This window comes from Sinorhizobium sp. CB7 (genome assembly GCF_041357635.1).
Classification (GTDB): Bacteria; Pseudomonadota; Alphaproteobacteria; order Rhizobiales; family Rhizobiaceae; genus Rhizobium.
Genome location: NZ_JAULLL010000021.1, coordinates 1 through 112793, shown reverse-complemented (window position 1 = coordinate 112793; position 112793 = coordinate 1). Strand labels below are relative to the sequence as shown.

Below are 112793 nucleotides of genomic sequence, written 5' to 3'. Positions count from 1 at the left end.
TGCGATAGCTGATCCTCGACGGATCAAAGATGATCTCGATTGCCTCGGCATGGGTGCCGTGATTGCGGTAGGTCGCGTTCGGCACGTCGCCGCCCGTATAGCCGACCCGCGTCGAAATCACGCCGTCATAGCGACGGATCAGATCCTGCATGCCCCAGAAGCAACCGCCGGCGAGAACAGCACGTTCCTGTGTCATCGAATATCCTCCACTTGTGAGAGATAGGCCCCATAGCCTTCGGCTTCCATCTTGTCGCGAGGGACAAAACGCAATGAGGCGGAGTTGATGCAATAGCGCAATCCGCCGCGGTCGATCGGACCGTCGGGGAAGACGTGGCCCAGGTGGCTGTCGCCATGGAGCGAACGGACTTCCGTGCGGATCATGCCGTGAGAGACGTCACGGAGTTCGTTGATATTGGTCGGCTCGATCGGCTTGGTGAAGCTCGGCCAACCGCATCCCGAATCGTATTTGTCGGAAGAGGCAAACAGCGGCTCGCCCGATACGATATCGACGTAAATACCTGGTTCCTTGTTGTTCAGATATTCGCCCGAGCCGGGGCGCTCGGTGCCACTTTGCTGCGTGACACGAAACTGCTCCGGAGAGAGCTTGGCGATGGCATCTTGCGACTTGCCATAAGTCTGCATTGTCTTCTCCTTTCGGCGGCCAATGGACCGCGTGGCTCAGGATGAAAGGTTTGACCATCATATAGGTCGTCGATGGCGTTGTTGCACCGGCACGGACGCAAAAGATTGAATGCGTCCGTCGGATTGGGGCGTCCTGTCAGAAGAATTCTTCGAGGCGAAGCAAACGCCCTCCTTGCGTGAGAGTGCCACAGGCTTCGGCGCTCTTTCTTCATTCGCGAATACTTAATGGTAAACGGGACGTTGCCAATCATTATTTATGATTTCCTAATGAACACGGTAAACATTCGTAGTTAAGCGGGTTTTAACGTTTCCGATTCATTATCCGTTCGAGATTATTGACGTTGGCGGCTTTTCGTCCGGCCAATGAAGAAGGATTTGGAGTTGAGCCATGAAGAGACGCCTGCTTGGCATTACTGCTGCCGCCCTGCTCGTCGCCACGACGCAGGCATTTTCCGCCGATCTTGCACCCGCTGAGCCGATCCCGGCTGAGCCGCCGGAAGTGGCCGTCGCCTCGGCCACCGGCTGGTACCTGCGCGGCGACGTCGGCTATGCCTTCAACGATCTGCGCGGCGCGCGCTTCTTCCAGGGCTCCAACGACAATCTGGTAAGCTTCGACGAAGCCGATATCGATGATTCCTGGACGCTCGGCGTCGGTGTCGGTTACCAGGTCACCGACTATTTCCGCACGGACCTGACCTTCGACTACATGTTCGACTCCGACTTCCGTGGCTCGACCTCCGGCGGAGGTGCCGCTTTCGGCGCTTGCGTGGTCTCCTGCACCTCGCGTGACGTCAGCTCGATGAAGGCCTATAGCCTGCTCGCCAACGCCTATGTCGATCTCGGCACCTACGGCTACGTGACACCCTATGTCGGCGCCGGTATCGGTGGCACCTACGTAAAGTGGGATGATCTCAAGAACACCTCCTGCGCCGATGACGGCAGCGGCTGCGACGACACCGTCACCCATGGCGGCAAGGGAAGCTGGCGCTTCACCTACGCGCTCATGGCGGGTGCTGCGATCGACGTGACCTGCAACGTCAAGGCCGATATCGGCTACCGTTTCCGCCATGTGAACGGTGGCGACATGTTCGGTTTCGCAGAAAACGGCGGCCCCGGCGAAGACCGCGGCTTCAACATCCACGAAGCCCGCGTCGGCGCCCGCTACACCTTCGGCGGCTGCCAGCAGGCCGCCTACGAGCCCGCCGAAATCCCGCTTGCGCCGGCACCCGTTTACAAGTGAAAACGGTCGCCGCCGTGATGAAAGCCGCCCGAGACCTCCGGGCGGCTTTTGTCGTTTTGGGGACAGCTGCGTGAGCTGGGCGGGGCGCTGACGCTTCGAACGAAGCGCCCGGCACCGACGCCCTCTCTCTGCCGTAGTCATCCGGGGGTGCGCCTCTCTCCGCCCTCATCCCTGTGCTTGTCACAGGGATCCAGCAGCGCCGTGTCCACGGCGCGGGAGACTCGCTTTGCGATGAGGCAGATCCGAGGGAGAGCTCTTGCTCGATTCCACCGCAAGGACCTCTGAGAAGGTCTACGGGCTGACGGGAGGCCTTTCGCCGTGCGGACGCACGGCGGCTGGATCCCTGTGACAAGCACAGGGATGAGGAGTGTGGGGAGGCGCCTACGCCAAACAACTGCCATTGAGACTACACATTGGCGGGATTTGCGCAGTGTGCCATCCCTCACGGAAATCCTATCTCGCGCGTCCGCACGGACAACCTCCCAAAAGCTCACGTCTAGCGCCGCGTCATCCTGCCACAGCCGCGCCATATTATTCTTCACTTGCGACATGCCGGCTTGACTTCGAACAGCGTTGGCTATACCCACGGCGGCGGGACACCCTTCCCCAACGAAGGGCTTCTATCTGAAAGGATAGCATTATGACGAAGCTCGCCAAGCCGGACATCCGTCCGGAAAATACCCATTTTTCTTCTGGCCCCTGCTCGAAGCGCCCCGGTTGGACGCTCGAAGCCCTTTCCGACGCGGCCCTCGGCCGTTCGCACCGTGCGAAGATCGGCAAGACCAAGCTGAAGCAGGCCATCGACCTTACCCGTGAAATTCTGGAAGTGCCGGCGGATTACCGCATCGGCATTGTTCCCGCCTCCGACACCGGCGCCGTCGAAATGGCGCTCTGGTCGTTGCTCGGAGAGCGCGGCGTCGACATGCTCGCCTGGGAAAGCTTCGGCGCCGGCTGGGTCACCGACGTCGTCAAGCAGCTGAAGCTCAAGGACGTGCGCAAGCTCGAAGCCGGTTATGGCGAGCTGCCTGATCTTTCCGCCGTCGATTTCGACCGCGACGTCGTCTTCACCTGGAACGGCACCACCTCCGGCGTGCGTGTCGCCAACGCCGATTTCATCCCCGCCGACCGCAAGGGCCTGACGATCTGCGACGCAACGTCTGCCGCCTTCGCGCAGGAGCTCGATTTCTCCAAGCTCGACGTCGTCACCTTCTCCTGGCAGAAGGTCCTGGGCGGCGAGGGCGCGCATGGCGTCATCATCCTATCGCCGCGTGCGGCCGAACGGCTTACCACCTATGTACCGGCCTGGCCGCTGCCGAAGATCTTCCGCCTGACCAGCGGCGGCAAGCTGATCGAAGGCATCTTCCAGGGCGAGACGATCAATACGCCCTCGATGCTCTGCGTCGAGGACTATATCGACGCGCTCCTCTGGGCCAAGAAACTCGGCGGCCTGAAGGCGCTGATCGCGCGTGCCGACGCCAATGCCAAGGTCATCCACGATTTCGTCGATGCCAATGACTGGATCGCCAACCTCGCTTCCAAGGCGGAAACGCGCTCCAACACCTCGGTCTGCCTGAAGATCGTCGACAAGGACGTGACTGCGCTCGACGAGGACGGCCAGGCGAATTTCGCCAAGGGCGTCGTTGCCCTCCTCGAAAAGGAAGGCGTGGCCTTCGACGTCGGCCATTATCGCGACGCGCCCTCGGGCCTGCGCATCTGGGCCGGTGCGACGATCGAGACCGCCGACATGCAGAAGCTGATGCCCTGGCTGAACTGGGCCTTCGCAACGCAGAAGGCGACGCTGTCCCAGGCGGCAGCCTGAGCCATTGCTTCCCGGCTCCGCCGAAAGGGCGGAGCCAGCATCTCCGAATTCATTCATCGCTGAACACTTTTGAAGGAGGCCTCGTATGGCACCTCGCGTTCTCGTATCCGACGAACTGTCGGAAACCGCCGTCCAGATCTTCCGCGATCGCGGCGTCGAAGTCGATTTCCAGCCGCAGCTCGGCAAGGACAAGGACAAGCTGCTCGAAGTCATCGGCAATTATGATGGCCTTGCCATCCGTTCCGCCACCAAGGTGACGGAAAAGATCATCGAGGCGGCAAAGAACCTCAAGGTCGTCGGCCGCGCCGGCATCGGCGTCGACAATGTCGACATCCCGGCTGCCTCGCGCCGCGGTATCATCGTCATGAACACGCCCTTCGGCAACTCGATCACCACGGCCGAGCATGCCGTCGCGCTGATGTTCGCCGTTGCGCGCCAGCTTCCCGCCGCCGACACCTCCACGCAGGCCGGCAAGTGGGAGAAGTCGAAGTTCATGGGTGTCGAGATCACCGGCAAGACGCTCGGGGTCATCGGCGCCGGCAATATCGGCTCGATCGTCTGCGCTCGCGCCATCGGCCTCAAGATGCATGTCGTCGCCTATGATCCGTTCCTGTCCAAGGAGCGGGCTGAGGAGATGGGGGTCACCAAGGTCGAGCTTGACGAGCTCTTCGCCCGTGCGGACTTCATCACGCTGCACGTGCCGCTGACGGACAAGACCCGCAACATCATCGACGCGGCCGCGATCGCCAAGATGAAGCCGGGTGTCCGCATCATCAACTGCGCCCGCGGCAACCTCGTCGTCGAGGCCGATCTCGCCGCCGCCATCAAGTCGGGCCATGTCGCCGGTGCCGCCTTCGACGTCTTCGAGGTCGAGCCCGCCAAGGAAAGCCCGCTCTTCGGCCTGCCGAACGTCGTCTGCACGCCGCATCTCGGCGCCTCGACCACGGAAGCGCAGGAAAACGTTGCCCTGCAGGTCGCCGAACAGATGGCGGACTACCTGGTCAAGGGTGCCGTCTCCAACGCGATCAACATGCCCTCGATCACCGCCGAGGAAGCGCCGATCCTGAAGCCCTTCATCAAGCTTGCCGACGTGCTCGGCGCCTTTGTCGGGCAGGTGACGGAAGAGCCGATCAAGGAGATCGAGATCCTCTATGACGGCGCGACTGCGGCGATGAATACCAAGGCCCTGACGAGCGCGCTGCTCGCCGGCCTGATCCGCTCGCAGGTGGCCGATGTCAACATGGTCTCCGCGCCGATCATGATCAAGGAAAAGGGCATCATCCTCTCCGAGGTCAAGCGCGACAAGTCCGGCGTCTTCGACGGCTACATCAAGCTGACGGTCACGACCGAGAGCATGACGCGCTCGATCGCCGGCACAGTCTTCTCCGACGGCAAACCGCGCTTCATCCAGATCAAGGGCATCAACCTCGACGCCGATGTCGGCAGCCACATGGTCTACATCACCAACACCGACGTCCCCGGCATGATCGGCTTCATCGGCACGACGCTCGGCGCGGCGAACGTCAACATTGCCAACTTCCAGCTCGGCCGCGACAGGCAGGGCGGCGACGCGATCGCGCTCCTCTATGTCGACGGTCCGGTCGGCGATGATGTCCTTGCGCAGCTGACGGCCAACAGGGCCATCCGCCAGGCCAAGCAGCTGGTCTTCAACGTCGACTGATCTGAATTGCTCCTCCCAGGGCAAGGCCGGCGCGGGTAACCGTGCCGGCTTTTTCATTGGCCGGAGGTGATTTTTGGCTTCATTGCACCGGTTGGTGTCCGGAAACTTCCAGCTGCCGTTGAGGATCGACGCTTGCTCGATCGTTCCCTCGCCCCGCTTGCGGGGAGAGGGTCAGGGTGAGGAGCAAAACTCTCGCCGAATCCAATAGTTGCGAGCGAAAATCAGGTGCCGCGACGGCCCCTCATCCGCCCTTCGGGCACCTTCTCCCCGCAGGCGGGGCGAAGGGGGAGTCGCGCCCTCAGTCGTCCCTCACAACGGCAGTTGAATGACAGTCGCCGCTTGCTCGATCGTTCCCTCGCCCCGCTTGCGGGGAGAGGGTTAGGGTGAGGGGCGGAATTCTCCGCGAAATCCTACCTGATGCTGCCCCAGGTCAGTTGTGTCCGGATGCGAAAGGTGAGTTCGCCGTTGACGGCGTGTCCGAGAAGCATGTCGGAAAGTTCGGCGTCGGCCGCGCTTTTTCGATCGCCTAGCCTGGACGGGGGATCCGCAACTTTTGATATCGTCACGGTCCGCAAGTAGCGCGGTATTGTTGCGGCGCGATGACAGTTTTCCGTTTCGCCAGGGACGATGCTACCTCATGCGGAGAGCGCAAAGTTGCCGATCGGAGGTCATGACTTCGATTGGAGGAGCTCGTCGCGCATCTTCGTCAGACGCTCGAGCTCTTCCTCCTGGTCGGCGATGCGCTGCGATGTCAGCTCCTCGTCCGCCGCTCCGGAAAAGGCAGCCGCCTGCTCGATCAACTCGCGAAGGTTTTCCCTCACAGCCGCGATACGCTCGTCGACTTCCGCAAGCGTGAGCTGAATGTCCGGCATGACAATCTCCTTGGAACAGGCCAGTGGCGATTAGCGTCCATGAAGGCGCAGAGCTTGTCAATCGGCGCAGGAGGCGAGCGTCCAATTGCCGCCCTCCAATGCATGTCGCGCAAAAGTGTGCAGCGGTTTTTGCGGCAACGACATGCGTGAAAACAGCAGTCTAAAGTCTGTCGCGTGAATCTCTTTTCACGCGACAGACTTTAGCCCGCGGCAAAGCGCTTCGACCTCCGGCCCCTTGCGCCGGAGGCCAATCCTTTCTATATCGCTTGCCAACGAAATCCGGCGGCCGATCCCGCCGGTATGCAGGAAATCCGCCGCATTTGCCGGGCAAGAGGCGGAGAAGACAGCACAGAATTTGGCAGCCACCCGTGAACACACTGGATTTTGACAAGAAGCCGGAAGAGACGCGCGTCGTCGTTGCCATGTCAGGCGGCGTCGATAGCTCCGTCGTGGCCGGCATCCTGAAGCGGCAGGGCTATGACGTCCTCGGCATCACGCTGCAGCTTTATGATCACGGCGCCGCCGTCCATCGCGCCGGGTCCTGTTGCGCCGGCCAGGACATCGACGATGCGCGGCGCGTCTGCGAGACGCTCGGCATCCCGCATTACGTGCTCGATTACGAGAAGCGTTTCCGCGAGACGGTGATCAATCCCTTTGCCGAAAGCTATGTCGCCGGCGAGACGCCGATCCCCTGTGTCGCCTGCAACCAGACTGTCAAGTTCGCCGATCTCCTGGCAACCGCCAAGGAGCTCGGCGCCGATGCGCTCGCGACCGGCCACTATATCCGCTCGCGGCCCAATCCTTCGCCCGAGAACCCGGGCCGGCGTGCGCTCTTTCGCCCGGCCGATGCCGATCGCGACCAGAGCTATTTCCTCTTCGCGACCACTCAGGAGCAGATCGACTATCTGCGCTTTCCGCTCGGAGGACTGCCGAAGGCGGAGACGCGCCGGCTTGCCGAGGAAATGGGTCTTGTCGTCGCCAAGAAGGCCGACAGCCAGGACATCTGCTTCGTGCCGCAGGGCAAGTATTCCGACATCATCGCCAAGCTGAAGCCGAATTCCGCGCTTGCCGGCGAGATCGTCCATCTCGACGGCCGGGTGCTCGGCACCCATGAGGGTATCCTGCACTACACGATCGGCCAGCGCCGCGGCATCGGCATTGCGACCGGCGAGCCGCTCTACGTCGTCTACCTCGACGCCCGCTCGCGCCGCGTCATCGTCGGGCCGAAGGAGGCGCTGGAGACGCACCGCGTCTATCTGCGCGATGTCAACTGGCTGGGCGACGAACCGCTTGCCAAGGCCGCATCCGGCGAAGGCTTTGCCTGCTATGCCAAGGTCCGTTCGACCCGTGCGCCGGCTCCGGCCGTCCTTCACCAGGATGCAACCGGCACCTATGTCGATCTGACGGTCGGCGAGGCGGGTGTGGCTCCCGGCCAGGCCTGCGCTCTCTATTCCGCTCCCGGCGACGACGCCCGCGTCTATGGCGGCGGCTTCATCGATCGCTCCGAGCGCGAGCCCGCCGCCGAAGCCTCGCTGAAGGCGCTGCTGACGTCCCCGGCCGCGGCACCCGTGCCGGCCCTGTGAGCCGAGGCGTTTTTCTTGCTGTCATATGCTTGACACCGGGGTGAGCGTCACCTTATAAGCCGCTCATCCCACGGGCCGCCGCTTCGCGAGACGGCTTCGTTTGACCAAGTGGCGGAGTAGCTCAGTAGGTCAGAGCAGAGGAATCATAATCCTTGTGTCGGGGGTTCAAATCCCTCCTCCGCTACCACTTTTTTATTAGCAAACTCAATGCCTTATCGTTGTAATGCTGATAGATTCTTAGCCCGGCGCGTCGCGCCTTGTTGCAAGCCAATTCCCTTGATTTACAGGCGGTTCCAAAAGAGAACGTCGAATCCACGCGACATGCGCGCGACATGGGACCTTCGTCATAATGGCTTGGTTAGGAGGCGCTTTGCGACATGCATCAAGCTCGTCGCAGTCTTGTGGCTCATCTCAAATTCTGCAGCGATCCATGGCAGGAACATCCCGCGCGGTAGTCGCTCTTTCTGACATTTCAAAGCCAGGCTGCAGACTGTGTTCCTATCCATTCCAATTTGGGACTGATGGAACTGTCGCTGTCAATATGGGCAAATCCCATTATGAGGTTGTTCGCACAGTCCGGAGCGGCAAACAACGCGGGAACTTCCCATGAGTAAGTCGATATCATGACGGCTGTTGGTTGACTTGCTGCAGCCCGCGCCCATCTCCGCTCTATGGAAAACGAGCCATACCTACCACTGCACATCACGGCGGAGAAAATTGAGGAATACCCTGATTTCATCTCGCTCGTGATCGCACGGGCGGCCCCCCGTTGATGAAACGGACGGCTCTGCTTTTCACCACGACTGCCTGGGATTGGAACCTGAAGTCCACCTGCCAGTTCTTGTTTATCGAGAAGGAGAAACGAGATGGCCAAAGACGAATTGAATGCCGGATTTACAGGTAGCCCCACCGAACAGCCGGAGGGCGTCCGCAAGATAGCCAAGACTGCAACTGATGCAGTAAAGCGCGAAACGAGCGCTTTGGCTGTTGGGGCTGCGGAGCACCCGCACACCGCAAGCACTCTCATTCTCGGTATCGGAGCGCTAGCCTTCACCGTTGGCTATCTTGTAGGCCGGTCGTCCGCCACAACCAGCCACCGGTATTGGAGATAATAACTATGGCAAGCTGAGCGGGACGACGACGAAGAAGAGCCCTGAGCAAAGAGGAAGGAACGATAATGAAGATGGTGGCAACAATCACAGCCGTGTGCTGCATCCTTGTTTCACTCTCCGCCTGCGCCAATACTATCCGCGGGATGGGTCGGGACACTGCAAATACGGTCAACGCCGTGCAGGGTCGCTAACGCTGCAGCACGTTAGGTCAAGCAAGCAGTAGCAATCGATGATGGCGACCAAAATTGCAGTCCGTTCTGGTCGTCGCGTAGCTTCATGTGCAGAACCTGAGGATCCATCAATGAATCCCATCCTTTCCATTGCAGCCGTAATCTTCGTATTGTCTGTAGTCTCTAGCTTCGCCCAGGAGCCCACTCAGGCGCCGCCACCACCGCCAGACAGTACAACTACCGCGCCGGAACCCACCACGCCGGAGCGGCAAGCAGCCCCCTCCGATGAGGGCCGTCCGCGTTATGATTGGCGCAGGGAACGCATGCGTGGTCATCCGCCGCTGCCTCCCCCATCAAAGGCCGCACGTTTTCGCATCGAGGATGGCGATGTCAAAATCGACATCAAGTGCGCCGATGACGAGCCGACAAAAGTTTGCGCCGACCTTCTCTTACAAACGCTGGACAGACTGGAAGGGTCGTCACCATCCAGAAATGGTGATTACCAATAGGGTCCTTGCGATCGGCGCCTAATCTTCCGACGCTACCCGGAGAACTGGGCGGAGTTCTCATAGGCAGGATAAAAAAACCCGCTGTGAACAGCGGGTAGATGCACTGTGGAGAGGATCGCAAAGCGGGCGCGCCAGGGGACTCGGCGCATCGTCTCGCGACCTGAATAACGTTAAGCTTTTGAAGAGGGCGCCACAACCATACGTATTTAAGGTATTTTGGATATTGGCAGCAGAAAACGACAAAAGCGCCGGCGACAGCGGGGAGTTATTCGACGTTCAGCGGAGATGGACCGCGCGGAATCCCATTTTCAATGGATCTTGTTCCTGAGAAATTGGCCCGAAGAGCAAAACCAGGCACAAGGACAACGGCCGTCGAGACGGCAAAAAGCAATTGCCGCTAGAAGACGCGAGGCGGGCTTCGGCCTCGTCTATTCACTAAACTTTCTGTGCTGTGCAGAGAGTGGACCGTCGCGCGCCTGCCTCCCAAGCGTAGTGCACAGATACATCCGTGGTGTCGATCATGATCCGTGCGGCGGCGGTCCACTTAATAAACAAATCTGATGGGTTGTTGGTTCCACAATAAAGCCCCGCCGGATAGCGGGGCAGTTGCTCGGCATTCGGTGTTGGGCCGCGCAGAACCCAATTGGGAAACCGGGAGCCAACAAAGGCATTGCTTCCACGCGACCCGAAAGGTGAACCCTGGCGACGTTGTCTTGTTCCATAAAAAGGGCCGGAACCTATGCGTCGTGGTGTATCAATCGTCCGCAGAAGAACGCCTTGGGCACAGTTCGATCGTCATGACGATGGACACCTATTTCCCAGAGGGGACGACGCCGACGAACTGGCGGCGGTGGGCGGCCATGCTTGCGGCTGTCCGAGCCAACGACGTTCCCAAGACTTACAGTTGCTTCCATAAAGCGCTGCCGTCGTTGCGCTAATCATTCGTGCGGCGCGAATTCCATTCCCCGGGGTCTTCCCGATATAAGCGTCACACGCGCTGAAAAAGTTCGTTGCCTGCGTAAGTGACTTCTTGACTCCGCGCAGCCCATGGGGGCAGTAGACGCGGCCCCTCCGATCTTAATCCCATCACATCTTACGAGCCGATTCGTTGCGCATCATTACTCTGTCGACTATTCCTCCACGCTTTGCCACCCTTGCGCCAACACTGCAGAGCCTCCTCAAACAGCGTGCTTCAATCAACGAAATTCGGCTTTACATTCCGCGTCGGTACCGCCGATTTCCCGATTATGACGGCTCCGTGCCTGATGTGCCTGACGGAGTGACCATCGTCAGGCCCGAAGAGGATCTGGGGCCGGCTTCCAAGGTGCTGTTTGCGACGCGTGAGTTGCGAGGCCGACGGGCACAGATCCTTTTCTGCGATGATGACAAGATCTTTTCGCCGACATGGGCAGCCGATCTCCTGGCTGCACAGGCTACACGCCCGCATGAATGTGTGGCGTTGATAGGCAAGGCGGTGCCGCCAGATCGCGGCAAGCCTGGCCCGTTCCAGCCAAAGGCCGTGCATCCGTCCAGGAAGGACTTTGGGCTGCGGATGCGGCGGCTTCATTACAAGATCAGCTCGCGGCTGGGCGTCGATCGTCCGTTTCCCATGCCCCGCCCGACTATCAAGGCTGGCTATGTCGACATCCTTCAGGGTTTGGGTGGCGTGGTCGTACGACCTGATTTTTTTGACGACGTTGCTTTCAATATTCCAGATGTGGTCTGGGCCGTGGATGACGTGTGGCTATCGGGAATGCTTGCCCGAAGGAATATCCCGATCTGGCTTCCGGCCGGGCTCGATCTGCCGCAAACCAGCGAGGCTCACGAGATCGACGCGCTCTATCGTGCAACGATCGAGGGGGCCAATCGCAGGGAGGCAAACATGCGTTGCGTCGCCTATATGCAGGAGCATTTTGGGATCTGGCTGGAGGAGACGTGGGATCTCTCTGCGCCAGTGACAGCTGCCAGCAACGCGCGCGCCGCGGATCCTGCGATGATGCTCTCGTCGCCAGCCTAAGGGGCAGTAGCGCGCTACCCGCTGCTTCATTTATCGCAATTTTGCGCGCTGGGCGCTTCGCCTAAAGCCCTTCGCCTGTTGTTTTCATGCATGTCGTTGCCGTAAAACCGCTGCGCACTTGGGCGCGACATGCATCAAGCGCCGAGCATTGCGTCTATTTGGGCGATCAACGCCGTGTAGGTCTCGATGTTGCGGCGATACTCCTGCTTTATTCGCCCGGTGATATTTGCGAGAGGGCCGTTGCCTTCCTGCCGGAAGTGCTGGACGTCCTTCTCGTCCATCGTTTGCAGATGGCCTTCATATTCCTTGATCTTCTCTTCGTATTCGGATCGCAGCCCCTTCAGGTCCATTTTCATCCTCCTGAGATTTAGCCGTGCCGATCCCGATAACGTTCGGCATGAGGAATTTTTCGGCTGACATCTGAGAGAAGGATAGCACAAACGGGCTTCCGAACGACTCTATAGCTCAGCTCTTCTATCCTGATTGAAGTTGCCAGCGCCGGTTGCTCTTATCGGCGGGTGCTTCCTGCAGATAATGGGTGATAAGACATGCCGCTGCCTGCATTCAGGCACGCCGGTAAAGTCTAGACCGCAGAACAAATCCGCGGATCCCTCCTGCTGAAGTAATCCGATCGGCCGGCACCCTTGGATGAAAGGTCTAAGACTGTTTCTCTGTCTACATCTAAGGTGTAGCCTGTGCGTAAAGTCACACTACTGTCAGCAATACCGGGAAAGGTTCGGTAATGGAGAGCTTACATCCGTTCAGGCAGGATTTGGATTAGGATTAATCCTGATTATATCATGACATGAATCAATAAGAGGTATAAGATGTCTGGCCGCAATGGATTGCAAAAAGTCCTGGGGGGCCTCAAGTGTCCATAAGCTCAGAATCTAAGCGTCGTATCGGGCGCAATGCACCCACTGTTATCGTAATAGAGCATCATACACTTACACGCACAACTATTGTAAAGCTCCTCGAGCATGAACTCGGGGGATGGAATTTTATCGATATGGACTCGACGGAGAGTCTCGATAGAGCCCTTGGAATGGATGTGCGGCTGATTGCCCTGGATCTGGCGGGCAGAAGTATAAATTGTGCCAGCCTTCATGACGATCTCGCCGCGATCGAGGAGCGCTTTCCCGAAGCGCCGATCGCGCTGCTCTCCAATATGGATGATGTCCTGATGGCGTCCCAGGCGCTGCAGATGGGCATTCGCGGGTTTTTCACAACCTCGCTTCCCATCGAAATCGCCCTTGCCGGTCTGCGGCTGGTTCTCGCAGGCGGTGTATTTTGTCCACATCCGCTGGGTACATATACCAACGGCGCAGCCGCAGGCACCAGGCTCCATGACGGAGATCGGCAGGTCATGGAGGATCGGACATATTATCTATCCATTGCCGATTTCACGCCGCGCGAGGCCGATGTACTCGCCGAGTTGCAGCGGGGTTGCTCGAACAAGGTCATTGCCGGGAAGCTCAATCTGTCGGGCCACACCGTGAAAATGCATTTGCAGCACATCATGCGCAAGCTGCAGGTCCAGAACCGAACCGAAGTGGTTGCCCGGTTGGGGCACCAGGCTTCCAACGGGCATGATGCCAGAGAGAGTGGCGCATAGTATTTTGCGAAATCGATATCGATTATCCAGATCTTGCGCCTAAAGCCTGTCGCGTGAACGTAGGCTCACGGCGACAGGCTTTAGCTTGTTGTTTTCATGCATGTCGTCGCCGCAAAAACCGCTGCACACTTTTGCGCGACATGCATTAAGTTACGGACGGCCTCGGGATTCTTTTTCCAGCATTTCGCTCAGCGTTGCCGCGGCGAGCATGGCTTCGGCCAGCAGCTTCTTGAGCTTCTGGTTTTCTTCCTCCAACGCTCTTAGCCTCTTGGCGTCGAATCCGACATGCTTGAACTGCTGTGATTGCCACCGATAAAAGGTCGGCTCGCTGATGCCGTGCTTGTAGCAAACATCCGTCACGGTCATGCCACCCTGATGTTCCTTCAGGATGGCCATGATCTCGTCATCATCGAATTTTCTCTTACCCATTACCGCATCCCTTCGACCGATTCATGCCAGGAATTCAGGGCCGCCAGGGAGGAATTGGAGCGCCGATCCATATATTCGCATTGCGCATCGCGCCAAGCGTCTGCCGCTTTAACAATCGATGCTAGATCAGTATGATTTCAGGCCGAATCGGCCTGAAATGTGAATCCTGATCTACATCAATGGTTAGAGCGGGATGCCGAAAACCGCGCACATTTTTCGGCATCCCGCTTTAGCTTTTTGTTCTACGCAATTCCGAACGGAAAACCGCTTCGCGCTTTTCCTGGAATTGCTTTAGTCCTCGCGAAATGCTCTGTTGAAACTGTCGAGGAGCGGTCTGAGCGCATAAAACGCCACGGTGCTCTCGCCTGTTTCGATCATTGTCTGGGCAGGCATGCCCGGAACCAACTCGACATCGCTCATCTTCGCCAGCCGTTCATCCGTCACGCGGATCGTCGCCGCGTAATAGGACTGGCCGGTTTGCTGATCGACAAGACGATCCGCCGAGACATATTTCACCACACCTTTGAAAAGGGGAACCCTTCGTTGGTTGTAGGGAAGCAGATGGATCTGGGCTTCCAGCCCGGGATGCACCAGATTGATATCGTCCGGCCGGACATGCGCGGTTATGATGAGGGGGCTGTTGCGCGGCACGAGATAAACGAGCGGTTCGCCGGCGCCGACGACGCCGCCGGTCGTGTGGACGCGCAGATCCATGATCACGCCGTCTTCGGGCGCGCGGATTTCGGTCCGGGCAAGCTGATCGTCAATGGTCCTCAATTGCTCGGTGAGCGTGAGGATCTGGCCTTCGGTCTCGCGCAGGTCCTGGGCCACCTCGTTCAGTCGATCGCTCTGAAGCTTGACGATATAAGCCTGTGACTCGGCTATCACCTGGTAGGCACGGGAGACCTGGGCCTCTACCTGGCCGATCTGGCCCTCGATATCCGCCTTCTCCCGCTCCAGATTGAGAAGTCTGCTCTTCTTTTCCAGCCCCTTGGCATTGAGTGTCGTGACGCTGTCGAGCTCTTGCCGGGAGATTTCGGCCCTGTCGGTCAATGCCGCCTTCTGCGCACCGAGGCCCATGATCTCCTGTTCGACCTGTTTCATCTTCTCCTGTGTGATCGCAATGTCGGACTGCATGACCTGGCGGCGGGTTTCGAAGATCCTTTGCTGGCCGCTCATGATGGCTTCAACCGCGGGGTTGCTGTCTCTCAGGGCCTGGAGATCCTGCGGATAGGCAATTCGGTCGCTGCCCTCCTGTTCCGCATGGAGACGCGCCCGACGCCCCGCGACCTCCCAGAGCTGTCCCTGGACGCTGTCACGTTCCGAACGCGATTTCGTATCGTCGAGTTCTAACAGTACCTGTCCCGTGGTGACGGCGTCGCCATTCTTGACGAGGATGCGCCGCACGATTCCTCCTTCCAGATGCTGGATGGTCTTGCGGCTCGTCTCGGGCTCGACGATGCCCGAGGCGATCGCAGCACTTTGCAGCGGTGCGAATGCCGACCAGGTCCCAAGACCGATGACAAAGAAGCAGATCAGCAGGTTGCCGGTCAATGCGACCGAGCGAAGCCTCGACATGGGCGAAGGGGAGGCCAGTTCGATGCCGGCGGCTTCGCCGGCGGGCAGGAAGGTCAGGAACCTGCTGACCGCCGCCGATCCTTGCGCGGATACACTAACGATGTTCGAGGATCCTGCGAAACCGGGGCCTTCGAGTTTGGGTGGAGCTTCGCAATGAGCAAGGGCCATGGCGTCGTCTCCTCTAGGTCCCTGTCCGTTTCGGGGGCTGAAGGTAGGTCTCGAAGATCTCTTCGCTGTCCCCGAAGGCATCGATGGTGCCGTTTCTCAGGATGGCAATCTTGTTGGTGACGGGGAGAATGCCCATCCGATGGGTGATGATGACGACGATCATTCCCCTGGATTTCATCCGCTCGATCGCGTTGAACAATATGCGCTCGCCCTCATAGTCCAGGCTCGAATTCGGATCGTCGAGGACCACCAGGGAGGGGTTGCCGTAGGCCGCCCTTGCAAGGCCGAGCTGCTGGCGTTGCGCGCGCAGCAGCAGGTTTCCGCCTTCGCCGATGTCGGTCTCATAACCCTGCGGCAACCGTATGATTGCCTCGTGCAATCCGACGAGTTTTGCCGCCTCGACCGCCTTGCCGGGATCCGCCCTGTCGAGCCGTGCGATGACGTCCCTGATGGCGCCGCCGAAAAGTTCGATATCCTGCGGCAGATATCCGATCTGGCGCCCCCCTCCGCATAGCCTGAAAGCAGAGATGTCGACGCCGCCAAGAAGGGCACAGCCGCTCGTAGGCTGCAGCACTCCCGCTATGATCCGGCCGAGCGTCGACTTGCCGGATCCGGAAGGGCCGATGAGCGCGAGGCAGTCTCCCGGAACAAGCCGCAGCCTGACCGCTCGCAATATATGCCGGTCGCCGAAGGGCAGCGTATAGCCGACATTGTCCAGAACGAGGCCGCTCGGCTCTGGTGCCGGCACCATCCGGGCGTTGTTATGCGATGCGACTGCAATCAGCATCCTGTTGAGACGGTTGAAGGCGTTGCGTGCAAACGCAAAAGCACGCCAGCCGCCGATGGCGCCCTCGACCGGTGCCAGGCCGCGACCGAGCAGGAGGCTTGCGACGAAGATGATGCCGGGGCTGCTGCCGTCCTTCAGCACCAGCCAGGTGGCCGATCCCATCATCAGGATCTGCGTCAATGTCCGGATGGATTTCGAAAAGGCCAGAATGGTCTCGGTGCGATGCATCGCGCGGTCCTGCGCTCTTCTTGCCATCTCGGCATCGCGGTAGACGATCTGCGCCGCACCATCCTGCATGCCCATGGCGCGGATCACCTGGAGATATTTGAGCGCCGTTGCAAACCGCAAGGAGCTCCTTGCAAGTGCGAGGTTGGCCTGACCCAACGGCTCCCGCGTGGCCAGGTCCGTCAGGAGCGCCAGCAGCAGCAGGGCGATTGCACTCCCGAGGCCGATCGCGCCGAGCAAGGGGTGAACCAGGAAAAGCAGCAGCAGGAACACCGGCGCCCAGGGGATGTCGAAGAGGAGGGCGCTTGCCGGTGAATCAAGGAATTGACGCAATGCGGCGAGATCCCGGTAACACTCGGAGGCTGTGTTCGTATCGGTCTGGGCCGCATAGTCGAACGCCGCGGTGAGGACGACCGGCCGCAAGCGATGGTCCAGCCAGCTGCCGATGCGCGAAAGCGCCGCGCGGCGCACGATATCGAGGACGGATCCAACTACGACGGCGACGGCGATGATGAGCGTCAGCATCAGCAACGTGTCGACACTCCGGCTCGACAGCACGCGATCGTAGATCTGCAGGAGATAGATGGAGGGCGCCAGAAGAAAGAGATTGTAACCGCAGCTATAGAGGAAAACCAAGCCAAAGGCTCCGGCACAGGCCCGAAAGGCCACGACCAGATGCGTCGGTGCGCGCTGCGATTGTACGAAATTTGATGTCATTATCAGATCTCAATGCTCTCGATACTGACAAAGGAAATGCCTGGTCAAAACCATCAGGAACAGGAGGATCGCCGGTCGGAACCGGCGATCCTCGGGAGCTGGTTCATGAGCCCAAATGGCTCAGGTCGATATCGCCGAAGTGATTGTCGATATTGGACAATGTAGCCGACACTGATGTCGGGTCGTCGTGTACGAATGCCGCCGAAACATCACCGCCGACCGCGGTGTTGCCATTGCCGCCATTGCCGCCGACGCCAGCGAGAATGGTGGCATGCTGATCGGCCAGGAGTTCTGTGTTCTGCTGGGCTGTCGTGTTTGCGGTAGCGGTTGCCGTGTTACCGCCGCTTTCATTATACTGGTCGCCATTGGAGTTCGCATCTCCGCCATCGCCGCCCGAGCCGTTGTTCGTGGCTTCGGCCAGGAAAGCGGCCACTGCCTTGGCATGTCCGCCATCACCGCCGTCATCAGCTTCCCAATAGGCCTTTTGCCAAACGTGATCGCCAGCATCTACGTCTACATGTGCGCCTTTGACTATCTGTTCGTTGGCCACATAGGCACTCGGTTGAAAGTAGATATCCCCTTTGTTGAAGCCATCGCCGCCGTTGCCGGCATTTGCGTCGCCAGCGTAAACGTCGCTGAGCTTGATCGTGTCGGATATTTGTGGAATAGGCATGACGTTACTCCTCTGCCTCGTTTACCCCGTGTTTCTCGCACGGCCGGGTGCCCGGCATATCTTCGCCAGGCAAGTTAACCGCTTTGGGAGACTGCGCGCGATTCAACCTGCGAGCTAGCTAGATATTCGGGGATGCTCCTTTGGGTGGGGTATGGCGGGGAGGGGATGTATGGCGTGAATCGCCAAATGGTGACGTCCGGCTGCGCGCATGTTTTATCCGGCGATTGGAGCAGTAACTGCGCTCCAATCGGACGTGCGTTGCTCCTGAACGGCTGCTTTAATCGGAAATGGCCAAAGGGTAGGACCATCCAGCAATTCAACGTGTTACGGCGACCTTCGTGCGCTTGAAGATCCGCACGGCGCCAAATGAAAACCGCTTCGCAATTTCCCCGGAACGGCTTTAGCCGTGCAAGAAATTGAGAACGTCGTCCACAAGCGCGGTATGGGCATCCGAAACGTGGTTGCCTTCTCCGCCATGGCCGCCAAGGCCGCCCATCTGCAGCGTATGCTGGTCGTAGAGGATGTGGTCGATCTGGTCCGCATCAGCTGTACCGCCGGCGGGAACGGCGATATTGATAGGATGGAAATATCCGACACTGACATCGACCATGGCCCCGTTGGAATATCCCGATCCGCCACCGCCACCCACGTGGTCGCCGGTGAAGATCGTATCCGAGGACATGTTGAAGCCGCCGCCGTCGCCGCCGATGCCCGCGATCTGGATGCCGCCCTGATCGAAGATCACATTGTTCGTCTGATGTGCCGTAGCCGAACCGCCGGCGACGCCGATTGCGATGTTGATCGGGGAATATATTGCCAGGTTCACATCGATCATGGTGCCGACGAAGTAGCCATCGCCACCATGCCCGGCATAATTGTCGCCAGTAAAGGTGAGCGAAGTTCCGTGAGTCAGGCTGGATCCGCCGCCGGCAAAGTTGTGATCGCCGCCCGAGCCGCCGACGCCGCCGACCTGGGTTGCACCCTGGAGGAAGGCTGCGTTGTTGTCCTGCTCGGCATGGGCCGTGGAACCCGGACCTCCGGCCACGGCAACGTTGACTGGGGCGAATACTCCGACGTCGGTGCTGACGAGACCACCATAGAAGACCCCGTTGCCACCGCTTCCGGCGTGATTACCGGAATCGCCGCCGCCGGTGGCAACATTGCCGGTGCCGCCGTCTCCACCCATGCCGGCCATTTCGGTGACATGCTGATTGATGAGGGCATCATTGCCCTGGTGCGCCTCCGCGCCCGAATGCGGGCCGGCCATGGCGGCGTTGGACGGTACGAAGACGCCCGTCGCGTTGCTGCTGATCGTGCCGATGCTCATCCCGTCGCCGCCACTGCCGGCGGAATTGTAGCCCGGCGCGACATCAAGGGGCAGCCATGTCGGAACCAACGCGAGATGTCCCGCAGCAGAAGTCGCGGAATTGGAGATTGTGTTTTGATTGGCGCTCGGATTCGGGGAGTCTTGCGGTAGCAGGCGAGTTTCCGTCATCGCCGTCTCTCCATTCCACTTTAAAGCGTAAGTCCCGCAGAACTTGCAGAAAATACGACGGGATCGATCTCCTCCATTGTGTAACCAGACGAAGAAAAAGAAGAGCCTGCAATTCGTCTACAGCCATTTGGATGTCATGACAGCCATTCGGCCGTCATGATCTGCACGCTGAGCTTGCCGGAAAGCATAGTGATTTCTAAGCTTGCCCATTGCATGCTGCACTCATACTTGAGGCAAGCAACTGTATCCGGATCAATCCGGTTCCGGCCCCAGTATCTCTTCCAACATCGAACTGACGCGGTCGGCAGTCCGCTGCTCCTTAGGCTCCCCCTTCAAGGAACCATAAATGCTATCCTTCAAGATCCTGAAGTCGTGGACCGTTATCTCGCCAGCTAAGAGCATGTCTTGGCCCACCACCAACATCCATTGACACTGCGTTAGGAGCATGTCCTGATCCAGCGTGCCCTCCCGCAACTGCTTCTTGAACAGGCGTGGATTCTCCGTGGTCGACCATGCATCGAGCTGCTGGGCGATCATCTGCTTTCGCGCGGTATCGCCACTCTGCTCAATGGCATCGGCAATGAGCGATGAGGCAATGTGGATGGTGGTTATCGGTGCCGGTATGCCTTTGTCGAAATTGTCCCGAACAGCGGCCTGAACACCTCGATGATTCCTGATAAAACGACCGGTTAGCATCATGACCTGAAGGCGGATCATGATGTCATTGGCATATGCGCGTCGCCTGAACCAGCTGATCACCGACCAACATCCTTGTTGCTTTGAAATCGGCTTTCATCGAAGCCCATGCCTGCAAGCATTACGCGAGCAAATGGGCTTCTGTCCAGCGGCCTTTTAGGCGGATCCGGCTCTAGCTTGCGCTTTCCGCCGCAAGTTGCGTGACGGCTTCGGCCATCAATTCGCGCATCTTTGCCGTCACTTCCCCTTCACCGATGCTCTTACCCGCCGCCCGAAGATCCGAGAGTGCTTTGGAGATAATCTCTTCATCACCGGCGCCCCTGAGCCGGGCTTCCGTGATTTCATCGGCGTAGGCGGCGAAGTCGTCATGGCCAAGAAGGTTTGCGACCCACATCGCGAAAAGTCTGTCGCGACGCACGCAGAGCTTGAAGGATCGCTCGGCGTCCACGAAGTATTGCTCCTCCAGCGCCTTTTCCCGCTCGCTCAGAATATGCATTCCGCTTCCTCCTCTTCACGCACGCTTCTCCAGCGGTGCTCCAGGACATCATCTGCGGAGACGATCAGCCGCCTTTCGCAGACGAACTTATCCAAGGTTCACATTAGCATAAAAGGCGCGGTGGAGCGATCCGACAGGATGGATCGGTCGAAAACCGGATCAGCGACATATGGTGCAGTCGATCATCGAAACGAGAAGCGGCGCCATTTTTCGAGACGGAGACGCGCTGAGAATATCCTTGCCTCGCGCCCGATGAAGAGAGCGGCAAGGATCAACACGATCGTAACAATATCCCAGAACAAGTGGCCGTCTCCGTTTGCGGTCGGGTGGAATAGAAAGCATGAGGGCTGCGAACGGATGTAGCAGCCGATCGACCCAAGCCATATCCCGATAAATGGGGATTAAGCGGTTTGTGAGGCGGCGAGGTTTCCTTGGCGTGATGCGACAGGAATTTCTGCGTCCAAATGGTTCCATCCGCACGCAGAATGCCCCAGCCCTGGATGACGGGTGCCTGAGATCAGATTTCAGATGAAAGAGAGATTTGCCTCAATCATCGCGGCAAGGAAGGGCTTGCGTGAGCTATCGGCGGGGATGATTTCGGCAAGGCTCGCCTGGCATTGAAGCCTTGCGCGGTCGTGGAGGGTGCCGCCCTTGCATGGCCAGCTTCGATCCAGGAAATTCAACGCGTCGTCCGGCCCCTTGATGACAATACGGGGCTCTGTCCCGTCGCCGACTGCGACCGGAACTTTCCATGCTCTGACTGTCAAGATGTTCCTCCCCAAGGAATGATCAGATAATTAGTCTTACCTAATTGAGCAAAGTGACAGCAAGATGAATTTTGGGCATTCTTGATAATTCAATGCACCACCCGACTGGCCGATGGGCGTAGGCAGCATCGCGGTCAGGGCTGGCGGATGTGAATGGTGATCAGCCGTTTCAATTCCTCGACGTCACCGGCAGCGATCGCCTCGATCATCCTGTGATGTTCGTGGCCCGATTGCTCTATCCTGGCGCGTGTGCGCCATTGCGACACCGGCGCCGATGATGTCCGTTGTCTAATCTCGGCGACCAGTTCGACGAGCTCGCGGTTGCCGCCGAGCGAAAGCAGGGCGCGATGGAAGGCGAGATTGGCCTCGTAGAGCTCCAGAACGGTGCCCGTGAGGATCGTTTCGTCGAAACGCTTCGCAAGAATTTCAAGCTGGTCGATATCATCAGGGGTCGCCGTCTTAACGACCGTCGCGGCGACCGCGGTCTCCAGGATGACGCGGATCTCGGCAACTTCCGTTGCCCTCCGGCCGTCGGGCTCGAAGACGTGATAGCCGCGATTGGGCACATGCTGGACGAGCCGCTTTTGGGCGAGCCGGTCGAGCGCGCGGCGGACCTCGGGCCGGGTGCAATTATGTCGACGCTCGAGGTCGATCTGCTTCAGCCAGGTACCGGGCGGCAATGCGCCCGTCAGAATATCCTGGAGGATGCGATTGGTGACATCGTCCGCATCGCCCCGGTCCCCATTGCCGATGTCCGCCGGCCCGCTTTTCTGCTGCAAGATTTCGTCCATCTTCGTTTCCTGTCCCGAGCGATCCGCCCAATCCGATATCCGTCATCGTCCCGCAATCCGTATCCGAAAGGGCGGCGCCGTTTGCCATAAAATATTCATAATTCGGATTGCGTAAACTTTTTTTGTACCCTAAATTGGCGCCAAATTTGGATACTATCCGTTTCTAGTGGAAAAAAGAGGGCCATGAAGAATTCCGAAACCGCCTGGGGCATCGTCGATGAAAAGGCCCCCGCCTTCTTCGACCTCAGCGATCGCATTTGGGATATGCCCGAGACGAATTACGAGGAATACCGCTCCTCGGCAGAGCATGCTCGCCTGCTCGAAGCGGAAGGTTTTCGCGTGGAACGCAATGTCGCGGGCCTGCCGACGGCGGTCATGGGCGAGGCGGGTGAGGGCGGGCCGGTCATCGCCATTCTCGGCGAATTCGATGCGCTTCCCGGCTTGAGCCAGGCGGCCGGCATTGCGGAGGAGCGGCCGCTCGCGGCAGGCGGCAACGGCCATGGCTGCGGCCATAATCTGCTCGGCTCCGGTTCGATGCTGGCAGCTGCCGCCGTCAAGGACCTGCTTGCCGCAAACGGCCTCAAGGGGCGCGTGCGCTATTACGGCTGCCCTGCCGAAGAGGGCGGTTCCTCCAAGGGTTTCATGGTCAGGGCCGGCGTCTTCGACGATGTCGATATCGCCATCTCCTGGCACCCGGCAGCCTTTTCCGGCGTCAACAACCCGATTTCGCTCGCCTGTAACGAGATCCTGTTCCACTTCTCCGGCCGTGCATCGCATGCCTCTGCTACGCCGCATCTCGGACGCAGCGCGCTCGACGCCGTCGAGCTGATGAATGTCGGCGTCAACTATATGCGCGAGCATATGCCGTCGACGGCGCGGGTCCACTACGCCATCACCGATGCCGGCGGCGCGGCACCCAACGTCGTGCAGGCCCGAGCGACCGTTCGCTACCTGATCCGCGCGCGCACGCTGCCGGAGCTTCTCGTCCTCGTCGCCCGTGTCAAGAAGATCGCCGAAGGTGCGGCGCTGATGACCGAGACCTCTGTCAGGAGCGAAGTCGTCAGCGGCGACGCCAATCTTGTCGGCAACACGCCGCTCGAAGCGCGCATGCAGGCGCATCTCGAAAGGCTCGGTCCCGCCGCATTCGACGAGGCTGACCTCGAGACCGCGCGCAGGTTCCAGCAGACCTTCACGCAGGAAGATATCGCCTCCTCCTATCACCGCTTCGGTCTTGCCCCGAAAAAGGACCAGCCGCTCTGCGATCTCATCTATCCGCTCCATGCCGGTGACGGCAGCATCGTTGGATCGACCGACGTTGGCAGTGTCAGCTGGGTCGTCCCGACCGTGCAGATGCGCGGCGCGACCTATGCAATCGGAACGCCCGGCCATTCCTGGCAACTGGTCGCCCAGGGAAAGTTGCCGGCCGCGCACAAGGGCATGGCGCACGCCGCCAAGGCTATGGCGAGCCTGGCCGTCGACCTCATCGGCGATCCTGTTCTTGTCGAGGCGGCCAAGGCGGACCATCGGGCTCGCCTCGACGGCAATCCCTTCGTCAACCCCATCCCCGATGACGTCGCGCCGCCGCTTCCGGAGGCGAAGAATGGCTGAGCGGCCGCCTCCCTCTGCGATGCACGCCTTCAAGGAGCGGACGGGACCGTGACGCAGCCGGGATTCTTCGACCTTCTGAGCTTCGGGCCCGACGGCTGGGCGAAAACGCTGCTCGCCGGCGCGTGGATGACCATCCTGATCGCGCTTTCGGGCTATCTGACCGGAGCCGTCATCGGCATCCTCGGGGCCTGGGCGAAAGTTGCCGGCAGCTATCCCGTCCGCGTCGCCGCCGACGCCTACACCACCGTCCTTCGCGGCATACCCGATCTTCTTGTCATCTATCTTCTCTATTTCGGCGGCAGTGCCGCGGTCACGACGGTCGGCCGCCTCTTTGGGGCAGAAGGCTTCATCGGCTTTCCGGGCTTTCTCGCCGGCACGCTCGCGGTCGGCATCACCTCGGGCGCACAGCATACGGAGGTCTTCCGCGGGGCGTTCAAGGCAGTTCATCCGGGCGAGATCGAGGCGGCGATCGCCTGCGGCATGCCGCGGTTCCTGCGCTTTCGCCGCATCATCGCGCCCCTGACGCTACGCCATGCGCTCCCGGGTCTCGGCAATGTCTGGCAGGTCGTCCTCAAGGAATCGGCGCTGGTTTCGATCACCGGTGTTGCGGAACTGCTGCGCCAGTCCCAGGTCGGCGCCGGATCGACCGGCCTGCCCTTCGATTTCTATCTCATCGCCGGTTGCATCTATCTCGCCATATCGAGCGTCTCGGGCGCAGTCCTGCGCCAGGCGGAGCGGCACTTCAGCCGCGGTGTCAGGAGGGGCTGATGGACTGGAATTTCACCCGCGAAACTTTCCTGAGCCTGGCCTCGGCCATCCCGCTGACGCTCGTCCTTGCCGCCAATTCGATCGGCTTCGGCTGCGTGCTTGCGCTCGGCCTTGCCCTCGCACGGCTGTCGCCTTTCGCGCCGCTGCGTCTGTTTGCGCAGGCTTATGTCTTCGTCTTCAGAGGCACGCCCCTGCTGGTGCAGATCTTCCTGATCTACTACGGCCTCAGCCAGTTTCCGGCCATTCGCCACAGCCCGCTCTGGGCCGTGCTGCGCGAGCCCTACTGGTGCGCGGTCCTGGCGCTTTCGCTGAATACGGCCGCCTATTCGAGCGAGATCCTGCGCGGCGGACTGCTCTCGGTTCCGGCCGGTCAGGTGGAGGCGGCGCGCGCCTGCGGCATGCCGCGCTTCATGCTCTTCCGGCGGATTGTCATGCCGCTCGCTCTGCGCCAGGCGCTGCCCGGCTATGGCAACGAGATGATCGCGATGGTGAAAGCGACTTCGCTCGCCTCGATCATCACGCTGATGGAGGTCACCGGGGTCGCCGCCCGCATCATCTCCGAAACCTACCGCGCCATCGAGGTCTTTATCGTCGCCGGCGCCATCTATCTTACGATCAACTTCCTGCTGACGCGCCTCGTCCAGTTCATCGAGTTCCGGTTGAGCCCGCATCTGAGACAGCCGAAGCCGGTTCTCGCACCGACCAGTCAATCCGCATCGATCAGCCCAGGAGAGGCGCGATGACTTCTTCCGCGCAACCGGCGCCAGCCTTGAGCGTCCGGGACATTCACAAGAGCTTCGGTCCGATCGAGGTCCTGAAAGGCATTTCGCTCGATGCCCGTGAAGGCGATGTCGTGTCGATACTCGGCTCGTCCGGTTCGGGCAAGTCCACCTTCCTGCGCTGCATCAACATGCTGGAGACGCCGGATGCCGGCGAGGTGACGATCGCCGGCGAGACAATTCGCATGATGCCGTCCCGGCAGGGCCGCAGCGTGCCCGCCGACCGCGCTCAGGTGGATCGCATCCGCTCGCGCCTCGGCATGGTGTTCCAGGGGTTCAATCTCTGGTCTCACAAGACCGTGCTCGAGAATGTCATCGAGGCGCCGGTGCATGTGCAAAAGCGCAGCCGCAACGAATGCATCGAGGAGGCCGAGGCGCTGCTTGCCAAGGTCGGCATTGCCGACAAGCGCAATCACTATCCGGCCCATCTTTCCGGCGGTCAGCAACAGCGCGCCGCCATCGCCCGGGCGCTTGCCATGCGGCCTGCCGTCATGCTCTTCGATGAGCCCACCTCCGCGCTTGATCCCGAACTGGTGGGCGAGGTGCTGCGCGTCATGCGCGCACTTGCCGAGGAAGGCCGCACGATGCTCGTGGTCACGCATGAGATGGGCTTTGCGCGCGAGGTCTCCAGCCGCGTCATCTTCCTGCATCAGGGCAGGGTCGAGGAAAACGGGTGCCCACGCGAGGTCTTCGGAAATGCGAGTTCCGAACGATTCCGGCGGTTCATCAAGGGATGAGCCGCTCGATCAGGATGATTTTCAGGCCGCACAGGCCTGAAATCTGAATCCTGATCAACATCAAAGATTTAGAGCGGGATTTAGCCGAAAACCGCACACACTTTTCGGCATCCCGCTCTAGGTGCTTTCCAATCAACACCGAAAGGGGAACCTCAGAATGAAATATGCAACTGCTCTCATCAAGGCGCTTTGCGTCTCCGCCCTGACGCTGGCGGCGGCCGGCGCCCATGCCGAAGGCAAGAAATGGACGCATGTCACCATCGCCACCGAGGGCGCCTTCAAGCCCTATAACTTTACCAAGCCCGACGGCACGCTCGATGGCTACGAGATCGAGCTGACGAAATACCTCTGCGATCACATGAAGGTCGAATGCACGATCGTCGTTCAGAACTTCGACGGCATGATTCCGGCGCTCAACGCCGGCAAGTTCGACGCCATCATCTCCGGCATGTCAGCGACTGCCAAGCGTGAGGAGGTCATCGATTTCAGCGACTCCTACGGTTCGACCGGCCAGGCCTTCGCCACGCTGAAGTCGAGCGATCTCGATGCGATGCCGGAGAAGGGCCAGGTCTTCTCGCTTGCCTCGAACGAAGCCGGCGCGATCACCGAAATCGAAAAGCTGAAGCCGATGCTGCAGGGCAAGACGATCGGCGTCCAGACCGCCTCGACGGGTGCGGCCTTCGTGGACAAATATCTGAAGGGCGTCGTCAAGGTTCGTGAGTACAAGACGACCGAGGAACACGATCTGGACCTGACGGCGGGCCGTGTCGATCTCGTGATGGCGTCGATGGCGTATCTCACAACGGCATCCCAGAAGCCGGGCAATGAGGACATGACGACGGCCGGGCCTCGCTTCCAGGGCGGCTTTCTCGGTCGCGGCAGCTCGGTCGGCCTGCGCAAGACCGATCCCGAGCTGAAGGCGATGTTCAACGAGGCGATCGCGGCGGCAAAGGCCGACGGAACGATCAAGACTTTGTCGGAGAAGTGGTTCGGCTTCGACGTAACGCCGCTCTGATTAAAAGCCGCCATCGGATCCACCGAGGAATGGCCCCTCACCCTAACCCTCTCCCCGCAAGCGGGGCGAGGGGACGATCGAGCAAGCGGCGGCTAGAGGCTATTGCTGTCGTGAGGGACTACGGAGGGTGCGACTCCCCCTTCGCCCCGCCTGCGTGGTGCCTGCGTGGAGAGGGAACAACGCAATGGCGGGGGCCGTCCGCTGGGTTCGAACGCCTAGTGCATTACCGCAGCAGGCCTGCCTCGATGCCGGCGGAAACGAAACTCTCGCGAGCTGCGCTGACACTCGCCCTCTTACGGATCGCTGCCATGCATTCGCGCTTGGCTGCGTAATAGCAAGGCCCTTTTGTGATGGCGGGCCAGCGCTTGGTCATGCAATCCAGCGCGTCCTCGGGTCCGGATATCGTTTCGCGAAATCCCTCGGTCGTCCGGACGTAGACAGGGGTGCTCCATTGAACGCTGAAGTCGACCTCGATAACCTCGCTCATATCGTTGCTCCTCACTCCGGTGGCCGAAAGAGCTCGCTGTGATTCAGCCTCCCTGGCACGGCACTCCAAGAGCGGTTCGATCCTGATAGAAGCGCAGAACCGCTCCAAACTTTTGTTTTCAGGGAACCGCTTCGCGCTTTTCCCGAATTGCTCCAGTTGCTCTAAGCCAGCATATCGGATTCGATGCTGGCTGCGATGAAGATATCCCTGGCGATATCGGGCGAGACCTTTCTTTCGATCGCGGCCATGCACTCGCGTCTTGCCTTGATGTAGTGGGGGCCGTCCGCGACGGGCCATCGGTTCGTGAGATAGTCAAGTGCATCCTTCGGCCCACGGATCGTTTCGCTGTGACCGTTTCCGACCCTGACGCGCACCGGGACCTGCCAGTTCATATGGAAACGCCCTTTGGTGTTGGTTTGCATTTCCGTTCTCCTCATCAGAAGCGGTGAATCAACGGCGAGCGAACCCCTGTTGTTCCAGTCCGGAGGGGGGATTTTGATGGGTCGGGTTGATTGCGATTCCTATCGACATGAGCGCCGGTTTTGATCCGTGGCGTGTCGCGTATCCGACAGCAATAAATCATACGTGCGGAACAATTCGCTTGGCTGCGGTTTTTCCCTCTGCACCGCTGAGCGCGTGGATCGCAGCTTAACGATGCGGCGGCCGGCTCCCGCGCGGCGCGGCATTCCGCGCAATCACGGTCGAGCTGGCCGCATATCTTGCCGCCAAGTCCTCCGGCAGCTCTTCTCCGTAGCCGACGTTATCGTCAGTCTTCATCAGGCCAGCCGGCGGATGACTGATCATCGCCGTCGGCGAGTGTGGCGACTATCTGCGCTATATCCTCGATCGCGAGCGGGGTGTTCGATCGCGTGACTACGGACGCATTTCGATCGATCAGCACAACCTCGAACCTGCCGATTTCGGGACCGTCGAGTTCGCTGCGGATATTGGTCGCGCGCAATGTCGTGGGACGTTTCGACACCTGTACGCGTCTGCCATCGACATGGACGACGACGACGTCCAGGGCCCGAAGCGCGTCAATGCTGAGCAACGCGTCCTGCCGCTTCAGGAGCTCTCCTGGGCTGTCTTCGAAGATAACAAGAACGCGCGCCGTTCCCTCGAAAGCCGAGAGGCTTTCAGCCGGATGAAGCTCGTCATTCGACAGGCCGAGGATTTCGTGAATGAGCGATTTGATTGCCATTTGCTTCTCCTTCGTGGAAGCTAACGACAGCAGGGGCCGAGGGTTCCAGATCCGATTGCAGTGGACGCGCGGCGCTCTAATTTTCTCAAACGGCAACGCATTGTGGAGGACATCGTGAACACGGCCAATCTTCAACTCGAAGGCCTTTTGCTCGCCGTCGGCGCCATGAACAGGCTGCTGGTGGAAAAGGGACTTGCTACGCATCAGGAGGTGAACGGGGCTCTCGCCGATGCGGAGCGGGCTGCGATCCGCTCCGTTCAGGAGAACGGCCTGTCGCCCGCAAACCGCAAGGCGACGATGTTTCCGATCCGCCTGTTGCTGCTTGCCAACGAGGCGGCCGAGCAGGGCAAGGACATGACATTCGCCGACTATGCCGAAATGATCGGCAAGCTTGATTGATGATGGCGCCCGAGAGCCATTGAAGCCGGCCTACAGCGCCGTGCGTCTTACCAGACGCAGTCAAGCGTCCGCTATTGCGGTATGCCGCCATATTCTACGACGTATGTCATCATGGATATGACGACGAGGACGGCAAGCAGGATAATGATCAGGTTTCGGTTGTGCATCGGTGCCCTTTTCTGGAGGCTTCAACCTAAACCGTTCCCTGCACCAGATGGTTCCACGGCGGTGCCGGGTCCGCTCGTTCAGCTAGCGATGACGATCGGCAATGTCGTGATGACCGTGGTGATAAATAATGCCGCCCCGAACTTCAGGAGCTGCACGCGCCGCGCTCGCCGTCCATCCCAATCGTAAGCCATACGCACCTCCGATATCCGCCGATCTCTGACGAGGGCATGAAAGCATCTGCTCATAGGCATGTCGAGCCGTGGCTTGCCCGATGGGGTTCAACTTTCATTTCAAGAGATTTCCGTCGAAGCCGCTGGCATTGGCCCCACGTCATCCGCCTGTCGGCGAAAGAACAGGGATCGAAAGATCGCAGCGAGCCGGCGGGACTGCGGTTACTCGGCCAGGTTTCTGGCAACCTCAGCGAGCTTGCCCAGCTTCTCGGCGATCGCCGCGAGATTCTGGGAAAGCAGTTCCCTGTTGTCGCGCGAGAGATCTTCGATGAATTGATCGAGTGGATCGGTGGGTGTCTGCTCATCGGACTTGAGATGATGCAATTCGATCATGGACGCTACCCTGGGTCATTGAAGTTCTGTGTTGCCGCGCACTGTAACTCATCGGCTCGGGGTCGATTCGACCCGAAATGATCCCGCTCTAAGGATCATAAGGAGACCCGGCTGCTTGCCGGCGGTCTGCGGCCGAGTCTCCCGGTCATCGCAAATTGGCGGTTGCGATGACATTTTCCATTCGCCCTCGCTGCGGTTCGTTTGTCAGGCCGCTGGCCAAACAAAGGATCGGCTGCATTCCGCCGACTGCGGTCCGTTCCGAGCGCGGCCTAACCTACGTTGACACCCCCAGCCGCGCAAAACCGCCCAGACGGTAACATGAGCATTCTCTAAATCAATATCTATCAGGGCCGCTACCTCCAAAGGATTAGGGAGCGTTTTGCTGCACGTGTCGGGAGTATGCACTGCATGCCGGCGACGGGGCCTGGGCGATCTTGCTCATCTCTCTTTGCGGAATCGGTCGGACCGGCTGACATGATCCAGAACTGTAACGGCACGGCGGAATGCGTTGACTGGCGGGGAACACGAAAGAAAGCCCCGTATGCCCGAGGCCTGGAGCAGAGGGGTGTTTCCTCCCGCGTACGCCACTCTTTTGATGCGAAAAAGTCTCTTCTGCTCCAACCCATTGATGAATTTAGGCGTTTCGCAGCACAGGTTTCGAATCGCCGCACTTTTTTGGTTGATCCGCAATGGCGCGGATTTGGGCATGAAGCATGATCGTTGTCTAATTCAACCACTAGATTCTTTTGGAAGGACTCATATGCGACGAACTCTGTGTCGCAATTGGATGATTCTGGCGCCTTTTGCTAACAAAACCTTACTGCACGGCCTTCTTTTGTGGCGATAATGCAACATTGCTGTGGCAAAAGGATAGGCGATGGTGGATATCTGGCCCGAATAATTTGCATGACTTGCTACTTCTAGTACCGTGTGCCCCGGGATTCGTGGCGGTTTTTTGTCAGATATCCTGATACCTGGAGGGGATGACCGGGGCTTGGAGACAGCCGAACAAAGTTGTTCCTCTCGCAACATCATTAGTGGGGATACTCATGAAGATTAGAAGCCTACTTCTCGCCTCAGCTGCCGCTCTGATGGCAGCGTCCGGCGCCAAGGCTGCCGACGCCATTGTCGCCGCCGAGCCGGAACCGGTCGAATATGTTCGCGTCTGCGACGCATACGGCACCGGCTACTTCTATATCCCGGGCACGGAAACCTGCCTGTTGATCGACGGCTACATCCGCTTCCAGACCGACTTCGGTCGTGGCGTTGGTTCGAGCCGGTTTGTCAATGTCAATGGTACGCTTGTCGAGCGTCACCAATCCGACTGGGATGCCTTCACCCGTGCCCAGCTGCAGTTCACGACCAAGAGCGACACCGAGTACGGCACTCTGACGGGCCTCATCGCTCTGCGTACGAACGCCGACAGCCCGAACGATGACGGCGACCGTGGCACTGGCCGCAACACGTTCATCGACGTTGCCTACATCGACATTGCCGGGTTCCGGCTCGGTTATCAGTACAGCTGGTGGGATGACGACCTCAGCGGTGAAACTGACATTCTGAACAGCAACTCCACCAACCACAACTCCATTCGTTACCAGTACGAAGGCGGCAACTGGGCGATCGGTGCCTCGGTCGACGAACTCCAGGGCAACAACGTGGACAACTTTATCGGCGGCGGTAGCGCAGAGTTCGCCGATGATGGTCAGTCGGTCGGTATTGCAGCTCAGATTTCTGCCACCTTCGGCGGCGTCAATGCATACCTGCTCGGTGGCTATGACACCGACACCGAAAACGGCGCGGTCCGCGGTATCGTCACCGCTGACATCGGCCCGGGTACATTCGGCATCGCTGGTCTGTGGGCAAGCGGCTCGAACGCTTACTACGAAGAATCCGAGTGGGCAGTTGCCGTTCAGTACGCTGTCAAGGCGACGGACAAGTTCACCATCACCCCCGGCTTCCAGTACTTCGGCAACTTCGGCCTTGAAGATCAGGACGACTTCACGAACGATGACGCCTGGACCGCTGGTGTAACGCTCGACTACCAGATCGCAGAAAACCTGTCCTCGAAGATCAGCGTTCAGTACTTCGATTCGGACGCAGAGGGCGCGGAAGAACAGTGGACCGGTTTCTTCCGTCTGCAGCGCGCATTCTAATCTGATCGGGTGAATTGGGAGCCCGGCGAAGGCGGGGCTCCCAGCAGGATACAACAAAAGACTGTCCTTCAAAATCGCCAATTCGCCGTTGGGATTCCCTGCTCAAATGGCGACGGCGAGGAAGGAATTTCTTCAAAAGACCGCGCCCTGACCTCCGCGCGGTTTTCTTTTTGACGATGTCGGGCGACGCAACGGTGCTATAGAAGCGATTCAGCTTTTCACGGAAGCGCAGAATTGCTCTACGGCCTGTCGCGTGAAAGTAGGTTCACGCGAGGCTTTAGCTTGTTGTTTTCATGCGTGTCGTCACCGCAAGACCGCTGCACAGTTTTGCGCGACATGCATTAGGCAGCGATCTACTCGGTGGCAAAGTCGTTGCCTTCGTGCCTGGAGACCAGCTTCAGGGTTCTATCCGGCTGGAGAATATAGACCTCGTAGATCCTATAGCCGAACTCTGTTCTGAAGGAATGACGAACGACGCTTCCGATCGGCGACTTCTCGTATCCGGTTCGGGGCTGGCCGTTATAGGTGATGCTTCCCGGAATCGGTTGAAGCTCAGGGGCTGCGGTCGTGCAGCCCGTAAGAGCCGTGAGGCAGGCAAAAGCGGCGATCGGCAGCTTCATCCGGAATTCTCCAGTGATGGCAATCGACGGAGGAACGTTTCAGGCAACTGTCATCCTATCGTGAAAAGGACAGTTGGCCCCATGGGGCACAGATTAACGATGATGCGTGAAGCTTTGGACCGGCTCAAGCGTCGGATGCTGATGGAAATGCAAATGCTCGATCGAGCCTAGCCTGTGCCGCCTCTGCGACCGGTCTTCGGTGTTCCGACGCTGGCCGCTCCTATGGAGACCTCGACCCTGCCGTCGGGAAAAAAGGAGGTCGCGTAAGCGATCTTGGCACCTTTATAGGTTTCGTTGACTTCGTCATAATCGGTCCCTCGCTTCAGGGCACGCGAGATGTCGATCGATGTTCTTATGCCATTTACCTGGCCCCGGCGACCTTCCATGCAGCTCAACAGGCCATCCAGCCAATCCCTGATTTCATTTCCGTTCAGTCCAGCCGCGCATAATGTGGCGTGATGTCCAGGCGTTCCTGCGATCGTTCTTCCGGTGTCGTAGCCTTTCTTATACCAATCCATAATTACCTCCCGCGCAGTCACGCGCCGATCAGACACCACATGGTTTTTATTTTGCGAGAGAATTTCTTTGGAAAGAGAATATCTTTCAGAACTGCATACATTTCGAAAAATCCCCGCCATGAAAGTCATGGCGGGTCGAAAGGAAATGACAAGTCTGTGGGAATATTAGCGCATCTGTATAGGGAAGCAAGACGGAAGAGCGGCGGCATTCGGAAACTTGTCGCTTACGAACCGCTGCTGCAGCGCCGTGCGTCTCATAAGACGCACAAAGGTCGCTGTAGCACTTTGAATTGCTGCATTTTTTATCCTTAAATCGGCTCCGATTTAAGCAAACATGCAGCAGAGGAGGATGAGGAAAAGTGTGCGGTTTTCCGCCCGCATCCCTCTATCCTGCAAGAACCAAACACTCCGGGCGCCTTGGGTTCCCTGACCCTGCCGGTGAAAACTTCCGTCCAACCCCCACATATCTTCGGTTCGTCGGCCAATCATTTGCCATCACGTTCGAAGGAGAATACGGCGGCGCGCTTAGTTGCACCGATTCCGGGATCGCCGAATTCGGAGACCAAATATTCGGCGAGAAGGCGAAGTCGCGAAAGCGGCAGGAAGGCGCGCCAGGGATCGCCGATCAGCACTTCGATCCCGCATGCGAGGCATTGGTCGAGAAAGGCCGTGACCCGCGCGGCAAGGTCGCGGTCATAGAAGAGATCGCCAACGGCGACGATATCGACGGCAAGCGGCGGACCTGTCGTCGGATCACCGAGAAAGGGCGACACCTCGACGTCGTTTTCCTTGGCGTTCAGACCGATCGCGGCGATGGCATAGCGATCGATATCGGCGGCGATGACCTCGCGAGCGCCCGCTTTTGCCGCGGCGATCGCGACGATGCCCGAACCTGCGCCGAGATCGAGGATGCGGCGGCCCGCCACGGTGTCCGGTCGATCGAGAAGATAGCGCGCAAGGGCGAGGCCCCCGCCCCAGTAATGTGCCCAGTATGGCGAACCGAATTCCCGGTCCAGCTCGGCGAGGCGCCACAGGCCGCTTCTCGGACCGGCCTTGTGCAGCCGAATTTCCGGGACCGACGGGACAGCAACGACCGGCATGTTCGCCCCGATGAAGTCCACCGGGTCGTACTGCACCTTGGATGACGATTGAGCCTTTATGCCTGTTTCCTCCGACGAGAGTGGCGCACCGCTATGATAGTTGACACCATCTATTGGAGGCAATGGTAGGGGGCTGAGCCGCGTCGGATCGGAGGGACAGCGACGGTATAAGCGGGCCGCTTCCGCCCGCGCAAAAGCAGGCATATAGATGGTAAGAGTTGGGACATCAGCGAGGCAATCCGGTGGAAATTCCTCAGCAATTTCGGATTCATGAAACGGAGCATTGGCTCGTCAATCACAGAATGAACTCAGCCTTGCCGGGCTACCTGATGCTCGGTTCCCAGACAGCCACCGACGAACTTTCGGATCTTTCCATGGAAGCGCTTTCTTCGCTTGGACCGATGCTGGCAGATGTCCAGGCGGTGATGCGGACGGTGCTGAAGCCAGATCGGATCTATGTCGGCCGCTACGGGCACACACAGGGTTTTCCATTGCATTTTCATCTGATTCCCATCTACGGCTGGGTTGAAAGGCTCTTCTGGCGGGATGCCCGATACCGGGTTCTTGAGCAATTCGCCGGGCCCGTCGCCGAAACGCCAGTCGACGGAGCCGAGCTGACCTTCTTCGTCTGGCGCGAATTCTGCGAAAGGCCGGAGCCACCGCCTGTCGAAGGTCCATCCGTCACGCAGACGATCGCGATGCTGCGTGAGGCGATGCGCGCTCCGCGCCACTCCTGACATCGTCGCGGGTCGGCCGGAGCGCCACGGCGCCGAGGTTCTTGCAGGACGCACAGAGGTCGCTGTAACATTTTGATTGCTGGATGGTTTTGTCCTCAATCGGTTCCGATTTTGAGGATAAGAACATGCAGTGGGGAGCATTGCCCCTATGAGTTTCACTTTCGCAATAGGCGACGTTCACGGCTGTCTCGACCCGCTCAGGCGCATACTGGCGGTGATCGAAGCCCATGCGCCTTCGGGCAGGATCGTTTTTCTCGGCGACTATGTCGACCGTGGCCCGGATAGCAGAGGTGTCATCGAACTGCTCATGGCGGGTCCCGGGCCCGACTGGGAGTGGATCGCCCTCAAGGGGAACCACGAAGACATGATGGCCGGAGCGCATAATGGGCGAGCCGAGCCCGGCTGGTGGCTGGGAAACGGCGGCTTCGAGACCATGAGATCCTACGGGGGGCCGGTGCCGGAGGCCCATCTGGAATGGATGGACGCTCTGCCGCTGATCTATGTCGACGATCACAGGATTTTCGCCCATGCCGGTGTGAACGAGTCTTTCCCGCTCGATCGGCAGACCGAACATGACCTGCTCTGGATCCGCAGACCGCAGCTCTATTCCGGGTCCTATTGGGGCAGGCATCTCTGTCACGGCCATACGCCGGAACTCGACAATCCGTTCACGGTCGGCAACAGGACGAATATCGACAGCGGCTGCGCCTTCGGCGGCACGCTCTCCTGTGCTGTCTTTGACGATCAAAAGCCCGGCGGTCCCATCGAATTCCTGCAAGTGCCGGCATAGGACCAGGCCTTGCCGGATACTTGATATCGTCGGGAAGAGTAAAGCGGCGGGTTGGGGGCCGGGTTGGCCGCGCCAGCGAGAAAGATAACGCACATCACGCAGGAAAAATCGGCGGGACTCGTTATCCGCGAACTTTCCAGCAATATACACAACAAGCGGCCTCCGCGGTGGAACTCCCGTCCACCGCGGGCGACAATTTAAAGGACGGCAAGCCTTGCCCTATTAGGCTCGACCACCTTAAATCGTGAACATCCCGCGCAGCCGAGCCAGTATGCCCGGCGGTCTTGCAGTGGCCATCACACGCAGGTGGCGGGCCACCGTCGCGGCACTCACCGTCTCGCCAAAATGGCAATAGCAGACGATTTTATGCAACTGATGATCGCTTAGCTCGAAGAACCGCTTTGCTTCGCCGTAGCTGTCGTCCTCGAACCCGGCTGCCCTGAGAACCGGATCTGCGAACGCCACTGAGATCGGCGAGTCATTGGCACGCATAGCCGCGCGTTCCCGGGCCGGCTTGTATTCGGTCTGGGGCAGCGTCGAGAGGAGCCAATGCGGATTCCGTTCCAGGACCTCCGCCCAGCGTTCAAGACGCTCGGTGCGCGACATCGGCCGGCGCGGAGAGGCTTCATCGACCTTCGCGACAGTTTTCAGTTGCTCGATTTCCTGATGCTTCATTTCGGCCTCCTATCTGGGGTGACAATAGTTGGTCCGGCCTCCCAAACTCAGCGTGACTCCAAGGGCTCGCAAAGTCCAATCACGATGCTGTCCGGGAGACGAGTTTGATGAAAATACAGCGTGATGGCGGCACTCTGCCGCCCAAGGTCTGAAATTCAGGACCCCGCCGTCCAAGGTGGGGGGAGGCCGCGGCACAGGCTTAAGAATGGTCACGACACGCGTCTTCATGAGGCTGGCGGCATGAACCGATCTTCGTGGCCGATCGGTGCTCCGCGCCCAAAGCTCCAGGTTTTCGATGTCGGAAGCCATCCTCATGAAATCTCCAATTCCTTCACGAAAATTGAAGCGGCAGTTCTTCCAGAAACTGTATAAAATCCTTTCGAGCGCTGTGGTTGTCAATTCGCCCAATAGACGTATGCCACGCATCGCCGTTCCATTCACGGCCATTGTCCAATTTTAATGCCCTGCGGTGGTTCGAAGGCGCGATCTGGCATATGTTGAGTGCGCGGTTTAGAAATCGCTGAGGCCTGTCGTGCCCGAACGTAAATTAAGTGCGAAATCGGGAGAACTTGCGAATGGTTTGCTGAAAGGCGAGGCATTGCTGCAGTACGGCGCGCTCTGTTACCACCTCGGCAAAAAGCGTCACGGCATCGAGCTTCTGCTTATCACGAGCCGCGAAACCGGAAGATGGGTCATCCCCAAGGGATGGCCGATCGAGGGAAAGGAGCCCAATAGGGTTGCCGAGCGGGAGGCCCGAGAGGAAGCCGGCGTTCGAGGCAAGGCCGCCAGGAAGCCGATCGGTCACTTCACCTATCTCAAATGCCTCGGAGACGGGCGGAAAGCAGCCTGCGTCGTGCAGGTCCACCCACTGAAAGTGGAAAATGTGCTGGAAAGATTCAAGGAAAAGGGCGAACGGCGGATCGCCTGGTTTTCCTGCCGGGAGGCGGCAGAGCTCGTTCATGAGCCGGAGCTGAAGGAGATGTTCCGGCAATTCGAGACCGACGGGCCGAAGCTGGCTCGTCGCTAAAGCCCGTTATCTTCATGCAAGTCGTTGTCGCCAACCCGCTGCGTATTTTTGCGTGACATGTATCAGCCCGCAAGAAAATGCCCCGCGGGAAGCGGGGCAGGTGGGGATGTTCAGAAAGGTGGTTCGCACGGAGTTCCAGCCAGAGATGGCACAACGGAAGGGATAGCTTCCGTACGATCCGATAACCGAACTATCCCACGCGTCATTTGTTCCGAAAAAAATGCTCACCATTGATGGGCGAGATGGGAATTCCGTGAAGGTGATATGCGGGGCAAATTCTACCGATCCACGATCTCATAGGTGGTTAATTGGCGGAGGCTTCCCACTTTCCCTCACCTGTACTTGTCACAGCCACCGAGCGTCGGCACGGGGAGAGACTCCGTGAACCGATTGTCTGTAGCCTGACTTTCGTCGTACTGTGACGATGAAGGGTTACATCTGTATCCTCGCCCCGAAGAAGCGAGTCATTCGCGCCGTGGACACGGCGCGGCAAAAAGACTCCTGTGAGGCGATCGAGTGCCGCCTCTGCAATTTGCATGAGACCGCGAAAGCGAATGTCAGATTGTGGCAACAACCGCAGGGGATGAAGGCCGGCGGCGGCTGAGCAGCAGCAGGATCACGAGCGCCCCGCACGAGCACAGAATGGCAAGCGCGAGCAGAGCATCGCTGCCGAAATGCGTCAGCAGGGACACAAGGATCGGCGGAGAAGCAGCGGAGATGAGATTGAGCGGCAAGGCAATGCGCGAGGTTGCTTTTGCGAATTCCGCCTTATCGTAAAAGACCAAAGGTATGGTCGCACGCGCGACCGCAAGCGCGCCGCTGCCCAAGCCATAGAGCAGAATGAAAGCTGCGATCATCCCATGCGATCCACCGCCCATTATCAGGACCAGCATCGCAACGGGAAGAGCCGTGCCAGCCAGGAGACCGGTCGTGATCCCATCCCATCGCCCGCCGCCAAGAAAATCCATTCCCCGGGCGCCGACCTGGATCACGCCCAGCATTGAACCGAAGGCAATTGCTTCCGACGGCGATAACCCCTGCGCCTTCAGGAGCTCAATCAGCACGGCACTAAATCCGAACGTTACGAAGGCGTTCAGCGCGATTGCAGTGACGACCAGATGGAAGGTTCCTTTCCGCACCACCGGAACAGCATTCGTCATCGGCTCCGTTGACCCAACCTCGTCCGTCAGCGCAGCTCGACGCGGCAAACCGAAGGCGTAGAATAGAAGGCATACAAGCATCATTGCCGCATAGATGAGGCAGGTATCACGCCAGCCCACCGCGTCAGAAAGAAAGGAGGTGGTGGGCCAGAAAATGCTGCTGGAGAGTCCTGTCACCAGCATAAGCGCGCCGATCGCGCTCTTTGCGTTCCTGCCGGCAACTTCGTTGAGCATGATATAGGCGGCGGTGGTCAGTGTCGCGCTGCCCGCCGTGCCGAGCAATACCCATGCGGCGATATAAAGCACGGGTCCCTGAGCAAGAGACAGGAGAACAAAGCCCGGCGCCGCCATAACGCTTCCGACCATCATCACGTGGCGTGCACCAAACCGGGTGAATGCCTTTGCCAGTATGGGAGCCCACAGCCCCATGACCACGTACAAAACCGAGCTGCCGGCAAAGACCGCCGAGATGTTCATATGAAGATCGGCAGCGACTTGCCTGCCGACGACGGCGGGAAGACCAACCGTTCCCCAGCCGATGACCTGGGTAATTGCAAGCACAAACAGGACGCCGATTATTTTCTTGCTGGATCCAGAGAGCCGCATTTATTCCGCCAGTCGGATATGGAAATTTGTTGACTATCAGATTCCACATATCGGTTTGATGACATCCGTCGATCCATCAAAATACAGAATTGAACTGACGCGCCCGCGTCAGCTTTCGACGACGTGGAAATAGCGCTCGAGATCTTCCCAACTCTCGTCCATGGCGAAGGCGGCGGAGAGATAGGGGATGCCGATATGGCCAAAGAGGATGGAAAGCTGGTGTTCGGCGACATCCTCGTTTATCCCGGCCACCCTCTCGCTGTAGATCACTGAGGCGAGGCCGCTGCGGTCGGCGCCGGCTTCGCAATGGATGAGAATGGGCTTCGGGGCTGCCTTCAGGATCGCCACCAGCTGGTCCGCCTTTTCGGGTGGCAGGATCTTTGTCGCCGACATTTTGAAGTCGATGTGCTTCACGCCAAGCTTCTCGGCCGTGGCGACCTCGTCGGCATACCATCGCGCATGATCGTTCTCGCCGCGCAGGTTGACGATCGTCGCGATGCCCTTGGCGCGTATGTAGGCCTCGAGTTGTGCCGGCGGCAGCTGTGCCGAGCGATAAAGCTCGCCGGCGATCACCGTGTGGAAATTTCCGGTGAGCTGCAGGTATCCCAGATATACGGCGGTTCCGGCAGCTAGGGTCATGACGACGGCGGCGAGCATACGCAGGGATTTTCGGCGAAGGACCTTGATCGGCTTCAGCATAGCAGCGGTTTTCCGTGGCAGGAGCAGTTGGCGGGCTTGTTTAATAGGTCGGCTTGTCATCGTCCAGTAACAAACATTTCCGATAAGTGCAAACGGTAGCAAATACGACAAAAAGCGATTACATTAGAAGTGAACACGACAAGATGCGCATGACACAGGAGGCTTGCATGCCTGAGATCGCTCACCAGGAAGAGTTCTCGCTCGAAAAGCGGATCGATGCCGCACTGCCCTCATTAGCGCCGGCCGAGCAGAAGATGGCCTCCTTCATCCGCGCGCAGAAAGAGGCGGTGCTGCTGAACTCCGCGGCCGAGATCGCCGCGAAGGCCGGCACCAGCGATGCCACGGTCGTGCGCACAGCCCGTTCGCTCGGCTTCGAAAGCCTGCTGCATCTGCGCGAGGCGATCCTGATGGACCTGACTGGAGCCGCAGCCACACCCGGCGGAAGGCTGAAGCGCACTCTGGAGGATCTCGGCAGCGATTCCGACGGAATTCTCGGGCATGTCCTCAAGACGCATCGCGACAGTCTCGATGTGATGGAAACCGCCGAATTCGGCGCGGCCTTCCGGCGCGCGGTCACGATGCTGTTTTCGGCGCGGCGCCGCCATGTCTTCGGCATCGGTCCGTCGGGCAGCATGGCGGATTACGCCACTCTCCAGTTCAACCGGTTGGGCCTTGCGACAACAGCGCTCTCGGCAAGCGGCATCGGGCTGGCCGATCACCTGCTCGCTGTCGGCGAGGGTGACGTCATCATGATGATCGCCTATGCACCGATCTATCGCGAAGTATCGGTGATCCTGGACTTTGCTGAGGAGAGCCGCATTCCCGTCGTTCTCGTCGGTGACAGTCTCGGACCCTTCATTCAGGGGCAAATAGCCGAAGTTTTGCCGGTGCCGCGCGGCAAGGCGGAGCATCTTTCCATGCATGGCGCGACCGTCGTGCTGATCGAGGCGATGATCGTGGCACTTGCCGCTAAGGACCGTCGGGCAGCACTTGCCTCCCTCGAAAAGCTTGGCTCGCTTCGGGGCGCACTCGACAAGTTATGGCTGAAGCGCGGCGTAAACAAATGAAAGCAAGAACAATCTTGGATACGAGGCGCTGCCCGCCTGAAATCCCCGTGCGGACGCCAATGCAAGGCTCGCGGCCGAAACAAGAATGGAAAGAAACATGACCACTTTGACAACGATTGCTTCGACAGTGAGCGCCTCATTCCTCGGTTCCTTCGTCGAGGTCGTCGAAGCCTTCACGATCATCCTTGCCGTCGGCGTGACGCGAAGCTGGCGCCCGGCCTTTATCGGAACCGGGCTCGCCCTGATCGTTCTTGCGATACTGGTCCTTGCGTTTGGGCCGCTGCTCGGACTGATACCTGTCGATATCATGCAGCTTGTCATCGGGACATTGCTGATCCTCTTCGGTCTGCGCTGGCTGCGCAAAGCGATTCTGCGTGCATCCGGCTTCATCGCATTGCATGACGAGGAAATGGCGTTCGCCGCCGAAACCGACAGCCTGCGACGTCAGTCGGCGGAGCGGCGCGCGGATTTCCTGGCTGGGACCGCGGCCTTCAAGGCCGTGCTTCTGGAAGGCGTCGAGGTGGTCTTCATTGTGATTGCGACCGGGGCAGGGCGGGGCATGATCGGCTACGCGAGCCTTGGTGCCGCGGCGGCCTGCCTGCTCGTGATCGTCATCGGGCTTCTCGTCCATAAGCCGCTCTCGACGGTGCCGGAAAATACCCTGAAGTTCATCGTCGGCCTGCTCTTGAGCGCCTTCGGTATCTTCTGGGTCGGCGAAGGTGTGGGCGCCGAGTGGCCCGGTGCGGACCTGTCGCTCATCGGTATATTCGCGGTGCTGGTCCTGTTCTCGCTCACGGCCGTGCGCCTGCTGCGCCAGTATTCCAACGCCAACATGAAGGTCGCCGCACGATGAACATCCTGAAGATTGCCTTTCGCGAACTGGTCGGCCTCTTCATCGACGACGGAGCCTTGGCGCTGGCAGCCTTCCTCCTCATCCTTCTCGTCGTCGCCGCCGTGAAGCTTGCGCATGTGAACGGGCTGATCGCGGCGATTGTCCTACTGATCGGCTGCGTCCTCGTTGTCGCCGAGAGCGTGGTCCGGGCGGCGCGGGCGAAGATCGGCCGGAAGTAGACGGATTCTGGTTCGCATGCGCTTCAGTCAAAGCGTGTTCCGACTATACCCTCGCTTCAAAATAGGCGACGATGCCTCGGCGATTCTTGATGAAGCTGGGCTGTCTCCGGGAGGCATTGATGACCGAGCATCTCGAACTCCCGCTGGCTGTCCATTACTCGACGCCGCATGCGGACGCGATCGCGGCATTTGTCGCCGCGCAATATGGCTTTGCGCAACTGCCAGCCGTAAAGTTCCTGCAACGCGGATTCAACGACAGCTTCGATGTCCGGACCGCAACGGACCGTTACGTGTTGCGCCTGTCCGGCCGACGCAAACGGGGAGAGGCGGACGTCGCATCGGAGACGGCCTTCCTCGACCATTTGCATAGATCCGGCCTGCCGATTGCCGCGCCGGTAGAGCTTTCTGACGGCGGCCTCTTTACCCGGGTGCTTTTGCCGGATGGCGCCAAGACGGCAGTCTTGTTTCGCTACGTCGATGGTCTGGAGCCGGCTCATCTGTCGACTGACCATGCGCGGGCGCAAGGGATCACGCTTGCCCGTATCCATGCGGCAGCAACCGATTATGCCCAATGGGGCGAGGGAAGATACAGGCTCGATCTCGAGCATTTGCTGCAAGGCCCGCTTTCCACGATCCTTTCCCTGCAGTTGCTCGACGCGGAGGATGAGGCCTCACTGTCGGCGTTGGCGTCACGACTGTCAGCTATGGTCGAGAGGCTGAAGGCGCTGACCTGGACGCGCTGTCACGGCGATTGCCACGGTGGCAATGCGCGGATTGCGACGGAAGGGCAGCTTGCCGGCCAGGCGGTCTTCTTCGATTTCGACGATGGCGGCCCCGGTTATCTTGCCTACGATCTTGCCGTCTTCCTCTGGTCGGCATCATTGCAGCGGCAGGGGTTCGCTGTCTGGCACGCCTTCATCGACGGTTATCGCTCCGTCCGCGCGCTCGCGACCATCGATCTGGAGGCGGCACGCATCTTCGTGCCCATACGCCACTTCTGGCTGATGGGCGAATATGCCGGCCGCGTCGTCGAGTGGGGAAGCCAGGCGGTACCGAAACAATGGCTGAAGAGGCAGCTCGAATTCATGCGGGCATGGGAGGAGGAGAAGCTTCTGCCCGACATATTCAACATCCAGCCCGAATAGGCCTCGCAGCGATAGAGCTGTTTAGCCTTTAGTAGAAGCGCGGAGCCGTTCTAACCTTTTGTTTTTACGTTTCTGGACGGAAAACCGCTGCGCACTTTTTTTGGAATTACTCTAGCCCCCTTGCAAAACCCTGATCATATTGGGCGTCGCCTTCTTGGCCTCGTAAAACGACTGCATATCCGAATATGTCAATCGGCCTGATGCGATGCCGTTCGCCAGTCGCGTGCAGATAACGATGTTCACCCGGGACTCCGGCACTCTCAGGGCGGCCGCCAGTTCCTTGCGCGTCTTTGACGACATCCCACGGGAAGCGCAGCCTTCGATCATATAGTGCTTCTCGGCGTAACCATTATTGAGCGACGCCCGAATAGCCTTGTAATGAGATTCACTGGGTGTGCAGGAGGCGAGAAGTGTAAGGGCCATCATGAAAGGTATTATACGCAAAATATTCATCTCCAACTGATTCCCGTCTCGATACCACAGGCATCAAGTTTTGCAACGTATACGGGTTTAAAAATGCAGGAAATCCGAGAGATGAATCCAGCAGCTTTAAATGGTCTTGAGCATCCCGCCATCGACGAAATAGGTTGAGCCGATGCTGTAGGTCGCCTTGTCCGAGCACAGGAAGACGAAAAAATTTGCGAGCTCCTCCGGCGTGCCGAAGCGCTTGGAATCGGCATATTGGTCGGCGACGGACTGGAGATAGCCTTCCCAGTCGCCGCCGCTCTCCGCCGTCAGCTGCTTTGCGGTCTTGATCCAGTCGGGCGTCAGGATAAGGCCCGCATTGACGCAGTTGACCCGGATATTCTCCTTCACCAGTTCGGTCGAAAGCGTCTTGGAAAACATCATCAACGCCGATTTGGTGACATTGTAGATCGGCTCGTACCAGAGCGGCTGCACCGCGCAGATCGAGGCATTGTGCAATATCACGCCGCCGCCATGGCGGCGCATCTGGGGGACGAGCCCGCGGGCCAGTCGGACGGCGGCCATGACGTGCAGGTCCCAATAGGCCTGCCATTTTTCATCGGGCGCTTCCATCACGGTTTCGTTCGATCCGGTGCCGGCGTTATTGATCAGAATATCGGCTCCGCCACTTGCCGCGGCGGCAGCAATCACGGCATCGACCCCTGCGACGGTCGCTATATCCGCGGCAACGCCAACGGCCTTTACGCCATGTTTTTCGGCGATACGCGCCGCCTCGGATTGGGCGCGTTCCCCGCCCCGGGCCGCAATGACGAGGTTTGCTCCTTCGGCCGCCAGCCCTTCGGCTATCGCCAAACCGATGCCGACGGAGCCTCCGGTGATTACCGCCGTCTTTCCCTTCAGTCCAAGATCCATGCTACCCTCCCGATGCCGGCGACCGGCTATATATTGGATAGAATTTCGCGCTGGGGTCGCTTTCGTCAAGAAGCGCGATAGATTTAACAGATCGACAGATGCAATGCCTCTTCGACAGGCGCCGCATCAGATCCGGGCGTCGTCGCGCCGCAATTTATGGTGGAACAGATGGGAATGCAGATATGCGATTGATTCCGGCCCTCGTGCTGGCGCTGGCCGCCGCCGCATGGACGTTCGTCGGCCCTTTGCCCGCCAGAGCCCAGCAGGTTCCCCAGCCCCAGGAATTCGCCGACGTTGCCGCCTTTTCGAGCGGGTTCGAAGTGGAGGCGGCACAATTGGCACTGATGAAAGCGCAAAACGCCGACATCAAAGCATTCGCGGAGGATATGGCGAGAGACCACGGCAAAGTTACCGAGCGACTTGCCGAGGCGGCGAAGCAGGAGGGGATCACCCTGCCGTCGGCGATGGACGGGGATTTTCGCCGGAAAATGGATGCGCTCAAGGCTGCACCCCCCGAAGAATTCGATCGGTTCTATCTTTCGACGCAGGCGACCGTGCACAGTGATGCCATCGCGCTCTTCGAGCTCTATTCGCAGAAGGGACCGGATGGCGCCCTCAAGAAGTTCGCGGCGGAGACACTGCCGACGCTGCGGATGCATCAGATGCGCATCGAGCAACTGAGATCGCGGCAAGGATAACGCCCGCGCATGCTTCAGCAGAGAGCAGCCTTGGCGGCGGTCTCCCGCCGGCATACATGCTTAGCCGGATTTGCATATTGTCCTGCTAACCCCTTGCAGGCGCAAAACATTGTCCTATGTGTCCTTCGGCAATCAACCGGAGAAGGCACGCGATGAGCAACCCAACGAACCGTTTTGAAGACATCAGGCTGGAGCTGCAAAGGCTGACGGATGAAATAGCGCATATCAATGCGCAGCCGTTCCAGAGCCGCATTGAGCTCTCCTCGCTCGAAGCGGCATGGGATGTCATCGGTTCGCAGGAGGCTGACGGGGAAGAGCCCAAGACGGGCAAGGCGAATTAGATGCGCGCGGCTTGAACTCGAAGATCCATACGCAGTGGATCCGAGAGCGAGCGGCAGCTACGACAGTCGCCGCCGTCAGGGACGACGGAGGCTGCGACTCCCCCTTCGCCCCGCCTGCGGGGAGAAGGTGCCCGAAAGGGCGGATGAGGGGCTTTCGCGGCATTCGAATTTTATCCGCAACTAACGGATTCGCTGAGAGTTTTGCCCCTCACCCTAGCCCTCTCCCCGCATGCGGGGAGAGGGGACGAGCGCTTAAACGAAATAGAAATCGTCCGCAGCCAGTGACGTGCCGCGGTTCAGGGTGGCAAACGTCACCGCTGCCGCATCGCCACTGCCGTCCGGATCGAACATCAGGTGGCCGGAGGATCTGTCGTAGATGATGCGGTCGTCCTCATCGATGGCGGCCTTGCTCTTCACGAAGGCTTCATCGTCGAGCACGCCGATCGCAACCCCGGCAAAGACGGAGCTGTCGAGCCTGAACAGGTCATCGACGGAGGAGAAGTCCAGAATCCTGTCGCAGTTCGCCGGACCCGGTTTCATGTCGAAGATGAAAGTATCGCTGCCGGCACCGCCGATCAGGATATCGCGGCCGGCTCCGCCATTGAGAAGGTCGTCACCGGCGCCGCCGCACAGATGATCCTTGCCCGCGCCGCCCAGAACCTCATCGTTGCCGGCACCCGCACGCAGATGATCGAAGCCGTCGCCGCCGTCGAGCTTGTCGTTGAAGCGGCTGCCGGTCACCCGGTCGTTGCCGCCCATCGCGGCGACCTCGACGGCATGATCATAGGCGTCATAGCGGACGTTGTCTTTCCCAGCAGTGAGAGCGACCTGTTCGCGCGGTGGTGCGACAGTGATGGTGATCGTCGCCAGATTGCTGTTGCCCTGGCCATCGGTGGCGTAGATGGTGAAGGTGTCGGTGCCCACAAAGCCGGCGGTGGGGACATAGTCGAACAGGTTACCGTTCAGATAGTCCTGGTGATAATGCAGGCTGCCGGCATACTCGCCCTGCGGGAACGGATAATAGTCGCCGTCAAATCGCGTCTCCTGCGCCAGGATGCCATGGTCCGGTCCGTCCACGACGGTAAAGCTCAAGAGATCGAAATCGGCATCCGTCGCGCTGAACTTGATATCGTCGAGGGACTGTCCCGGCGACAGCGTGAAGTTCATATCGGCGACCACGGGGGCGTGATTGACGAAGGTATCGGGCTGAAGTTCGCCGTTTTCGAGAGTGATCTGATGCGGACCATACTGGGTGTTCTGGCCGCCGAAATATTCGTTCGCGCCCTGCCAGGTCACCGTTATATTGTCAGGGTTTTCGGCAGTGACCGAAATGATCTTCGTGGAGAGATAGGCCGCCTGGTCGGACAGGGTTCGGATGTAATTGCCCTGGTTATCGAAGACCAGGGTTTGCACCGTCGAGAAGATCTCGTTCCTGCCGTCGTTGGTAAAGGTGGAGACGGTAAAGAAGCCGTCAAAGACGTCGACCGAAGCAAGGTCGATCCAGCCGAAAAAGTAATCCGACAGGGCACCGGTCGGGCCGAGAACGTCGCCGTCGGTCTCGGTTATGTTGAAAAGGATCGCGTCGGGGCTCTCATTATTGATGTCTTCCCATACGTCAAGCTCACTACCATTGCTCAAGGTGGGCATCGTATCTTCCTTCGTGATAGGGGAAAGGGGTCTGCGGAGATCCTTACGCGCAGGCAGATAGGTCGGTGCTCGGGCCGATCAAGCGGAGCTGCCGGGGTCGCGCGCCGCCGGTTTCGCTCGCTCGCGGAACGGTAACGATTTCATGAACATGACTTGTACAATTTGCCTGCCCGCAACATATCGCTCCAAAAGGAGAAAAATGATTATGCCGAAATCAATCTTTGCAACCGTATTCGTCCTCATCGCCGGCATCCTGCTGAGCGGCTGTCTCAATACAACCCCGCGCCAGTTCAACGGCTGCGACTATGGGGACGGCGTCTGCAATCAGGGCAGCCGCGACTAGCACCCGCCCCGCACCCCGCATCGAGAAAAATCTTGCGGGCATGTCACATTGGAAATTCCTGTCTCGTCATGGTGTCGTAACCAACAGAAGGAAACGAACCATGAGTGCCAAACTTGATCCTTTCGCTGCCGCCCCCTCGCTGATGAAGAAGTGGATGAGCACGTCGATGGAAGTAGCCTCGAGCCTCGAGCCGAGCCTCATCGAACTCGTGAAGATCCGTGCTTCGCAGATCAACGGCTGCGCCAACTGCATCAACATGCATACGGTCGAAGCGCGGGCGCAAGGCGAGAGCGAGCAGCGCATCTACCTGCTGTCTGCCTGGCGTGAAGCCCCCTGTTATTCCGATCGCGAACGCGCCGCGCTAGGCTGGACCGAGGCCCTGACCCGGCTGTCGGAAGGCCATGCACAGGAAAGCGCCTATCAGGCCGTGAAGGCGCAGTTCACGGAGGAGGAACAGGTGAAGCTTACCTTGATGATCAATGTCATCAATGGGTGGAACCGACTTGCGGTCGGCTTCGGCCTATGGGTCGATCCGGCAGCCGCGAAGGCTGCCCAGGCGGCAGCCTGATGGCGGGTATCGCCCATAAGGACGCAGCGGCGACTTTCGATCCGCTGCGTCCGAAGCTCATGCGCGTCGCCTATCGGATGCTTGGATCGGTGGCCGATGCCGAGGACATGGTGCAGGAGGCCTTCATCCGGTGGATGAGGGCCGACCGCGACGCGGTGCGTGAGCCCGAAGCTTTCCTGCGCCGCACGGTCACGCGGCTATGTCTCGATCAGCTCAAATCAGCGCGGCGCCAGCGCGAGACCTATGTCGGTCCCTGGCTTCCCGACCCTGTCGTGGAAGAGGAGGAAGAGGAAGACGTGGCCTTGCCCTTGATGCTGGCGTTGGAGCGCCTTTCGCCCCTCGAACGGGCGGCTTTCCTGCTGCATGATGTCTTCGGACTGGGATTTGAGGAAGTCGCGGCGACTATCGAGCGTGATGCCGCCGCCTGCCGCCAGCTTGCCACCCGAGCGCGCACCCATATCCGCGAGGCGAGAGCTCGGTTCCGGGTGGACAAACAACGGGGTGTCGAGCTTGCCGAGGCGTTCTTCGCCGCTTCCCGCAGCGGCGATATGAAGGCGCTTGGTGCGATGCTGGCGGCGGATGTCAGCGTTCATGCCGATGGCGGCGGCAAACGTCCTGCGGCCATGGAGCCCATCTTCGGCTTCGATGCGGTGATGAAGGTGCACGCCTATCTCGCAGAGCAGTTTCGGGAAAATGGTTCGACGCTCATTCGTACCGGGTTCGTCAACGGATTGCCGGGATTTATCACGCTGGAGGCCGATGGCGAGATCCAGACGACTGCGCTCGACATCGAGGACGGAAAGATCACGGCCATCTATGTGGTTCGGAACCCGGATAAGCTGAGGCATCTGCATTAGATCTCAGCTTTCGGGAGGTTGTCCGCATGATCTACGGGAGAGGCGCCTCTCTCCACTCCTATTCCTGTGCCTGTCACAGGAATAGGAGTGAGGGATCGCGCGTGCCGCAATAGCCCTCGAGTTCGCGGAAATGCCAGTATCACTTCGGTAGTCCGGAGCCAGTTGTTTGGCGGGAAGCCTTCCCAGGCTCCCTCTTCCCTGTGCTTGTCACAGGGATCCAGCCGCGCCGTGTCCACGGCGCGAATGACTCGCTTCTTCGAGGCAAGGATGTAGACGTAACTCTTCATGTTGAAGAGTGGCGGAAGATGAATCTTCCTTCAATTGGCACCCGCAGGAGTCTTTTCGCCGTGCCGACGCACGGCAGCTGGATCCCTGTGACGAGCACAGGGAAGGAGGTCGGGGAGGCTTTCGCGTCAAACAACTGCGCCGAACCGCTCTAATCTTTTGTTTTTACGCCACTCACTCCCACCTGACCTTCGCGCCCAGGGCCGTCAGCTTCTCGACGAAGTGGGGATAGGCGCGGCGGATTGGGTCGGCGTGCTTGATGCGCGACTGGCCTTCGATCTGGATGGCGGCAAGCAGCAGCGCCAGCACGACGCGAATGATGTAGGGTGCCTCGACGGTTGCGGGCCTCAGGGGATTGCCGCCGAAGACAATCAGGCGGTGGGGATCGGAGAGATGGACGCGGGCGCCGAATTTCAGGAGTTCCGCGCTCCAGCCGAGCGCGCCCTCATAGACCTTGTTCCAGAACATGATATCGCCGGTGCAGCCGACCGAAATGCCGATCGCGTGGGGCAGCAGGTCGGCCGGGAAGTAGGGCCAGGGGGCTGCCTCGATCTTGGGAAGCATTTCGGCGGTATAGGGCTCGGTGATTTTCCGGCTCCAGCCGGTGGCGGTCACGCGGCCGTCGCCGACTTCGAAGGCAAGTCCCAGCTTGCCGAGCTGGCGCAGGATCAGCGTCATCTGCGGACCGATATCGGTTTCGACGGTGAGCCTGCCGCCGGTGACCGCGCCGATCGCCAGAAACGTTGCGACCTCATGATGGTCGTCCGGCACGCGGGCGACCGTGCCGGAAAGTCTCTCGACACCGGTGATCGTCAGGCGGGACGTGCCGATCCCCTCGATACGGGCGCCCATCGCAACCAGCATCTGGCAGAGCGCCTGCACATGCGGCTCCGAGGCGGCATTGGTCAGCGTCGAGGTGCCGCGCGCCACCGACGCGATCATGGCAAAGGTTTCGGTGGCGGTCACCGAGGCATAGTCCGGCCAGATGTCGGCGGAGAGAACCTCGCCGCGCTGCTCGATGCGGTAGGGATGCGTGTCGACGATCTCGCCGCCGAACTGCTCGAGGATTTCCAGATGCGGATCGATCTCGCGCACCCCGAGCGCGCAGCCCTTGGCCTCGGTGTCGAAGGTCAGCCTACCGCTCAGCACCATGACCGGCGCAAGCAGCAGGACGGCGGCGCGGATGCCGACCGGGAGTTCGGCATCGCTCGTCTCGAAGGCCGCGAAATCATGCTGAATGGTGAGCGTCTGGGCGGCAAGATCCCGCTTCACGCGCGAGCCCTTGCTTTGGAAATATTCGACAAGCTTGTCGATGTCGCTGATCTCGGGGACATTTTCGAGCGTCACCGCCTCGTCGGTCAGCAATGTCGCGCAGAGCATCGGCAGAACGGCATTCTTGTTGCCCGATGGCCTTATCGTCCCCGATACGGGATGGGCGCCATCAACGATCAGATCGGTCATGATATCTCGCAGATCTTGAGCTTGGCCGACAGCACAAGCGTGAAGGAAGGGAAAGTGAACACGTAAATGGTTAATGAAATGACGCGACCTACTTACATAGGTCGAGTCGCATGAGCACCGATATTTGCGGCAAATCCGCGGCCAAGGGTATCGCGTAAATTCGGTCGCGAAAGTTGGATCTTAAACGACCGGGCCTCGCGATCCCTATTTTGCCCAGGCACGCTCCCGCCGGCAGCCTGGCATACCGACAGCCGGTCGATCTCGTCGGAGAAATCGAGTCTTATGCGGGATTGGTTTTTCGGGGGCCGCCGCAGCGCGTCCTTCCGGTTTGGATCGGCCTGCAGTCTTCCCGCGCCATCGAGCGCCTGAAGCCAGGAACGCGACAAACCCAATTCCGTCGCGAGCAGCCGGTCCAGCCGCATGCTGGCAGGCAGTGGAACTACCAACCTGATTTCCAGCATGGTCCAGCCTTCAGCGGAGCAAAGCAGCGCCTTTTGGACATCGACGTCCGCAAACTCATCGATGCGTTGCGACTTGCGCCGGAGGGCTGCGAGATCGAAAGCCTGGGTTCTGATCCATCCTGGGTCGTTCGATTGCATCGCCTCAAGGGTTTCCGGATGAATGTCGCGGACGTTCTGCCGTTCGAATATCGGCCTGTTCCAGGTTTTGTCGCAGGTCGAGCACTTGTAGATAAGCCAGGCATCCAGCTTTCTGCCGTTGGCGTTGAGCCTGATCTTGCCGCTGCATCGGAAGGGGCGGAGGCCTCCGCATCCATTGCATGCGATCCAGGGCTGAGGGGCAAATCGAGGGACAATGGTCCATTGGACCTGAAGAATATTGCACATGCCGTCTTGGTCTTCCCGATAGGAAGTTCACCAAGATGGCGGCAGGAGAGCCCGTTACAGCGCCGTGCGTCTTATAAGACGCACAAAGGTTGCTGTAACTCTTTTAATTGCTGCATAGTTTTATCCTTAAATCGGTTCCGATTTAGGGAACCATGCAGTACGGGCACGGCGTGGCGATGTTTCGGGTGACGGAAGGGCTGAGACAGCAGATGCTGCGCATGGCACATTTCAACAATGCCAAACCGGTCTCAGACCACCACCCGATGAACAAATTCATACGCAGGCAGCCGCTCGCTATCCTGTCGTATGAGGGTGAAACTGGATGAGACCGGTATTTACGAAGGCAAAGTGAAACCTCAATGTGCTCAGGCTCTTCGCATTCAGCCATAGCAAAGAAAATTGCATCTTTAAAGATTAATCCAAGCAGCCGCGTTCATCACGGGATGTAAGGGCTAGCGGGCGCCCCAGCCAATTTTCAAATTCGGCGAAATTGCTTTGCGTAGTTGGAAAGGATTACGCGCCGCTTCAAAGTGTTAGCGCTTCCTGGGCGGATGCCCGGCGCTCTATGTCTTTCTGATGATAGCCACAGCCACTAAAGGATCGGCTGCCGGGAATCCGCACCAACAATAGGCAAGTTGTTCCTGCGCGGCATCGACGCGACATTTCCCCTCCAATCGCATGGTAAGAGTTGCGGGGGGACTGCAATGTCAGAAATGCTGCAGATCGAACTTCCACGTGTGCATCAATGGCAGCGGCAAGTCGCTGATCTTGCTGTGATCGTCCCGACCTTCAAGGAGGTCGACAATATAAGTCCGCTGATCGAGAAATTGCGGGACGCCCTTGACGGCATAAACTGGGAGGTCGTCATCGTCGATGACGACTCGCCCGACGGCACCGCCGAAGTGCTGACCGAAGTCGCACGTGCCGATCCGCGTGTGCGCTTCATCCGCAGGATGGGTCGAAGAGGGCTCTCGTCAGCGGTCGTCGAAGGCATTTTGAGCACGTCCACACCCTTCGTCGCGGTGATCGATGCCGATATGCAGCACGACGAGCGTCTTCTATCGAAGATGTATGAGACGCTGAAAAATGGCTCCGTGGATCTGGTCGTCGGTTCGCGATATGTCGCCGACGGTGGCGTCGGTTCGTGGAACAAGACAAGGCAGAGGATCAGCAAACTGGCCACGCTCCTGTCGCGACTGGTCATGAGGGTCGAACTGGCCGATCCGATGAGCGGCTTCTTCATGATCAGCAGAGCAGCCTTCGATTCGGCGGTTCGCCGGCTTTCCGTACAGGGATACAAGATTCTCCTGGATCTCGTCGCCTCCTCGCCCGCCGGCCTCAAAGTTGCTGAACTACCCTATGTGTTCCGGCAGCGGGAACATGGAGAGAGCAAGCTCGATACGCTGGTATCCCTGGAATTCGGAACGCTGCTGCTCGACAAGCTCGTCGGGCGCTGGGTGCCGGTGCGGCTCATCATGTTCGGAGCCGTCGGCGCGGTGGGCGTCGTGCTCCACATGGCCGTGCTCGGCACGCTCTTGCACTTTGCCAGGCTCGCTTTTCTACCCGCACAGGTGGGTGCCACAGTCGCGGCAATGACAGCCAACTTCTTCCTGAACAATATCCTCACCTATCGGGATAAGCGCGCCAAGGGACTGCTGTCGATTCTACGCGGCCTGCTATCGTTCTACGTCGTCTGCAGCATTGGTGCGCTTGCGAATGTCGGGGTGGCAAACACGTTCTTTATCTCCCACTACTCATGGTGGCTTTCCGCCCTGGCGGGGATCATCGTGGGTGTTGGCTGGAACTACGGCGCAAGCGCGCTCTTCACTTGGCGAAACAAGTGACGGGGCGAAATCGATGACGGGCGCCCTGGACGCGCCGGCAGATGATGATGCTCGCTTAAAACGTGCCAGATGTCGGGAGTGAAGGCCATGAGGAAAGGCAAGGTCACTAGGCGGCTTTTGCTTGTGGTGTCGCTGGGCTTGGCTGCGGTGTCGGCAATATTGGGAAATTGGGGCACCAAGGCCGCCACCGCTCACACCATGCAGAAAGATCGTCCCGTGGATCTTGACGCCGTTCTGCCGACAATTGGCGAGGTCAGGCCGCAGTTCCCGCTGAAGATATCGCAGAACCAGCGATTCATGCTCGATTCAGCCGGTATGCCGTTTCTGATAACCGGCGACACGGCCTGGTCGCTGATGGCCCAACTGAAGCGGGAGGATGTCGACGCCTACCTGCTGGACCGCAAAGCGCGAGGATTCAACGCGATACTGGTGAACCTGATCGAGCATCGCTTCGCCAGCAATGCGCCGGCAAACGCATATGGCGACGCGCCGTTCCTCGCACCGGGCAAATTCGACATGCCCAACGAAGCCTATTTCACCTACGCGGATTGGATTATCGCGCGAGCGTCCGAGCTCGGGCTGCTGGTATTTCTCGCGCCCTGCTACAGCGGCGCTGGCGGCGGATCCGAGGGATGGTATCAGGAGATGAAGGCGGCGGGCGCCGACAGAATGCATGCATATGGCCGATTTGTCGGCGCTCGCTACAGCCGCTTTCAGAATGTTGTCTGGGTCATCAATGGCGACACCAATCCGCCGGATTTAAATCTCGTGAAGGCGGTCGCCGAGGGCATTTATGAAACCGATCCGGACGCGCTGCAGACCTCGCATAATGCCAACAGGACTGCCGGTGCAGATCTCTGGAAGAGCGAGCCGTGGCTGAAGCTGAACAATGTCTATACGTGGGATGCGGTCTTCCCCGAGGCGAGAGATCAATATTTAAGAAAGCCGGTCCTGCCTTTCTTTCTCCTGGAGAGCCAGTATGAAAATGGACCGGATATTTCGACACAGCGGCTTCGGGCGCAGGCCTATCAGGCATTGCTGACCGGTGCGTCCGGTCAAATATTCGGAAATTCGCCCATCTGGTATTTTGACGGAACCGATGAGTATTCCGCCCCTCGCGGCTGGAAAAAGGCACTGGACAGCCCGGGTGCTCGCAGCGTGACCCAATTGCGGGATCTTTTCTCCCATGTGCAATGGCAGGACCTGGTGCCTGATGTCGACAACGAATTTTTGGTCGGCGGAATTGGGCGTGGCCAAGGGCGCAGTGTCGCAGCACGCTCCCCGGATGGCTTGACGGCGCTGGTCTATATTCCCGAGGACCGATCCATCACCTTGAAAATGGGGCCGTTGGAAGGAAAGCAGGTTCACGCAATCTGGTGGGACCCGGTCAAGGGGCGCGGCTTCGAAGCGAGCGGTTCTCCCATTCGCGCCGGAAGGCTCGAGTCGTTTCGGCCTGCGGCAGAAAACAGCGGCGGTGACGGAGACTGGATCCTCATTCTCAAAGGTAAGGTTTAGAGGGGCGAGGTTTAGAGATGGCGAGCGATAGTTCTCAAAGTGTGGGCGAACGGGACAGGTCTCTGGCTTCGACGTGGCGAACGGATTTCGCCTGGCCGCTTTTGACCTCGTTTTCGGTTCTGGCGATCGGCGCTTTTTGCCTGCTTATCGCACCCACGGTGATAATGGCGCCATGGGACATGTTTATTTTGCTCGACGGGGGATGGCGGATCTTCAATGGTGAGATCCCTCACAATGATTATTACACGCCGATAGGACCGCTGGTCTATTGGCTTTCTGCGGCCGGCATGTACGTGGCAGGGCCATCGCTCAAAGCGGTCTCCCTCGGCATCCTGTTCTTCCTTGGCGTTGCCGCTCCCTGGGCAATGACGGTCTTCTTCCGGAAGCTGCCGGGATACTTTGCCTTCCTGCTCGCTCTTTTCTTGGTCCTGCTCATCGTGGCGACCCGGCCGCTGGGTTACTCCCCCTCGACCACAACCTACGCCATGATCTATAACCGTTATGGATGGGTCCTGATCTCCATCCTGATGGTGCAGCTTTTCCTGCGAAATCAGGAAGAGTCCAGGACCGCCGCAAGCTTCGACGCCGTTTCGGCGGGTGCACTGCTTGCGCTGCTTTTCATCTGCAAGGTCAGCTTCTTCGTCGTCGGATTCCCGGCACTGGTGCTTGCCTGCATCCTGCGGCCGGAACTGCGGCGCGTCGCCTGGAAGGCTGCCTGCAGCTTCGGCGCCGTCTGCTTCCTTGCCTGGCTTGTGACCGGCATCAATCCGCAGGACTATCTGAAGGACTTATCTTTTGCGGCGAAATCCCAGTCCTTGGGCCTCCGCTTCCTGTGGCTGAAGAACTCACTTCATGCCAATGTCGTGCCTGTCCTATTGCTGGCTCTGTGCTGGTTCTTGCTGGTCGCGGCGGGGTACTGGCGAAAGACCATCACGCTTGCGGACGCCATTCGGTGCAGCATCGTCTTCTGGTTCCTTTTGGCCGGCGGCATGTTCATTACCGTCGGCAACGCCAGCGAGCGAAGCGACGTTCCGCTCTTTCTCGTCACGGCGGTCATCCTGTTCGTCGGGGTATCGCGAAGCGAGATCCCTATGCGGGCCCGCGATGGAGGCACCAGGACCCGGTTCATCCATTACGGCTTTGCCGCCGCCGTCATCGCCTTCTTCTTCGTCGGCACCGCCGGGAAGGACGCCCTCAGTCTCGCCAATACGTATTTTGCCGGCGAAAGGCAGAAAACCGAGCCTGATTTCTCCGAGAAGTTCGATGCGCCATATCTCAGCGACTTCACGATCCCGGCGGACTCACAATGGCAGACCGCATATTCGCGAGCGGGCGAGGTTCCGTCTCGCATCAACGAGGGACTGGAGTTGCTGCGCCGTCACGTAGCCGCCGACGATCAGGTGGTGACACTTGCGCTGACCGATCCTTTCTCCTTCGCTCTCGATCTCGTCCCCGCAAAGGGGGCACCACTCTGGTGGGATCTCGGCATTTCATTCACCCGGAAGAACTATCCGTCACCGGAGACTGTCTTCGCGAACGCGGATTATGTCATCTACCCGCTAACGAGTCCGCAGGCGGGCTGCTGCCAGGAGACGGTTACGACCTTGCTCGATCTTTACGGGGGTTTTTTGGGAGAGCACTTCACAAGAGCGGATGCGTCGGCCCATTGGGTGCTGCTGCGTCGCCGTTGACGGATGTAATTTTCACGCTGTCACGGCCTCCAGCGGCCATTGAGATGGTGGATAGGGGGGATTTGTCCTGTATGGCCCTCACGTCGCCCTTCACGGAAGTCCCATCCCGATCGCCAGCACCGCTTCGGCAAAGGCGACGGGAGCTTCCTGCGGCAGGTTGTGTCCGGCGCCCAGAATGATTCGGCGCTCATAGGATGCCGAGAAGTGAGGCGCGTCGTGGTCCTCGTTATCTGGAGGATCGACACCATCATCGGCTCCCTGCAAGACGATTGCAGGTACGGTAATATCGGGCTGGGCTGCCAACCGGGCTTCGATCGGGCCTAATGCCGGGTCTCCGGGAATGCCGCCAAACCGATGGCGGTAGGAATGGATGACGATATCCACGAAGTCCGGATTGTCGAAGGCGCTGGCGCTCCGTTGGAACGTGGCGTCGTCAAAGTTCCATGTCGGAGACCATAGCCGCCAGAGCAATCGACACAGTTCGCGTCGATTGACGGCGAGACCTGCGCGCCCGCGTTCGGAATGGAAATAGTACTGGTACCAGAAACGGAGTTCTGCTTCGGGCGAAGCCGGAATCCCGGCCTCGGCAATGTTCTGTATGTTATAGCCCGTACCGCAACTGACAAGGCCGCGCACCCGATCGGGCCAGAGAGCCGCAACGATGCAGGCGGCGCGCCCGCCCCAATCGTAGCCGGCAAGGACCGCGTTTTCGATCGCCAACGCATCCATCAAGGACAGCAGGTCCGATCCAATTGCCGCCTGCTCTCCCGAACGTGGTGTCTCGGTCGAGAGAAACCGCGTCGGGCCGAAGCCGCGAAGAAACGGGATGATACAGCGCCGCCCTGCCTGGGCCAATCGCCGTGCTGCCTCATCATAGGCATGTGCATCATAGGGAAAGCCATGCAACAGGATAACGGGCGGGCCATCGGCCGGACCAGTCTCATGATAGGCGATTTCCAGAACATCGGCTTTGACCGTTTTCACGCCATCCTCCTCCGAAAAACTGCGGCTACAATTTCTTACCGCAAGTCCTGACATCAGCGAATATGTTCAAGGTCGATTGCGGCTTTCGACATGGTCCGGCGGCGGCTTTCCAAGCCGGTCAATGTCTTCAAATATTGCGGACTGTATTTTCCATCTGAAGTATAGTTGTCATATCTTATATATTCAGGATCGCATCTTTATCGTTTCTGCGGGTAGCCTACTGCATGTTTCCTTAAAATCGGAGCCGATCTAAGGATAAAAACATGTAGCAATTCAAAGTGCTACAGCGACCTTTGTCCGTCTGATAGGACGCAGGGCGCTGTAGAGCGGGATGCCGAAAGCTGTGTGCGGCGTTCGGCCGAAATCCCGCTCTAACTATTTGATGTAGATCAGGATTCAGATTTCAGGGCCGATTCGGCCTGAAATCATCCCGATCTAGCCGCAAGACCAAGGTATCAAGGGAGCGCCGAAGAAGTGCAGATGGCGACCGCTAGCCACCCCAGAGCAGCCTGGCCTCGCCGGTGCGGCCGCAAGACGAATGGCCGCAGGTCGGCGGCAATAAAGTGCCTCCTCGTTGCCTTTCTCTGTTTCTTCTTTTTCGGTGCGGGGCAGGTGCTGGCGCAATCGGCCTTCTACACGGTAAGTGACGAGGATCTGCATGGTCCCCCCGGGACATTGATCCGTCAGGAGCAGATCTTCGGCGGTCTTGAGAACGCTTCCGCCTACCGGATTCTCTATCGCTCGACCGGTCTTGACGGCCACATCATCGCGGTCTCGGGTTTCGTCGTCATCCCCGACACGCCTTTTTCCGTCCCCAGCGGCCGACCGATCGTCGCCTGGGCGCATCCCACCAGCGGCCTCGTGTCACGATGCGCCCCTTCTCTGGCCCGAACGAAGTTCGAGGAGGTGCAGGGGCTTGCCGATATGATCGAGCATGGGTTCGTGGTCGTTGCCACCGACTATCCGGGACTGGGGACCGAAGGGCCGCATCCCTATCTGGTCGGGGTCAGCGCAGGGCGCGCGGTTCTCGATTCGGTCCGGGCGGTGCGCTCGATGCCGGAGGCGGGGGGTGGCAACCGTTTTGTTGCCTGGGGCCATTCCCAGGGCGGGCAGGCAGTCCTCTTCGCAGGCCTGCTGGCGATGGGCTATGCTTCGGATCTTGAGCTCGTCGGGATAGCCGCGGCGGCGCCCGCGACGAACCTCGCGACGCTGGTTGCAGACGACATCAATACCACCGCCGGCAGGAACCTGGCGGCGATGACGCTCTGGTCCTGGAACCGCGTCTTCGATGCCCCGATCGATGAACTCGTTCTGCCCGCCGCACTGCCGATCGTCGATCAGCTGGCCCAGGAATGCCTCGAATCCTTCCTTGACCTGATCGAACGCCGCGACACCACGCGACCTTTGCAGAAGGCCTTCCTGAAAGTCGATGACCCGACGCAGGTCGAACCCTGGCGCGGCCTCCTGTTGCGTAACACACCCGGCGCGCCTCCGCGTGAAATCCCGGTCTTCCTGTCGCAGGGCACCGGCGACAGCATAGTGCGTCCGGCCGTCACTGCCGATTATATGCGCAGCCTCTGCGTCAACGGCAATCCGGTGCAGATGATGGTGCGGGAGGGCGTGACCCACGCCTATATCGCACTCGAAACCGCAAGGCCGGCGGTGCAGTGGATGGCCGACCGTTTCGCGGGGCGACCGGCGCCGAGCGACTGCGAAAAGCAGCCATGATCGCCAGCTTCCAGGCCTGGCTCGATCGCATCGATCCCGGCGTCCACCGTCGGATCAAGGGGCTGAGGCTGGTGACGGCTTATGGGATCGCGGCGCTCGTCGGAGCGGTGCATGACGTTTCGGCCGGACTTCCGGGAGCGGCGGCGCTGAGCCCGCTTGCGGGCGGCTTCGCGCTCTGGGCAAGCGTCTCGGAGGGCCGTGCCAGCCGCGCGGAGTCGAGCCGCGATCTGGTCGTCCTCGTCTTCAGCGCAGCGATCGGCGCGGCCCTGACCGCAGTGCTGGCGCCCCTTCTTGTCGGCGTCATTCCGGCGGGGGCCGAATGGACGCTTGTCGTCGGCGCCTTCTTCGCCGGTTACCTGAAGCGTTTCGGCCTGCTTGGGGCCGGCATCGGCTCGCAGATCTATATCGGCCAACTGCTCGCCTATGGAGCCGGCCTGACGGCGGCGGACCTGCCCATGGTGGCTGCGGCTGCCGCGATCGCCGCGATCGCGGCAGTCGTGCCCCGCATTCTCAGCGGACCGGCCGAACATCCGCCCGTCTTTTCCCCCGTCGCCTCGGCAAGCACTTCCGCGTGGATACCTGCGGAACTGGCGATGGGGCTGCAGGCAGCGCTTGCCGCCGCCTTCATCGTCGGGCTCAACGCGGCCTTCGGGCTTGCAGAATCGGCCTGGGCGATCACGGCCTGCACCTATATCGTGACCAGCACGCGAGCCGGCACGATCGACCGATTTCGCCGCAGGCTCATCGGTACGGCCATCGGCGTGCCGCTCGGGCTTGCCTGCCTGCCGTTTGCCGTGGATGCGCCGATCCTCGCCTTCCTGGCGGCGGCGCTCGCGATGGTGATCTATGCCATGGCGCTGCCGGAGCGCTACGACATCGCCTGCGGCGCCTTCGCCTTTGCGCTGATCGTCACGCTTGCGGCCGGCGGCGAGCATTCGTTCTCGCTGCTTGCAGCGCGCTTCTGGGAGACACTGCTGGGTGGCGTGACTGGGCTTGCGGCGGCAACGCTGCTGTTTCCGTTGCGAGAGCGTGAGCCGCCGGGGTCGGATGGAGCTGGGTAGTTGTTATGATTACGGAAGTTACGTGGTTTGGCGCGTGAGACAGGCGGATTTCTGTAAGGGGGCAAAGTTCGCCAACGCGTGATCCCAATGGCAGTTGTCTGGCGTTGACGTCTCCCCAGCCTCCTCATCCCTGTGCTCGTCACAGGGATGAGGCAAAGTGGGGAGGCGTCCGCGCCAAACAACCGTCTCAGGTAATCACGGCCAACCGCCTAAAAGCTCACATCTAGTGAAGGGTAGGATCCGCCTCTTCGAGGAATGTTTCGATTCCGTCCCGTTCCACCGTGGCAAGGAACTCGTCAAACGCTTCGCGATCGGTCGCGAAGGGCTCGTCCCACTGGATCAGATCTTCGTCCTGCGTGATGACTTCCATGGTCCAATCGCCGTTGCTGCCGGCGGACCTGAAAATATCGACCAGCACCGTGATGCCGTCCTGCGTGAATTCGCCGGAGAGTTCGGAACGTTCGAGCTTCTGTTTCTTGGCCATTTCCTGTTCTCCGGATCACAGCCTTTCAGGCTTTGCGTTGGAATGTACCTTATATTGCATCATTCGTTGCCGGCTGCTGGCAATCTGGTCAAAACCGCTCCTGCGTCTCCTGCTGCGGCAGATCCATGCCGCAATCGGCCCAGGGCAGCCGGCTTTCAACGCCGTAATGGAAGGAGGGCGTGATCAGTTCGGGATGATCGAGGGAGCCGACCATCATGCGGATGCGGCCGTCATTGTCGTAGCGCAGGAAGAGCGGACTGCCGCATTCGGGGCAGAAGCCTCGTTCCGCAATCGGCGAGGAACGATAGGTAGCCGGCGGTTCCCCGACCCATTCGAGGTCGGCCAGTTCGAAGCGGGCAAGCGCTGCAAATGGGCCGCCCGTCGCCCTCCGGCACATGGTGCAATGGCAATAGCCGGCGCGGGAAGGGGCGTTGCGAAGGCGATAGCGGCGCCTTCCGCAGAGGCAACCGCCCGTCCATGGCTGTTCGTCGCTCACCCTGAACTTCCTCCCCAGTGGATCTCCTGCTTAAAACAGACGCGGCGCGAAGTGGTTCCCGCGCGCTTTTCGTCCTCACGAGGTCAGCAGGCTGATCGATTCCAGCAGTTCCTCATGCCGATAGGGCTTCGGCAGGAACACGGTGTTGGCGGGAAGCGACATCGGATCCAGCCGCACCAGGCCGGAGGTGATGATGATGCCGATGCTCGGCCTGATCGCTCTGACGCGATTGGCGAACTGAATGCCGTCCATGCTGCCGGCCATGTTGACATCGGTAAAGACGATATCGATGTCCTGGCGCATCCTGAAAATGACCATGGCTTCGTCGGCATTGCCGGCCTCGAGCGCCTCGTGTCCGACACCCTCCAAAGCATCGAGCGTCGCGAAGCGGATGATTGGCTCGTCCTCGACGATCAGAACAACGGTCCTTTCGGCCGCGATTTCAAATTCCGGCATTGTCCCTCACTAGAATGCGCTAAAGCGTTGCGCTTTATAACGCTTTAACCGCCGTCTGCGCGGATGAAAAGCACGCCGACAAGGCCGATGATGACCATCGACTGAAGAATGAACATCGGCCATTGATCGGACATAGCTTCCTCCTCGCGCCGCTCACACGGCAACTTAAGGTAAAGCACGAGAGCCTTATTTGTTCCAGCCGCGGGTTTTACTGGTCTGCCCCGACAGCAACGCCGGTGAGCAGGAACGCGCGAATATAGCTGTCCGTGGCTTGCGGGGCGCCAGGTTATTGACTTGCCGTCAGGGTCGTGGTCGGCGTCGCGGACGCCATCGGCATATATTTATCCAGCAACGCCGCCATTTCGGCGTCCCGGCTATCGGCGGTCTTTCCACCCATGACCACGCCGACGACCCGACGGTCACCATCCTTTGCGGAGGTTACGACGTTGTAGCCGGATGCATCGATGAAGCCGGTCTTGATGCCGTCCACCCCTTGGTAGCGGTACATCAGATTATTGTGCCCCCTGAGCTTCATGCCGCGGAATTCGAAGTTCCGCATCGAAAACAGCTTAAATTCTTCGGGGAAATCATTCATCAGGGCGACTGCCAGGGTGGACATGTCGCGAGCTGTCGTGACCTGCTCCGGGTCCGGCAGGCCGGTGGCATTCTTGAAGACTGTCTTGCTCATCCCAAGGGCGCGGGCTTTGGTCGTCATCATCTCGCCGAAGGCCGGTTCCGAGCCTGCCAGGGTCTCGCCGATAAGGGCAGCGGCGTCATTGGCCGAAAGAACGATCATGCCGTAGACGGCTTCGCGCACCGAGACGGTTCGACCGACCCCCACGCCGAGCTTGTATGGATCCTTGCCGTCGGCGTTCTGCGACATGGTGATGCGCTGATCCCACTTCAACTTGCCGTCGTGCAGGGCCTCGAATGCCAGATAAAGGGTCATCATCTTGGTGAGGGAGGCGGGGTGGTTGAGATCATCGGCGTTTTCCGACGCCAGGATCTGTCCGGTTCTCGCGTCGAGAATGAGATCCGCCTGTCCAGCAAATGAGGCGGCGGGCGCGAAAGCTAATATTGCCGCCGATAGGATGAAATGGATGGTAAGTCTTGGCAGCCCCATGAAATGTCCTTCTGCTTAGCCCTCGGCGCATATGCCTCTATCAGAAAACAAGCCGGCCGCCATGCACTTCCATGTGATGTCGACAGATAAGATACGGTCCTGTGGCGCCGTCGCCTCTCACAGCTTTGAAGACGGCGAACCCTATGGTAAGGACGCCACGCCGATCACGGCAAAGGCCAGCCAAAGGAGGCGACCATGTCACCCAAGATCTTCAACGACGTGAGCTTTTGAAGTCACGTCCAAACGACGCAAATCCTTCCCATCCGAAACCCACGTGAAAACCGGCACCCGTTTTGTACACGGTGATGTCGAACTCGTCGAGAAGCTCGGCCGCAACGACCCTTGCCCATGCGGTTCGCGGAGGCGGTTTCAAGAATTGCTGCCTCGGCTCCAGCCGCTATGACGGCATCGAGCGGCACCACTACTTTTAGGAATCGGAACTGAAACTACGAGATGAGGGCTGGAGTGCTCTCATCTTTTTTGCGCGACATGCACTAAAGCCTGTCGCATGAAAAGAGATTCACGCGACAGGCTTTAGCTCTTTGTTTTTCATGCATGTCGTTGCCGCAAAAACCGCTGCACACTTTTGCGCGACATGCATTAAACTTCCTCGGCGGCGAAGCGGCTTGCGACGGCGCGGATATGGGCCTCGCTCGTGCCGCAGCATCCGCCGAGAACCTTCATTCCGCGTGCATGCAGCGAGGCCATCAGGTCGGCGAAGGCTTCAGGGTTTTCGCCGTCGGCGCGGTTCAGCCTCTCGAGCTCTTCCGGCGGAAGGCCGGAGGCATTGCCTTGCAGGCCCTGCACGCGTGGGGATTTCGGCCAGGACGTAGTCGTCGTTGCCGTTGCGAAATGCGTCGGATGCACGCAGCCGACGATGAAATGTTCCGGCGGTCGTGCAGCATTTGCATCAATCAGGGCGACGACGTCCGTCATCGAGGTGCCGTCGGGCAGATGACCGCTCGCATCGATTATAGGAGCAAGCACGTAGGGCAGACCCGTCGAGGCAAAGGCTCTTGCGACCCCCAGAAGTTCGCCCGCGCCCGGAAATGTCGGTGCGTAAAGAAGATCGGCTCCTGCCGCCGCCAGTTCCCGCGTCTGGGGACGGTGATAGCTCTCGGATGAGTCCGCGTCGGGAGCGTTTACCGCATCGTAACCGTCGACGCGCGGCCCGACCACGCCCGCGATGTAGATATCATGCTCCAGTCCCATATCTCGACGGATCTGCTGTACGAAGGCAACCGCCTCGTGATTGACGCGCGCCAGATCGCCAGGATTGGAATAGCCGAGACGCTCAAGCGCCTCGGGATGGGAGCGCCAGCTCGGCGTGCTCACCTGCATGGGCAGGCCATATTCACCGGCAACCGCCATGTAGCTGCGATAGATTTCGGCCAGCCCCTTGCGGCCGCGGTCGCTGAAGAGATGCACGAAGGCTGCCGATTCCGGGGTGGGAAGATCGAATTCATAGACGAGGCGCGTCACGATGGCTCCCTCCGTCAGGAAGACGGGGGCGGACTTCAGGCGTTCGGCGAAATTCATGGTTTTTCTGGCTCCTTGGCGACGTCGCGGCGCTGGCGCACAACTAAGCAGTCCGCCTGTGCGTTCATCGGCGGGACAGCCAGGATTTAGAGATGCCCGCGCCATCGTTCCAGCGCGCGGAACGAAAATCGATCCCGCTCCAAGCTTCTTTTTCCTTACAAATGCAACCGATTGTCGAACGCCTGAAACTTGGGGGCAAAACTCGGGGCCAATCAATGGGATCTCGCCTGCGTCCAGCGTTGCTGAAAATGCCGGTGGCGGCAAAACGAGCTTGGTTCGAGGAAAAGACATGATGCGTTATCAGGACTTGTTGGGTACAGCGGTCATTGCCGGGTTGAGCATGGCGGCTGGTCCGTCGGGCGCTAAGGCGGAAGACGAACCGACCAAGACACCGTCCTTCGACGAGCTCCTAAATGCCTTGCTGGGCGGCAATGACGTCACGGTCACGGTCGATCTCGCGCAATGCACGGGCGGCAATCCGGCGTCACCGGGCATGCGGATCGAGGGTGGCTTTCACATCAAAAGCTTCATCGTGCCGGACCGAAAGCTCGTTGCCTTCTCGGACGTCCATTCCACCATCGACAAGCAAGGCAAGCCCCTGACGGAATATCTGCAGTATCGTGTCTCGCCGGATGGGAAGACCGATATTCGCCATACGACGACGACCACGGATCCCTGGTCGATCATCTCGACCTACAACTACGCCTGCGAGATCGGCAAGGGCGTGAATTTCGTCTGGCGGTAATTCCTCGGACTGGCTCCATCCGTCGCCCTCCGTGAGCGGGAATTACAAATGTAGCCAACGAACCGGCACCGGCAACTTCTCGGTAATCTGGTCCGCCTAGCGATATCAGCTTGAAACGCGCATTCCATGAAGAAGCAGGTGGCGTGATGATACGGAAACAGGATTTCCCTGATGGTCAGGCCGACGGGATGGAATGGTCGGAGATGACACCGGGAGAGCGTTTCCTGATCCGTATTTCCTCCGAAGAAACCGCCGGCGCCTATGCGATGCTCGAGATGGAGGCCGATCAGGGTTACGGCACGCCGATGCATATCTACGAGAGGAATGACGCGCATTTCGTCATCGTCGCAGGAGAGGCCCGTTTCGCCTATGGCGAAAGTACTGCCAGCATCCCGGCCGGCGCAAGCCTGACCGTCAGGAAGGGTATTCCCCACGCCTGGGGCAATCTCTCTGATGGTCCGCTGCGGATGCTGGTGACCTTCACGCCCGGAGGCATCGATGAGTTGTTCCGGATCATCGCCAAAGGTGGCGACATCAATTTTCCCGCCCTTCTCGAGCGATTTGGCTGTCCGATCGTCGGCCCGCCAGTGCATGCGGATATCAAGCCGACATCGGGTCGACCAGCTTGATCGGGAGCTGCGGCATCCGCCCCAGGCAGCTGAATGGACCATTCCCCGTTATCCAGAGAAACAAAGTCAGGAGGCCTGAAAGTGCCCTATCGCAAGACTGTTGCCGTCATCGGAATGGGAGGCATCGGCGGAAGCATTGCCGCCTGCCTTCGGCTCGCAGGGCGCCACAATGTCGTGGCTTGTGCGCGAAGGCCCATGAGCGCACTAACGTTCGAACATAAGGCGGGTGTGAACCAGCTGTTCATCCATACCCTTACGGATCCGGCCGAAGCCCGGCCGGTCGACTGGGTGATGCTATGCACCAAAGCCCAGGATACCGAAGGAGCAATTCCATGGCTTCAGCGACTCTGCTGGGCCGGCACGCGTGTCGCCATCCTGCAGAACGGCATCGGGCAGGCGGATCGCGTCGCACCCCTGATCGGGAAAGCGGATGCCATTCCGACGATCGTGCATTTCAGCGGCGAACGGACCGCTCCCGATCGGGTCAGATTTCGCCATACCCAGGAATATGACATCACGGTGAAGGATGACCCCTCCGGAATGGCCTTCCTGGACGTCTTCGACGGAACCTTCCTGAAGCTTCGCGCCAGCGCCGATTTCAAGACGCTGCAGTGGCGCAAGCTGCTGCTCAACGCGGCCGCCAATCCGATTACCGCGTTGACGCGACAGCGCCTCGGCGTTCTGCATCGGGATGACGTTCGCGACCTGACGATGTTGGTCCTCGAGGAAGGTGCTGCCGTTGCCAGGGCGGATGGCGCCAGGTTCGAAGACGACGAGCCGGCGTCAATCCTCAAAAACCTGCTGAATTATCCGGTCGATGTGACGACTTCCATGCATTTCGATACTCTGGCGGGACGGCCGCTGGAGGTTGAAGCGCTCACCGGGGCAATCGTAGAAGCCGGGCGCCGCCACGGCGTGCCGACCCCAGTCAATCTGGCAATCTATGCTCTGCTAAGCGCCATCAGTGACGCTGCCGGCGCCGAGAAAATGCTGGTGGCGGCGCAATAAAAAGGATTGCGGCGAGGGAGTTCATTCCATCGTCCATACAGCGCCGTGCGTCTTTTCAGACGCACAAAGGTCGCTGTAACACTTTGAACTGCTGCATGGTTTTATCCTTAAATCGGTTTCGATTTAAGGAACCATGCAGTAGGCCAACGTCCAGAAGTCGGTGAAGATCTTCGGCGGTTGCGGCGAATCCATCAGCCGTTGCGTGAGCAGAATGCCGATCATCCCTTCCGCCGGATCGATGTAGGCCGACGTGCCGAAGCCGCCGTCCCAGCCGAAACGGCCGGGGTTATGATAGATCTCGTCACGCCGGATATCCACGGCCATGCCGAGACCCCAGCTCGCGTGGTTGCCGAAGAAGAGCTCGGCACCGCGGCGCTGCTCGGGGGTGAGGTGATCGGATGTCATCAGCTCCACGGTGGCGCGCGACAGGATCTGCCTGTCGCCATGCCGGCCCCTGTTCAGCATCATGCGACTGAAGGCGAGATAGTCGTCGGCCGTCGAAACGAGGCCGCCTCCGCCGGATTCGAAGGGCGGTTCGGCACCCCATGCGCTGTCTTCCACCCCGTCGTAGATTTCCATCGCTCCGGCCTGGTGATCGAAGACGTAGGAGGTCGGCAGACGATTGCGTTTCTCGGGCGGCACATGGAAGGCCGTGTCCTTCATGCCGAGAGGATCGAAGATGCGCTCGCGCATGAAGCTTCCGAGCGACTGGCCCGAAACCCGGGCGACCAGGACGCCGAGCACATCGCCGCTGACGTGATACATCCAACGCTCGCCCGGTTGCGCCAGCAAAGGTAGCGAACCGAGTTTGCCTAACCATTCATCCGTCTGCGGCAACAGCGCCGGCTTCGGCGGGCCGTCGCCGCCGATGCGATAATCGCGGATCAGCTTCTGGATAGGATAGGTATCCGGCATCGCCATGACGCTGCCGAAGCCCATGCGATAGGTCAGCAGATCGCGAAGGGTGATGGCGCGCTGCGCCGGCACCGTGTCGTCGGGCTCGGATTCAATCGATTTCAGCACGCGGCGGTTCGCCAGTTCCGGCAGCCACGGATCGATCGGATCGTCCAGACGCAGCCGGCATTCCTCCACCAATATCATCGCCGCGACAGCGGTGACGGGCTTGACGATCGAGCCGACGCGAAAGATTGCATCGCGCGCCATCGGCGCCGGATCGCCGAACGACATGGTGCCGAGCACCTCCACATGTACCTCGTCGTGACGGCTGACGAGTGCGACGATTCCAGGAATTTCCTTGCGTTCGACGTGTCCGGAGAGGATGCGGTGCATCCGCTCGAGCCCTGGCTTCGACAGGCCTTTCGTGCTCATGCTCGGTTCCTCCTGCACAGTTGGAAATCCGCTTGCAATTTGCAAGCAGTTTAGGCAAAGAGCGTTATTTTGCAAGCGGATTCGGAGAGACCGGGCAAAAGGCAATTGCCGCGAGGACAAAATTGCTCTGTCCGCTGTCGATATGGAGCCGCGTCAAGCGTCAAGATGATAAGGTCGCAGTGCCGGCGCAGCCATACTTAGAGCGTTTCAGCGTTGATGGAGGCGCAGAACCGCTCTAACTTTTTGTTTTTACGCAATTCCGGACGGAAAACCGCTTCGCACTTTTCCTGGAATTGCTCGAGAGGAGGAGATCATGACGGATACGAAAAAGGCAGATAGCCGCAGGCTTACGGGGATGTGCCAGTGCGAGGCGGTCCATTACACGGTGGCGGACGAATTTCTCTATGCCGGAAACTGCCACTGCTCGGGCTGCCGGCGGGCGACCGGATCGGCCTTCAAGCCCTTTGCCGGCATTGAGCGCGACAAGCTTGCGATCATCAAGGGCGCCGACGGCCTGATGATCTTCGGCGAGGAGAACGCCCACGACGCGCGCTGCAAGCGCTGCGGCTCCTTCCTCTATTCGGTCGTGCGCGATGGCGCCTATATCCATATCGCCATGGGCAGCCTCATGGACGATCCGACCATCCGCCCGGCGGAGCACATCTTTGTCAGCTGCAAGGCGCCGTGGTACACGATCACCGACAATCTGCCGCAATATGCGGAGCATGTAACGGCTGCCGGGACCGGCAAGGAGTAGGGCTCTCCTGTCGCCCGAAAAAACCGCGCGTACTTTTCGGCATCCCGGCTCAATGTCAACGCCGTATCAGCAGATCTTCCTCGTCATCGCGCTGCCAACCGCCGAAGGCTGCAGCAGCCGCGGCAATGAAGGCGCCCACCAGAAGCGCCAGTGCGCCGAGGAGGGCGGTTGTCGCAGCCGTCTTGCGAGCGGTATCTGCTGCTTGCTTGGCTGCGTTCTTGGCATCATCGATGCGCTTCAGCACGGTATTGACGCGCGCCTGAGCATCCGCTTCGGGAAGGCCGGTGCGGCTTGCGATGAGCCTGGCAAGATAGGCCTTGTCGTCGTCCGGGATCGCGCCTTGAGCAGCGCCGTTGAGCAGGATGCGCGAGACCTCAGCTGTCGCCGCAGCATTGTCGGTTTCGGCGGCTGCCCGGTTCGCCTCCGGCCGCAGCAGCGCATCGGTGAAATAGGCGGTGGCGACGTTGCCCGTATCCGCCGAGGCACCCGATGCGGCGGCGGCCGTTCCAGCCACTGTCGCGGTCGAGGCGGCGGACGCCACGGTCTGGGCACCCGCGCCGATCAGTGAGGTGAAGGCCGAGCCCAGCAGGCCGGCAACAACGACGGTGGCAAGCGCCCAGCTCAGGAGACCATGGGCGGTGTCGCGGAAGAAGACCTCGTCGGTGTGGACGCCGACCCATCTGGTACGCAGCCTTCCAGTGAGATAACCGCCCAGCGCGGAGGACAGCCATTGGACGACCACCAGCCAGATGGCGGCCGTGACGCCCACCGTCGTGAACGAGCTGCTCTCAGACGACCAGGGCGACACCATGGTCAATCCGACGCCGGAGCCGAGGAGCAGCAGGATCAGGCTGACGGCGCCCGCGACTACCGCGCCACCGATGACCGGGCCCCAGTTGAGCGCGGGTCTGGAAGATTCGAGCGGCACCTCAGTAGTGCCCGCCTGAAGCTCGGCGGAACTTGTCGAGTACATGGCCATGATGTGCTCCTAACGTGTGAGGAGCACGAGAAGAATGACAATCGGCAGGGGAATGCCGAGAAGCCAAAGCAAGATACCGCGACCCATGGCGAAACCTCCCGTCAGCCCAGGGCTGACAGCTTGAGTTACGTTGGCACCCCGACGCCGTCGCGATGCAGTTTTTCGAACTCTGTTCGGTGGAAAATGTTCCTAGGGCGGGTCAGCTTTTCTTTGAATCGCGGACCCCCCTGTTCGACGAGCCGCTCTCAATCTCGACGCCAAGCTGCGCGTCTAGTCGCCTCGCTCTGCAACGGCATCCCGCAATGCGGTAATTTTTCCCCTGGACCGCTAAATCGATGCGAGTCCCGCAAATTAAGGGGCAAGCGCGGCAAAGCCGTTTGTCGATCGCCAAGAAGAACGGCTTTCAGCCCTGGCGGAACCTTCCGTTTTTCCGCCGCTCGACGCCTTGATTTACGGGACTCGCACCAGGCGGCGGCTTCGCCCACCGCCCTTCGCGGCGGTTGAATGACAGGTCGTCCAACGAAAACAAAGGCCAGTGGCTCGCCTAATCAGCGGTTCGAAACAGAAGCAACAGATGCAGAAGATCGATCCAGTACGCGTGATGTTCGATGGCGAAGTTCACCTACACGTATCTATCGATCGCCAGTTTCTTGCCGCCGACTTGTTGCATGTCGAGAATGACGTCGAATTCGCTGCGAGCGATTGAGTATGCGGCGGCTGTAGCCATGTGGTAGTGTCACAAAAGCCGTTGAGCGATGATAGCTTATGACCCAGAGGCGACAGCAGGCGATCATGGCTACCGACATCGTTGGATACTCGCGGCTGATGGAAGCCGACGAGGAGCAGACGCTCGCCGTTCTTGAGCAGCTGCATGGCGTGATCCTGGTAAGTGAAATCGCTGCGCACGGCGGACGAGTGGTCAAGCTCATGGGCGATGGCGTCCTGTCGGTATTCAACGCCGCGAGCGAGGCGGTATCCTGCGCGCTGAGCATTCAAAGAAGCCTCAAACATGAAGCGGGACTGAAAGTCAGGGAGGAGCCGGTCCGCTTGAGGGTTGGGATCAATCTCGCCGACGTTGCGGTGATCGAGGGCGACGTTTTCGGCGAGGGTGTGAACGTGGCATCCCGCCTTGAGAAGGAAGCGGCTCCAGGAGGCATCTGTATCAGCGATGCTGTACATGTCGCTGTTACGGGCACTATTGCTTCAGCATTCAAGGATGGGGGAAACGTTCGGCTGAAGAACATCGCCAAACCCGTGCACGTCTGGCATTGGCCGCAGGCGCCCGCTTCACAAGCCACGGGTCGCCCGATCGTGGCGGTGTTGCCGTTCCGGAGCGGCGAGGAAGTCGAGGGTCAGTTTGTCGCCGACGGTTTCACGGAAGACATCATAGGAGCGCTGGCCCGGTTTCGTAGTCTGTCGGTGATCGCCGCTGCATCGTCGTTCGCGGCTCGGGACTGGCCCGAGAGTCTCGGCGAAGCCGCTCAGAAATTGGGTGCGACCTATCTCGTGATGGGCGACATCAGGCTTGGTGAAGGAGCGGTCAGGATAGCGGTCCGGCTGATCGAGGCGGCGAATGCCCGGCTGATCTGGTCGGAAAAATACGACCGCCGCGCCGAAGACGTCTTCCACGTTCAGGACGAAATAATCCGGATGATCGTCTCCGGCCTGGTCGGCCAGATCCACAACGTCGGCTACCAGGCGTCGTTTCGCAAGGCGCCCGACAATCTCGCAGCTTACGAGTTCTACCTCCGCGGCCTCGCGCATCTTCGGGGATACGAACCTACCGACAACCTCAAAGCCTGCGAAATGTTCCAAGCCGCTGTCCAGCGCGACCCCGGATTTGCTCAGGCCCATGCATATGTTGCGCTTGCTCAGATAGCGGCTCACGGCTACGCGAAGGCAACGCCCACGGTCCTTCAGGACTGCACGGCGCTTGCGAGACGGGCGGTCCTCCTCGACGAAGCGGAGTCGGGCTCGCACCGCGTGCTCGGCCTTGCCCTTCTGTATTCAAAGGACTTTGACGGCGCGGAACGGGAGTTCCGACGAGCCTGCGCGCTCAATCCAAGCGACTCCAACGCTGCGGTCCAACTAGGAGGCCTCCTGGCCCGGCGAGACCGGATCGAAGAGGCGATCGGCTGGATCGACGAGGGCATGCGGCTCAACCCGTTTCCGCCGCCTTGGTACTACGCGGTGGTCGGAAATGCCATGTATCTCAAGGGCGCCTACGACGAGGCTTTGGCCGCGCTTCGTCACCTTCCCAATCCCGGCAAGTTCACTTGGGGGCGGATCGTGGCGTGCCTCAATCGGGCGGGCCGCTCGAAGGAGGCGGCAGACGAAGCACGACGTCTGCTTGCTGCCCATCCCGATTTCACCATAGGTGAATTCCTACGGCATGGGGTGGTGGTCGAGTCCGACGAGCAGCTCTCACGGTTCCGGAAGGGCTTCGACCATCTTGACCTACCCGACTAGAGCAGTTCAGTTTTCACGGAAGCGCCGGGCCGCCGTAACCTTTTGTTTCAAGCAATTCCGGTCGGAAAACCGCTGTGCACTTTTCCTGGAATTGCTCTAAGACGGATGCGCTCTCCGGCCTGATCGAAGAACCGACGGTCTTGCGCCTCACAGGCGAGGTGCACGATTTCGCCTGCCTCGACCGGAGCCGACGCGCGGTATTCGGCGGTGACGGACTGGCCGTCCTGCAGTTGGCAATAGAGATATTGCGTGCCGCCGAGATATTCCGTGAAGTCCACCCGGGCGGGCAGGGCTTCGCCGCCCCCTTCCGATATCGTCAGATGTTCTGGACGGATGCCGAAAGTGAGCTTGTCTCCCGGAGACAGCGCCGTCTCCACTGAGCCTGAGGAAATCCGGGTTCCCGCCACGGTGACGCCGCCGTCGCCAAGCCATTGCGCATTCAGGAGGTTCATCCGCGGAGAACCGATGAAGCCGGCGACGAAGGTGTTTGCCGGATCCGTGTAGATATCGCGCGGCGTGCCCTGTTGCTCGACCTTGCCATCCCGCAGCACGACGATCCTGTCGGCGAGCGTCATCGCCTCCGTCTGGTCGTGGGTCACATAGATCATCGTGTTGCCGAGCTCGCGGTGAAGGCGGGCGATTTCGATGCGCATGGAAACGCGCAGCTCCGCATCGAGATTGGAGAGCGGCTCGTCGAAGAGAAAGACATCCGGCTTGCGCACGATCGCCCGGCCGATCGCAACACGCTGGCGCTGGCCGCCGGAAAGCTGCCCGGGACGGCGGTCGAGCAGATGGTCGATCTTGAGGATTGCCGAGGCGGCCTTCACGCGCATCCCGATTTCGGCGTTGTCCGTGCGCGCCATCTTCAGCCCGAAGGCAAGGTTCTCGCGCACGCTCATATGCGGATAAAGCGCATAGGACTGGAAGACCATGGCGATGCCCCGGTCGGAGGGATCGAGATCGGTGACATTGCGCCCCTTGATCCTGATCTCGCCGTCGGTCACCTCCTCGAGGCCCGCGATCATTCTCAGAAGCGTCGACTTCCCGCAGCCGGAGGGGCCTACGAAGACGACGAAGGACCCTTCCGCAATCGTCAGGTCGATGCCGTGGATCACCTCCAGGCTACCGAAATTCTTGCGAATTTCGGTCAGCACCACGCCGGCGTCTGCCATATTATTCATTGCCCGCTTCACCCGCTCTCACCCAGACGAGCATCTCGCCCGGCTCTCTGTTGTCCCAGAAAGAATAGGGCACAAAGCGCGCCGTCGTCTTCCTGGATTTCGGGGGCGAGGTCCGATAGAGCGCGCTTCCCCAATCGACCTCGTCGCGCTTCACCGGCAGGTCGAGCGCGATGGCGCCGTGCAGGTCCGCCACCTCGCTCGATTTCGCCGTCGAGACGTCGCCGGCAAGCACGATACCATTGAGGCCGGCGCCATTATCGGTCGCTTCGACGCAATAGACCAGCGGACCGCGCATCAGCGCGGTGCGGCCGGCATCCTGACGCACCAGCGGGTTGGCAAAAAGGGCGCGCGGTGCGAGCGGGATGTCGAGATCGACATGATCGCCGCTCTTCCATTCGCGTTCGATGCGCGCATAGCCGTCCACGATCACGGACTGGAGGTCGATCGTTTCGCCATTGACCTTGATCGAGGCGCCTTCAGCCCATTGCGGAATGCGCAGGGACAGCGCGAAACGGGCCGGCTTGTCGGCAGAGAGATCGAAGCGGATCGCGCCATTCCAGGGGTAGCGCGTCTTTTGCGACAGCTCGAGCTTCGCGCCGCCGATCTCGAAGCGCGCCTTGCTCTCCCCATAGAGATGCACCGCGATCTCGCCCTCGGCGACGGCATACATGTAGGAGCCGATGGAGGCGAGCAGGCGGGAAATGTTCGGCGGGCAGCAGGGGCAATTGTGCCAGATCCAGCGATGGTGCTTGCCGGCGCTTTCGAGCGGGTTTTCATAGAAGAAACGCTTGCCGTCGAGCGAAAGCCCGGACATCGCGCCGTTATAGAGCGCCTGCTCCATGATGTCGGCGTAGCGCCGGTCCGGGCCGCGACCGAGCATGCGGCTTGCCCAGAACACGAGGCCCACGGAGGCGCAGGTCTCGGCATAGGCGCTTTCGTTCGGCAGGTCGTAATAGGCGGTGAAACCCTCGTTGGAGGCTGCCGGCCCGATGCCGCCGGTGACATACATCTGCTTGGTCGTCAGATCGTCCCACAGCGTTTCGAGCGCCGATGTCAGCGTGTCGTCGTTGTATTCCGTCGCGATGTCGGCCATGCCGGAATAGAGATACATCGCGCGCACAGCGTGGCCGACGACCTTCTTCTGCTCGCGCACCGGCTGGTGGGCCTGGTTATATTCATAGGTCTTCTGGATGAATTTTGCCGGATCGCGGCCGTCGCGGATCGCTTCCTCGGTGAAGTAGTGCGGCTCGACGCCCCGCTCGTCGATGAAGTATTTCGCAAGATCCAGATACTTCTTTTCGCCGGTGACGCGGGCAAGCTTCACCAGCGCGAGCTCTATCTCCTCATGGCCGCAATAGCCGCGGATCTGGCCTTCACCGTGGCCGAAGACCTTGATCATGTAATCGGCGAAGCGGCACATGATATCGAGGAGCTTGCGCTTGCCTGTCGCCTGGTAATAGGCGACGGCTGCCTCGATCAAGTGTCCTGCGCAATAGAGTTCGTGATGGTCGCGCAGATTGGTCCAGCGGCGCTCGGGCTGAACGCGCTGGAACCAGGCATTCAGGTAGCCGTCCTCGTCCTGCATCTTTTCGTACATGTCGATGATCGCGTCGACCCGCGCTTCCAGTTGCGGGTTCGCCCGGCGGTAGAGTGAATAGGCAACGGTCTCGATCGATTTGGCGAGATCGCTGTCCCAGAACATCTGCGTCGTGCCGCCCCATGGCTGGATGGGGATGACGACGCCGCGGCTGGGCTTGCTGGTGTCGATCGCGTCCAGCATGCCGGCTTCGACGCAGCGGTCGAGCAGGGTCTCGGCGGTGGAATCGCAGATGGCGTCCTGCCGGTCTCCGAAGAGCCCGTTGAGCTCGACGCTCGGAACGGGGAGGGGACGGAACTGGCGGTCTTTCTTCAGCGTGTTCATGATCTCATCCATTTTTCTCTCTCGGTCATTTCACCGCGCCGGCCATGAGACCGCGCATGTAATAGCGTTGCAGAAGCAGGAAGACGATGAGGCAGGGGATCGTCATGACGACGACACCCGCCTGAACGGCGCCCCAGTTGATGGCGCCGAGCCGGCCGGCGCGAACGGCAGTCATGAGGACGGGCAGCGTGTATTTCTCGTTGCTCGAAAGCAGCACGAGGGCTGCGAGGAATTCGTTCCAGGCATTGAGGAAGGCAAAGATCGCGACGGTCGCAACCCCCGGCAGGACGAGCGGCAGCAGCACGCGGACAAGAAGCCTCAGATCGCGCGCGCCGTCGATGCGCGCCGCCTCCTCGATCTCCTTCGGGACCGCGTCGAAGGCGTTGCGCATCATGAAGACCGAAAAGGGAAGCTGCAGCGTCACGTAGACGAGCGTCAGCCCGAGCAGCGAATTGTTGAGCCCGAGTCTCGCGAGAATGATGAAGAGCGGCGTCAGGATGGATTGGAACGGGATCATCAGCGTCGCGATGATCAGCACGAAGAGCACGTTCTTCAGCGGAAAGCGATAGCGCGAGAAGCCATATCCGGCGAGCACGCTGACGGCGACGGTCAGCACCACGGTTCCGATCGAGACGACCAGCGAATTGATCATATGCCGCCAGACGCCGGCGCCGAACGTGTCGAGCACCCCGTAGGAATCGAGGCTTATGCCTGATGTCGGCCATGGCGGCAGCGGCGGCAGGCTGGCTTCGGCACCATGCCGGAAGGAGGCGAGCAGGGTGATGGCGAAGGGTGCCAGAAAGAAGATCGCGATGGCGATGCCGATCGTGTGATAAAGCGACTGTGCGCGCAGGGCCTTGCGGGCGCGCCTTTTCCTGGACGATATCATGGCCGGTCCTCCCCAACCCTTAAGAGCCAGAGCTGCACGATGCTGAGCGCAACCAGGATGGCCAAGAGCGCGATGGAAAGTGCCGCACCATAGCCGAGATTGAAGGACACGAAAGACTGGTTGAAGATGTAATAGACGACGGAAATCATCCGGTTCTGCGGGCCGCCGCTCGTCATGATGTAGAACTGGTCGAAGGCCAGCACCGAGCCCGTGACGGAGACGATCAGCGCCAGCGCGATCGTCCGGCGCATCAGCGGCAGGGTCAGATGCCGGAAACGCTGCCAGCGGCCGGCGCCGTCGATACGGGCAGCCTCGGTGAGCTCGGAGGGAATGGCCTGCAGACCGGTCAAAAGGATGATCATGGTGAAGCCTGCAATCTTCCAGACGACCATGACGATGATCGTCAGAAAGGCGGTGTCGAAGGTTGCAAGCAGGTTCGGGCTTTTTTCGACGATGCCGAGCGCTCTCAGCGCCGGACCGATGAAGCCGCTGTCGACATTGGCAAGCCAGACCCAGAGCAGTGAGGCGGTGGCAAGACCGACGACGACCGGAAGGAAGATGATCGTGCGATAGGTGCTGACGAGGCGGCGCTCCTTCTCCACGAAGATCGCGAGCGGAAAGGCGACCGCAAAGATCGCGATCGTCACGACCAGGGTGTAATAGGCCGTGAAATTCAGCGCCGACATGAAGCGGCTGTCATTGAGCATGCGCGTATAATTGGCAAAGCCGATCCAGCGCGAGGCGCCCATCAGCGGCCAGTTGTGCAGGCTCATCCAGCCGGTAAAGAGGACTGGCATGACGAAGAAGACGATGACGAGCGCCATTGCCGGCGCGATATAGAGAAGCCCGCGCCATTGTGATTTTCGCCGCCTGCGCTGTGTGGAAAGACGCCGTGGACCAGAACCGGTCATCGAGATATTCCGCATTCTAAGTATTGGGATCGACCGGGGAGCTAAGGGCTGCCCCCCGGCCACGGCCGGTTTTGGGGTGTCACTGGCCGCTATCTATGATCGATTGCATTTCGGACTGAGCATTCGAAAAGGCGCCATCCACATCGTCGCCATAGATCGCGGCATTCGTGAATGTCGCCCAGGGGCCATTGGCGCTGTTGATCAGGTCGTTGAACTGCAGCGTATAGGGCGTCTTGGCGACGGCGATCGCCTGCAGGCCGACCTGCATGCGCGGATCGAGGTCGGCGAGCACCTCTTTGGCGATATCGCCGCGTGTCGGCAGGCTGCCATATTTCGCCATGACCTTCTGGCCATCCATCGAATAGATGTATTCGAGGAATTCCTTCACCGCGTCGATCTTCTTCGTGCCCTTGGTGATGACGAAGTTGTCGCCGCCGGCAAAGGACGAGGTCTTGCCGTCCACACTCGGGATCAGCGTCACGCCGAAATTGATCTCGGGATGCTGGGTCACGAGCGTTCCGATCGCAAAGGCGCCGATGCTCTGCTGGCCGATCTTACCGTTGGTGAAGCTCAGGAAGTTCACGCCGGTATCGCTGGCAGCGCTTGCGGGAACCAGATCCTTCTTGACCATATCGCGATAGTAGCCGACCGCCTTGCGCATTTCCGGCGTGTCGAGCGTCGCCGTCTTGCCGTCGGCCGAAAGGATATCGGCGCCCGCGCCCCAGACGAGGGGCGTGAAGGTGAAGATCATGCAGCCGCCGCAGCCGCCGCCGGAAAAATAGAAGCCGTAGGTGTCATCGCCGATCTTTCGGATCTTTTCCGCGTTGGATTCAATCTCTTCCCAGGTCGCAGGCGCCTTTTCGGGATCGAGGCCTGCCTTCTTGTAGAGATCCTTATTCCAGGCGAAGACGGAGGTCTCGACAGAAAGCGGCAGGCCGTAGATCCGGTCCTGATAGGTGCCGAGGCGGACATGCGAGGGCGAAAGCGAATTGAAATAGGGAAGCTTCTTGGCCCAATCGGTCAAGTCCTCGAGCTGGCCGGCGGCGGCGAAAGCCGGGTTGTAGATCAGATCCATGGAAAGCGCATCCGGGGCCTGGCCGCCGGCAATCGCGGTCGCGTATTTCTGCACCAGTTCGGAGAACGGGACTTCGGTCACGACGACCTGGTTCTCGTGGCTGGTATTATAGGCCTCGACGACCTTCTTGAAGGCATCGCCGATGCCGGTGCGGACCCACATTTCGATCTTTTCGGCGGCCGATGCACCGGACACCAGGCAGAGCGTGGCAACACCCGTCGCCAGCAACAGACGCTTGATCATGGCATTCCTCCCAATATGGCGCGTCTCCTTCGCGCCGGTCCTATGTCTCGGGGTCGCAACCCCCGCATGTCTGCCGCACCACGAGCCGGCACGGCAATTTCCTCACTCCGGGCTCGACAGTCCTGCCCTCGGCGAGCGCCAACACCGTCAAGCCCGCCTGGCGTCCAAGCTCCTTCAATTCCATGTCCACCGTGGTCAGCGGCGGGCGCGTCTGCGCCGCAACGATCTCCCAATTGTCGAAGCCGACGACCGAGACGTCATCCGGCACCTTGATGCCGCGCTCGCGCAGCGCATCGATCACGCCGCGCGCGATCTGATCATTGCCGCAGAATATGCCGTCCGGCTTCTCGCCTTCACCATTCCATATCCTCGCGACCGCTTCATGACCCCAGCTTTCCGACCATGTGCCGTACATCACCGGCCTCTGGTCTCCCGTGATCTCGCGATAGGCGCTTGCCCGTTCGCGGACCGCGAAGAAATCCTCTGGCCCGGTTATATGCGCGATCCGACGCCGGCCGAGCGCCACCAGCCGTTCGACGGCAAGCCTTGCGCCCTGCGCATCGTCTGAACGAAAGGTGACGCTGTTCGGCGCACCCTCGGTAAAGGCGTAGACCACCGGTACGTTCAGGTTCGACAGGTCCACCGGCAACCGCCTGTCGAGCCGCTTTCCGGTGGCGATGATGCCATCGACCTGTTTGTCCAGCATCGCCTCGACGTGGATCTGTCCAAGCGCCGGGTCGTTCTCGATCGCGCAGAGAAAGACCGACACGCCGTGGTCGACCAGGGCTTCGGAAATTCCCGCCATCACCGGCAGCGTAAAGCGACCGTAGGTATCGTTGGTCAAAAGGCCGATGGTGAAGCTGCGTTTGCTGAGAAGTCCTCGCGCCAGAGCGTTCGGCCGGAAGCCGATCTCGCCGGCGATACGCTTCACACGCTCTCGCGTTTCATCTCCCATGCGACCGGTATTGTTCAACGCCTTGGATGCCGTCGAAATACTGACGCCCGCAGCCGCGGCAACGTCGTGGATCGTTATCCGGACCCGTTTTCCTCCCTGATTATCCAGCAATCTCTCCCTTCGCTTTCAGCGTTGAGAAAACCTTTTCCCATTGTCATTGTCAAGCGAGAAAAGGTTTTCTCATGCCGGATTCCTATTGCGGCCGAGAGCGATGCCAACTGTGCAAAACGGACATCGTGACCCTGAAATTTAATTGAAGTCTAATATAAACGGCTCATAGTAGTCCTTTCACAACAAAGCGCGCATCACGGGAGGAGAAATCTGCATGCCTGCGAATCTCGATCAAATCCGCGACCAGCAACATGAGACCTGGGACAAGTTTTCCGCGGGCTGGAGGAAATGGGATGAATTGGTGCTGGGCTGGCTCGCGCCTTTCGGGGACGCCCTGCTCCGCCAGGCAAGGCTGAGGGATGGCTTTCGCGTGCTCGATGTCGCTGCGGGAACGGGCGAACCGGGGCTGACGGCGGCAGCGCGTATTCCGAACGGCAGCGTGACCGTGACCGACCTGTCGGAACGCATGCTGGCGGTCGCCGCCGAAAACGCCGCCCGTCGCGGTCTCAACAATTTCAGCACTCAGGTCTGTGACGCGGGCGCCCTGCCTTTCGATGATGCGAGCTTTGATGCGGTTCTCTGCCGCTTCGGTTTCATGTTCTTCCCTGACATCGCCACGGCAGCGCACGAATTCGCGCGGGTGGCAAAACGCGGTGCGCGGGTCTGCGCCGCCGTCTGGAGCGGGCCGGAAAAGAACCCCTGGGCCACCACCGTGATGAGCGCGATCGCACGTCATGTGGAGATGCCGGCTCCGCCGCCGGGTTCGCCGGGCCTGTTTCGCTGCGCCCCGACAGGCATGATGCGGGCGGCCTTCGCCGAGGCAGGGCTGCGGGACGTCGAGGAAGAGGAGATTTCGGCCCCTATGATCCATGAGACGCCGGAGCAATATTGGAACTTCATGACCGAAATCGCAGCGCCGGTGGTTGCCGGACTTGCGAAAGCAGACGCGGAAACGCGCGAGCGCATTCGTCAGGAGGTGCTCGATCTGGCGCGACAGTCGATCCGCGGCGACAAGGTTCGACTGCACTCGACCGCGACAATCATTGCCGGCACGCGATAGCGCAGGAGACCGTCGTTTCGTTTCGGCCCATTCAGACCTGACGGCGTGTAGGACGTCAAGCGTCCCACGGTGCGGACGATTGCGCGGCAATAGTCTTCCGGCTAAAGCACTGCCATGCTGCGTCTCACCGAACTGAAATTGCCGCTCGGCCATGCGCCGGAAGCGTTACCTGCCGCCATTCAGGAGCGGCTTGCCATTGCGCCCGGGGAACTGATCGATTTCACCATTGCCCGTCGCGCCAACGATGCGCGGCGGAAGTCCGCCATCCTCATGGTCTATTCGGTGGACGTGATGCTGAAGGATGAAGCGGCGATCCTGGCGCGGTTTTCGGGCGATCATCGTATCCAGCCATCTCCCGATACCGAATATCGGTTCGTCACTAGGACGGCGGCGAACCGTGCCGGTCTGCGCCCCGTTGTCATTGGGGCAGGGCCTTGCGGCCTGTTCGCCGGGCTGATCCTGGCGCAGATGGGCTTGCGGCCGATCATTCTGGAGCGCGGCAAGGTCGTGCGCGAGCGCACGAAGGATACCTGGGGTCTGTGGCGCAGGAGCGTGCTCGTTCCGGAATCCAACGTCCAGTTCGGCGAGGGCGGCGCCGGCACGTTTTCGGACGGCAAGCTTTACAGCCAGATCAAGGACCCGCGCCATCTCGGCCGCAAGGTGCTGACCGAATTCGTAAAGGCGGGTGCCCCGCCCGAAATCCTGACCGAGGCCCATCCCCATATCGGCACCTTCCGCCTGGTGTCGATGGTCGAGCACATGCGCGAGACGATCCAGTCGCTTGGCGGCGAGTATCGCTTCGAGCATCGCGTCGAGGACGTCGATATCAAGGAGGCTTCCGACGGTACGCGCCGGGTGCGCGGGTTGCATCTACACACCGGCGACTATCTGGAGACCGATCATGTCGTTCTCGCGGTCGGCCACAGCGCGCGGGATACCTTCCACATGCTCTATGATCGCGGTGTCGCGGTCGAGGCCAAGGCATTTTCGATCGGCGTGCGCATCGAACATCCGCAATCCTGGATCGACAAGGCGCGATACGGCTCCTGCGCCGGCCACCCGGATCTGGGTGCCGCCGCCTACAGCCTGTCGCATCATTGCAGCAACGGGCGGACGGTCTACAGTTTCTGCATGTGCCCGGGCGGAAGGGTGGTGGCGGCAACATCCGAGCCCGGCCGCGTCGTCACCAACGGCATGAGCCAGTATTCACGCCAGGAATTCAATGCCAATTCCGGCCTCGTCGTCGGCATCGACCCGGAGCGCGACTATCCGGGCCATCCGCTGGCCGGCATCGAGCTGCAGCGGCGTTGGGAATCGCTTGCCTATGTCGCGGGCGGCTCGAACTACAAGGCGCCGGGGCAGAAGGTCGGCGATTTCCTCGCCGGGCGCGCCTCCACGGAATTCGGCGAGGTCCTTCCCTCCTATAAGCCCGGCGTTCACCTGACCGATCTCAGCCGATGTCTGCCGGACTTCGTGATCGCGGCCATGCGCGAGGCGCTGCCGGTGTTCGGGCGCCAGATCCCGCGCTACGACCATCCAGACGCGATGCTGACGGGCGTGGAGACGCGGACGTCCTCGCCGGTTCGTATCGGACGCGGCAAGGACTTCCAGAGCCTCAACACGGCTGGCCTCTTTCCCGCGGGAGAGGGCGCCGGTTTTGCCGGCGGCATCCTTTCGGCGGCCGTGGACGGCATCAGGGTGGCCGAAGCGGTGGCGCTGAGTTTGGCTGCGGGGTGACGAATTTTTAGCCCGAGAGAGGCTGCAGGTTGAAAGCCCGGCGTGCGTGGCGGCCCCCTCATCCGACCCTTCGGGCCACCTTCTCCCCGCCGGGGAGAACGTGAGTTCGCGGCTGGCACGATCGTCCCCTCTCCCCTCGGGGAGAGGGCAGGGTGAGGGGGTATTCGCGGCGGTTTCTGTTGGCAAGTTGGGCCGCGTGATAGCACGCCTCTATGAGAATTGAACATCGCGCGGCAATTTCCCTCATCGAAAAATACGCTCTTCCTCCTATCCTATAGGACGGCAGCGCTTTGCTGGGCGAGGGAGGCTCCGAGCCGATCATGCGCATAGATTTTTCCAGCCAGGATTACCTTCGCAATCCGGCCGCCGAGATCGCGAAACTGAGAGCGGCGGGTCCTTTGATCGAAGTCCGATTTCCGATCGTCGGCAAGGTCTGGACAACGACGACGCAGGAACTCGCCGACCAGGTTCTGAAGGATAGCGAGACATTCAGATTGCGCCGTGAGGACGGCCGTGTCGCCGGTCTTCAATGGTGGATGCCGGGCATCGTGCGGACGCTCGCCAACAATATGCTGTCGCAGGATGAGCCCGATCATCAGAGATTGCGGGACATCGTGGACGAAGCCTTTCGCCGCCGCGCCGTTCTCGATCTCGAACCCGATATTTCCTTGATGGCGGAGGAGCTTTCCGAGGATCTGTTCGCGATGGGAACGCCGGCTGATCTCGTCGGCCGTTATGCGCGCAGGTTGCCGCTTTCGGTGATTTGCGAGCTGCTCGGATTGCCGCTTGCCGACAGGCCCAAATTCACCGCATGGGCCATGGGGTTCAGCCGCTTCAAGGGCGCACTCGGTTTTCTCAGCATGATTCCCAATGTGCTGGCGATGAAGCGCTATATGGAAAAGCAGCTCGATCTTGTGCGCACGAGCGGCGGCCATGGGCTCATCGCCGAACTCGTGCGGGTCGAGAAGGAGGGCGGCAAGATCAGCCGCGACGAGATGGTGGCGATGATGTTCCTGCTTTTGTTTGCGGGCCATGAGACCACCACACATCTGATCAGCGGCTCGGTTTTCGAACTCCTGAGAAAGCCGGATCTGCGCGACTGGCTGGAGGAAGACTGGAGCCGGGCGGCGCTCGCCGTGGAGGAATTCCTGCGATTCGTGACCCCCGTTCAGTTCACCAAACCGCGTATTGCGCGCAAGGACGTCACGCTCTGCGGCGTGAAGATCAGGAAGGGCGAGAAGGTCATGCCGATGCTTGCCGCCGTAAACCTCGACCCGGCTGCAAACGAGCGGCCGGAGACGCTCGACCTTGCGAGAAAGCCCAATCGGCACCTGGCCTTCGGCACGGGCATTCATTTCTGCCTCGGCCATCAGCTGGCGCGCATCGAGGCGAAATGCGCCCTGAAAGCCCTGTTCCAGCGCTGGCCGAAACTGGAGCTGGCGATCGATGAGTCCGAGGTGAGGTGGCGTGAGCGGCCGGGCTTGAGGGCGATTGAGCGGTTGCCTGTTAGAGCGTAGATCCGGTGGCTCCGGTCGGGATGTCGGGCTGCGGTGCCGGCCCCTCATCCGCCCTTCGGGCACCTTCTCCCCGCAGGCGGGGAGAAGGGGAATCGCAGCCTCCGTCGTCCCTGACGGTGATGACTCCACAGTCGCCGCTTGCTCGATCGTTCCCTCGCCCCGCTTGCGGGGAGAGGGTTAGGGTGAGGGGCAAAACTCTCAGCGCATGCGAAGCTAACGGTTCAGTCATCAGCTGCGAGAACGATGAATCGTGCGCGCGAGCGGCAAAAGACGCGCAAGACGCTCCGCCCAGGCGGCCTGTCCGCCCGGGTCGGCGATCAGGTCCTGGCGGATTTCCAGTTCCACATGGGGGAGGCCGCGCCGTTCGCCGTGCACCGGAATGCCGTAATCCGTTTCGTCGCTGATATGATAGGGCTCGTTGTCGCCGACCACGAGATCGGCTTCCTTCGACAAGAGCTCCAGAAGGATATGCCCAAACGAAGGGTCGTTGTGGTAGAGCACGCCGACATGCCAGGGGCGGGCGAAGCCCTTGAAGACGGGCGTGAAGGAATGCATGGCGACCAGAATAGTTTCGCGGTCTTCCTTCGCGCGACGGTCGAGCAAGTCTCGAATGCGCGCATGATAGGGGTCGAAAATCTCTGCACGGCGCATGGCCCTGGCGTCATCGGAAAGGCCGGTATTGCCGGGAATGACGGTCAGCTCGCTGATCTCAGGGATGGCGCTCGGCACCGACGGACTGCGATTGCAGTCGATGACGAGGCGCGAATAGATCTGCTCGACGAGAGAGGCGTCCAGCAGATCCGACAGCCTCCGGGATAGGCCCCCGGCGCCGATATCCCAGGCGATATGGCGATCGAATTCCGAAGGCGGCAGGCCGAGGTCGCCGAGAACCTGCGGCAGGCGCCGGCCGGCATGATCGCATGTCAGGAAGAAGGGCGACCGCCCATCTTCCAGTTGGACCACGACCGGATCGGGTTCATCCATGTCCAACAATCGCTTTGCGCGCCCGTCCATGCATTTTCTCCCTTTTGTGCGCTATGACTGCGCTATTACTTTCATTGTCCGAAACCGAGGCGCCGACCATGTCCGATCATGACCCTGAGACCCTCATTCGCGCCCGTGACCGCGGCCTTAGCCGCGCTCGGGACATTGTCCCGGCGCGCACGGCGCTCCTTGTCGTCGACGTACAGAACGCCACGTTCAATGCGGATCAGGAGAGGCTGCGGCCGGAATTCTTTGCGCAAGCACGGGATGTCGTCATTCCGAACCTGATGCGGCTGATTTCTGCAAGCCGCGCCGCCGGCGTCGAGGTGATCTACACCGTCATGGAAAACCTCACCCGCGACGGCCGTGACCGCAGCCTTGATTACAAGCTTTCGGACTTCTTCATCGCCAAAGGGTCCTGGGAGGCCCAGGTCATCGATGCGATCCGTCCAGGCGAGGACGAGATTGTGCTGCCCAAGACCTCGTCCAGCCTCTTCAACTCGACCAATCTCGATTATCTCCTGCGCAATATCGGCATCGAGGATCTCGTGGTGACCGGTTTTCTGACGGACCAGTGCATCGACCATACCGTGAAGGACGGCGCCGACCGGGGTTACTACGTCACCTGCCTCACGGATGGCTGCATGGCCAATACCCATGAGCGTCACGAAGCAGCACTCGCCTGCTTCCGCGGCTATTGCCGCCCGATGACCTGCGACGAATGGCTGGCGCTGCTTCATGCAGCAGCTCAGTAGCTTTCGGCGTAGCGAACGCAAAGCTCTTCCTCGCCAAGACGTTCGACCAGGGCAATCTCGGCCCTCTTGTGCCGCAGATAGGTGTCGAGATAGGTGGGGCCGAACCAGTCGCGCGCTTCAACGGTCGAGGCAAGGTAATCCAGCGCCTCCCCGAGGGAATGGGGCAGTTCGGGAATGCCCTCGGCGCGCCGTTCTTCCGGTGTCATCTTGGCGACATTGCGCGGAGCCGGCAGCGTCAAACTCTTGCGGATCCCGTCGACGCCGGCCCATACGATCGCGCCAAGAGCGAGATAGGGGCTCGCGGCGGCATCGGCCGGACGATACTCGACGTTGAACTGGCGCGCTGAGTCCAAGCCCGGCAGATCGAGCACCGGGCATACGCGCAGGCTCGCCTCGCGATCACGATCCGCCAGATAGGCCCAGGTCGGCGCCCAGCGGTTCGGCGTCAGGCGGATGTAGGATACCGGATTGGGCGCGGTGACGGCCGCAAGCGCGCGAACATGCTTCAGGACGCCTGCCATGAAGGCTTCAGCCGCCGGTGCAAAGCCGTACGGGCGGGCGGGGTCATGGGTCACGGGCATCCCGTCCTCCGCCCTGAGGCTCATATGGATATGGACGCCGTTGCCCGTTCCCTTCGGGTCGAGGATCGGCGAGAAGATGGCGCGATGGCCGAGCCGGTGCGCCGTGGCGCGGGCCAGTTCACGCACCTTGATGGCGTTATCGGCGGCGATAAGCCCGATTGCCGGCCCGATCGTCACCTCGTATTGCTTCACGCCGTATTCGGGCAGGAAGCTATCCGGCTCCAGCCCCGCCGTTCGCAGGGCCGCCATGAACACTTCGCCGAAAATTCCCTGCCGCCGCCAGGATTCAAGACTGTAGGGCGCGCCGGGATGGTCCTCGACTCCGGTATAGACGAACTCCTGCTCGAAGGCGGAAAACAGTTCCAGGCCGGCTGCCTCCTTGAGCGCGGCGAGCGCACGGCGCAGGAAATCACGGGGGCAGCACTCCCACGGCTCTCCTTCCGTCGTGCGGATATCTCCCAGGAACCAGTGCTCGGGTGCTGAGCCATCCTCGAAATCCACATACAGCTCGGTCGTCGGATCGGGGACGAGGATGAGGTCGCCGGTTGCGCCGAAGGGTGTGTCGACGATCGGCCCGAGCGCGGAGATCATCGTATTGGTCGGCACCCAGCCCACTCCGGTTTCCAGTCGGGAGGGCAGATCCTTGACGGGAAAACCCTTGCCTCGAACCCTGCCGGCTATCTCGCAGGTGCAGACGAGCGTGAGCGGTTCGCGGATCATGGGCGGGACTCCTCCGATGAAAGGTGGCTTCTCAGCGATTCCAGCCGCTCCATGCGCCGCTTGCTGTCATTCCAGCGTTCCGCGTGAAGGCGGGCGATCAGGGCTTCCGAGAGGGCGGAGAGGGCGGCAAAGCTTTCCCAGCTCGAAGGCACGCTGGTGCGCATGGAAAAGACATGGGCCGCGACCGCAGCGATGGGGGAGACCCAGCCATCGGTAAACAGCACCACCTGGGCGCCAGTGGCCGCCGCTTCGCGGGCAAAGCGCACGACATCGTCCTGGAACCGGCGGATGTCGAAGACAACAAGAATATCGCCTCGCCCAAGATCGAGCAGATGTTCGGCCCATGTGGCGGTCTGGCCGCTCACGAGTTCGGTGCGCGGCCTGAGCTCGCGCATGTGCAGATAGAGATGGACGGCAAGGCTGGAGGTGAAGCGGCCGCCGAGCAGCAGCACGCGGCGGCGGGGATCGGCGAGCAGGGACACGACCGCCTCGAACTCGCTGCGCGAAACATCCGCCATCGAGCTTTCGATGTTGCTGACGACGGCGCGCATATAGGTGGAGAGAAAGTCCCCTTCGGATGACGTCGTACCTGAGCCGGGAGGCGCCTTGGCAAGCGGCGTCTGAAGTCGCTGCTCCAGTTCATCGCGCAGCGCCCGCTGGAAGTCCGGGTAGTTCTGAAAGCCAAGCTTCGACACCAGGCGCAGGATGGTGGGTCCGCTGACCTTGGCGCGACTGGCGAACTGCGCCACCGTCTCAAGGCCTGCCACCGGATAGTTGGCGAGCAGGGTGAGCGCGGGGCGCTTCTCGGTGGGCGTAAGCCGGCCAAGACCGTTGCGGATGAGGGCCGCCACCGATCGGCTGGTATTGTCTTTCTCGTCCATTAATCCCCTCAGCGCTGCCAATATAAATGTTACAGCATTGACATAAACTGTGCACTATGGAAATTTCTATTACATAAGCAAGAACTGGGGAACGGGTTGTGCAATGAACACTCCCGGAATTTCGAGCCGACCTTCGGTTGGTCGAACTCGTGCGCCTTTGCATCGGTTCCTGCAGCCGGGCGCGATCGGCCGAAGGATTGCGAAATGAGCGGGTCGGCAGCATCCGAACCGCTGCTTGCCACGCGCGGCCTGACGAAATCCTTCCGCAACCTCGTGGCGCTGAGGGATCACGCGATCACCGTCCGCAAGGGGGAGATCGTCGGCGTGATCGGGCCGAACGGCTCCGGCAAAAGCACGTTTTTCAATCTCGTCAGCGGCTTTCTGAGGCCGGACAAGGGCGAGGTGTTTTTCGACGGCCAGTCGATCGCACACAGGCGCGCCGCGGACATCGTTCGTCTCGGCATCGCCCGCACCTTCCAAGGCACGCGACTGTTTCCGGCGCTGACGGTGGAGGAAAACGTGCGCGCGGCTGCGGAACTGCGCCACCGCACGACCATGTTCGACGCTCTTTTCGGCACGGGGCGGCGTCTCAGGGCGGAGGGTGACGTCGAGACCACCACCCGGGAGCTGCTTGCCCTCGTCGGTCTTCAGGAGCGCCGCGACCGTCGCGCCTGCGATCTTCCCTATGGTGACCAGCGCCGTCTCGAACTCGTGCGCGCCCTTGCCACACGTCCCCGCCTGCTGATGCTGGATGAGCCGGCAGCCGGCATGGATGCCTCCGAGACCCGCGCGCTCCTCAAGCTGATCGACGATATTCGCCGGCGCTACGATCTGGCCGTCATCGTCGTCGAGCACGACATGGACCTGATCATGAATCTCTGCGAGCGCATCCAGGTGCTGGCGCACGGGAGCCATATCTTCGAGGGAACGCCGGCGGAGGTGCAGGCCCATCCACGCGTCCGGGAGGTCTATCTCGGCCATGCCTGATCCCGTCGCGACGAATTCCGTTCCGAATGCCTCCGAAATTCTCATCGTCCGAAACCTCGGTGTCGATTACGGCGCGATCTCAGCGTTGCGCGGCGTGAACCTCAATGTCCGCAAGGGCGAGGTGGTCGCGCTGCTTGGCGCCAACGGCGCCGGCAAGAGCACAATGCTGCGCACGATTTCAGGCCTGGTGCGGCCGAGGACGGGCGAGATCCGTTTCCTCGGCGAGCGCATCGACGGCATGCAGTCGAACCGTATCGCGCGGCTCGGGCTTGCGCATGCGCCGGAAGGCCGACGGCTGTTCGGGTCGCTGACCGTAGCCGAAAACCTGAGGCTCGGTGCCTCATCGCGCCTCGACCGAAGCGGCATCGAGGCCGATCGGGAACGGCTTTACGCGCTCTTTCCGGTCCTGAGAGAACGCACAAGGCAACAGGCGGGCACGCTTTCGGGAGGCGAACAGCAGATGGTGGCGCTCGCGCGCGCCCTGATGGCCCGTCCGAACCTCCTGCTTCTCGACGAGCCTTCGCTCGGCATTGCTCCGATCGTCGTGCAACAGATCTTCGCAAGCCTCGCCGAGTTGAAGCAGGCCGGCAATACCATGCTGCTGGTCGAGCAGAACATGTCCGTCGCGCTCAATCTTGCCGACCGTGCCTATGTGCTCAGGACCGGAGAGGTCAGTCTGGAAGGTGACGCCAGGGATCTGAAGTCGAATTACGAAGAGGTCGCCGCAGCCTATCTCGGAGCGCGCCGATGAATTTCGAGCTCTATGTGGTCCAGCAGGTCATCAATGCCGTGAGCCTCGGCAGTCTCTATGCGCTGGTCGCTATCGGCCTTTCCATGGTGTTCGGCATCCTGCGCATGACCAACTTCGCTCATGGCGACATGATGATGGTCGGCGCCTTCGCGGTTCTTGTCCTCGGGGCTGCCGGCGCGCCCTTCTGGCTGGCGGCGGTGGGCGGGATCGTCTTTGCGGCCCTTGCCGGCATAATCGTCGAGCGGATCGCCTATCGGCCGGTGCGCGGCGCGCCTGACGTGACGCTGCTGCTCACCAGCCTCGGCGTTACCTATATCCTGGAAAATCTCGGCATCCTGCTCTTCACCAGTTCGCCACGCAATTTTCCCATTCCCGACTTCATGAACACGGCGATCCAGTTCATGGACGGGCAGATCACCTTTACCGCCATCAACGTCATGACCATCGTGCTGACGGCGGTATCGCTTGCCCTTCTCGGCTGGTTCGTGACGCGCACGGACGCCGGCCTCGGGATGCGCGCCGCGGCGGAGGATCTGGGAGCCGCCCGGCTTGTCGGCCTCGATGTCAACCGGCTGATCATAACCGCCTTTGCGATCGCCTCCGCCTTTGCGGGGCTTGCCGGCGTGCTGTGGGCGGCGCAAGCCGGCATCGTCGAGCCGCATATGGGCTTCACGCCGCTGCTGAAGGCCTTCGTCGCGGCTATTATCGGCGGCTTCGGCTCGATTGCGGGCGCGCTCGTCGGCGGCTACGTGCTCGGCGCGCTGGAAGTGCTGATCGTCGCCTTCCTCCCGTCGGCGGTCTCGCCCTATCGCGATGCGATCGTCTTTGCCTTCCTCATCGCCTTTCTGCTCTTCCGTCCGAACGGACTGCTCAATCGCACGCAGGAGGTCAAGCTGTGAGCCGACCCGCCCTCCTGATTCGCTTTGCCGTCCTGCTCGCCGCTATTGCAGCGATTACGCTTGCCGTTCCGCATCTTCTGAACGACTATCTTGTTCGCGTGCTGATCGTCATGTGCATCAACGCGATCCTGGTGACGTCAATGGGCGTGGGCAACGGCTTCACAGGCGTTTTTTCCCTCGGTCACGTCGGCTTCGTAGCCGCCGGCGCCTATGTTTCGGGCATTCTGTCCCTGCCGGTCTCCGCCAAGCACGCCTACCTCTCCGACCTGCCGCAGTGGCTCGGCAGTTTCAGTCTTCCGTTCCTGCCGGCGACCATCATCGCGGGTCTGATCTGCGCAGTCCTTGGCTTCGTCGTCGGGGCGCCGCTGATGCGGCTTTCGGGCTATTTCGTTTCGGTCGCGACGCTCGGCTTCCTGATCATCGTCAATGTCATTCTCATCAATGCGGTCGACTATACGCGCGGTGCGCGCACCTTCACGGGCGTGCCGCTGGACACCACGCTTCCCTGGGCGGTCGGCTGGCTCGTCGTGACGCTCTTCGTGCTTGCCCGCGTCGTCTATTCGCCCTATGGCCGGCGCTATCGGGCTGTGCGGGAAGACACGATCGCCGCGCAGGCCATCGGCATTTCCGTGCTGCCGACGAGGCTTTCGGCGTTCATGCTGGGCGCCTTCTTCGCCGGTGTCGGCGGCTCGCTCTATGGCCACTATCTGGGCTCGTTTTCGCCCGCCAGCTTCTACATGGCCTATACGTTCGCACTCATCAGCATGCTCGTCATCGGCGGCATGCAGAGCATCACCGGCGCCATCACCGGCGTGATCGTCGTCACGCTGGCAAGCGAGGTGCTGCGCAACCTGGAGCGAGGCCTCGATTTCGGCGCCATCGCCATCCCGCCCCTTTACGGGGCCAGCCAGATCGTCCTCGGCATCATCTTCATCCTTGTGATGATTTTCCGCCCGAGCGGTATCGTGGGCGATCGGGAACTGACGCTCGGGCTCTTCATGCCAACAAGATACAAACAGCCAGAGGAGAAACGACGATGAAAGGGACTGGATATTTCAGGCGCGACGTCTTGCTCGCTGCCGCTTTCGGGCTTGCCGCCTTGGCCGGCGCCACCACCACGGCATCGGCCGACAGTATCAAGATCGGCGCGCCGTTCAACGTGACCGGCGGGCTGTCCTCGCTGGACGCACCGGCGCTCAACGGCGCGAAGCTGAAGGCCAAGGAGATCAACGATGCCGGCGGGATCAACGGCAAGACGATCGAGCTCGTCATCTATGATACCAAGACCGACCCGACCGTGATTGCGAGTGTGGCCAGCCAGCTACTCAATTCCGACAAGGTGCCGGTCGCGATGGGCTTCACCGATTCCGACTCGGCACTTGCGCTGGGTCCAATCTTCGAGACGGCGGGCGTGCCCTTCGTGACCCCCGGCGCGACCTCGCCCAAGCTTCCCGAGCAGGTCGGCAAGAACATGTTTCTTGCCTGCTTCGGCGACAATGTGCAGGCGGCCGCCGGAGCGGAATTCGTGCTGAGCAAGCTCAGCGGCAAGAACGTTTATCTGCTGCGCGACAACTCGGCGGAATATACGACCCTGCTTGCGAAATATTTCGATGAGGCGCTGACCAATGGCGGCGGCAAGATCATCGCCCGGGACGACTACAAATCGGGCGACACGTCCTTTACCGCGCAGATCACCAAGCTGAAGGCGCTGTCGCAAAAGCCGGACGTACTCTTCGTCTCGGCGATGCCCGACGACATCGGACTGATCGTCAAGCAGATGCGGCAGGCGGGCGTCACCCAGCCGATCGTGGGCGGCGACGGCTATGATACGCCGCTGCTCCTGAGCGTCGGCGGGAAGGCCGCCAACGACGTCTACTACACGACGCATGCCTATATGGCCACGAGCGGCTCGACGCCCGCGATCGAGAAGTTCTACGCCGACTACAAGGCTGCCTACGGGACCGAACCGGAGAACGCTTTCGCAGCGCTAGGCTACGATACCGTCGGTTTGATCGCGGACGCCATCAAGCGTGCCGGCTCCGACGATCCGGCAAAGATCCGCGACGCCCTTGCCGCGACGAAGGATTATGCGGGTATCACCGGCTCGATCACCTATCCGGCCGACGTCCGCGTGCCGCAGAAGACCGTGACCATCCTCGGCGTCAAGGACGACAAGCTGTCGCTTGCCGCAGAGGTGACGCCAAACTGGATTCCGGCGCCTTAGAGCCCGCGCAAAGAGCTGGTGGGCGCGAACTTCGGTCTCGTGCCCGCCGAAAATCCTTTCAACTCGCGGGCGGCGGAAAATGACGATCACAGCTGACGAAACGACGGAAACCACTGATCCCGTCGGGGAGCTGATGGCTACCCTGCGGGAAATGGACATCGAATATCTGCGCTTCGAACTGCCTGACATGCACGGCGTTTCGCGGTCAAAGACAGTACCGATCGACAAGGTCGAAGCCTATGCCAGGCACGGTCTGAACCTTTATGGCGGTGTGCTCGGGCTCGACACCTCCTCCAACGTGGTGCCGGCAAGCGGGCTGCACAAGGAAGTCAACTTCGCCGACCAGTCACTGTTTCCGGATCCGGATTCGCTGCGTGTCATTCCCTGGCTGGAGAAGACGGCGAGCGTGGTATGTCTCGGCTATTGGGAAGACGGCACGCCGCAGCGCGCCGCTCCGCGCTGGGTGCTTGCCGAGCTGATCCGGAAAGCCAACGCGCTCGGCTACGATGTCATGATGGGGCACGAATACGAGTATTACCTGCTTTCCGCAGAAACCCGGCGGCCCCTTTTTGACGGCATTCACATTTTCCATACGGTGCGCAATCAATACGCCCCCTTTCTCGACCAGCTCGTGCCGACGCTGAGGGCCTACGGGATCGACATCATCACCCATAATGCCGAATATGCCGGCTCTCAGTTCGAGACCAATTACGGGCCGGGAATGAACATGGGATCGGTCGACAAGGCCTTCGCCTTCAAGAACGGGATGAAGGAACTCGCCCATCGCAACGGCCTGATCGCGAGCTTCATGGCCAAACCCTTCGCAGGCCAGTCCGGAAGCGGCTGCCATCTGCACATAAGCCTCTGGAACCGCAAGACGGGCACGAACGCATTTCTCGATGCCGCAGCACCAGATGGGCTTTCAGGCGTCGCTCACTCCTTCATCGAGGGCGTGCTCAGCCATGCTCCGGCCCTGATGCCGCTCGCCAATCCGACACCCAACTGCTACCACCGGGTGAAGCCCTATACTTTCGCGCCGTCCAACATCAGCTGGGGGTTCCAGGATCGCTCGGCGATGGTGCGGGTCAAGGCGACCCGCGATGACCGCACCCACATCGAGATGCGCTGCGGCTCGGCCTCGAGCAATCCCTATCTGCTTGCCTCCGCCGTGCTTGCGGCCGGGCTGCTGGGTCTGGAGCGGGACGCCAAGCTGCGCGACCAGTCCCGGGAAACGACGAGCGAGGACAATCCGGCTCTCGCAAAGTTTCCGCAGACGCTCGATGCAGCACTCGACGCGCTTGATCGCGACGAGGCATTCAAGGGGGCGCTCGGAGCCGATTTCGTGCACGTCTTCAACGCGGTGAAACGCTTCGAGCTCGGCCGCTTCCACAGCCATGTCACGGATTGGGAACTCAACGAATACCTCGAACTCTACTAAGACATTCACGGAAGCTCAGAAGGACAAATCATGATGGCCGCATTCGATCCCCTGCGCCTCAAGCGCGACAAGGCGCTGGACCCGGCAGTCACCGCAATCCTGATCGTGGATGCGCAACAGGGTGAAGTCTCCGAGAAGCAGCGGGTCGAGCATCCCGACTATTGGAACGCGGTCCACGAGCGCGCACTGCCGGCCATGAAGCGGCTGATCGACGGAGCACGGGCCCGAGGCTGCGAGATCATCTATACCGTGATCGAGGCCCTGACGAAGGACGGGCGTGACCGTTCGCTCGACCACAAGCTCTCGGGCATTCTTTTTGCACGCGGCTCCGAAGAGGCGAAGGTGATACCGATGGTCGCGCCCGCGGCTGATGACATCGTTCTGCCGAAGACCTCGTCCGGGGTCTTCAACTCGACCAATATCGACTACGTGCTGCGCAATCTCGGCGTGGAGAATGTCATCGTGGCCGGCTTTCTTACCGACCAGTGCGTCGACATGGCGGTACGCGACGGCGCGGACCGCGGCTTCTACATGGTCTGCGCGGCCGATGCCTGCGCGACCTATTCGGCGGATCGGCACGAGACGGCGCTCAAGGCTTTCGGCGGCTATTGCCGCGTGCAGACGGTCGATGAAGCGCTGGCCTCGATCGTCCGGCCAGGCTGATGAATCATCGGCAATTTCTGCTGCATTGCGGCGTATTGCCTCTTGATAATGTTGCGCCGCAATGCCATCTCCCGGGTGCAAGCGGTTCATCTCCTCCCGAACCGCTTTGCCCGACTGGCAACGCCTCCTCCTCTCAGTTGTCAGTCACCCTCAGAGCCCGGTGCACCTCCTCCCGCACCGGGCTTTTTACGGTCTGGTTTCGCTGGCCCATCTTAGTGCGATAGGGTCAAGAGGTGCCCCCGGACCGCCCAGGCAGGGGCTCGCAAACCCACGAGGACCATCATCGCCATCGCGGCCAAGATAGGCTGCCGTCGCCGTGTCTCGAAGACGATCGCGACCTGTATAATCGGACCACGGCGGCTTAGGGGCCTGGAGCGGCGTTGCTTCAGCCATCCGTGGAAATGGTCATTGACTTCCACTGGTCGATCTCTTCCTGAAGTCGGCGAATCCTGTCCGAGACGAGCGAGAGGGCATCGCTGCCGAGGAGGAGCTGTGGCGGAGGATCATCGGAATCAACCAGCTTCAGCACGGCAGCCGCCAATTTGTCGGGGTCGCCAAGCTGCTTGCCGCTCTTGGCCTGCCTTGCCTGGCGGATCGGATCAAACAGAGCGTCGTAGTCGCTGATCGAGCGTTCGGTCCTGACCATCGAGCGCCCGGCCCAGTCCGTCCTGAAGGAACCGGGGCAGACCGCGGTGACGTGGACGCCGAACGGTGTCATCTCCGAACGCATGACCTCCGATATAGCCTGTAACGCGAACTTGCTGCCGCAGTAGTACGCGATGCCCGGCATCGTGATCATTCCGCCCATGGAGGTGACGTTGACGATAAAACCGCGACGTCTCTCCCGGAAGTACGGAAGGAAGGCTTTGGCGACGGCGACAGCGCCGAAGACGTTTACGTCAAACTGGCGTCGCATCTCTTCCAGCGCGGATTCCTCAAGAATGCCCTCGTGCCCGTAGCCGGCGTTGTTGACCAGGACGTCGACCGGACCATGCTCTTCCTCGACCTGTCGAATGACGTCAGGAATACGGTCAAACTCCGTGACGTCGCACAGGACGGAATGTACTCGCGGCAGGGATTCGGCCAGAGCTGAGCAAGACACTTCCGATCGGACGGCGCCGACGACTTTGTGACCCTGCCGGTCGGCCGCTTTGGCGATTGCAAGACCAAAGCCGGAATTCGCGCCTGTGATGAAAAAGGTCTTGTGAGACATTGTGTGTTCGTTTCTCTGCTTGATTGATCGATGTCTTTGCCAGATAATCTGATCGCTCGCAGCCATCGATCTCAAAATCTATGAATGTTTTGCCAAATCCTATGAAGTCGACAGCCGAACGGCGTGCCCCCGCGGAAATCGTGGAACTGGCTGGGCTGCTGGCCCCGAGGCAGGGCTACAACTCCACGGGCCTCGACGGCGTCCGCATACTACGGACGGAGGCCGTCCTTCATGATGTCCCCGTTCTCTACAAGCCGGGTGCCGTCTTCGTCTTGCAGGGAAGCAAACGCGGCATTCTCGACGGTGGAGTCTTCCTCTACGACGAGGAGCACTATCTTGCCGTTTCGGTGCCCGTTCCTTTCCGGATGGAATCCGTCGCCAGTCCGGAGAAACCTCTGCTTGCGGTCTATGTCGACTTCGACATGGGGTTGGCCGCCGAGATCGCCGCGGAGGTCGAGAGACGATGTCCCGAACTTGCGGCGAGCAAGGTGAAAAGTCTCGTGTCCAGCAAAACAGATCCCGAGATCGAGGACGTGGTGCTCCGTCTGCTGCGAACCCTTCGCAGTCCTGTCGAGACTGCAATCCTTGGGCCAAATATCCTGCGGGAGCTGCATTACCGGGTCATGGTCGGCCCGCAGGGCGGCGCGATGATTGCGGCGTTGCAGCAGAAGGGTACCTCGGGCAGAATCCTGCAAAGCCTCGCCAGACTGCGGGAAGCGTATAGCTCCGAGATTTCGATCGCGGACCTGGCTTGCGAGGCGGGCATGAGCGTGCCGTCGTACCACGCTCACTTCAAGGCGCTGACGGGAAGCAGCCCGATGCAGTACGTGAAATCCATGCGGCTCCACGAGGCTCGGCTGATGATAGCGCGCCAGGACAAGACAATCGCGGAGGTGGCGACCGCCGTGGGCTATGTCAGCCCGGCGCAATTCAGCCGCGATTTCCGACGGCACTTCCGGCGCACCGCGTCCGCTGAGGCAAAATGGGTGCGACAGCATCTCGGAGAGCTCGCCGGTTTATCTTATCAGCAGTGACCGCGTTTGGCGGATATTCGCATATTTGGCGCATAGCCGACTTACGTCCTTTCCGTGCCGCCTCTTGCAAGATAGGGACGCCTGCCGACCTTCCTGGCGCCGTGACTTGAACAGGCCGGTCCGGCCTCTAGCTTCAGCTTGAGTCAATGCTAAAACCCGCCGACCGGAGACGTTCCCAATGCGCATCGAAACGGCTTTTCTGTTCGATCTCGACGGCACCCTCGTCGACAGTGTCTATCAGCACGTGCTGGCCTGGAAGGAAGCGCTCGATGCGGAAGGCATTGACCTGTCGGTCTGGCGCATCCATCGCAAGATCGGCATGAGCGGCGGCCTGTTCACCAACCAGTTGCTCAGGGAAACCGGATTGGAGATCAGCGAGGAGCGGATCGAGCGCCTGCGGCAGGCTCACACCGCAGCATATCGCAGGCTCGGAGCGCAGATCCGTCCGCTGCCAGGCGCGCGGGAGCTTTTCGCGTGGCTCGCCGATGCGGCGATCCCGTTTGCAATCGCTACGAGCGGGCGCATGGAGACGGCCTCGGTGAACATCGCCGCACTCGGCGTCGATCCTCAGAAGGTGCCTGTTATTACCCGCGATCAGGTCAAATATGCCAAGCCGGACCCCGACCTCTTCCTGGCGGCCGCGCATACGCTCGGCGTCCCCATTGACAGGGCGGTCGTTGTCGGCGACAGCATATGGGACATGCTTGCCGCCACCCGCTGCCGGGCGTTGGGTGTCGGACTCCTCAGCGGAGGATACGGGCAGGAGGAACTGAGGCATGCCGGGGCGATCCGTGTCTACGAGGATCCCGCGGACCTGCTCGTTCACATCGACGAGGTCGGAGGCAGACGTTAGGTGCAAGGGCACAAGGTCGATCAATACAGGGCTGCCGCGGGTGCCTCATCCCGATTTTCCTTTCCTCCGGCCGAGAACCGTTCTCTCGCACTTGGCGAAATTCACGCCCGGCCCTTCGTTCCGCTTTCTTCGCCGCGCGTCATTCTGCAGCTCTCCTTCCTGATGGAAGCCGGACAGACGAGCCATCATGAAGTGATCGAGGAGATGGCGCGATCACAGGGTGTCACCGTTCCCGACCGGGATGCCCGGCACTGCGCGATCCCTTGGGGCAACGGGACGGTCAGATGGGAGAAGCATACGGAATTTTCCACATGGTTCTGGGACGGACCGGCGACGGAGGCATTCGGCGATCCGGTTCCCGTTCATCCCTTCGGCGGCGGTTTCCACCCGCCCGGACACCTGATCTCCGGCGCGCGTCTCGAAATACGGCCAGACGGGCCGCAGACACAGCGGGCCTTTGCATTGTTCGACAAGGCAAGCCTCTGTCATAGCATGATCTGGGACGGAACGGCCGAGGTTGCGACGGATTTTCGCCAGGACGGCGACGGCCTGACGCGGATGCTGCTGATCGACCGTGGCCTCAGCGATCTCGGCAGAGGCGCGGTCGTGCAATGCCTGCTTGACATCGAGACCTATCGCACGCTCGCGATGCTCGCACTTCCGCTTGCCCAGGCTCTCTCCCCGGAAATCAGGCGGATCGAAGAAAGTCTCGGCACCGTCACACAGCGAATGAAGGCACTGGTGAGCGACACCGCCGACGACACGCTCACGGAAATCACCAGGCTCGCGGCCGAGCTCGAGGCGAATGCCGCCCTGTCGCTCTACCGCTTCGGAGCCAGCAAGGCCTATGATTCGATTGTCGGCGAACGGATCGCGTCGCTCAACGAACGACCGATCGGAAACGAGACGCTCGGGACGTTCCTCGAAAGACGGCTTGCTCCCGCCATGCGCACCTGCACCTCCGTCGAGGAGCGGCAGGAAAATCTCTCCCGCAGGCTGTCGCGGACGACAGAGCTTTTGAGAAGCTGGGTCGATGTCGGTCTGGCGCGCCAGAACACAGCGCTGCTGGCGTCCATGGACAGGCGCGCGAAACTGCAGCTTCGACTGCAGCAGACGGTCGAAAGCCTCTCGGTCGCGGCAATCTCCTATTATATCATCGGCTTGCTCGGCTATGCCGCCAAGGGCCTCGATCACAGCTTTGCCGAACCGGTCTCGACCGTCGTGATAGGGGTGGCCGTGCCTGTTGTCGTGGTTTGCGTGTGGTTGTTTGTTCGACGCGTTCGCCGGCGGCATTCGGATGAGTAGGGGTGAGCTTGCGGGTTGTCCGTGTTGATGCGCGGGATGGCCGGCGCGATGTAAGGGAAGGGGCTTTTACAGGACAAACCCGTCATGCCTCCTCTCGATGGTCGTTGTCTGGCGCAGGCGCCTCCCCAACTTCCCTCTTCCCTGTGCTTGTCACAGGGATCCAGCCGCCGTGCGTCTGCACGGCGAGGGACTCTTTCATACCGATTGCCTGAAGCCCCATCGTCCGTCCCGCTTCAATCAAGAGGGTTACATCTACCTCCTCGTCTCGAAAAAGTGAGTCATTCGCGCCGTGGACACGGCGCGGCTGGATCCCTGTGACGAGCACAGGGATGAGGAGGGAGGGGAGCCTTCCGCCCCAGACAACTGGCTTCGAAATGCGGGCTGTCAGGAAATACGGGCGGCTGGACCTTCGATCAACCCAGATATCTTTCCGTCAGCCGAGCCCACATGGCGGCGCCGGCCGTCAGGCTTTCGTCTGCGAAGTCGTATTTGGCGCTGTGGAGGATTGCCGAATTCAGGCCGTTGCCGAGGCGCAGGAAGCTGCCGGGCTTGTGCTCCAGGAAGTAGGCGAAGTCCTCGCTGCCGGGGATCAGCGGGCAGGTGGAGACCTTCTCGGCGCCGACGAGTTCCTCGGCGATGCTGCGGGCGAATTCGGTTTCCTTTTCGGAATTGACGACGACGGGATAGCCGTGGACATAGTCGATTTCGACGCTCGCGCCGTAGCCCTCCACGACCGAGCCCGTCAGCTTTCGGATACGCGTCTCCAGAAGCTCGCGCACCTTCGGCTCGAACGAGCGGACGCTGAGCAGCAGCTTCGCGGTTTCGGGAATGACGTTCGCTGCTTCGCCGGCGTGAATGGCGCCGACCGTCACCACCGCCGTCTGCGTCGGGTCGATGCTGCGCGAGACGATCGATTGCAGGGCGACAACGAGATTGCAGGCAACCACGATTGGATCGACCGTCAGATGCGGCCGTGAAGCATGGCCGCCTTTGCCCTTGATCGTGATTTCGACCGTGTCGGATGCCGCCATCAGCGGCCCCGAGCGCATGAGCCATGTACCCTCGGGGGCGCCCGGATGATTGTGCAAGCCGAAGATCGCGTCGATCGGGAAACGCTCGAAGAGGCCGTCGGCGATCATCGCCTGGGCGCCACTTTCTACACCTGCCTCTTCGGCGGGCTGGAAGATCAGATTGACGGTGCCGCTGAAGCGCCGCGTGCGGGCGAGATATTCGGCAGCACCGAGCAGCATCGTCGTGTGCCCGTCATGGCCGCAGGCGTGCATCTTGCCGGGTGACCGGCTGGCATAGGGCAGGCCGGTCTGTTCCGCGATCGGAAGAGCGTCCATGTCGGCGCGGATGGCGATGCTCCTGGTTCCGGCACCGACCTTGAGGCGGGCAACGATCCCGTGGCCGCCGATATTGCGGAATACCTCATAGCCCCAAGCTTCCAGCTTTTCGGCCACGAAGCGCGCGGTCTCGGCCTCCTCGAAGGACAGTTCCGGATTGGCGTGAAGATGCCGCCGTATGCCGACGAGCTCGGCCTTGTTCGCTTCGAAATCTGTCAGACGGGCAAAATCGTTGTCGAGGGGCATGGTAGTTCAATCTTTCGCATGGGAGGACAGCGCCTGCATGGGCAGGCACCCGCCGTCACTCTAAGAAATCATCGGAATGGCCGTCGCGCTAGATGACGCGCGACAGGAAACTTCTGGTGCGTTGACGCTGCGGATTGGCGAGCACATCTTCGGGCTTTCCCTGCTCGACCACCTTGCCGCCGTCCATGAAGACGACGCGGTCGGCCGCCTCGCGGGCGAAGCCTATCTCGTGCGTGACGACGATCATCGTCAGTCCCTGGCTGGCGAGATCGCGCATCGTGGCAAGCACCTCGCCGACGAGTTCCGGATCGAGCGCGGAGGTCGGCTCGTCGAACAGCATCAGCTTCGGTTTGATCGCCAGTGCACGGGCAATGGCGACGCGCTGCTGCTGACCGCCGGAAAGCTGGCGCGGGTAGCTGTCGGCCTTCTCCGAGAGGCCGACGCGTTCGAGCAGCATCAGGGCGTTTTCGGTTGCGGCCTTGCGGCTTTCGCCATGGATGCCGACAGGCGCCTCGATGATGTTCTGCAGCGCCGTCATGTGCGGATAGAGATTGAACTGCTGGAAGACCATGCCGATCTTTCGCCGCTGCAGAGCAATGGCATGGTTCGACAGCTTCTCCAGCCGGCCTTTGTGAAAGCGATAGCCGATCTGTTCGCCGTCCACCTCGATCGAACCCCGATTGATGGATTCCAGATGATTGATGCAGCGCAGGAAGGTCGATTTTCCCGAGCCGGAGGGCCCGAGGATGACCACGACTTCACCCGGGGCGACATCGAGGTCGATGCCTTTCAGCACTTCGAGGTGCTCGAAAGACTTGTGCACGTTTCTGGCCCGCACCAGCGGGGAGACGTCAGCGATCGCGTTCAATGGCTTGCCTCCTGTGCCGCGACCGGAGCCGGCGTCGCCGTGCCGGTCGCGAGGGTTTCTTTCGCTGGCTTGGGGGCGCCCAGCCGGCGGTCACCGCGGCTGTAATAGCGTTCAATGTAGCTCTGGCCGACATTGAGGACAGAGGTGATGAGAAGATACCAGATCACCGCGACAAGCAGCATCGGTATGACTTCGAAGGTGCGGTTGTAGATCGACTGGACGGAATAGAGCAGGTCCGCCATGGCGATCACGCTGACGAGCGACGTCGCCTTGATCATGCTGATCAGCTGGTTGCCGGTCGGCGGCACGATCGAGCGCATGGCCTGGGGAATGATGATGCGGCGTAGTGCCCGGGCCCGGGTCATCCCGAAGGCTTCCGCGGTCTCCGCCTGACCTCTATCGACGGAAAGCAGGCCGCCGCGGATGATCTCCGCCATATAGGCCGACTCGTTGAGCGCCAGGCCGGCGATCGCGGCCGTCATCGGGCTGATGACCGAGTTGGTGTCCCAGCTGACGAAAGTCGGTCCGAAGGGGATGCCGATCGATATCTCCGGGAAGAGGGTCGAGAGATTGTACCAGAAGATCAGCTGCACGAGCAGCGGCGTGCCGCGGAAAAACCAGATGAAGAGGCCCGACAAGGAGCGCGCCAGACCGTCCTTCGACATTCTGGCGATGGCAAGCAGCAGGCCGAGCGCGATGCCGATTATCATCGCGATGACGGTCAAGCCGAGGGAGACGTAAAGGCCGCTGATGACGGTCGGATCGAAGAAATATTGCGCAACGACCGGCCAGCCGAAGTTTTCGTTGTGAGCGACGATCCAGGCGAACCAGGCGGCGATCAAGAGTGTAATCGTCCAAGCCGAGAGGCGACCGGCCGGGAACGGCTTATGCGCGTTCACAACGTCGCGCGGGTCCGCACCGCGGGATGGCGGTGCGTTTCTGATAGCTTCCGTGCTCATTTCGGCAACGTCCCGCCGAGATTGATGCCCGGCTCCTTGAGCATGTTGTTCTCAAGACCCCACTTCTTCATGATCGTGGCGTAGGTGCCGTTTTCCATCAGAAGCTTCATGGCGTCGCTGAGGACCGGTCCGAGAGGCGAACCCTTCGGTACGACGGCGCCCTGATAGAGATTTTCGAAACCGTTCTTCTGGCCGACGCCGGTCAATTCCAGCTGGCCGTTCGCCTGGGATACGAAATAGGTGAGCGGCGCCTGCGAGGAGAAGAAGGCATCCGACCGCTTGGAGCGGACCGCGAGGATCGAGCTCGGCTGGTCGGTGAAGGACTGCACTTCGACCGCATCCTTGCCGTCGGTCTTGCACTTTTCAGCCTGCACCTTGATGACCTTCTCTGCCGAGCCGCCGGCCATGACGGCGATACGCTGGCCGCAGGCCGTGTCGAGCGAGGTGATTCCCTTGGGGTTGCCCTTCTGAACGGCGAAGACGACGTATTCCTGAACCCAGTCGACGAAGTCGTTCGCCTCTTCGCGGCTCTTGAAATCGCCGACCGGACCGAAGGCAAACTGATAGCGGCCGGAATTGATGCCGGCGAGCAGGGCGGGCAGGCCGCCGACCGTCTCGTGCTCGATCTTCACGCCAAGAACCTGGCTGAGCGCGTCGGTCAGATCGGCGCTTGCGCCGGTCATCTCCGTACCGGTAACGATCTCATAGGGCGGGAAGGAGCCGTTGTTGACGGAGATCATCTTGCCGGCTGTCTTGATCTCCTCCGGCAGCTTGGCGCGCAGCTCCTCGTTCACGGACAGCTTCGGAAGGCCCGCATCCTGCGCGATGGCGGCGCTCGTCATCAGCATGCTTGCGAGTGCGAGGCAGGCGATTTTCTGTGATAGCATGTCTAGTTCCCTTTTTTGGTTTGATTGATTGGGTCAGAGGTTCAGATAACGATCAAATCCGGCTGCCGTCCGTATCAAAGGCAAAGAGCTCCTCCGGCGTCAGCAGCCGTGGAAGAATGCCCTGCTCGTGCAGTTCGAGGGCGAAATCGCCGATCATCGTCCGGTTGGCCTCGAAGCCGCTTGCGTCCCAGCCCGTCGGAAGATCGGCAGCCTTCAAAAGCTCGTCGAGCATCCAGGGGGTTGTATCGGCATACTTACGGCGCTTGGCCAGCCAGACACGCTGGGATTCGTCGATCAGGGAGCTTAACTCCGCGATGACCCAGGGGTTCCGCTCGACGATCTCGGCCTTCAATCCGATCAGATGCATGCCGGGGACATAACCGACGGCTTCGAAATATCGACGCTCGGCGCTGCGGAAATCGGACAAAACCTGGCGGAAGGGCGAGTTTTTCTCGAAATAGCCGTCCGGCATGAACGGCGTGAAGATTGCGTCGAGCTCGCCTTCCTTCAGAAGGTCCACCATCGGCCGCTCGCCGGGAGCGGCCTCGATCCGTCCGGGGCGGCCGAAGCCGTCGAGACGATCGGTGATCGGGTGCGCCGAAGTCAGCCGGCCGGCATACCACATGGCGTCCTCGACGCCGACGCCCTCATGGCGAAGTGCGGCTCTCGTCCAGGTGTTGCCGGAATCGCGCCAGCCGGTCACGCCGATGCGTTTGCCCGCCAGATGCTTCAGCTCCGTGATGGAGCTGTTCCTCATGGTGATGACGCAGCGGTGACGAAAGCCGCGCATGATGAAATTCGGAATGCCGACGACGCTCTCGTCGCCATCGATGCGAAGCTGGGTGTAGCGGCTGAAAGACATTTCCGCCGCGTCATAGGCATCGCTCTTGCCGACATGGGAAATCAGTGTGCCGACCCGGTCGACCTTGATGTCGAGCCTCGGGGAGGACACGTCGCCGAGCACCAGCGGCGTCATGTAATCCCAATCGCGAAGGGCAAGGCGAAGTGTCAGGGGCATCGGCATTTCACTTTCAGAAGAAGTCTTGTTTTCGATCTGGATAAATGTTCAATTTGGTTCGATCAAATGTTATTATGTTATTGAACATTAAAATGTGGCGTGGAAATGAGCGAAACCAGAGACGCAAAGTGGTTTGCTGAAAAAATAAGCGACAAGACCATTCGTGGAATTGCCTTGGAAACCAGCGCCTTGATCCGCGCCGGCGCTCTGCCCGTCGGCACCAAGCTGCCGCCGATCCGGGACCTCGCCTTTGCGCTGGGGATCAGCCCGGCGACGCTCTCTGAGGCCTGGAGCGAGTTGCGTCGCCAGAAGATCATCAGCGGGCGAGGGCGCAACGGCACCTGGGTCAGCGGCGACCGGTTCGTCGCCAAGCCGGAGCGACTGGCGAGCTCGGGGCATTACGGGGAGGGCGTGCTCGATCTCACCCGCGCGGTACCTGACGTCAGCCTGCTGCCGAAGCTTGCGACGGCGATGGCCTATGGCGCGTCCGCGGAGAACCTCAACAGCTACGAGCGAAGCCGCATTCTGCCGGAACTGGAAGCTGCCGCAAGGCAGAGCTGGCCATGCGAGCCGGAGGCGTTTCTCGCCACGAATGGCGGCTATAACGCGGTCTACACGCTCATGCATGCGCTGGTCATGCCGGGAGCGTCGGTCGCAATCGAGGATCCGACGGGCATGCGGCTGCTCGATATTCTCGAAGATCGCGGCGTGCGCATCCTTCCCGTCCAATGCGATGCCGAGGGGCCATTGCCCGACTCGTTACGGGAGGCCATGAAAAACAGGCCGGCCGCCTTCGTGTTCCAGCCCCGCCTGCATTCCGTGACGGGCCAGAGCGTGAGTGCCGGCCGCATGGAGGTGCTTGCGGATATTCTGCGCGACACCGACACGCTGATCGTCGAGGACGATGGAATTGCCGATCTCTCGACCGCGCCGCGGCATTCGCTCGGAGGGCAATTTCCCGACCGTGTGATCCATATTCTCTCCTATTCGAAGACGCTCGGACCGGATCTTCGCCTCGCTGTGCTCTCGAGCTCGCGGGCGATCGTCGACCAGATCCAGTCCTATCGCAGCTTCAGCGCGGGCTGGACCAGCCGTATCCTGCAGTCGGCGGCCGCCTGGCTGCTGCGCGATCCGGGAACGGATGAGGCGTTGCGGCATGCGCGGTCGGTCTACCAGACGCGTCGGGACAATCTGATCTCCGCCTTGCATGAGCGAGGTGTCGAAGCGGCGTCCGGAAGCGGGCTTTGCGCCTGGATCCCGGTTTCGTCGGAGCCGTTCGCGATGGTGACCATGGCGGCGAGGGGCATCGCCGTTCATCCGGGGGCAAAGTTCTCGGTCCTGCCGAGCCAGCATCTTCGCGTGGCGACCGGCAATTTGTCGGACCGCTGCGACGAGGTGGCCGATGGCATCGCGCTTGCTGCGGTGAGTGATTAAACGGAGGCCAGTCTCGTTGAGAGGCAGGATGCAGTGCTCTATTCCCTCACGCGACCGGGGAGTTTGCCCCCTTTTGCCTTCTCAAACTCTGTCATCCTCGCCCTTGAGGCGAGCATCCATCTCCACGGCCTGCTTGCGCGTGGATCCTCGGGTCGGTGCCCGAGGATGACGGAGTGTGGGTAAGCGCTGACGGCAAGCGAAGCTCTCTGCAACTGGCGTATCCTGCAGGACTCCTTTCGCCGTGCCGACGCACGGCGGCTGGATTGCTGAGATCGCGTCTTGACATTTGTCGAGTCTACATTGAATAATGTCAGCATCGACGTGGAAGCGGAGGTCGCTCCAGTCGAGAAGGCGCTCGCCATAGGGGTCGCCGAATGCGCAAGCGGAGGAAATCAGGGTGGAGTTTCTGCTGGAGGTAGAAGGGCTAGAGAAGTCCTTCGGCGGCGTCGCAGCCTTGCGCAACGGCCGCTTTCAGCTTCGCGCCGGCTCGGTTCATGCACTCTGCGGCGGCAATGGTGCGGGCAAATCGACCTTTCTCAAGATCCTGATGGGGATCCACAAGCGCGACGCGGGCTCGATCCGCCGCCGCGGCATGGACGTGGAATTTTCGGGCCCCGCTGATGCGTTGGCCTCGGGCATTGCCATCATCGAGCAGGAGCTCAGCCCCGTTCCGCACATGACTGTGGCCGAAAACATCTATCTTGGTCGCGAGCCTTCGGCCCGTTTCGGCGGGATCGATTTCCGCGCGATGAACCGCGCCGCGCAGAAGCTGCTGGACAGTCTCGAATTCGATATCCGCGCCACGCAATACATGATGAACCTCTCGGTTGCGCAGATGCAGCTTGTCGAGATCGCCAAGGCGCTGAGCCATGACGCGGAGGTCATCTTCATGGATGAACCGACGTCTGCGATCGGCGAGCGGGAGGCGCAGCAGCTCTTTGCCGCGATCCGGCGGCTGCAGGCGCAGGGGCGCGGCATCGTCTATGTTTCCCACCGTTTGTCGGAAATCTTCCAGATCGCCGATTCCTATACGGTCTTTCGCGACGGCGCCTATGTCGGCAGCGGAGCGCTTGCTGAAGTCGACCGGCGGGGACTGATCCGCATGATCGTCGGCCGCGAATTGTCGGAGGAATATATCAAGACCAACACGCCGACGTCGGAAACCGGTCTCGATGTGGCGGCGCTGAGCTGCCCGAACAAGATCGAGGACATCTCCTTTTCCGCGCGCAAGGGCGAGATCTTCGGCATTTACGGCCTGATGGGCTCGGGGAGGACGGAGATCTTCAACTGCCTCTTCGGGCTCGACAAGCCTTCGGCGGGAAGCATTACGGTCGACGGCGCCAGGGTCTCCATTTCCAAGCCGTCGGATGCGATGCGCCATGGGCTGGCGCTGGTCACGGAAGACCGCAAGCAGACCGGTCTCAATCTTTCGGACTCCGTGCGTGCGAATATCTGCATGGCGAGCCTGCCGGAAATGAGCCCCGTCTTCGCCATGGACCGGGGGCGGGAGGCGGAGGCAAGCCGGCGCATGCGCGAGCAGTTCCATATCAAGGCCGCGCGCGACAGCATGCCGGTTTCGGGTCTTTCCGGCGGAAACCAGCAGAAGGTCGTGCTCGGAAAATGGTTCCTTCGCAATCCGAAGGTGCTGCTGCTCGACGAGCCGACCCGCGGCGTCGACGTCGGCGCCAAGCGTGAAATCTACCGCATCATCTGCGACTTCGCCGCCTCCGGCGGCACGGTCGTGATGATCTCGTCCGAAATCGATGAAGTTCTCGGCATGTCGGATCGCATCATGGTGATGCGATCAGGCAGGAGTGCGGGAATCTACAGCCGGGAGGAAACGGATGCCCAATCACTCGTCCACCTATCGACCTGAACAGGGCCAAGGCGTTCGTCCGGCGAAAGAGGAGCCAGTTGTGTCAGTGAGCGACAGTAAAATGACGGGCCGTTGGTTCGGCTCGGAGCAGCGTCGGTTGCTGCTTCAGGAATATGGCATCTTTCTCGCCTTCCTGATCTTGGTCGTGATCCTCTCGGTCTCCAACGAATTCTTCCTGACGGCGGGCAACATCTCCAACGTGCTCCTGCAGACGTCGATCAACGGCGTGCTTGCGATCGGCATGACCTTCGTCATCCTGACGCGCGGCATCGACCTCTCGGTCGGTTCGGTCGTGGCCCTTGCCGGCATCGTCAGCGCCAGTTTCGCGACGACCTCGACGACCGCCGGAATTGTCGGATCGCCCTATCCGGTCGTGGTCGGTCTCGTCATCGGCGTGCTCGTCGGGATCGCCTGTGGTGCGGTGTCCGGCGTCATCGTCTCGCGCTTCTCGGTGCCGGCCTTCGTCGTGACGCTCGGCATGCTTTCGGCGGCGCGTGGCCTGACGCTGATCTATGGCGGCGGCCGTCCGGTTCCCGCACTCACGCCTGCCTTTCGCTGGATCGGGACGGGCGACATCTTCGGCATACCGGCCCCGGTCGTCGTGCTCGTCGTGGTGTTCGCCGTCTCCTGGTGGATCCTCAACCGGACCCGGTTCGGCCGCTATATCTATGCCGTCGGCGGCAATCCGCATGCGGCAAGGACCTCGGGCATCAATACGAGCCGCATACAGTTCACCGTCTATGTCATCTCCGGCGGTCTTGCCGGTCTCGCAGGCATGCTGCTCAGCGCCCGCACGGGTTCCGCGCTGCCGCAGGCCGGCATTGCCTATGAGCTCGATGCGATCGCGGCTGTCGTCATCGGCGGAACGAGCCTCTCCGGAGGCGTCGGCCGGGTGACGGGAACGCTGATCGGCGCCCTGATCATCGGTGTCATGAACAACGGTCTCGATCTGATGGGCATCCAATCCTACTACCAGCAGGTTCTGAAGGGGGCGCTGATCGTCGGCGCGGTCATGCTCGACCAGAAGAGAAATTTCGGGGCCTGACGCCTGAGCGCTTAAAGGCCCCTTCCAGTATCGGACCGGCACCACGCTTGTCCGTCAAAGGCGAACCATGTTGGTCGCCAAAATCTAAAGTGGAGGAAATGAAGGTGAAAAAACTTTTGATTGCGCTCGCTTCGGCGACCGCGCTGCTTGCCTCGTCGGCAATGGCGCAGGAAAAGATCAAGATCGGGGCGGCGCCCTACGGCCTGAACGCGGAGTTCATGCAGATCTGGACGGCAGCGCTCCAGGATCATCCGGCCGTCAAGAGCGGCGAAGTCGAGCTCACGGTTTTCGATGGCCGCTATGACGCCCTGGTCCAGCAGGATCAGTTCAAGACGATGATCACCCAGAAATACAACGCCATCATCTTCGCGCCGATCGACGTCGATGCGGGTGCGGCAGCCGTGCAATCGGCAGTCGATGCCGGCATTCCTGTCATCGGCTCCAACACGCGCGTCAATTCCGACCAACTGACCTCCTATGTCGGCTCTGATGATACGATCTCCGGCTACATGGAAGCCAAGGCCGTGCTCGACAAGATCGGCTGCAAGGGCAACGTGGTCATTCTCGAAGGACCGGTCGGCCAGTCGGCGCAGATTTCGCGTCTGGAAGGCAACAAGAAGGCGCTTGCCGAGTGCCCTGGCGTCAAGGTCCTCGAAGATCAGACGGCAAACTGGTCGCGGGCCGAAGCCCAGACGCTGATGGAAAACTGGCTGACGTCGCATCCGAACCAGATCAACGGCGTGATCGGCCAGAACGATGAAATGGCGCTTGGCGCGATCGAGGCGATCAAGGCGGCCGGTCTCGACGTGAAGAGCTTTGCTATTGCCGGTATCGACGGGGTCACGGATGCGCTGCACGCCGTCAAGAACGGCGACATGACCTCCATCCTCCAGGATGCGCGGGCGCAGGCCCAGGGCGCGCTCGACCTTGCCATCTTCCATGCCAAGAAGGGCGACTACAAGCCGGAGTCCGATATCTGGACGACCTACAAGGATATGCCCTGGAACGACGGCAAGGATAAGAACTACAATGTGCCGTGGACGCCGGTGACGGCTGACAACGTCGACCAGCTCCTTGCGACACGCAAATGATCCAGCCCTGGGGTGGGCTTACTGCATGTTTCCTTAAATCGGAGCCGATTTAAGGATAAAAACATGCAGCAATTCAAAGTGCTGCAGCGACCTTTGTGCGTCTTATAAGACGCACGGCGCTGTAGAGCCCACCCCACCTTCTGACAGGCCGAGAAGAGAACCATGACTGATTCAAAACAGATTGATCTGAGTTTTTCGCTGGGCGGCAAGGTCGCTCTGGTCACCGGCGGTGCCTCCGGCATCGGCAGCGCCATCGCATCGGCATTGGCGGCCAAAGGCGCCGTCGTCGGCGTGATCGATATCAATGAATCGGTCGCACGATCGAAGGCCGACGAGCTCGGCAGCGGCGCGAAATCCTTCGTCTGCGACGTCTCGAATGCGCAATCCGTCCAAAGTGTCGTCGCCTCGGCAGAGGCGGCTTTCGGGCATATCGATATCGTCGTCAACAGCGCAGGCGTGGCCATGCTCGCGCCTGCCGAAGACCTTGACCTTAATGCCTGGGACAAGACGATCGATATCAATCTCAAGGGAACATTCCTTGTTTCGCAGGCCGCCGGGCGCGCAATGATCAAAGCCGGCAAAGGCGGCAAGATCATCAACATGGCGTCGCAGGCCGGCACCGTCGCCATCGACCAGCACGTTGCCTATTGCGCCTCGAAATTCGGCGTCATCGGCCTTTCCAAGACGCTCGCGGCCGAATGGGGGAAGTACGGCATCACCGTCAATACGATTTCCCCGACGGTGGTTCTGACCGATCTCGGCAGGAAGGCCTGGGACAATCCGCGCGGAGAGGCGCTGAAGCAGCGCATTCCGGTCGGCCGTTTTGCCTTCCCGGAAGAGATCGCAGCCGCGGCGGTGTTCCTGGCATCGAACGGTGCGGATATGATCAACGGCGCCGACCTGCTGGTCGACGGCGGCTATACTATTATCTGACCGGCGGAGGACAGGAGAAACAATGCAGCGCTTCATCAACAATCCGGACGAGGTCGTCGAAGATACGGTCAAGGGCTTCGTCAAGGCGCATGCGGATATCGTCAGGCTTGGCGGCAATCCCCGCGTGATCGTCGCCCGCGATGCGCCGGTCCGCGGCAAGGTCGGCATCATTACTGGCGGCGGTTCGGGCCACGAGCCGGCCTTTATCGGTTACACCGGACGCAACATGTTGGACGCTGTGGCCGTCGGCGAGCTCTTCTCGTCGCCGACCGCAAAGAGCTTCTTCGACGCGGCGCGGGCAGCGGACGGCGGCAAGGGCGTCGTCTGCCTCTACGGCAACTATGCCGGCGACAACATGAACGTGAAGATGGCGATCAAGCTTGCCGCCAAGGAGGGCATCACCATTGCGACCGTCATCGCCAATGACGACGTCTGCTCCGCCGGACCCGATGAACGCGAGAAGCGCCGCGGCGTTGCCGGCGAGATCTTCATGTGGAAGATCGCCGGTGCGAAAGCCGCTGAAGGAGCTGGTCTCGAGGACGTCCAGGCGACCGCGCAAAAGGCCATCGACAACTGCCGCTCCATCGGCATCGGCCTGGGTCCCTGCACGCTGCCTGCCGTCGGGCATCCCAATTTCTCGATCGAGCCGGGGACCATGGAAGTCGGCATCGGTCATCACGGCGAGCCGGGTGTGCGGATCGAACCGCTGAAGCCGGCGGCCGAAATTGCTCAGGAGATGGTCAAGATCGTTCTCGACGATCATGATCTGGCGAGTGGAACCGAAGTCGCGGTTCTCGTCTCCGGCCTCGGCGCAACGCCCGTCAACGAGCTCTACATTCTCAACGATACGATCGAGCAGGAAATCACCGGACGCGGGCTGAAAATCTACAAGACCTATATCGGTAACTACTTCACCTCGCTGGACATGGTGGGCGCGACGCTTACCGTGATGGCTCTCGACGAGGAACTGAAGACGCTGCTGGAGGTCGAGGTCCAGTGCCCGGCGGCGCTTTAAGGGGAACGCGATGCAGCAATTTCGAAATGCCTCCTCCGGCGACATCGTCCTTTCGCTCGCCGACAGGATCATCGAGAACCGCGCCTATCTCAGCGAGATCGATGGCAAGATCGGCGACGGCGACCATGGGGTCAACATGGCCAAGGGCTTTGGCATGGCTGCGGAGAGGATCAAGGGCAGCGACATGTCGCTGGCTGCGGCCCTCGATACGCTGGGCACGGTGCTGATGACCGAAATCGGCGGCTCCATGGGACCGCTCTATGGCGTCATGTTCACCCAGTTCGCCGAGACCATCGAAAAATCGCAGTCGATCGACGCTGAAACTTTCGGTGCCATGCTGAAGAACGGCCTTGAGGGCATTGAGGCAATCGGCTCGGCGAAGGTCGGCGACAAGACGCTGCTCGATACGCTCGTGCCGGCGATCGACGCGTTCAAGGAGGCCAATGCCGAGGGGAAATCCTTTTCCGAAGCCCTGGATGCGCTGGTGGTTGCCGCCGAAAAAGGCCGGGACAGCACGAAGGACCTCGTTGCAAAGATCGGACGGGCGAGCCGGCTCGGCGAGCGCTCGCTCGGCGTCCTCGATGCGGGCGCCACATCCTGTGCCTTGATCCTGAAAGCACTGGCGCTCGGCGCCAAGGAGAAATTGCAGCCGTCCATGTCGGTCTAGGTTCCGGCTCCTCCCGAGCGCTGGCTTCCGGCTGAATTCGCAGCCGGAAGCCGGGTTGGCAGCGAACTACTGCATGTTTCCTTAAATCGGAGCCGATTTAAGGATAAAAACATGCAGCAATT

The 112793-nt window shown here is 60.6% G+C and carries 110 protein-coding genes, 1 tRNA gene and 1 pseudogene (1 of these 112 running past the window's edge); 61 read left to right on the top strand and 51 right to left on the bottom strand.

Annotated elements, in window-relative coordinates; translation table 11 throughout:
* A protein-coding gene (msrA, locus tag AAE029_RS30260) for a peptide-methionine (S)-S-oxide reductase MsrA (protein WP_371076621.1) crosses the window boundary here: on the bottom strand, positions 1–196 show its 5' end (the start). Its footprint begins 323 nt before the window's first position; the window shows 196 of its 519 coding nt (coding positions 1–196); its start codon is at positions 194–196; its stop codon lies beyond the left edge, outside the window.
* The gene (gene msrB, locus AAE029_RS30255; protein ID WP_371076620.1) at positions 193–642 is read right to left on the bottom strand and encodes a peptide-methionine (R)-S-oxide reductase MsrB; all 450 of its coding nucleotides are present in this window, start codon (positions 640–642) and stop codon (positions 193–195) included. Before msrB ends, msrA begins: the two co-directional genes overlap by 4 nt.
* 388 nt (positions 643–1030) lie before the next feature.
* On the opposite strand from msrB, the gene AAE029_RS30250 reads away from it, so the two are divergent.
* The 3 genes from AAE029_RS30250 (at position 1031) to serA (ending at position 5382) form a co-directional block, all read left to right on the top strand.
* A complete protein-coding gene (locus AAE029_RS30250; protein WP_371076619.1) occupies positions 1031–1882 on the top strand; it encodes an outer membrane protein in 852 nt (283 codons plus the stop codon).
* 640 nt (positions 1883–2522) lie between these two features.
* Positions 2523–3701 carry a phosphoserine transaminase gene (locus AAE029_RS30245; protein ID WP_371076618.1) on the top strand — a complete coding sequence of 393 codons (1179 nt, stop codon included), beginning with the start codon at positions 2523–2525 and terminating at the stop codon, positions 3699–3701.
* A gap of 85 nt (positions 3702–3786) precedes the next feature.
* Positions 3787–5382: a phosphoglycerate dehydrogenase gene (gene serA, locus AAE029_RS30240; RefSeq protein WP_371076617.1), complete on the top strand. Its 1596-nt coding sequence runs from the start codon at positions 3787–3789 to the stop codon at positions 5380–5382.
* A 668-nt stretch (positions 5383–6050) separates the two neighbouring features.
* Here serA and AAE029_RS30235 read toward each other — a convergent pair.
* Positions 6051–6254 (bottom strand): hypothetical protein, encoded by a 204-nt coding sequence (locus tag AAE029_RS30235; RefSeq protein WP_371076616.1) that lies wholly within the window; start codon positions 6252–6254, stop codon positions 6051–6053.
* Positions 6255–6622: 368 nt separating this feature from the next.
* Here AAE029_RS30235 and mnmA point away from each other — a divergent pair, with 368 nt between their 5' ends.
* The 5 genes from mnmA (at position 6623) to AAE029_RS30210 (ending at position 11645) form a co-directional block, all read left to right on the top strand.
* A complete protein-coding gene (gene mnmA / locus AAE029_RS30230; protein WP_371076615.1) occupies positions 6623–7837 on the top strand; it encodes a tRNA 2-thiouridine(34) synthase MnmA in 1215 nt (404 codons plus the stop codon).
* Positions 7838–7947: 110 nt separating this feature from the next.
* Positions 7948–8024, top strand: a tRNA-Met gene (locus AAE029_RS30225).
* Positions 8025–8703: 679 nt separating this feature from the next.
* The gene (locus tag AAE029_RS30220) at positions 8704–8949 is read left to right on the top strand and encodes a hypothetical protein (RefSeq protein ID WP_371076614.1); all 246 of its coding nucleotides are present in this window, start codon (positions 8704–8706) and stop codon (positions 8947–8949) included.
* A gap of 301 nt (positions 8950–9250) precedes the next feature.
* The gene (locus AAE029_RS30215; RefSeq protein WP_371076613.1) at positions 9251–9628 is read left to right on the top strand and encodes a hypothetical protein; all 378 of its coding nucleotides are present in this window, start codon (positions 9251–9253) and stop codon (positions 9626–9628) included.
* Positions 9629–10736: 1108 nt separating this feature from the next.
* A complete protein-coding gene (locus tag AAE029_RS30210) occupies positions 10737–11645 on the top strand; it encodes a glycosyltransferase family A protein (protein WP_371076612.1) in 909 nt (302 codons plus the stop codon).
* Between the two features lie 134 nt (positions 11646–11779).
* On the opposite strand, the gene AAE029_RS30205 is transcribed toward AAE029_RS30210, so the two are convergent.
* Entirely contained in the window at positions 11780–11995 is a 216-nt protein-coding gene (locus AAE029_RS30205) for a hypothetical protein (protein ID WP_371076611.1), read from the bottom strand.
* A gap of 521 nt (positions 11996–12516) precedes the next feature.
* On the opposite strand from AAE029_RS30205, the gene AAE029_RS30200 reads away from it, so the two are divergent.
* Positions 12517–13260 (top strand): LuxR C-terminal-related transcriptional regulator, encoded by a 744-nt coding sequence (locus AAE029_RS30200; protein ID WP_371076610.1) that lies wholly within the window; start codon positions 12517–12519, stop codon positions 13258–13260.
* Positions 13261–13410: 150 nt separating this feature from the next.
* Here AAE029_RS30200 and AAE029_RS30195 read toward each other — a convergent pair whose 3' ends face one another.
* The 9 genes from AAE029_RS30195 to AAE029_RS30155 form a co-directional block, all read right to left on the bottom strand.
* Positions 13411–13689 (bottom strand): transposase, encoded by a 279-nt coding sequence (locus AAE029_RS30195; RefSeq protein ID WP_371076609.1) that lies wholly within the window; start codon positions 13687–13689, stop codon positions 13411–13413.
* 291 nt (positions 13690–13980) lie between these two features.
* On the bottom strand, positions 13981–15435 hold the full coding sequence (locus AAE029_RS30190) for an HlyD family type I secretion periplasmic adaptor subunit (protein WP_371076608.1): 1455 nt from the start codon (positions 15433–15435) through the stop codon (positions 13981–13983).
* Between the two features lie 13 nt (positions 15436–15448).
* Complete coding sequence (locus AAE029_RS30185) at positions 15449–17164, bottom strand: type I secretion system permease/ATPase (protein ID WP_371076607.1); 1716 nt, start codon at positions 17162–17164, stop codon at positions 15449–15451.
* 103 nt (positions 17165–17267) lie between these two features.
* Positions 17268–17837: a PE-PGRS family protein gene (locus AAE029_RS30180; RefSeq protein WP_371076606.1), complete on the bottom strand. Its 570-nt coding sequence runs from the start codon at positions 17835–17837 to the stop codon at positions 17268–17270.
* Positions 17838–18237: 400 nt separating this feature from the next.
* Positions 18238–19332 (bottom strand): hypothetical protein, encoded by a 1095-nt coding sequence (locus tag AAE029_RS30175; RefSeq protein ID WP_371076605.1) that lies wholly within the window; start codon positions 19330–19332, stop codon positions 18238–18240.
* Positions 19333–19584: 252 nt separating this feature from the next.
* Complete coding sequence (locus AAE029_RS30170) at positions 19585–20091, bottom strand: hypothetical protein (RefSeq protein WP_371076604.1); 507 nt, start codon at positions 20089–20091, stop codon at positions 19585–19587.
* A 109-nt stretch (positions 20092–20200) separates the two neighbouring features.
* Entirely contained in the window at positions 20201–20524 is a 324-nt protein-coding gene (locus AAE029_RS30165) for an ATPase inhibitor subunit zeta (RefSeq protein WP_371076603.1), read from the bottom strand.
* A gap of 524 nt (positions 20525–21048) precedes the next feature.
* The gene (locus AAE029_RS30160) at positions 21049–21291 is read right to left on the bottom strand and encodes a DUF982 domain-containing protein (protein ID WP_371076602.1); all 243 of its coding nucleotides are present in this window, start codon (positions 21289–21291) and stop codon (positions 21049–21051) included.
* A gap of 134 nt (positions 21292–21425) precedes the next feature.
* Positions 21426–22082 (bottom strand): GntR family transcriptional regulator, encoded by a 657-nt coding sequence (locus tag AAE029_RS30155; RefSeq protein ID WP_371076601.1) that lies wholly within the window; start codon positions 22080–22082, stop codon positions 21426–21428.
* Between the two features lie 183 nt (positions 22083–22265).
* Here AAE029_RS30155 and AAE029_RS30150 point away from each other — a divergent pair, with 183 nt between their 5' ends.
* The 5 genes from AAE029_RS30150 to AAE029_RS30130 all read left to right on the top strand — a co-directional run bounded on the left by AAE029_RS30150 (position 22266) and on the right by AAE029_RS30130 (position 26989).
* The gene (locus tag AAE029_RS30150; RefSeq protein WP_371076600.1) at positions 22266–23690 is read left to right on the top strand and encodes a M20 family metallopeptidase; all 1425 of its coding nucleotides are present in this window, start codon (positions 22266–22268) and stop codon (positions 23688–23690) included.
* 48 nt (positions 23691–23738) lie between these two features.
* Complete coding sequence (locus tag AAE029_RS30145) at positions 23739–24458, top strand: ABC transporter permease (RefSeq protein ID WP_371076599.1); 720 nt, start codon at positions 23739–23741, stop codon at positions 24456–24458.
* A complete protein-coding gene (locus tag AAE029_RS30140) occupies positions 24458–25201 on the top strand; it encodes an ABC transporter permease (RefSeq protein ID WP_371076598.1) in 744 nt (247 codons plus the stop codon). Before AAE029_RS30145 ends, AAE029_RS30140 begins: the two co-directional genes overlap by 1 nt.
* Positions 25198–25974, top strand: coding sequence for an ABC transporter ATP-binding protein (locus AAE029_RS30135; RefSeq protein ID WP_371076597.1), 777 nt, complete (start codon positions 25198–25200; stop codon positions 25972–25974). Before AAE029_RS30140 ends, AAE029_RS30135 begins: the two co-directional genes overlap by 4 nt.
* Before the next feature lie 157 nt (positions 25975–26131).
* Positions 26132–26989, top strand: coding sequence for a transporter substrate-binding domain-containing protein (locus AAE029_RS30130; protein WP_371076596.1), 858 nt, complete (start codon positions 26132–26134; stop codon positions 26987–26989).
* 223 nt (positions 26990–27212) lie between these two features.
* Here AAE029_RS30130 and AAE029_RS30125 read toward each other — a convergent pair whose 3' ends face one another.
* The 3 genes from AAE029_RS30125 to AAE029_RS30115 all read right to left on the bottom strand — a co-directional run bounded on the left by AAE029_RS30125 (position 27213) and on the right by AAE029_RS30115 (position 28677).
* Entirely contained in the window at positions 27213–27476 is a 264-nt protein-coding gene (locus AAE029_RS30125) for a DUF982 domain-containing protein (RefSeq protein ID WP_371076595.1), read from the bottom strand.
* 161 nt (positions 27477–27637) lie between these two features.
* Positions 27638–27898: a DUF982 domain-containing protein gene (locus AAE029_RS30120; protein WP_371076594.1), complete on the bottom strand. Its 261-nt coding sequence runs from the start codon at positions 27896–27898 to the stop codon at positions 27638–27640.
* Between the two features lie 344 nt (positions 27899–28242).
* Entirely contained in the window at positions 28243–28677 is a 435-nt protein-coding gene (locus AAE029_RS30115) for a hypothetical protein (protein ID WP_371076593.1), read from the bottom strand.
* Positions 28678–28791: 114 nt separating this feature from the next.
* Between AAE029_RS30115 and AAE029_RS30110 the strand changes: the two genes are divergently transcribed.
* On the top strand, positions 28792–29076 hold the full coding sequence (locus AAE029_RS30110) for a hypothetical protein (RefSeq protein ID WP_371076592.1): 285 nt from the start codon (positions 28792–28794) through the stop codon (positions 29074–29076).
* Between the two features lie 560 nt (positions 29077–29636).
* On the opposite strand, the gene AAE029_RS30105 is transcribed toward AAE029_RS30110, so the two are convergent.
* Positions 29637–29807: a hypothetical protein gene (locus tag AAE029_RS30105; protein ID WP_371076591.1), complete on the bottom strand. Its 171-nt coding sequence runs from the start codon at positions 29805–29807 to the stop codon at positions 29637–29639.
* A 1049-nt stretch (positions 29808–30856) separates the two neighbouring features.
* Between AAE029_RS30105 and AAE029_RS30100 the strand changes: the two genes are divergently transcribed.
* The gene (locus AAE029_RS30100) at positions 30857–31963 is read left to right on the top strand and encodes a porin (RefSeq protein ID WP_371076590.1); all 1107 of its coding nucleotides are present in this window, start codon (positions 30857–30859) and stop codon (positions 31961–31963) included.
* A 353-nt stretch (positions 31964–32316) separates the two neighbouring features.
* Here AAE029_RS30100 and AAE029_RS30095 read toward each other — a convergent pair whose 3' ends face one another.
* From AAE029_RS30095 to AAE029_RS30085, 3 genes are all read right to left on the bottom strand, one after another.
* Complete coding sequence (locus AAE029_RS30095) at positions 32317–32583, bottom strand: hypothetical protein (protein WP_371076589.1); 267 nt, start codon at positions 32581–32583, stop codon at positions 32317–32319.
* A 167-nt stretch (positions 32584–32750) separates the two neighbouring features.
* The gene (locus AAE029_RS30090; protein WP_371076588.1) at positions 32751–33230 is read right to left on the bottom strand and encodes a hypothetical protein; all 480 of its coding nucleotides are present in this window, start codon (positions 33228–33230) and stop codon (positions 32751–32753) included.
* Positions 33231–33586: 356 nt separating this feature from the next.
* Positions 33587–34201 (bottom strand): methyltransferase, encoded by a 615-nt coding sequence (locus AAE029_RS30085; protein WP_371076587.1) that lies wholly within the window; start codon positions 34199–34201, stop codon positions 33587–33589.
* Positions 34202–34443: 242 nt separating this feature from the next.
* On the opposite strand from AAE029_RS30085, the gene AAE029_RS30080 reads away from it, so the two are divergent.
* Together AAE029_RS30080 and AAE029_RS30075 are read left to right on the top strand one after the other, a co-directional pair.
* On the top strand, positions 34444–34938 hold the full coding sequence (locus AAE029_RS30080) for an HIT family protein (protein WP_371076586.1): 495 nt from the start codon (positions 34444–34446) through the stop codon (positions 34936–34938).
* A gap of 148 nt (positions 34939–35086) precedes the next feature.
* Positions 35087–35728, top strand: a complete 642-nt coding sequence (locus AAE029_RS30075; RefSeq protein WP_371076585.1) for a metallophosphoesterase family protein — start codon at positions 35087–35089, stop codon at positions 35726–35728.
* 237 nt (positions 35729–35965) lie between these two features.
* Here the strand turns inward: AAE029_RS30075 and AAE029_RS30070 are convergent, their stop codons facing one another.
* Positions 35966–36403, bottom strand: coding sequence for a hypothetical protein (locus AAE029_RS30070; RefSeq protein ID WP_371076584.1), 438 nt, complete (start codon positions 36401–36403; stop codon positions 35966–35968).
* Between the two features lie 532 nt (positions 36404–36935).
* Between AAE029_RS30070 and AAE029_RS30065 the strand changes: the two genes are divergently transcribed.
* Positions 36936–37430, top strand: coding sequence for an NUDIX hydrolase (locus AAE029_RS30065; protein WP_371076583.1), 495 nt, complete (start codon positions 36936–36938; stop codon positions 37428–37430).
* Positions 37431–37987: 557 nt separating this feature from the next.
* On the opposite strand, the gene AAE029_RS30060 is transcribed toward AAE029_RS30065, so the two are convergent.
* Both AAE029_RS30060 and AAE029_RS30055 read right to left on the bottom strand, forming a co-directional pair.
* Positions 37988–39196, bottom strand: coding sequence for an MFS transporter (locus tag AAE029_RS30060; protein ID WP_371076582.1), 1209 nt, complete (start codon positions 39194–39196; stop codon positions 37988–37990).
* A gap of 108 nt (positions 39197–39304) precedes the next feature.
* Complete coding sequence (locus AAE029_RS30055; protein ID WP_371076581.1) at positions 39305–39895, bottom strand: dual specificity protein phosphatase family protein; 591 nt, start codon at positions 39893–39895, stop codon at positions 39305–39307.
* 167 nt (positions 39896–40062) lie between these two features.
* Here AAE029_RS30055 and AAE029_RS30050 point away from each other — a divergent pair, with 167 nt between their 5' ends.
* The 4 genes from AAE029_RS30050 (at position 40063) to AAE029_RS30035 (ending at position 43178) form a co-directional block, all read left to right on the top strand.
* On the top strand, positions 40063–40962 hold the full coding sequence (locus AAE029_RS30050; RefSeq protein ID WP_371076580.1) for a MurR/RpiR family transcriptional regulator: 900 nt from the start codon (positions 40063–40065) through the stop codon (positions 40960–40962).
* 97 nt (positions 40963–41059) lie between these two features.
* Positions 41060–41815: a COG4280 domain-containing protein gene (locus tag AAE029_RS30045; RefSeq protein WP_371076579.1), complete on the top strand. Its 756-nt coding sequence runs from the start codon at positions 41060–41062 to the stop codon at positions 41813–41815.
* A complete protein-coding gene (locus tag AAE029_RS30040; protein ID WP_371076578.1) occupies positions 41812–42033 on the top strand; it encodes a hypothetical protein in 222 nt (73 codons plus the stop codon). Before AAE029_RS30045 ends, AAE029_RS30040 begins: the two co-directional genes overlap by 4 nt.
* Positions 42034–42152: 119 nt before the next feature.
* The gene (locus AAE029_RS30035) at positions 42153–43178 is read left to right on the top strand and encodes a phosphotransferase enzyme family protein (protein WP_371076577.1); all 1026 of its coding nucleotides are present in this window, start codon (positions 42153–42155) and stop codon (positions 43176–43178) included.
* A gap of 111 nt (positions 43179–43289) precedes the next feature.
* On the opposite strand, the gene AAE029_RS30030 is transcribed toward AAE029_RS30035, so the two are convergent.
* Both AAE029_RS30030 and AAE029_RS30025 read right to left on the bottom strand, forming a co-directional pair.
* Positions 43290–43631 (bottom strand): hypothetical protein, encoded by a 342-nt coding sequence (locus AAE029_RS30030; RefSeq protein WP_371076576.1) that lies wholly within the window; start codon positions 43629–43631, stop codon positions 43290–43292.
* Between the two features lie 96 nt (positions 43632–43727).
* Positions 43728–44516 (bottom strand): SDR family NAD(P)-dependent oxidoreductase, encoded by a 789-nt coding sequence (locus tag AAE029_RS30025; RefSeq protein ID WP_371076575.1) that lies wholly within the window; start codon positions 44514–44516, stop codon positions 43728–43730.
* A gap of 182 nt (positions 44517–44698) precedes the next feature.
* On the opposite strand from AAE029_RS30025, the gene AAE029_RS30020 reads away from it, so the two are divergent.
* Positions 44699–45214, top strand: coding sequence for a DUF4142 domain-containing protein (locus AAE029_RS30020; protein ID WP_371076574.1), 516 nt, complete (start codon positions 44699–44701; stop codon positions 45212–45214).
* A gap of 152 nt (positions 45215–45366) precedes the next feature.
* Positions 45367–45555, top strand: a complete 189-nt coding sequence (locus AAE029_RS30015; protein WP_371076573.1) for a hypothetical protein — start codon at positions 45367–45369, stop codon at positions 45553–45555.
* Between the two features lie 252 nt (positions 45556–45807).
* Here the strand turns inward: AAE029_RS30015 and AAE029_RS30010 are convergent, their stop codons facing one another.
* Positions 45808–47202: a calcium-binding protein gene (locus AAE029_RS30010; RefSeq protein ID WP_371076572.1), complete on the bottom strand. Its 1395-nt coding sequence runs from the start codon at positions 47200–47202 to the stop codon at positions 45808–45810.
* A 205-nt stretch (positions 47203–47407) separates the two neighbouring features.
* Between AAE029_RS30010 and AAE029_RS30005 the strand changes: the two genes are divergently transcribed.
* The 3 genes from AAE029_RS30005 (at position 47408) to AAE029_RS29995 (ending at position 48970) form a co-directional block, all read left to right on the top strand.
* Positions 47408–47545, top strand: a complete 138-nt coding sequence (locus AAE029_RS30005; RefSeq protein ID WP_371076571.1) for a hypothetical protein — start codon at positions 47408–47410, stop codon at positions 47543–47545.
* A gap of 100 nt (positions 47546–47645) precedes the next feature.
* Positions 47646–48113, top strand: a complete 468-nt coding sequence (locus AAE029_RS30000) for a carboxymuconolactone decarboxylase family protein (RefSeq protein WP_371076570.1) — start codon at positions 47646–47648, stop codon at positions 48111–48113.
* Positions 48113–48970 carry a sigma-70 family RNA polymerase sigma factor gene (locus AAE029_RS29995; RefSeq protein WP_371076569.1) on the top strand — a complete coding sequence of 286 codons (858 nt, stop codon included), beginning with the start codon at positions 48113–48115 and terminating at the stop codon, positions 48968–48970. Before AAE029_RS30000 ends, AAE029_RS29995 begins: the two co-directional genes overlap by 1 nt.
* A 459-nt stretch (positions 48971–49429) precedes the next feature.
* Here the strand turns inward: AAE029_RS29995 and AAE029_RS29990 are convergent, their stop codons facing one another.
* Positions 49430–50716, bottom strand: coding sequence for a UDP-N-acetylglucosamine 1-carboxyvinyltransferase (locus tag AAE029_RS29990; protein WP_371076568.1), 1287 nt, complete (start codon positions 50714–50716; stop codon positions 49430–49432).
* Between the two features lie 251 nt (positions 50717–50967).
* Positions 50968–51561 (bottom strand): annotated as a pseudogene (locus tag AAE029_RS29985) (DUF1062 domain-containing protein); the annotation flags it as partial.
* Between the two features lie 704 nt (positions 51562–52265).
* Between AAE029_RS29985 and AAE029_RS29980 the strand changes: the two are divergent.
* The 3 genes from AAE029_RS29980 to AAE029_RS29970 all read left to right on the top strand — a co-directional run bounded on the left by AAE029_RS29980 (position 52266) and on the right by AAE029_RS29970 (position 56611).
* Positions 52266–53405: a glycosyltransferase gene (locus AAE029_RS29980; protein ID WP_371076567.1), complete on the top strand. Its 1140-nt coding sequence runs from the start codon at positions 52266–52268 to the stop codon at positions 53403–53405.
* Between the two features lie 87 nt (positions 53406–53492).
* Complete coding sequence (locus AAE029_RS29975; RefSeq protein ID WP_371076566.1) at positions 53493–54920, top strand: DUF4038 domain-containing protein; 1428 nt, start codon at positions 53493–53495, stop codon at positions 54918–54920.
* Between the two features lie 17 nt (positions 54921–54937).
* Positions 54938–56611 (top strand): hypothetical protein, encoded by a 1674-nt coding sequence (locus tag AAE029_RS29970; RefSeq protein WP_371076565.1) that lies wholly within the window; start codon positions 54938–54940, stop codon positions 56609–56611.
* 90 nt (positions 56612–56701) lie between these two features.
* On the opposite strand, the gene AAE029_RS29965 is transcribed toward AAE029_RS29970, so the two are convergent.
* A complete protein-coding gene (locus AAE029_RS29965) occupies positions 56702–57595 on the bottom strand; it encodes an alpha/beta fold hydrolase (RefSeq protein ID WP_371076564.1) in 894 nt (297 codons plus the stop codon).
* A gap of 480 nt (positions 57596–58075) precedes the next feature.
* Here AAE029_RS29965 and AAE029_RS29960 point away from each other — a divergent pair, with 480 nt between their 5' ends.
* Entirely contained in the window at positions 58076–59323 is a 1248-nt protein-coding gene (locus tag AAE029_RS29960) for an alpha/beta fold hydrolase (protein WP_371076563.1), read from the top strand.
* The gene (locus AAE029_RS29955) at positions 59320–60384 is read left to right on the top strand and encodes an FUSC family protein (RefSeq protein ID WP_371076562.1); all 1065 of its coding nucleotides are present in this window, start codon (positions 59320–59322) and stop codon (positions 60382–60384) included. Before AAE029_RS29960 ends, AAE029_RS29955 begins: the two co-directional genes overlap by 4 nt.
* 223 nt (positions 60385–60607) lie before the next feature.
* On the opposite strand, the gene AAE029_RS29950 is transcribed toward AAE029_RS29955, so the two are convergent.
* The 4 genes from AAE029_RS29950 to AAE029_RS29935 all read right to left on the bottom strand — a co-directional run bounded on the left by AAE029_RS29950 (position 60608) and on the right by AAE029_RS29935 (position 62937).
* Positions 60608–60868, bottom strand: coding sequence for a hypothetical protein (locus tag AAE029_RS29950; protein WP_371076561.1), 261 nt, complete (start codon positions 60866–60868; stop codon positions 60608–60610).
* Positions 60869–60956: 88 nt separating this feature from the next.
* The gene (locus AAE029_RS29945) at positions 60957–61364 is read right to left on the bottom strand and encodes a GFA family protein (protein WP_371076560.1); all 408 of its coding nucleotides are present in this window, start codon (positions 61362–61364) and stop codon (positions 60957–60959) included.
* A gap of 75 nt (positions 61365–61439) precedes the next feature.
* Positions 61440–61820, bottom strand: coding sequence for a response regulator (locus tag AAE029_RS29940; RefSeq protein ID WP_371076559.1), 381 nt, complete (start codon positions 61818–61820; stop codon positions 61440–61442).
* 286 nt (positions 61821–62106) lie between these two features.
* A complete protein-coding gene (locus tag AAE029_RS29935; RefSeq protein WP_371076633.1) occupies positions 62107–62937 on the bottom strand; it encodes a D-alanyl-D-alanine carboxypeptidase family protein in 831 nt (276 codons plus the stop codon).
* Between the two features lie 280 nt (positions 62938–63217).
* On the opposite strand from AAE029_RS29935, the gene AAE029_RS29930 reads away from it, so the two are divergent.
* Positions 63218–63346: an SEC-C metal-binding domain-containing protein gene (locus AAE029_RS29930; RefSeq protein ID WP_371076558.1), complete on the top strand. Its 129-nt coding sequence runs from the start codon at positions 63218–63220 to the stop codon at positions 63344–63346.
* 197 nt (positions 63347–63543) lie between these two features.
* Here the strand turns inward: AAE029_RS29930 and AAE029_RS29925 are convergent, their stop codons facing one another.
* Positions 63544–64482, bottom strand: coding sequence for a homocysteine S-methyltransferase family protein (locus AAE029_RS29925; RefSeq protein WP_371076557.1), 939 nt, complete (start codon positions 64480–64482; stop codon positions 63544–63546).
* A 289-nt stretch (positions 64483–64771) separates the two neighbouring features.
* Between AAE029_RS29925 and AAE029_RS29920 the strand changes: the two genes are divergently transcribed.
* The 3 genes from AAE029_RS29920 (at position 64772) to AAE029_RS29910 (ending at position 66864) form a co-directional block, all read left to right on the top strand.
* Complete coding sequence (locus AAE029_RS29920; RefSeq protein ID WP_371076556.1) at positions 64772–65227, top strand: VirK family protein; 456 nt, start codon at positions 64772–64774, stop codon at positions 65225–65227.
* Positions 65228–65373: 146 nt separating this feature from the next.
* Positions 65374–65856 carry a cupin domain-containing protein gene (locus AAE029_RS29915; RefSeq protein ID WP_371076555.1) on the top strand — a complete coding sequence of 161 codons (483 nt, stop codon included), beginning with the start codon at positions 65374–65376 and terminating at the stop codon, positions 65854–65856.
* A gap of 81 nt (positions 65857–65937) precedes the next feature.
* Positions 65938–66864 (top strand): 2-dehydropantoate 2-reductase, encoded by a 927-nt coding sequence (locus tag AAE029_RS29910; RefSeq protein WP_371076554.1) that lies wholly within the window; start codon positions 65938–65940, stop codon positions 66862–66864.
* A 123-nt stretch (positions 66865–66987) separates the two neighbouring features.
* On the opposite strand, the gene AAE029_RS29905 is transcribed toward AAE029_RS29910, so the two are convergent.
* Positions 66988–68193, bottom strand: a complete 1206-nt coding sequence (locus AAE029_RS29905; protein WP_371076553.1) for a serine hydrolase domain-containing protein — start codon at positions 68191–68193, stop codon at positions 66988–66990.
* 313 nt (positions 68194–68506) lie between these two features.
* Between AAE029_RS29905 and AAE029_RS29900 the strand changes: the two genes are divergently transcribed.
* Positions 68507–68950 carry a GFA family protein gene (locus AAE029_RS29900; protein ID WP_371076552.1) on the top strand — a complete coding sequence of 148 codons (444 nt, stop codon included), beginning with the start codon at positions 68507–68509 and terminating at the stop codon, positions 68948–68950.
* A gap of 55 nt (positions 68951–69005) precedes the next feature.
* Here AAE029_RS29900 and AAE029_RS29895 read toward each other — a convergent pair whose 3' ends face one another.
* Positions 69006–69929, bottom strand: a complete 924-nt coding sequence (locus tag AAE029_RS29895; protein ID WP_371076551.1) for a hypothetical protein — start codon at positions 69927–69929, stop codon at positions 69006–69008.
* Between the two features lie 574 nt (positions 69930–70503).
* Between AAE029_RS29895 and AAE029_RS29890 the strand changes: the two genes are divergently transcribed.
* Both AAE029_RS29890 and AAE029_RS29885 read left to right on the top strand, forming a co-directional pair.
* Complete coding sequence (locus AAE029_RS29890; RefSeq protein ID WP_371076550.1) at positions 70504–70635, top strand: hypothetical protein; 132 nt, start codon at positions 70504–70506, stop codon at positions 70633–70635.
* An 86-nt stretch (positions 70636–70721) separates the two neighbouring features.
* The gene (locus AAE029_RS29885; protein ID WP_371076549.1) at positions 70722–72398 is read left to right on the top strand and encodes an adenylate/guanylate cyclase domain-containing protein; all 1677 of its coding nucleotides are present in this window, start codon (positions 70722–70724) and stop codon (positions 72396–72398) included.
* A 47-nt stretch (positions 72399–72445) separates the two neighbouring features.
* On the opposite strand, the gene AAE029_RS29880 is transcribed toward AAE029_RS29885, so the two are convergent.
* The 6 genes from AAE029_RS29880 to AAE029_RS29855 all read right to left on the bottom strand — a co-directional run bounded on the left by AAE029_RS29880 (position 72446) and on the right by AAE029_RS29855 (position 79681).
* On the bottom strand, positions 72446–73570 hold the full coding sequence (locus AAE029_RS29880; protein ID WP_371076632.1) for an ABC transporter ATP-binding protein: 1125 nt from the start codon (positions 73568–73570) through the stop codon (positions 72446–72448).
* Between the two features lies 1 nt (position 73571).
* Positions 73572–75500: a glycoside hydrolase family 127 protein gene (locus AAE029_RS29875; RefSeq protein ID WP_371076631.1), complete on the bottom strand. Its 1929-nt coding sequence runs from the start codon at positions 75498–75500 to the stop codon at positions 73572–73574.
* Positions 75501–75525: 25 nt separating this feature from the next.
* A complete protein-coding gene (locus tag AAE029_RS29870; protein ID WP_371076548.1) occupies positions 75526–76389 on the bottom strand; it encodes a carbohydrate ABC transporter permease in 864 nt (287 codons plus the stop codon).
* Positions 76386–77300, bottom strand: a complete 915-nt coding sequence (locus AAE029_RS29865) for a carbohydrate ABC transporter permease (RefSeq protein ID WP_371076547.1) — start codon at positions 77298–77300, stop codon at positions 76386–76388. Before AAE029_RS29865 ends, AAE029_RS29870 begins: the two co-directional genes overlap by 4 nt.
* A gap of 79 nt (positions 77301–77379) precedes the next feature.
* Complete coding sequence (locus AAE029_RS29860) at positions 77380–78618, bottom strand: sugar ABC transporter substrate-binding protein (RefSeq protein WP_371076546.1); 1239 nt, start codon at positions 78616–78618, stop codon at positions 77380–77382.
* A gap of 40 nt (positions 78619–78658) precedes the next feature.
* Positions 78659–79681: a LacI family DNA-binding transcriptional regulator gene (locus AAE029_RS29855; protein WP_371076630.1), complete on the bottom strand. Its 1023-nt coding sequence runs from the start codon at positions 79679–79681 to the stop codon at positions 78659–78661.
* A gap of 217 nt (positions 79682–79898) precedes the next feature.
* On the opposite strand from AAE029_RS29855, the gene AAE029_RS29850 reads away from it, so the two are divergent.
* The 3 genes from AAE029_RS29850 (at position 79899) to AAE029_RS29840 (ending at position 83998) form a co-directional block, all read left to right on the top strand.
* The gene (locus AAE029_RS29850; RefSeq protein WP_371076545.1) at positions 79899–80744 is read left to right on the top strand and encodes a class I SAM-dependent methyltransferase; all 846 of its coding nucleotides are present in this window, start codon (positions 79899–79901) and stop codon (positions 80742–80744) included.
* A gap of 114 nt (positions 80745–80858) precedes the next feature.
* Positions 80859–82481 (top strand): NAD(P)/FAD-dependent oxidoreductase, encoded by a 1623-nt coding sequence (locus AAE029_RS29845; RefSeq protein ID WP_371076544.1) that lies wholly within the window; start codon positions 80859–80861, stop codon positions 82479–82481.
* Between the two features lie 320 nt (positions 82482–82801).
* Entirely contained in the window at positions 82802–83998 is a 1197-nt protein-coding gene (locus AAE029_RS29840; protein ID WP_371076543.1) for a cytochrome P450, read from the top strand.
* A gap of 228 nt (positions 83999–84226) precedes the next feature.
* Here AAE029_RS29840 and AAE029_RS29835 read toward each other — a convergent pair whose 3' ends face one another.
* Entirely contained in the window at positions 84227–85012 is a 786-nt protein-coding gene (locus tag AAE029_RS29835; RefSeq protein ID WP_371076542.1) for an N-formylglutamate amidohydrolase, read from the bottom strand.
* A gap of 68 nt (positions 85013–85080) precedes the next feature.
* Here AAE029_RS29835 and AAE029_RS29830 point away from each other — a divergent pair, with 68 nt between their 5' ends.
* A complete protein-coding gene (locus AAE029_RS29830) occupies positions 85081–85737 on the top strand; it encodes a cysteine hydrolase family protein (RefSeq protein ID WP_371076541.1) in 657 nt (218 codons plus the stop codon).
* Here AAE029_RS29830 and AAE029_RS29825 read toward each other — a convergent pair.
* Positions 85731–87038 (bottom strand): glutamine synthetase, encoded by a 1308-nt coding sequence (locus tag AAE029_RS29825; protein ID WP_371076540.1) that lies wholly within the window; start codon positions 87036–87038, stop codon positions 85731–85733. The two genes, AAE029_RS29830 and AAE029_RS29825, sit on opposite strands and share 7 nt — an antisense overlap.
* A complete protein-coding gene (locus AAE029_RS29820) occupies positions 87035–87919 on the bottom strand; it encodes a MurR/RpiR family transcriptional regulator (protein WP_371076539.1) in 885 nt (294 codons plus the stop codon). Before AAE029_RS29820 ends, AAE029_RS29825 begins: the two co-directional genes overlap by 4 nt.
* A gap of 204 nt (positions 87920–88123) precedes the next feature.
* Between AAE029_RS29820 and AAE029_RS29815 the strand changes: the two genes are divergently transcribed.
* From AAE029_RS29815 to AAE029_RS29785, 7 genes are all read left to right on the top strand, one after another.
* Positions 88124–88906, top strand: coding sequence for an ABC transporter ATP-binding protein (locus AAE029_RS29815; RefSeq protein ID WP_371076538.1), 783 nt, complete (start codon positions 88124–88126; stop codon positions 88904–88906).
* Positions 88899–89657, top strand: a complete 759-nt coding sequence (locus AAE029_RS29810; protein ID WP_371076537.1) for an ABC transporter ATP-binding protein — start codon at positions 88899–88901, stop codon at positions 89655–89657. The genes AAE029_RS29815 and AAE029_RS29810 overlap by 8 nt, the downstream gene beginning before the upstream one ends.
* Positions 89654–90556 carry a branched-chain amino acid ABC transporter permease gene (locus AAE029_RS29805; protein ID WP_371076536.1) on the top strand — a complete coding sequence of 301 codons (903 nt, stop codon included), beginning with the start codon at positions 89654–89656 and terminating at the stop codon, positions 90554–90556. Before AAE029_RS29810 ends, AAE029_RS29805 begins: the two co-directional genes overlap by 4 nt.
* Positions 90553–91596, top strand: a complete 1044-nt coding sequence (locus AAE029_RS29800) for a branched-chain amino acid ABC transporter permease (protein WP_371076535.1) — start codon at positions 90553–90555, stop codon at positions 91594–91596. The genes AAE029_RS29805 and AAE029_RS29800 overlap by 4 nt, the downstream gene beginning before the upstream one ends.
* Positions 91593–92780: an ABC transporter substrate-binding protein gene (locus AAE029_RS29795; protein ID WP_371076534.1), complete on the top strand. Its 1188-nt coding sequence runs from the start codon at positions 91593–91595 to the stop codon at positions 92778–92780. Before AAE029_RS29800 ends, AAE029_RS29795 begins: the two co-directional genes overlap by 4 nt.
* Positions 92781–92859: 79 nt before the next feature.
* The gene (locus AAE029_RS29790; protein ID WP_371076533.1) at positions 92860–94218 is read left to right on the top strand and encodes a glutamine synthetase family protein; all 1359 of its coding nucleotides are present in this window, start codon (positions 92860–92862) and stop codon (positions 94216–94218) included.
* Positions 94219–94248: 30 nt separating this feature from the next.
* On the top strand, positions 94249–94881 hold the full coding sequence (locus tag AAE029_RS29785) for a cysteine hydrolase family protein (protein ID WP_371076532.1): 633 nt from the start codon (positions 94249–94251) through the stop codon (positions 94879–94881).
* 385 nt (positions 94882–95266) lie between these two features.
* Here the strand turns inward: AAE029_RS29785 and AAE029_RS29780 are convergent, their stop codons facing one another.
* Complete coding sequence (locus tag AAE029_RS29780; RefSeq protein WP_371076531.1) at positions 95267–96094, bottom strand: oxidoreductase; 828 nt, start codon at positions 96092–96094, stop codon at positions 95267–95269.
* A 101-nt stretch (positions 96095–96195) separates the two neighbouring features.
* Here AAE029_RS29780 and AAE029_RS29775 point away from each other — a divergent pair, with 101 nt between their 5' ends.
* From AAE029_RS29775 to AAE029_RS29765, 3 genes are all read left to right on the top strand, one after another.
* Positions 96196–97128: an AraC family transcriptional regulator N-terminal domain-containing protein gene (locus AAE029_RS29775; RefSeq protein WP_371076530.1), complete on the top strand. Its 933-nt coding sequence runs from the start codon at positions 96196–96198 to the stop codon at positions 97126–97128.
* A 178-nt stretch (positions 97129–97306) separates the two neighbouring features.
* Positions 97307–97981 (top strand): HAD family hydrolase, encoded by a 675-nt coding sequence (locus AAE029_RS29770; RefSeq protein WP_371076529.1) that lies wholly within the window; start codon positions 97307–97309, stop codon positions 97979–97981.
* Positions 97982–99286 carry a DUF3422 domain-containing protein gene (locus AAE029_RS29765; protein WP_371076528.1) on the top strand — a complete coding sequence of 435 codons (1305 nt, stop codon included), beginning with the start codon at positions 97982–97984 and terminating at the stop codon, positions 99284–99286.
* A 413-nt stretch (positions 99287–99699) separates the two neighbouring features.
* Here the strand turns inward: AAE029_RS29765 and AAE029_RS29760 are convergent, their stop codons facing one another.
* From AAE029_RS29760 to AAE029_RS29740, 5 genes are all read right to left on the bottom strand, one after another.
* Positions 99700–100878 carry a M20 aminoacylase family protein gene (locus AAE029_RS29760; RefSeq protein ID WP_371076527.1) on the bottom strand — a complete coding sequence of 393 codons (1179 nt, stop codon included), beginning with the start codon at positions 100876–100878 and terminating at the stop codon, positions 99700–99702.
* Positions 100879–100966: 88 nt separating this feature from the next.
* Positions 100967–101746 (bottom strand): amino acid ABC transporter ATP-binding protein, encoded by a 780-nt coding sequence (locus AAE029_RS29755; RefSeq protein ID WP_371076526.1) that lies wholly within the window; start codon positions 101744–101746, stop codon positions 100967–100969.
* The gene (locus AAE029_RS29750) at positions 101743–102705 is read right to left on the bottom strand and encodes an amino acid ABC transporter permease (protein ID WP_371076525.1); all 963 of its coding nucleotides are present in this window, start codon (positions 102703–102705) and stop codon (positions 101743–101745) included. Before AAE029_RS29750 ends, AAE029_RS29755 begins: the two co-directional genes overlap by 4 nt.
* The gene (locus AAE029_RS29745; RefSeq protein ID WP_371076524.1) at positions 102702–103592 is read right to left on the bottom strand and encodes an ABC transporter substrate-binding protein; all 891 of its coding nucleotides are present in this window, start codon (positions 103590–103592) and stop codon (positions 102702–102704) included. Before AAE029_RS29745 ends, AAE029_RS29750 begins: the two co-directional genes overlap by 4 nt.
* A 52-nt stretch (positions 103593–103644) precedes the next feature.
* Positions 103645–104610 carry a nitrate ABC transporter substrate-binding protein gene (locus AAE029_RS29740; protein ID WP_371076523.1) on the bottom strand — a complete coding sequence of 322 codons (966 nt, stop codon included), beginning with the start codon at positions 104608–104610 and terminating at the stop codon, positions 103645–103647.
* Between the two features lie 105 nt (positions 104611–104715).
* Between AAE029_RS29740 and AAE029_RS29735 the strand changes: the two genes are divergently transcribed.
* The 7 genes from AAE029_RS29735 (at position 104716) to dhaL (ending at position 112671) form a co-directional block, all read left to right on the top strand.
* Complete coding sequence (locus AAE029_RS29735; RefSeq protein WP_371076522.1) at positions 104716–106044, top strand: PLP-dependent aminotransferase family protein; 1329 nt, start codon at positions 104716–104718, stop codon at positions 106042–106044.
* A 397-nt stretch (positions 106045–106441) separates the two neighbouring features.
* A complete protein-coding gene (locus tag AAE029_RS29730; protein WP_371076521.1) occupies positions 106442–107920 on the top strand; it encodes a sugar ABC transporter ATP-binding protein in 1479 nt (492 codons plus the stop codon).
* 61 nt (positions 107921–107981) lie between these two features.
* A complete protein-coding gene (locus AAE029_RS29725; protein WP_371076629.1) occupies positions 107982–108965 on the top strand; it encodes an ABC transporter permease in 984 nt (327 codons plus the stop codon).
* A gap of 104 nt (positions 108966–109069) precedes the next feature.
* Positions 109070–110056: a substrate-binding domain-containing protein gene (locus AAE029_RS29720; RefSeq protein WP_371076520.1), complete on the top strand. Its 987-nt coding sequence runs from the start codon at positions 109070–109072 to the stop codon at positions 110054–110056.
* Between the two features lie 162 nt (positions 110057–110218).
* The gene (locus tag AAE029_RS29715; protein WP_371076519.1) at positions 110219–110989 is read left to right on the top strand and encodes an SDR family oxidoreductase; all 771 of its coding nucleotides are present in this window, start codon (positions 110219–110221) and stop codon (positions 110987–110989) included.
* A gap of 22 nt (positions 110990–111011) precedes the next feature.
* Entirely contained in the window at positions 111012–112004 is a 993-nt protein-coding gene (locus AAE029_RS29710; RefSeq protein WP_371076518.1) for a dihydroxyacetone kinase subunit DhaK, read from the top strand.
* A 10-nt stretch (positions 112005–112014) separates the two neighbouring features.
* Positions 112015–112671: a dihydroxyacetone kinase subunit DhaL gene (gene dhaL, locus AAE029_RS29705; protein WP_371076517.1), complete on the top strand. Its 657-nt coding sequence runs from the start codon at positions 112015–112017 to the stop codon at positions 112669–112671.
* Positions 112672–112793: the final 122 nt, after the last annotated feature.

Coding starts and splice junctions, on each gene's coding strand:
- AAE029_RS29715 (WP_371076519.1), top strand. CDS start 110,219: ATGACTGATTCAAAACAGATTGATCTGAGTTTTTCGCTGGGCGGCAAG.
- AAE029_RS29900 (WP_371076552.1), top strand. CDS start 68,507: ATGACGGATACGAAAAAGGCAGATAGCCGCAGGCTTACGGGGATGTGC.
- AAE029_RS29980 (WP_371076567.1), top strand. CDS start 52,266: ATGTCAGAAATGCTGCAGATCGAACTTCCACGTGTGCATCAATGGCAG.
- AAE029_RS29820 (WP_371076539.1), bottom strand. CDS start 87,919: ATGGACGAGAAAGACAATACCAGCCGATCGGTGGCGGCCCTCATCCGC.
- AAE029_RS29835 (WP_371076542.1), bottom strand. CDS start 85,012: ATGGACGGGCGCGCAAAGCGATTGTTGGACATGGATGAACCCGATCCG.
- AAE029_RS30130 (WP_371076596.1), top strand. CDS start 26,132: ATGAAATATGCAACTGCTCTCATCAAGGCGCTTTGCGTCTCCGCCCTG.
- AAE029_RS29825 (WP_371076540.1), bottom strand. CDS start 87,038: ATGATCCGCGAACCGCTCACGCTCGTCTGCACCTGCGAGATAGCCGGC.
- AAE029_RS29970 (WP_371076565.1), top strand. CDS start 54,938: ATGGCGAGCGATAGTTCTCAAAGTGTGGGCGAACGGGACAGGTCTCTG.
- AAE029_RS30030 (WP_371076576.1), bottom strand. CDS start 43,631: ATGAATATTTTGCGTATAATACCTTTCATGATGGCCCTTACACTTCTC.
- AAE029_RS29725 (WP_371076629.1), top strand. CDS start 107,982: ATGACGGGCCGTTGGTTCGGCTCGGAGCAGCGTCGGTTGCTGCTTCAG.
- AAE029_RS29995 (WP_371076569.1), top strand. CDS start 48,113: ATGGCGGGTATCGCCCATAAGGACGCAGCGGCGACTTTCGATCCGCTG.
- AAE029_RS29795 (WP_371076534.1), top strand. CDS start 91,593: ATGAAAGGGACTGGATATTTCAGGCGCGACGTCTTGCTCGCTGCCGCT.
- AAE029_RS29925 (WP_371076557.1), bottom strand. CDS start 64,482: ATGAATTTCGCCGAACGCCTGAAGTCCGCCCCCGTCTTCCTGACGGAG.
- AAE029_RS30245 (WP_371076618.1), top strand. CDS start 2,523: ATGACGAAGCTCGCCAAGCCGGACATCCGTCCGGAAAATACCCATTTT.
- AAE029_RS29880 (WP_371076632.1), bottom strand. CDS start 73,570: ATGGCAGACGCCGGCGTGGTGCTGACCGAAATTCGCAAGAATTTCGGT.
- AAE029_RS30220 (WP_371076614.1), top strand. CDS start 8,704: ATGGCCAAAGACGAATTGAATGCCGGATTTACAGGTAGCCCCACCGAA.
- AAE029_RS30140 (WP_371076598.1), top strand. CDS start 24,458: ATGGACTGGAATTTCACCCGCGAAACTTTCCTGAGCCTGGCCTCGGCC.
- AAE029_RS30135 (WP_371076597.1), top strand. CDS start 25,198: ATGACTTCTTCCGCGCAACCGGCGCCAGCCTTGAGCGTCCGGGACATT.
- AAE029_RS29735 (WP_371076522.1), top strand. CDS start 104,716: ATGAGCGAAACCAGAGACGCAAAGTGGTTTGCTGAAAAAATAAGCGAC.
- AAE029_RS29750 (WP_371076525.1), bottom strand. CDS start 102,705: ATGAGCACGGAAGCTATCAGAAACGCACCGCCATCCCGCGGTGCGGAC.
- AAE029_RS29785 (WP_371076532.1), top strand. CDS start 94,249: ATGATGGCCGCATTCGATCCCCTGCGCCTCAAGCGCGACAAGGCGCTG.
- AAE029_RS30100 (WP_371076590.1), top strand. CDS start 30,857: ATGAAGATTAGAAGCCTACTTCTCGCCTCAGCTGCCGCTCTGATGGCA.
- AAE029_RS29780 (WP_371076531.1), bottom strand. CDS start 96,094: ATGTCTCACAAGACCTTTTTCATCACAGGCGCGAATTCCGGCTTTGGT.
- AAE029_RS29905 (WP_371076553.1), bottom strand. CDS start 68,193: ATGAGCACGAAAGGCCTGTCGAAGCCAGGGCTCGAGCGGATGCACCGC.
- AAE029_RS30070 (WP_371076584.1), bottom strand. CDS start 36,403: ATGAAGCATCAGGAAATCGAGCAACTGAAAACTGTCGCGAAGGTCGAT.
- AAE029_RS30195 (WP_371076609.1), bottom strand. CDS start 13,689: ATGGGTAAGAGAAAATTCGATGATGACGAGATCATGGCCATCCTGAAG.
- AAE029_RS30060 (WP_371076582.1), bottom strand. CDS start 39,196: ATGCGGCTCTCTGGATCCAGCAAGAAAATAATCGGCGTCCTGTTTGTG.
- AAE029_RS29845 (WP_371076544.1), top strand. CDS start 80,859: ATGCTGCGTCTCACCGAACTGAAATTGCCGCTCGGCCATGCGCCGGAA.
- AAE029_RS30025 (WP_371076575.1), bottom strand. CDS start 44,516: ATGGATCTTGGACTGAAGGGAAAGACGGCGGTAATCACCGGAGGCTCC.
- AAE029_RS29770 (WP_371076529.1), top strand. CDS start 97,307: ATGCGCATCGAAACGGCTTTTCTGTTCGATCTCGACGGCACCCTCGTC.
- AAE029_RS29760 (WP_371076527.1), bottom strand. CDS start 100,878: ATGCCCCTCGACAACGATTTTGCCCGTCTGACAGATTTCGAAGCGAAC.
- AAE029_RS30075 (WP_371076585.1), top strand. CDS start 35,087: ATGAGTTTCACTTTCGCAATAGGCGACGTTCACGGCTGTCTCGACCCG.
- AAE029_RS29815 (WP_371076538.1), top strand. CDS start 88,124: ATGAGCGGGTCGGCAGCATCCGAACCGCTGCTTGCCACGCGCGGCCTG.
- AAE029_RS29915 (WP_371076555.1), top strand. CDS start 65,374: ATGATACGGAAACAGGATTTCCCTGATGGTCAGGCCGACGGGATGGAA.
- AAE029_RS30105 (WP_371076591.1), bottom strand. CDS start 29,807: ATGATCGAATTGCATCATCTCAAGTCCGATGAGCAGACACCCACCGAT.
- AAE029_RS29745 (WP_371076524.1), bottom strand. CDS start 103,592: ATGCTATCACAGAAAATCGCCTGCCTCGCACTCGCAAGCATGCTGATG.
- AAE029_RS29870 (WP_371076548.1), bottom strand. CDS start 76,389: ATGATATCGTCCAGGAAAAGGCGCGCCCGCAAGGCCCTGCGCGCACAG.
- AAE029_RS30020 (WP_371076574.1), top strand. CDS start 44,699: ATGCGATTGATTCCGGCCCTCGTGCTGGCGCTGGCCGCCGCCGCATGG.
- AAE029_RS29875 (WP_371076631.1), bottom strand. CDS start 75,500: ATGAACACGCTGAAGAAAGACCGCCAGTTCCGTCCCCTCCCCGTTCCG.
- msrB (WP_371076620.1), bottom strand. CDS start 642: ATGCAGACTTATGGCAAGTCGCAAGATGCCATCGCCAAGCTCTCTCCG.
- AAE029_RS30115 (WP_371076593.1), bottom strand. CDS start 28,677: ATGGCAATCAAATCGCTCATTCACGAAATCCTCGGCCTGTCGAATGAC.
- AAE029_RS30085 (WP_371076587.1), bottom strand. CDS start 34,201: ATGCCGGTCGTTGCTGTCCCGTCGGTCCCGGAAATTCGGCTGCACAAG.
- dhaL (WP_371076517.1), top strand. CDS start 112,015: ATGCAGCAATTTCGAAATGCCTCCTCCGGCGACATCGTCCTTTCGCTC.
- AAE029_RS29990 (WP_371076568.1), bottom strand. CDS start 50,716: ATGACCGATCTGATCGTTGATGGCGCCCATCCCGTATCGGGGACGATA.
- AAE029_RS30040 (WP_371076578.1), top strand. CDS start 41,812: ATGAACATCCTGAAGATTGCCTTTCGCGAACTGGTCGGCCTCTTCATC.
- AAE029_RS29960 (WP_371076563.1), top strand. CDS start 58,076: ATGGCGACCGCTAGCCACCCCAGAGCAGCCTGGCCTCGCCGGTGCGGC.
- AAE029_RS29950 (WP_371076561.1), bottom strand. CDS start 60,868: ATGGCCAAGAAACAGAAGCTCGAACGTTCCGAACTCTCCGGCGAATTC.
- AAE029_RS29860 (WP_371076546.1), bottom strand. CDS start 78,618: ATGATCAAGCGTCTGTTGCTGGCGACGGGTGTTGCCACGCTCTGCCTG.
- AAE029_RS30035 (WP_371076577.1), top strand. CDS start 42,153: ATGACCGAGCATCTCGAACTCCCGCTGGCTGTCCATTACTCGACGCCG.
- AAE029_RS30095 (WP_371076589.1), bottom strand. CDS start 32,583: ATGAAGCTGCCGATCGCCGCTTTTGCCTGCCTCACGGCTCTTACGGGC.
- AAE029_RS29865 (WP_371076547.1), bottom strand. CDS start 77,300: ATGACCGGTTCTGGTCCACGGCGTCTTTCCACACAGCGCAGGCGGCGA.
- AAE029_RS30155 (WP_371076601.1), bottom strand. CDS start 22,082: ATGGACGAAATCTTGCAGCAGAAAAGCGGGCCGGCGGACATCGGCAAT.
- AAE029_RS30165 (WP_371076603.1), bottom strand. CDS start 20,524: ATGCATATTCTGAGCGAGCGGGAAAAGGCGCTGGAGGAGCAATACTTC.
- AAE029_RS30250 (WP_371076619.1), top strand. CDS start 1,031: ATGAAGAGACGCCTGCTTGGCATTACTGCTGCCGCCCTGCTCGTCGCC.
- AAE029_RS29710 (WP_371076518.1), top strand. CDS start 111,012: ATGCAGCGCTTCATCAACAATCCGGACGAGGTCGTCGAAGATACGGTC.
- AAE029_RS30000 (WP_371076570.1), top strand. CDS start 47,646: ATGAGTGCCAAACTTGATCCTTTCGCTGCCGCCCCCTCGCTGATGAAG.
- AAE029_RS30185 (WP_371076607.1), bottom strand. CDS start 17,164: ATGACATCAAATTTCGTACAATCGCAGCGCGCACCGACGCATCTGGTC.
- AAE029_RS29940 (WP_371076559.1), bottom strand. CDS start 61,820: ATGCCGGAATTTGAAATCGCGGCCGAAAGGACCGTTGTTCTGATCGTC.
- AAE029_RS29895 (WP_371076551.1), bottom strand. CDS start 69,929: ATGGCCATGTACTCGACAAGTTCCGCCGAGCTTCAGGCGGGCACTACT.
- AAE029_RS30010 (WP_371076572.1), bottom strand. CDS start 47,202: ATGCCCACCTTGAGCAATGGTAGTGAGCTTGACGTATGGGAAGACATC.
- AAE029_RS29805 (WP_371076536.1), top strand. CDS start 89,654: ATGAATTTCGAGCTCTATGTGGTCCAGCAGGTCATCAATGCCGTGAGC.
- AAE029_RS30015 (WP_371076573.1), top strand. CDS start 45,367: ATGAGCAACCCAACGAACCGTTTTGAAGACATCAGGCTGGAGCTGCAA.
- AAE029_RS30005 (WP_371076571.1), top strand. CDS start 47,408: ATGCCGAAATCAATCTTTGCAACCGTATTCGTCCTCATCGCCGGCATC.
- AAE029_RS30045 (WP_371076579.1), top strand. CDS start 41,060: ATGACCACTTTGACAACGATTGCTTCGACAGTGAGCGCCTCATTCCTC.
- AAE029_RS30205 (WP_371076611.1), bottom strand. CDS start 11,995: ATGGACCTGAAGGGGCTGCGATCCGAATACGAAGAGAAGATCAAGGAA.
- serA (WP_371076617.1), top strand. CDS start 3,787: ATGGCACCTCGCGTTCTCGTATCCGACGAACTGTCGGAAACCGCCGTC.
- AAE029_RS30125 (WP_371076595.1), bottom strand. CDS start 27,476: ATGAGCGAGGTTATCGAGGTCGACTTCAGCGTTCAATGGAGCACCCCT.
- AAE029_RS30235 (WP_371076616.1), bottom strand. CDS start 6,254: ATGCCGGACATTCAGCTCACGCTTGCGGAAGTCGACGAGCGTATCGCG.
- AAE029_RS29885 (WP_371076549.1), top strand. CDS start 70,722: ATGGCTACCGACATCGTTGGATACTCGCGGCTGATGGAAGCCGACGAG.
- AAE029_RS30150 (WP_371076600.1), top strand. CDS start 22,266: ATGAAGAATTCCGAAACCGCCTGGGGCATCGTCGATGAAAAGGCCCCC.
- AAE029_RS29790 (WP_371076533.1), top strand. CDS start 92,860: ATGACGATCACAGCTGACGAAACGACGGAAACCACTGATCCCGTCGGG.
- AAE029_RS29890 (WP_371076550.1), top strand. CDS start 70,504: ATGCAGAAGATCGATCCAGTACGCGTGATGTTCGATGGCGAAGTTCAC.
- AAE029_RS30175 (WP_371076605.1), bottom strand. CDS start 19,332: ATGACGGAAACTCGCCTGCTACCGCAAGACTCCCCGAATCCGAGCGCC.
- AAE029_RS29955 (WP_371076562.1), top strand. CDS start 59,320: ATGATCGCCAGCTTCCAGGCCTGGCTCGATCGCATCGATCCCGGCGTC.
- AAE029_RS29810 (WP_371076537.1), top strand. CDS start 88,899: ATGCCTGATCCCGTCGCGACGAATTCCGTTCCGAATGCCTCCGAAATT.
- AAE029_RS30090 (WP_371076588.1), bottom strand. CDS start 33,230: ATGACTTTCATGGCGGGGATTTTTCGAAATGTATGCAGTTCTGAAAGA.
- AAE029_RS30120 (WP_371076594.1), bottom strand. CDS start 27,898: ATGCAAACCAACACCAAAGGGCGTTTCCATATGAACTGGCAGGTCCCG.
- AAE029_RS29850 (WP_371076545.1), top strand. CDS start 79,899: ATGCCTGCGAATCTCGATCAAATCCGCGACCAGCAACATGAGACCTGG.
- AAE029_RS30190 (WP_371076608.1), bottom strand. CDS start 15,435: ATGGCCCTTGCTCATTGCGAAGCTCCACCCAAACTCGAAGGCCCCGGT.
- AAE029_RS29920 (WP_371076556.1), top strand. CDS start 64,772: ATGATGCGTTATCAGGACTTGTTGGGTACAGCGGTCATTGCCGGGTTG.
- AAE029_RS29775 (WP_371076530.1), top strand. CDS start 96,196: ATGAAGTCGACAGCCGAACGGCGTGCCCCCGCGGAAATCGTGGAACTG.
- AAE029_RS29840 (WP_371076543.1), top strand. CDS start 82,802: ATGCGCATAGATTTTTCCAGCCAGGATTACCTTCGCAATCCGGCCGCC.
- AAE029_RS29740 (WP_371076523.1), bottom strand. CDS start 104,610: ATGCCCCTGACACTTCGCCTTGCCCTTCGCGATTGGGATTACATGACG.
- AAE029_RS30050 (WP_371076580.1), top strand. CDS start 40,063: ATGCCTGAGATCGCTCACCAGGAAGAGTTCTCGCTCGAAAAGCGGATC.
- AAE029_RS30215 (WP_371076613.1), top strand. CDS start 9,251: ATGAATCCCATCCTTTCCATTGCAGCCGTAATCTTCGTATTGTCTGTA.
- AAE029_RS30055 (WP_371076581.1), bottom strand. CDS start 39,895: ATGCTGAAGCCGATCAAGGTCCTTCGCCGAAAATCCCTGCGTATGCTC.
- AAE029_RS29975 (WP_371076566.1), top strand. CDS start 53,493: ATGAGGAAAGGCAAGGTCACTAGGCGGCTTTTGCTTGTGGTGTCGCTG.
- AAE029_RS29830 (WP_371076541.1), top strand. CDS start 85,081: ATGTCCGATCATGACCCTGAGACCCTCATTCGCGCCCGTGACCGCGGC.
- AAE029_RS30180 (WP_371076606.1), bottom strand. CDS start 17,837: ATGCCTATTCCACAAATATCCGACACGATCAAGCTCAGCGACGTTTAC.